This is a genomic window from Leeuwenhoekiella obamensis (assembly GCF_055391795.1).
In genome coordinates this window covers 2,946,822-3,062,164 of sequence record NZ_AP029251.1, presented here as the reverse complement: position 1 = coordinate 3,062,164, position 115,343 = coordinate 2,946,822, and the positions used below count along the sequence as shown (strand labels likewise).

Annotated in this window: 93 protein-coding genes and 2 tRNA genes (2 of these 95 cut by a window edge); 48 read left to right on the top strand and 47 right to left on the bottom strand. The window is 38.9% G+C overall.

Translation table 11 applies throughout. The features are described 5' to 3' along the window. The 3 genes from porW to ACZ5L8_RS13550 form a co-directional block, all read right to left on the bottom strand. Positions 1 to 747 carry the beginning of a type IX secretion system periplasmic lipoprotein PorW/SprE gene (porW, locus tag ACZ5L8_RS13560; protein WP_464438227.1) on the bottom strand. It extends 1,779 nt beyond the left edge of the window, so only the first 747 of its 2,526 coding nucleotides appear in the window; its start codon is at positions 745 to 747; its stop codon lies off the left edge, out of view. A gap of 112 nt (positions 748 to 859) precedes the next feature. Continuing rightward, positions 860 to 1,582, bottom strand: a complete 723-nt coding sequence (locus ACZ5L8_RS13555; protein ID WP_464438226.1) for an ABC transporter ATP-binding protein — start codon at positions 1,580 to 1,582, stop codon at positions 860 to 862. 4 nt (positions 1,583 to 1,586) lie between these two features. Continuing rightward, complete coding sequence (locus ACZ5L8_RS13550; RefSeq protein ID WP_464438225.1) at positions 1,587 to 3,056, bottom strand: DUF5687 family protein; 1,470 nt, start codon at positions 3,054 to 3,056, stop codon at positions 1,587 to 1,589. A 113-nt stretch (positions 3,057 to 3,169) separates the two neighbouring features. On the opposite strand from ACZ5L8_RS13550, the gene ACZ5L8_RS13545 reads away from it, so the two are divergent. Next, entirely contained in the window at positions 3,170 to 4,216 is a 1,047-nt protein-coding gene (locus ACZ5L8_RS13545; protein WP_464438224.1) for a 2Fe-2S iron-sulfur cluster-binding protein, read from the top strand. Here ACZ5L8_RS13545 and ACZ5L8_RS13540 read toward each other — a convergent pair. The 3 genes from ACZ5L8_RS13540 to ACZ5L8_RS13530 form a co-directional block, all read right to left on the bottom strand. Beyond that, complete coding sequence (locus tag ACZ5L8_RS13540; RefSeq protein ID WP_464438223.1) at positions 4,213 to 5,256, bottom strand: glycosyltransferase family 9 protein; 1,044 nt, start codon at positions 5,254 to 5,256, stop codon at positions 4,213 to 4,215. The two genes, ACZ5L8_RS13545 and ACZ5L8_RS13540, sit on opposite strands and share 4 nt — an antisense overlap. After that, on the bottom strand, positions 5,257 to 5,868 hold the full coding sequence (locus tag ACZ5L8_RS13535) for a DUF4254 domain-containing protein (protein ID WP_462600119.1): 612 nt from the start codon (positions 5,866 to 5,868) through the stop codon (positions 5,257 to 5,259). It abuts the gene before it with no gap. 78 nt (positions 5,869 to 5,946) lie between these two features. Continuing rightward, positions 5,947 to 6,795: a DUF6427 family protein gene (locus tag ACZ5L8_RS13530; protein WP_464438222.1), complete on the bottom strand. Its 849-nt coding sequence runs from the start codon at positions 6,793 to 6,795 to the stop codon at positions 5,947 to 5,949. Positions 6,796 to 6,951: 156 nt separating this feature from the next. Between ACZ5L8_RS13530 and ACZ5L8_RS13525 the strand changes: the two genes are divergently transcribed. Both ACZ5L8_RS13525 and ACZ5L8_RS13520 read left to right on the top strand, forming a co-directional pair. Continuing rightward, positions 6,952 to 7,206, top strand: coding sequence for a DUF6341 family protein (locus ACZ5L8_RS13525; protein WP_464438221.1), 255 nt, complete (start codon positions 6,952 to 6,954; stop codon positions 7,204 to 7,206). Between the two features lie 62 nt (positions 7,207 to 7,268). After that, positions 7,269 to 7,763, top strand: coding sequence for a DUF6265 family protein (locus ACZ5L8_RS13520; protein WP_464438220.1), 495 nt, complete (start codon positions 7,269 to 7,271; stop codon positions 7,761 to 7,763). 6 nt (positions 7,764 to 7,769) lie between these two features. On the opposite strand, the gene purD is transcribed toward ACZ5L8_RS13520, so the two are convergent. Further along, entirely contained in the window at positions 7,770 to 9,041 is a 1,272-nt protein-coding gene (gene purD, locus ACZ5L8_RS13515) for a phosphoribosylamine--glycine ligase (protein ID WP_464438219.1), read from the bottom strand. 66 nt (positions 9,042 to 9,107) lie between these two features. On the opposite strand from purD, the gene ACZ5L8_RS13510 reads away from it, so the two are divergent. After that, positions 9,108 to 10,400 carry a phenylacetate--CoA ligase family protein gene (locus ACZ5L8_RS13510; protein WP_464438218.1) on the top strand — a complete coding sequence of 431 codons (1,293 nt, stop codon included), beginning with the start codon at positions 9,108 to 9,110 and terminating at the stop codon, positions 10,398 to 10,400. Here ACZ5L8_RS13510 and ACZ5L8_RS13505 read toward each other — a convergent pair. After that, positions 10,384 to 11,151 (bottom strand): glycosyltransferase family 2 protein, encoded by a 768-nt coding sequence (locus ACZ5L8_RS13505; RefSeq protein WP_464438217.1) that lies wholly within the window; start codon positions 11,149 to 11,151, stop codon positions 10,384 to 10,386. The two genes, ACZ5L8_RS13510 and ACZ5L8_RS13505, sit on opposite strands and share 17 nt — an antisense overlap. Further along, positions 11,152 to 12,501, bottom strand: a complete 1,350-nt coding sequence (locus tag ACZ5L8_RS13500) for an exopolysaccharide biosynthesis polyprenyl glycosylphosphotransferase (RefSeq protein WP_464438216.1) — start codon at positions 12,499 to 12,501, stop codon at positions 11,152 to 11,154. A gap of 179 nt (positions 12,502 to 12,680) precedes the next feature. Between ACZ5L8_RS13500 and ACZ5L8_RS13495 the strand changes: the two genes are divergently transcribed. Beyond that, positions 12,681 to 13,772 (top strand): glycosyltransferase, encoded by a 1,092-nt coding sequence (locus ACZ5L8_RS13495; RefSeq protein WP_464438215.1) that lies wholly within the window; start codon positions 12,681 to 12,683, stop codon positions 13,770 to 13,772. Here the strand turns inward: ACZ5L8_RS13495 and ACZ5L8_RS13490 are convergent. The 3 genes from ACZ5L8_RS13490 to ACZ5L8_RS13480 are packed head-to-tail and all read right to left on the bottom strand — an operon-like array spanning position 13,732 to position 17,295. After that, positions 13,732 to 15,033, bottom strand: coding sequence for an O-antigen ligase family protein (locus ACZ5L8_RS13490; RefSeq protein ID WP_464438214.1), 1,302 nt, complete (start codon positions 15,031 to 15,033; stop codon positions 13,732 to 13,734). The two genes, ACZ5L8_RS13495 and ACZ5L8_RS13490, sit on opposite strands and share 41 nt — an antisense overlap. Then, positions 14,993 to 16,069: a hypothetical protein gene (locus tag ACZ5L8_RS13485; RefSeq protein ID WP_464438213.1), complete on the bottom strand. Its 1,077-nt coding sequence runs from the start codon at positions 16,067 to 16,069 to the stop codon at positions 14,993 to 14,995. Before ACZ5L8_RS13485 ends, ACZ5L8_RS13490 begins: the two co-directional genes overlap by 41 nt. After that, the gene (locus tag ACZ5L8_RS13480) at positions 16,069 to 17,295 is read right to left on the bottom strand and encodes an MATE family efflux transporter (protein ID WP_464438212.1); all 1,227 of its coding nucleotides are present in this window, start codon (positions 17,293 to 17,295) and stop codon (positions 16,069 to 16,071) included. The genes ACZ5L8_RS13485 and ACZ5L8_RS13480 overlap by 1 nt, the downstream gene beginning before the upstream one ends. 164 nt (positions 17,296 to 17,459) lie before the next feature. Between ACZ5L8_RS13480 and ACZ5L8_RS13475 the strand changes: the two genes are divergently transcribed. Beyond that, positions 17,460 to 18,533: a glycosyltransferase gene (locus tag ACZ5L8_RS13475; RefSeq protein ID WP_464438211.1), complete on the top strand. Its 1,074-nt coding sequence runs from the start codon at positions 17,460 to 17,462 to the stop codon at positions 18,531 to 18,533. Here ACZ5L8_RS13475 and ACZ5L8_RS13470 read toward each other — a convergent pair. The 4 genes from ACZ5L8_RS13470 to ACZ5L8_RS13455 are packed head-to-tail and all read right to left on the bottom strand — an operon-like array spanning position 18,530 to position 23,572. Continuing rightward, on the bottom strand, positions 18,530 to 19,489 hold the full coding sequence (locus ACZ5L8_RS13470; protein ID WP_464438210.1) for a hypothetical protein: 960 nt from the start codon (positions 19,487 to 19,489) through the stop codon (positions 18,530 to 18,532). The genes ACZ5L8_RS13475 and ACZ5L8_RS13470 overlap by 4 nt on opposite strands. Positions 19,490 to 19,492: 3 nt before the next feature. After that, complete coding sequence (locus ACZ5L8_RS13465) at positions 19,493 to 21,181, bottom strand: DUF6909 family protein (protein ID WP_464438209.1); 1,689 nt, start codon at positions 21,179 to 21,181, stop codon at positions 19,493 to 19,495. A 21-nt stretch (positions 21,182 to 21,202) separates the two neighbouring features. Next, positions 21,203 to 22,699 (bottom strand): GH3 auxin-responsive promoter family protein, encoded by a 1,497-nt coding sequence (locus ACZ5L8_RS13460; RefSeq protein ID WP_464438208.1) that lies wholly within the window; start codon positions 22,697 to 22,699, stop codon positions 21,203 to 21,205. A gap of 6 nt (positions 22,700 to 22,705) precedes the next feature. After that, positions 22,706 to 23,572, bottom strand: a complete 867-nt coding sequence (locus ACZ5L8_RS13455) for a M23 family metallopeptidase (RefSeq protein WP_462600135.1) — start codon at positions 23,570 to 23,572, stop codon at positions 22,706 to 22,708. A gap of 116 nt (positions 23,573 to 23,688) precedes the next feature. On the opposite strand from ACZ5L8_RS13455, the gene ACZ5L8_RS13450 reads away from it, so the two are divergent. Next, entirely contained in the window at positions 23,689 to 23,898 is a 210-nt protein-coding gene (locus ACZ5L8_RS13450) for a Sec-independent protein translocase subunit TatA/TatB (protein WP_462600136.1), read from the top strand. A 75-nt stretch (positions 23,899 to 23,973) separates the two neighbouring features. Here ACZ5L8_RS13450 and ACZ5L8_RS13445 read toward each other — a convergent pair whose 3' ends face one another. From ACZ5L8_RS13445 to rbfA, 4 genes are all read right to left on the bottom strand, one after another. Then, positions 23,974 to 24,945 carry a DUF4837 family protein gene (locus ACZ5L8_RS13445; RefSeq protein WP_464438207.1) on the bottom strand — a complete coding sequence of 324 codons (972 nt, stop codon included), beginning with the start codon at positions 24,943 to 24,945 and terminating at the stop codon, positions 23,974 to 23,976. A 10-nt stretch (positions 24,946 to 24,955) separates the two neighbouring features. After that, positions 24,956 to 26,521, bottom strand: a complete 1,566-nt coding sequence (locus ACZ5L8_RS13440) for a LysM peptidoglycan-binding domain-containing protein (protein WP_464438206.1) — start codon at positions 26,519 to 26,521, stop codon at positions 24,956 to 24,958. A 196-nt stretch (positions 26,522 to 26,717) separates the two neighbouring features. Continuing rightward, entirely contained in the window at positions 26,718 to 27,917 is a 1,200-nt protein-coding gene (locus ACZ5L8_RS13435) for an ABC transporter permease (RefSeq protein WP_464438205.1), read from the bottom strand. A 9-nt stretch (positions 27,918 to 27,926) separates the two neighbouring features. Continuing rightward, positions 27,927 to 28,319, bottom strand: a complete 393-nt coding sequence (rbfA, locus tag ACZ5L8_RS13430) for a 30S ribosome-binding factor RbfA (protein ID WP_464438204.1) — start codon at positions 28,317 to 28,319, stop codon at positions 27,927 to 27,929. Positions 28,320 to 28,389: 70 nt separating this feature from the next. Between rbfA and mce the strand changes: the two genes are divergently transcribed. The 19 genes from mce (at position 28,390) to ACZ5L8_RS13335 (ending at position 61,190) form a co-directional block, all read left to right on the top strand. Continuing rightward, on the top strand, positions 28,390 to 28,794 hold the full coding sequence (gene mce, locus ACZ5L8_RS13425; RefSeq protein WP_464438203.1) for a methylmalonyl-CoA epimerase: 405 nt from the start codon (positions 28,390 to 28,392) through the stop codon (positions 28,792 to 28,794). A gap of 95 nt (positions 28,795 to 28,889) precedes the next feature. Next, positions 28,890 to 28,963: transfer RNA gene (locus ACZ5L8_RS13420), tRNA-Ile, on the top strand. Between the two features lie 117 nt (positions 28,964 to 29,080). Beyond that, positions 29,081 to 29,914 carry an ABC-three component system protein gene (locus ACZ5L8_RS13415; protein ID WP_464438202.1) on the top strand — a complete coding sequence of 278 codons (834 nt, stop codon included), beginning with the start codon at positions 29,081 to 29,083 and terminating at the stop codon, positions 29,912 to 29,914. After that, positions 29,904 to 30,137: an ABC-three component system middle component 6 gene (locus ACZ5L8_RS13410; protein WP_464438201.1), complete on the top strand. Its 234-nt coding sequence runs from the start codon at positions 29,904 to 29,906 to the stop codon at positions 30,135 to 30,137. The genes ACZ5L8_RS13415 and ACZ5L8_RS13410 overlap by 11 nt, the downstream gene beginning before the upstream one ends. Continuing rightward, positions 30,128 to 31,828, top strand: a complete 1,701-nt coding sequence (locus ACZ5L8_RS13405; protein WP_464438200.1) for a DUF2326 domain-containing protein — start codon at positions 30,128 to 30,130, stop codon at positions 31,826 to 31,828. The genes ACZ5L8_RS13410 and ACZ5L8_RS13405 overlap by 10 nt, the downstream gene beginning before the upstream one ends. Positions 31,829 to 31,967: 139 nt before the next feature. Beyond that, complete coding sequence (locus ACZ5L8_RS13400) at positions 31,968 to 33,686, top strand: glycoside hydrolase family 32 protein (RefSeq protein ID WP_464438199.1); 1,719 nt, start codon at positions 31,968 to 31,970, stop codon at positions 33,684 to 33,686. A 276-nt stretch (positions 33,687 to 33,962) separates the two neighbouring features. After that, positions 33,963 to 37,061 carry a SusC/RagA family TonB-linked outer membrane protein gene (locus ACZ5L8_RS13395; RefSeq protein ID WP_464438198.1) on the top strand — a complete coding sequence of 1,033 codons (3,099 nt, stop codon included), beginning with the start codon at positions 33,963 to 33,965 and terminating at the stop codon, positions 37,059 to 37,061. 36 nt (positions 37,062 to 37,097) lie between these two features. Then, positions 37,098 to 38,939 carry a RagB/SusD family nutrient uptake outer membrane protein gene (locus ACZ5L8_RS13390; RefSeq protein ID WP_464438197.1) on the top strand — a complete coding sequence of 614 codons (1,842 nt, stop codon included), beginning with the start codon at positions 37,098 to 37,100 and terminating at the stop codon, positions 38,937 to 38,939. 11 nt (positions 38,940 to 38,950) lie between these two features. Next, positions 38,951 to 39,622: a DUF3823 domain-containing protein gene (locus tag ACZ5L8_RS13385; RefSeq protein ID WP_464438196.1), complete on the top strand. Its 672-nt coding sequence runs from the start codon at positions 38,951 to 38,953 to the stop codon at positions 39,620 to 39,622. Between the two features lie 33 nt (positions 39,623 to 39,655). Beyond that, positions 39,656 to 41,326, top strand: a complete 1,671-nt coding sequence (locus tag ACZ5L8_RS13380; RefSeq protein WP_464438195.1) for an arylsulfatase — start codon at positions 39,656 to 39,658, stop codon at positions 41,324 to 41,326. Between the two features lie 3 nt (positions 41,327 to 41,329). Then, the gene (locus tag ACZ5L8_RS13375) at positions 41,330 to 43,015 is read left to right on the top strand and encodes a sulfatase family protein (protein ID WP_464438194.1); all 1,686 of its coding nucleotides are present in this window, start codon (positions 41,330 to 41,332) and stop codon (positions 43,013 to 43,015) included. A gap of 182 nt (positions 43,016 to 43,197) precedes the next feature. Next, complete coding sequence (locus ACZ5L8_RS13370) at positions 43,198 to 47,175, top strand: hybrid sensor histidine kinase/response regulator (protein ID WP_464438193.1); 3,978 nt, start codon at positions 43,198 to 43,200, stop codon at positions 47,173 to 47,175. A 173-nt stretch (positions 47,176 to 47,348) separates the two neighbouring features. Further along, positions 47,349 to 49,565, top strand: coding sequence for a glycoside hydrolase family 2 protein (locus ACZ5L8_RS13365; protein ID WP_464438192.1), 2,217 nt, complete (start codon positions 47,349 to 47,351; stop codon positions 49,563 to 49,565). 131 nt (positions 49,566 to 49,696) lie between these two features. Next, positions 49,697 to 51,415, top strand: coding sequence for an arylsulfatase (locus tag ACZ5L8_RS13360; RefSeq protein ID WP_464438191.1), 1,719 nt, complete (start codon positions 49,697 to 49,699; stop codon positions 51,413 to 51,415). Between the two features lie 30 nt (positions 51,416 to 51,445). Further along, positions 51,446 to 53,095, top strand: a complete 1,650-nt coding sequence (locus ACZ5L8_RS13355) for a sulfatase family protein (protein WP_464438190.1) — start codon at positions 51,446 to 51,448, stop codon at positions 53,093 to 53,095. A gap of 20 nt (positions 53,096 to 53,115) precedes the next feature. Then, positions 53,116 to 54,180 carry a glycoside hydrolase family 43 protein gene (locus ACZ5L8_RS13350; protein ID WP_464438189.1) on the top strand — a complete coding sequence of 355 codons (1,065 nt, stop codon included), beginning with the start codon at positions 53,116 to 53,118 and terminating at the stop codon, positions 54,178 to 54,180. Positions 54,181 to 54,185: 5 nt separating this feature from the next. Continuing rightward, entirely contained in the window at positions 54,186 to 56,561 is a 2,376-nt protein-coding gene (locus ACZ5L8_RS13345; RefSeq protein WP_464438188.1) for a glycoside hydrolase family 2 protein, read from the top strand. 252 nt (positions 56,562 to 56,813) lie between these two features. Next, positions 56,814 to 60,854, top strand: a complete 4,041-nt coding sequence (locus tag ACZ5L8_RS13340; RefSeq protein WP_464440961.1) for a choice-of-anchor L domain-containing protein — start codon at positions 56,814 to 56,816, stop codon at positions 60,852 to 60,854. Positions 60,855 to 60,971: 117 nt separating this feature from the next. After that, the gene (locus tag ACZ5L8_RS13335) at positions 60,972 to 61,190 is read left to right on the top strand and encodes a PID-CTERM protein-sorting domain-containing protein (RefSeq protein ID WP_464438187.1); all 219 of its coding nucleotides are present in this window, start codon (positions 60,972 to 60,974) and stop codon (positions 61,188 to 61,190) included. On the opposite strand, the gene ACZ5L8_RS13330 is transcribed toward ACZ5L8_RS13335, so the two are convergent. Beyond that, entirely contained in the window at positions 61,171 to 61,761 is a 591-nt protein-coding gene (locus ACZ5L8_RS13330) for a riboflavin synthase (protein WP_464438186.1), read from the bottom strand. The two genes, ACZ5L8_RS13335 and ACZ5L8_RS13330, sit on opposite strands and share 20 nt — an antisense overlap. 58 nt (positions 61,762 to 61,819) lie before the next feature. On the opposite strand from ACZ5L8_RS13330, the gene pdxA reads away from it, so the two are divergent. The 7 genes from pdxA (at position 61,820) to ACZ5L8_RS13295 (ending at position 68,152) form a co-directional block, all read left to right on the top strand. Then, positions 61,820 to 62,887, top strand: a complete 1,068-nt coding sequence (gene pdxA, locus ACZ5L8_RS13325; RefSeq protein ID WP_464438185.1) for a 4-hydroxythreonine-4-phosphate dehydrogenase PdxA — start codon at positions 61,820 to 61,822, stop codon at positions 62,885 to 62,887. Between the two features lie 154 nt (positions 62,888 to 63,041). Then, positions 63,042 to 63,593 (top strand): YceD family protein, encoded by a 552-nt coding sequence (locus tag ACZ5L8_RS13320; RefSeq protein ID WP_464438183.1) that lies wholly within the window; start codon positions 63,042 to 63,044, stop codon positions 63,591 to 63,593. 8 nt (positions 63,594 to 63,601) lie between these two features. Beyond that, positions 63,602 to 63,802 (top strand): 50S ribosomal protein L32, encoded by a 201-nt coding sequence (gene rpmF / locus ACZ5L8_RS13315; RefSeq protein WP_462600158.1) that lies wholly within the window; start codon positions 63,602 to 63,604, stop codon positions 63,800 to 63,802. Positions 63,803 to 63,967: 165 nt separating this feature from the next. Next, positions 63,968 to 64,966: a beta-ketoacyl-ACP synthase III gene (locus ACZ5L8_RS13310; protein WP_464438181.1), complete on the top strand. Its 999-nt coding sequence runs from the start codon at positions 63,968 to 63,970 to the stop codon at positions 64,964 to 64,966. 32 nt (positions 64,967 to 64,998) lie between these two features. Further along, positions 64,999 to 65,502, top strand: a complete 504-nt coding sequence (gene accB, locus ACZ5L8_RS13305) for an acetyl-CoA carboxylase biotin carboxyl carrier protein (RefSeq protein ID WP_462600160.1) — start codon at positions 64,999 to 65,001, stop codon at positions 65,500 to 65,502. An 86-nt stretch (positions 65,503 to 65,588) separates the two neighbouring features. Continuing rightward, positions 65,589 to 66,941 (top strand): acetyl-CoA carboxylase biotin carboxylase subunit, encoded by a 1,353-nt coding sequence (accC, locus tag ACZ5L8_RS13300; RefSeq protein WP_462600161.1) that lies wholly within the window; start codon positions 65,589 to 65,591, stop codon positions 66,939 to 66,941. Between the two features lie 86 nt (positions 66,942 to 67,027). After that, complete coding sequence (locus ACZ5L8_RS13295; protein WP_464438178.1) at positions 67,028 to 68,152, top strand: NAD(P)/FAD-dependent oxidoreductase; 1,125 nt, start codon at positions 67,028 to 67,030, stop codon at positions 68,150 to 68,152. Here ACZ5L8_RS13295 and ACZ5L8_RS13290 read toward each other — a convergent pair. The 8 genes from ACZ5L8_RS13290 to ACZ5L8_RS13255 all read right to left on the bottom strand — a co-directional run bounded on the left by ACZ5L8_RS13290 (position 68,147) and on the right by ACZ5L8_RS13255 (position 77,526). Beyond that, entirely contained in the window at positions 68,147 to 68,890 is a 744-nt protein-coding gene (locus ACZ5L8_RS13290) for a LuxR C-terminal-related transcriptional regulator (RefSeq protein WP_462600163.1), read from the bottom strand. The two genes, ACZ5L8_RS13295 and ACZ5L8_RS13290, sit on opposite strands and share 6 nt — an antisense overlap. Positions 68,891 to 69,036: 146 nt before the next feature. After that, on the bottom strand, positions 69,037 to 70,764 hold the full coding sequence (locus tag ACZ5L8_RS13285; RefSeq protein WP_464438177.1) for a LytTR family transcriptional regulator DNA-binding domain-containing protein: 1,728 nt from the start codon (positions 70,762 to 70,764) through the stop codon (positions 69,037 to 69,039). A 107-nt stretch (positions 70,765 to 70,871) separates the two neighbouring features. Then, complete coding sequence (locus tag ACZ5L8_RS13280) at positions 70,872 to 71,804, bottom strand: ABC transporter ATP-binding protein (protein WP_464438175.1); 933 nt, start codon at positions 71,802 to 71,804, stop codon at positions 70,872 to 70,874. Positions 71,805 to 71,867: 63 nt separating this feature from the next. Next, positions 71,868 to 74,024 carry a prolyl oligopeptidase family serine peptidase gene (locus tag ACZ5L8_RS13275; protein ID WP_464438174.1) on the bottom strand — a complete coding sequence of 719 codons (2,157 nt, stop codon included), beginning with the start codon at positions 74,022 to 74,024 and terminating at the stop codon, positions 71,868 to 71,870. Positions 74,025 to 74,122: 98 nt separating this feature from the next. Next, positions 74,123 to 75,112 (bottom strand): aspartate-semialdehyde dehydrogenase, encoded by a 990-nt coding sequence (locus ACZ5L8_RS13270; protein WP_464438172.1) that lies wholly within the window; start codon positions 75,110 to 75,112, stop codon positions 74,123 to 74,125. Positions 75,113 to 75,288: 176 nt separating this feature from the next. Next, the gene (gene mscL, locus ACZ5L8_RS13265; RefSeq protein ID WP_462600168.1) at positions 75,289 to 75,711 is read right to left on the bottom strand and encodes a large conductance mechanosensitive channel protein MscL; all 423 of its coding nucleotides are present in this window, start codon (positions 75,709 to 75,711) and stop codon (positions 75,289 to 75,291) included. Positions 75,712 to 75,786: 75 nt separating this feature from the next. Beyond that, positions 75,787 to 76,884: an alanine racemase gene (gene alr, locus ACZ5L8_RS13260; RefSeq protein WP_464438169.1), complete on the bottom strand. Its 1,098-nt coding sequence runs from the start codon at positions 76,882 to 76,884 to the stop codon at positions 75,787 to 75,789. Then, positions 76,885 to 77,526, bottom strand: a complete 642-nt coding sequence (locus ACZ5L8_RS13255; protein WP_464438167.1) for a thymidine kinase — start codon at positions 77,524 to 77,526, stop codon at positions 76,885 to 76,887. A 182-nt stretch (positions 77,527 to 77,708) separates the two neighbouring features. Here ACZ5L8_RS13255 and ACZ5L8_RS13250 point away from each other — a divergent pair, with 182 nt between their 5' ends. Then, a complete protein-coding gene (locus ACZ5L8_RS13250; protein WP_464438165.1) occupies positions 77,709 to 78,659 on the top strand; it encodes a hypothetical protein in 951 nt (316 codons plus the stop codon). 9 nt (positions 78,660 to 78,668) lie between these two features. Beyond that, entirely contained in the window at positions 78,669 to 79,340 is a 672-nt protein-coding gene (rsmI, locus tag ACZ5L8_RS13245) for a 16S rRNA (cytidine(1402)-2'-O)-methyltransferase (protein WP_464438163.1), read from the top strand. Here the strand turns inward: rsmI and ACZ5L8_RS13240 are convergent. Both ACZ5L8_RS13240 and ACZ5L8_RS13235 read right to left on the bottom strand, forming a co-directional pair. Next, positions 79,337 to 79,783, bottom strand: coding sequence for a hypothetical protein (locus ACZ5L8_RS13240; protein ID WP_464438161.1), 447 nt, complete (start codon positions 79,781 to 79,783; stop codon positions 79,337 to 79,339). The genes rsmI and ACZ5L8_RS13240 overlap by 4 nt on opposite strands. Next, a complete protein-coding gene (locus ACZ5L8_RS13235) occupies positions 79,755 to 80,345 on the bottom strand; it encodes a carboxymuconolactone decarboxylase family protein (protein WP_464438159.1) in 591 nt (196 codons plus the stop codon). Before ACZ5L8_RS13235 ends, ACZ5L8_RS13240 begins: the two co-directional genes overlap by 29 nt. 185 nt (positions 80,346 to 80,530) lie before the next feature. Between ACZ5L8_RS13235 and ACZ5L8_RS13230 the strand changes: the two genes are divergently transcribed. The 3 genes from ACZ5L8_RS13230 to ACZ5L8_RS13220 are packed head-to-tail and all read left to right on the top strand — an operon-like array spanning position 80,531 to position 84,286. Next, positions 80,531 to 82,174 carry an SPOR domain-containing protein gene (locus ACZ5L8_RS13230; RefSeq protein ID WP_464438157.1) on the top strand — a complete coding sequence of 548 codons (1,644 nt, stop codon included), beginning with the start codon at positions 80,531 to 80,533 and terminating at the stop codon, positions 82,172 to 82,174. Positions 82,175 to 82,179: 5 nt separating this feature from the next. After that, positions 82,180 to 83,877, top strand: a complete 1,698-nt coding sequence (recJ, locus tag ACZ5L8_RS13225) for a single-stranded-DNA-specific exonuclease RecJ (RefSeq protein ID WP_464438155.1) — start codon at positions 82,180 to 82,182, stop codon at positions 83,875 to 83,877. 58 nt (positions 83,878 to 83,935) lie between these two features. Further along, complete coding sequence (locus tag ACZ5L8_RS13220) at positions 83,936 to 84,286, top strand: hypothetical protein (protein ID WP_464438153.1); 351 nt, start codon at positions 83,936 to 83,938, stop codon at positions 84,284 to 84,286. Here the strand turns inward: ACZ5L8_RS13220 and ACZ5L8_RS13215 are convergent. Together ACZ5L8_RS13215 and ACZ5L8_RS13210 are read right to left on the bottom strand one after the other, a co-directional pair. Then, positions 84,283 to 85,041: a UDP-2,3-diacylglucosamine diphosphatase gene (locus ACZ5L8_RS13215; RefSeq protein ID WP_464438151.1), complete on the bottom strand. Its 759-nt coding sequence runs from the start codon at positions 85,039 to 85,041 to the stop codon at positions 84,283 to 84,285. The two genes, ACZ5L8_RS13220 and ACZ5L8_RS13215, sit on opposite strands and share 4 nt — an antisense overlap. Before the next feature lie 59 nt (positions 85,042 to 85,100). Beyond that, positions 85,101 to 85,553, bottom strand: coding sequence for a 6-pyruvoyl trahydropterin synthase family protein (locus ACZ5L8_RS13210; RefSeq protein WP_464440959.1), 453 nt, complete (start codon positions 85,551 to 85,553; stop codon positions 85,101 to 85,103). 258 nt (positions 85,554 to 85,811) lie between these two features. Here ACZ5L8_RS13210 and ACZ5L8_RS13205 point away from each other — a divergent pair, with 258 nt between their 5' ends. Further along, positions 85,812 to 86,450 (top strand): 2OG-Fe(II) oxygenase, encoded by a 639-nt coding sequence (locus ACZ5L8_RS13205; RefSeq protein WP_464438150.1) that lies wholly within the window; start codon positions 85,812 to 85,814, stop codon positions 86,448 to 86,450. Here ACZ5L8_RS13205 and ACZ5L8_RS13200 read toward each other — a convergent pair. Both ACZ5L8_RS13200 and ACZ5L8_RS13195 read right to left on the bottom strand, forming a co-directional pair. After that, complete coding sequence (locus ACZ5L8_RS13200; RefSeq protein ID WP_464438149.1) at positions 86,437 to 87,780, bottom strand: MATE family efflux transporter; 1,344 nt, start codon at positions 87,778 to 87,780, stop codon at positions 86,437 to 86,439. The two genes, ACZ5L8_RS13205 and ACZ5L8_RS13200, sit on opposite strands and share 14 nt — an antisense overlap. A 5-nt stretch (positions 87,781 to 87,785) precedes the next feature. After that, the gene (locus ACZ5L8_RS13195) at positions 87,786 to 88,295 is read right to left on the bottom strand and encodes a GNAT family N-acetyltransferase (protein ID WP_464438147.1); all 510 of its coding nucleotides are present in this window, start codon (positions 88,293 to 88,295) and stop codon (positions 87,786 to 87,788) included. A gap of 45 nt (positions 88,296 to 88,340) precedes the next feature. On the opposite strand from ACZ5L8_RS13195, the gene ACZ5L8_RS13190 reads away from it, so the two are divergent. After that, the gene (locus tag ACZ5L8_RS13190) at positions 88,341 to 89,135 is read left to right on the top strand and encodes a universal stress protein (RefSeq protein ID WP_464438145.1); all 795 of its coding nucleotides are present in this window, start codon (positions 88,341 to 88,343) and stop codon (positions 89,133 to 89,135) included. 33 nt (positions 89,136 to 89,168) lie between these two features. Further along, positions 89,169 to 89,242, top strand: a tRNA-Ala gene (locus ACZ5L8_RS13185). A 32-nt stretch (positions 89,243 to 89,274) separates the two neighbouring features. Here ACZ5L8_RS13185 and ACZ5L8_RS13180 read toward each other — a convergent pair. The 4 genes from ACZ5L8_RS13180 to ACZ5L8_RS13165 form a co-directional block, all read right to left on the bottom strand. Next, the gene (locus ACZ5L8_RS13180) at positions 89,275 to 91,998 is read right to left on the bottom strand and encodes a PD-(D/E)XK nuclease family protein (RefSeq protein WP_464438143.1); all 2,724 of its coding nucleotides are present in this window, start codon (positions 91,996 to 91,998) and stop codon (positions 89,275 to 89,277) included. 62 nt (positions 91,999 to 92,060) lie between these two features. Further along, entirely contained in the window at positions 92,061 to 93,440 is a 1,380-nt protein-coding gene (locus ACZ5L8_RS13175) for an OmpA family protein (protein WP_464438141.1), read from the bottom strand. 123 nt (positions 93,441 to 93,563) lie between these two features. Then, positions 93,564 to 94,760: a glycine C-acetyltransferase gene (gene kbl, locus ACZ5L8_RS13170; RefSeq protein WP_464438139.1), complete on the bottom strand. Its 1,197-nt coding sequence runs from the start codon at positions 94,758 to 94,760 to the stop codon at positions 93,564 to 93,566. 32 nt (positions 94,761 to 94,792) lie between these two features. Continuing rightward, positions 94,793 to 97,954, bottom strand: a complete 3,162-nt coding sequence (locus ACZ5L8_RS13165) for a UvrD-helicase domain-containing protein (protein WP_464438138.1) — start codon at positions 97,952 to 97,954, stop codon at positions 94,793 to 94,795. Between the two features lie 158 nt (positions 97,955 to 98,112). On the opposite strand from ACZ5L8_RS13165, the gene ACZ5L8_RS13160 reads away from it, so the two are divergent. Beyond that, on the top strand, positions 98,113 to 98,721 hold the full coding sequence (locus tag ACZ5L8_RS13160) for a superoxide dismutase (protein ID WP_464438136.1): 609 nt from the start codon (positions 98,113 to 98,115) through the stop codon (positions 98,719 to 98,721). A 1,060-nt stretch (positions 98,722 to 99,781) separates the two neighbouring features. Here the strand turns inward: ACZ5L8_RS13160 and ACZ5L8_RS13155 are convergent. The 4 genes from ACZ5L8_RS13155 to purN form a co-directional block, all read right to left on the bottom strand. Continuing rightward, positions 99,782 to 101,683, bottom strand: a complete 1,902-nt coding sequence (locus tag ACZ5L8_RS13155; RefSeq protein WP_464438135.1) for an amidophosphoribosyltransferase — start codon at positions 101,681 to 101,683, stop codon at positions 99,782 to 99,784. A 45-nt stretch (positions 101,684 to 101,728) separates the two neighbouring features. Further along, on the bottom strand, positions 101,729 to 102,655 hold the full coding sequence (locus ACZ5L8_RS13150) for a PfkB family carbohydrate kinase (protein ID WP_464438133.1): 927 nt from the start codon (positions 102,653 to 102,655) through the stop codon (positions 101,729 to 101,731). Positions 102,656 to 102,725: 70 nt separating this feature from the next. Next, the gene (locus tag ACZ5L8_RS13145) at positions 102,726 to 103,361 is read right to left on the bottom strand and encodes a ribonuclease H1 domain-containing protein (protein WP_464438131.1); all 636 of its coding nucleotides are present in this window, start codon (positions 103,359 to 103,361) and stop codon (positions 102,726 to 102,728) included. A 73-nt stretch (positions 103,362 to 103,434) separates the two neighbouring features. After that, positions 103,435 to 104,001, bottom strand: coding sequence for a phosphoribosylglycinamide formyltransferase (gene purN, locus ACZ5L8_RS13140; protein ID WP_464438129.1), 567 nt, complete (start codon positions 103,999 to 104,001; stop codon positions 103,435 to 103,437). 179 nt (positions 104,002 to 104,180) lie between these two features. Here purN and ACZ5L8_RS13135 point away from each other — a divergent pair, with 179 nt between their 5' ends. The 5 genes from ACZ5L8_RS13135 to pyk all read left to right on the top strand — a co-directional run bounded on the left by ACZ5L8_RS13135 (position 104,181) and on the right by pyk (position 108,462). Continuing rightward, positions 104,181 to 104,414 carry an acyl carrier protein gene (locus ACZ5L8_RS13135; RefSeq protein ID WP_416445926.1) on the top strand — a complete coding sequence of 78 codons (234 nt, stop codon included), beginning with the start codon at positions 104,181 to 104,183 and terminating at the stop codon, positions 104,412 to 104,414. Positions 104,415 to 104,436: 22 nt separating this feature from the next. Continuing rightward, positions 104,437 to 105,690 (top strand): beta-ketoacyl-ACP synthase II, encoded by a 1,254-nt coding sequence (gene fabF, locus ACZ5L8_RS13130; RefSeq protein WP_462600193.1) that lies wholly within the window; start codon positions 104,437 to 104,439, stop codon positions 105,688 to 105,690. A gap of 8 nt (positions 105,691 to 105,698) precedes the next feature. Further along, on the top strand, positions 105,699 to 106,451 hold the full coding sequence (rnc, locus tag ACZ5L8_RS13125; protein ID WP_464438127.1) for a ribonuclease III: 753 nt from the start codon (positions 105,699 to 105,701) through the stop codon (positions 106,449 to 106,451). 80 nt (positions 106,452 to 106,531) lie between these two features. Next, on the top strand, positions 106,532 to 107,023 hold the full coding sequence (locus ACZ5L8_RS13120) for an IPExxxVDY family protein (protein ID WP_464438125.1): 492 nt from the start codon (positions 106,532 to 106,534) through the stop codon (positions 107,021 to 107,023). After that, positions 107,023 to 108,462, top strand: a complete 1,440-nt coding sequence (gene pyk / locus ACZ5L8_RS13115) for a pyruvate kinase (protein WP_464438124.1) — start codon at positions 107,023 to 107,025, stop codon at positions 108,460 to 108,462. The genes ACZ5L8_RS13120 and pyk overlap by 1 nt, the downstream gene beginning before the upstream one ends. Here the strand turns inward: pyk and dinB are convergent. Then, positions 108,459 to 109,559, bottom strand: a complete 1,101-nt coding sequence (gene dinB, locus ACZ5L8_RS13110) for a DNA polymerase IV (RefSeq protein ID WP_464438123.1) — start codon at positions 109,557 to 109,559, stop codon at positions 108,459 to 108,461. The two genes, pyk and dinB, sit on opposite strands and share 4 nt — an antisense overlap. A gap of 102 nt (positions 109,560 to 109,661) precedes the next feature. On the opposite strand from dinB, the gene ACZ5L8_RS13105 reads away from it, so the two are divergent. Then, a complete protein-coding gene (locus ACZ5L8_RS13105) occupies positions 109,662 to 111,956 on the top strand; it encodes a trehalase family glycosidase (protein ID WP_464438121.1) in 2,295 nt (764 codons plus the stop codon). Between the two features lie 28 nt (positions 111,957 to 111,984). On the opposite strand, the gene ACZ5L8_RS13100 is transcribed toward ACZ5L8_RS13105, so the two are convergent. The 3 genes in view from ACZ5L8_RS13100 to ACZ5L8_RS13090 are tightly spaced (at most 3 nt apart) and all read right to left on the bottom strand, a layout consistent with a single transcriptional unit that may run on beyond the window. Beyond that, positions 111,985 to 112,575, bottom strand: a complete 591-nt coding sequence (locus ACZ5L8_RS13100; protein ID WP_464438120.1) for a TetR/AcrR family transcriptional regulator — start codon at positions 112,573 to 112,575, stop codon at positions 111,985 to 111,987. Between the two features lie 3 nt (positions 112,576 to 112,578). Next, positions 112,579 to 113,976: an efflux transporter outer membrane subunit gene (locus tag ACZ5L8_RS13095; protein ID WP_464438118.1), complete on the bottom strand. Its 1,398-nt coding sequence runs from the start codon at positions 113,974 to 113,976 to the stop codon at positions 112,579 to 112,581. Between the two features lie 2 nt (positions 113,977 to 113,978). Next, positions 113,979 to 115,343, bottom strand: the final stretch of a protein-coding gene (locus tag ACZ5L8_RS13090; protein ID WP_464438116.1) for an efflux RND transporter permease subunit. The gene runs 1,773 nt beyond the window's last position; only the last 1,365 of its 3,138 coding nucleotides appear in the window; its start codon lies off the right edge, out of view; the stop codon is at positions 113,979 to 113,981.

Below are 115,343 nucleotides of genomic sequence, written 5' to 3'. Positions count from 1 at the left end.
GTTGGCTAGACTGTATTCTCCAATAGCGTCATAAAGCTGGCCCTTGATAAAATAATAGCGGCCTTTTTCTTCATTTTTCTTGGTAAGTCTAGCGGCTTTGTCAATATAAACCAGAGCACTGTCTTTGCGATCTATGTTTAAATATGCTTGAGCAAGCATCGCTGAGGCGTCAGCATAATCTTGTGGTTTAAGCGCATCTTCTTCGTCAATAAGTTGATGAAGATTCTCTATCGCGACATTTTCATTAGAAAGTCTGATGTTAGTTTTCTCTTTCCAGACTTTCGCTTGAGCGATATTATTACTCGCAGGATAATAAGCAAGAATGTAGTTAAAGGCTTCTAGCGCACGTACAAACCGCTGATCGTAATAACGCGCTTTACCCAGCAGTAGGAATGCTTCATCCATTTGTGGATTCACTTCATTGCCTTTGATCTGCATGCTGTGCTTTTGTATCGCTTTTATCGCTTTTTCTTCAGCACGTTCAAAGTTGGGATCTTTGTTCTCTCCAGGAAGCGTTATTTCATTAAAAACCTCTAGACGTTCAATAGGTAAGATCTCCCAGAAGTTATCTTGATATGTTTGCACAAGTGCTTCTCTACCATCATCTAGTGCGACCTCGCCGTTATAGAGCGTGTTGTACTCTGCCGTTACTGCATGATAGTTACGGCTAAGCCAGTTGTCTTTCTTTCGGGAACACCCAAAAAACAAAACAACAGATAGAAAAAGTAAGAGTGATCTTTTTAGCAAACCATCTAGAAATTATACCTCTACAACTTTAAAGCTTACAAAATAGTATTGAAAGCTCGTAAAAATACATTTTCTTTTTAGGAATGCTAAAAATTAGGCGGTAAAGCCTGTGTTAAGCATCGGTTTCTACCACAACACTTTCTTTGCTGAAGTATTCTTCTAGCTCTTTAAGTGTAGCAGGAGATGTCATAATATCTTGAACAAGTTTACCTTTTTCTAGAACTACAATACGTTTACAAACTTCTGTAACGTGTATAAGATCGTGACTAGATACTAACACCGTTACATTAGGATCTGCAGCAAGATCTTTAATAATACCTTTAAGTCTGATCTGGGTAGTAGGATCTAGATTTGCAAAAGGCTCATCAAGCACGATCACATCAGGATTACCTATTAAAGTAGCAACGATACCAGCTTTCTTCTGGTTACCTTTAGAGAGGTCGCGCAGGTATTTCTTCTTGCCTAGAATTTCGTCATTAAAAAAGTCAGCAAAACCAGCAAGTAATTTATCTACATCTGCTTTGTTCTGGCCGCGCAACTCGCCTATAAAATAAAAGTATTCTTCTGGCGTGAGATATCCTATAAGGAAGGAGTCGTCAATAAAAGACGAAGTATGCATTTTCCAAGCTTCGCTTTCATTCACCTTTACACCGCCATTTTCAATATAGCCAGTTGTGGGCTGTATTAAATCTAGCAAACTGCTAAAGAGCGTTGTCTTACCCGCACCGTTGTTTCCTACAAGGCCAAATGACTGCCCACGCGGGATCTCAAGTTCTTCAATATCAAGAACAGTAACGCCGTTATATTTTTTAGATAGTGCATTTACTTTTATCATGATGCTAGTTTTTTTGTTTATAAGCGGCCACGGTTTTGTATTTCTCGGCCTTGTAAATATTTTCGATTTTCTTGAACATGTAGTCGCGTAGCGCGAAGCCACTAAGACCTACAATTGCAATAAGGATGTATCCAAAAGCTGGCCCCAATGTAAAATGACCTATAGCATAAAGCGCGATAGGAACAATAAGTTTTGGTATTGTGATCAGCAGTGTTTTTACATTAAAAGCAGACGTGTCACCAAAGGCTTTTTTATTACTCGTAAGATCAATAGGTGTTTTAATAAATGCTCCGCCCAGCAAAACCATGTGTCCATTTACACCCATGTTGTAAATACCACAAACAAAAACCGCAGCATACGCTTCCCAACCAAAAAAGATATAAAAAACGCCTAGCACTGTTAATGCGGCTGTAGCCAAAACAACAAGCAACCACTTAGAATACAAATATTCTCTATACTGAATGTTTTGCGTCATCATCAGCGGGTAATAGGAACTATCCCAACTAGGCACAAACTGACCAAAACTGAACATAAATCCGCCAGAAACAAATATCCCCGCAAAGATCTTCATAAAAGGAGTGTCGTAAACCTCAAGCGCGCCAGTAAAAAAGAGCATTCCATAAAAAAGAAAAACAATACTCATGATCACAGATGTGCGGCTTCTCTTATTTCTTTTGATCAGCTTGATGTCATTTTTAAGAAAGGTAGCGGTTTTACCAAAACGGTTCAGCCAATCTAGATTTTCTGTTTTTGCAATTTTGGCTTTCGCCGAAAGGCCAGCATCAAGATATAGATGTTTACTAAAGTAATTAAACGCCAGATAGATCATCGCGATAAGCACCACAACTGGGATCGCAAACCACCACGATACATCATAAAAATTCTGAAAGTACGGTTGTGTGATCTCTGTGATGTCAAAATATGCATAATACTGTAAAACCCCCAGCGTGCCCACGATCGCAATAGCGATCATCATGATAACTATCTTATTATTAAAGAAAACATTGATAAAATTGTTTACATAGATCATGCATAGCAAACCTAGATTCCAGCAAATCACGCCAACAGGATCATACCCTTTAGTGAGTAAAATAATACTGAAGGGAATAAAGAAAAACGCATGAATAATATTGAAGAAAGAAATTGCGGTTTTGCCCAGCGCATAACTCACGATCTTGTTTTTCTTAAAAGGTAACAACAGCAAAGGCTGTATATTAATAACAGGCATTTTTTGAAAGAAATACCTAAAAACCAGATCTACCACAAAATAATAGATCAAAAATTTATTAACCATCACCAGCGGATCGTACCCAGCCTTTTCTAAGCCAAAATACGCACCCATAGCCGTTAACACAAACATGCCCATGAAGTACAAAGCTCCTATGATCATGAAAATCTTTAAAACAAGATTAGTTTGAAACGATGCAGCTCTAGTAAAGCTTTTCCATTCAAGTTTTATAAAACGCTTGAGCATATGGTTGATTTTATGGTTTTTTGATCGTTGTTCACAACATCAGTATTGAAATTTATAAAAATGTTACGTTCAACCATGAATCAGATTGTAATTTTGCACCAAATAAATTTTCGATGGCTGATTTTCATTCTTTAACGATTCAGGATATAAACAGAGAAACTACCGCTGCGGTTAGTATCACTTTTGGCGTACCTCAAAACCTGCAAGAAACCTTTACATTCAAGGCAGGACAATACATTACTCTTAAGAAAAACATTGATGGTAAAGAGGTGAGACGCGCATATTCTTTATGTAGCACGCCGGCTAGTGGTTTGCTCAAAGTTGCCGTTAAAGAAGTAGATGGCGGTACATTTTCTGTACTGGCAAACAACAAATTAACCGTAGGCGAATCATTAGAAGTTCATCCACCAGAGGGAAGATTTGTTTATGAGCCTTTCGGCGAAAAGGCCGACTACGCAGCATTTGCGGCAGGAAGCGGTATTACACCGGTTATGTCTATTCTTAAAACCGTTCTAGAAGAAGAGCCGCTAAGCAGATTTTTACTCGTTTATGGTAACAAAACGGTTGAAGACACCATCTTTCACAAAGAACTACTTGAGCTTCAGCTTAAATATCCAGATAGATTATTTATAGAATTTGTTTTTAGCCGTAAGCAAGAAGGTGATTCTCATTTCGGAAGAATTGAAAGATCTACGGTAAATTTTGTGATCAAGAACAAGTTTAAAGAATACGACTTTAAGAAGTTCTTTTTATGTGGTCCAGAACCTATGGTAGAAGGCATCACAGAAACGCTTGCTGAAGCAGGTGTAGACACTGGCGATATTCTTTTTGAGCTTTTCAACACATCAGATGATGGTGAAGTAGATGCAGCTCTTGACGGTATGACACAGATCAAAGTGCTTCTGGATGATGAAGAATTTGAGTTTACCATGCCGCAAGATGAGGTTGTACTTGATGCAGTTTTAGATCAAGACATTGATGCACCACATTCTTGCCAAGGTGGTATTTGCAGCAGCTGTGTTGCAAAACTAACTAGCGGTACAGTAAAAATGCGTAAAAACATGATCCTCACAGATGATGAGGTAGAAGAAGGATTGATCCTTACTTGCCAGGCGCATCCTACCTCGCCAAGCATCACAGTGAGCTATGATGATGTTTAATGTAAAACTTTGATCACGCGATCAGCGATACGATCTGGCGATATAGTTTCCATGGCTTTTTCATAACCAGGAGGTACTTTGTTGCCATAAATTGATGTAGGTATCAGAGGAAACTTTTCGCGATCAGCGAGAAGAAGATTCTCTTCTGGTTGACCATAAGGTGCAAAACCAGCATAAGGATGTGTCACACCCCAGATGCTAATAACTGGCACGCCAAACATCGCCGCAAGGTGACCATTACCACTATCCATAGACAGCATGCCGTCTAATTGCGAAATGATCGCTAGCTCTTCACTAAAGCTAAACTTCCCTGCAACGCAGATGATCTGCTTTTGATCTTTTGCGATCTGCTCTAGCAGCGTTGTTTCTTTCTGGCCTCCGCCAAAGAGTAAGATCTTGCAATTTGCATTTGCTGCAATTTTTGTGATCGCTTCTTGCATTAACTCCAGCGGATATTGCTTGCCTTCATGTGCGGCAAAAGGAGCAACGCCAAGCCATTTGTGAGAAGAATTTTCTAGTAATTCTTGCGCTTTGTATGACAGTGAGCGCTTCGGTAAAAACTCGTTGCCTTTAAGAGAGAATGCGTAGCCCAACTGAGAAAACACATCAGCATAGCGCTGATGCGTTGTCTTTAGTGGGATGAATTTTTTATCTGTTTCGCGTGTAAGCGCTTTTTTCTCCTGTCTTCCTTTGTCTATCGTGGCACGTGGCACACCACTTATTCTAAAGAACTGTCTTAAGATCTTAGACCGTAAAACGTTGTGAAGGTCTGCTACCGCATTTATTTTGGCTGCAGCCAAAACCTTATAGAGTTTATAAAGTCCCGGCACACCTTTATGCTCGTCTTTAACCTTTGCAGGATAAAAAGTAAGATTAGGAATGCCCTGAAAAATGGGTTCAAAAAAAGGTTTGCTCACCACATGCAGGTGCAGCTCAGGATATTTTTGCGTAAGCGCGATGAGAACAGGCACAGTCATGGCAACATCTCCCATAGCCGAAAGCCGTATTACAAGAAGGTTGTTGCCTTTGTGCTGTCTCATTTATTTTTTCTGTCCGCGTAAAACAGGATTGAGTTCGTCATCATTATACATTTTCATCTGTTTGTAGACTTTCATGTATTTGTTGCCTTCCTCAATATCTTTTATAAGCGTATCTATCGCAAAACTTAGGTCTTCGCGTTGTTCAAGAAGAACGTCTAGTTTAGTTTGGCAAGCATTCTTATGTGCTTCAGAAGCATCTTCACGAGCAACTTCTTCGCGCATGTGATAGATCTTTAAAGCTAAGATAGACAAGCGATCTACCGCCCACGCAGGACTCTCAGTATTTATCGTCGCATCTTCATTTGCTTTAACCGCACTGTATTTATCTAAGAAATAAGAATCAATATATTCTACCATGTCTGTGCGATCCTGGTTAGAAGCATCGATCTTGCGTTTAAGATCTAAGGCAGCTACCGGCTCGATTTGTGGATCTCTAATGATATCTTCATAATGCCACTGCACAGTATCTATCCAGCATTTGCGGTAAAGCAAGTGCTCTATAAAATCTACATCCTTGTCATAAGGGTTTGTAAATTCTTGATATACATCGTCTTTTATATGATAATTTTCTATTGCGGTTTGAAAAACCCTGTTTGCTTTGTGTGTAAACATGAAAGTGTATTCTGGTTTATTTCGCTGCAGCGAAAATACTAATTGTGCAAAGGTATCTTATTTTAACCTTAAACCCAGCTATAAAAACAAGCTTGCCATCGGAAGCATAACAATTAGCCAGAGCAACATTTCTTTAAACCATTTGCTCTTGCTTTTTTCGATATAACGGGCGATCATGATCGCGATAAAAGGAAGCGCGATATAAAGTTCAGAGCCGTTGCGAATAGGTGAAAGTACGCCACAAACAAATACAGCGATAAGCGTTGTAATAAAGATCATGAAGTACAACGGTTTCATCTTGCGTTGTGCTTTTCCCATAAGGGCAACATATCTAAAGACACACCAGATAAAAAGCGTAAGAATTACTGAAAATGGGATGAGTAAATTTAAGTTTGAGTAGCTTGAGAAATCATAAGAAGGCAGCTCTACGTAGCTTTCAAAAAAATTAGTGAGATCTACAAAGTACAAGCCGTAAACTGTGGCGATAAGAATGATACATAAGAATGCTGCTAGTGGGATTAACCAATTGCGATAATCTTTAAAAGCATATGTGGTAATGGCTAAAAATAAAGGCACCATAAAAAGTATGGACCAGAAATAAAAAATAGAAGCAACGCCCAGCCACAGCGATGCGTCAAAGATCTTTTTCTTGATCTCTCTTTGCGAGTGTATGCTTATAATTCGCCGAAAGGCAAGCAAAACAAAAAGCATAGCAAAGATCAACCTGCCAGAAAAAAACAGATTGGGTAATGACAGTGATAGCAATATAAACGCAAGCGGTACATACGTCGCCTGGCTGGATAGCATATTCCGTTTTACGACAAAATTGAGCACCGCCATAGAGAATAAAAATACTAGAAGCGCTATGATGAGCGCGGGCAATTCTTCCGGTATATTTTCTTGATGCGGTATAAAAAATACACGCATAAAAAAGAAAATTATTGCGGCGCCTGACATCAATACGTGATGTATGGGTTTTGAAGTGCTAAAAAAGCTTGTGAGCATTATTGTTTTTGCTATTTTTGCATTGTGTTTGCCAAAGTTAGGCAAGCAAAAATAATGGACTACAAATAATACTCAATAATGGAGTTAAAGGATTTTTTCTACGGAATAGAAGATTTAGTTGTTAATGTTCTTTTTATACCTCTTGATGCGTTAAGAGATCTACAACTTGACACATGGTGGGGAGCAAACGTTTTTAACTGGGTTTTCCTTTTAATAGGTTTTGTTGCACTTGCATACTGGTTAAAGCAACTTAGAATCTTTAATGATGGAGATGATCACACATTTGAAGTTCACTCTGACGCAAACACAGAATACGAGTCTCACGCACACTAAGCGTAGCGATATATAATTGAAAACCCGCTCATTGAGCGGGTTTTTTGTTTTACTTTGGTGTTATGAAAAAGCTATTTATTTATCTCGCCACCGTATTTCTTATTATTTCTTGCAAAGAGGGGAATAAAAAATCATCTCAACCTGAAGAAACTTCTACAGTTCAGAAACTGAATTTTGATTGGCTTCAAGGAAAATGGAAAAGGCAAAATGATGAAGCCGGTAAGCAAACATTTGAGAACTGGAAGAAAATTTCAGAAGATCAATATGCTGGGGAAGGTTTTACCATGCAAGCGGCAGATACCGTTTGGCAAGAAAATATGCAGATTTTTAAACTAGAAAATAATTCATGGAAACTTCGCGTGATCGACCCCAATGCGCAAGACACTGTTTTCTTTGATCTTGCGCAGTTAACTGAAAATTCTTTTGCTTTTGAAAATAATGAAATAGAATTCCCAAACCTTATAAGTTACTCAAAAGATGGAGCAACTGCATTTACAGCAAAGGTTGAGGGAAGCGATATGGAAATTGATTTTAAGTTTGAAAAGCTTAATAAATAAGCTCAATTACAGATCAAAACCTATATCCTTGCGATAGTTCATTTTGTCAAACTTGATCTTCTCAATATTACTGTAAGAAGTTTCTAGCGCTTTTTTAAAGTCATCAGCAAGCGAAGTAACCGCCATTACACGACCTCCAGAAGTAATTACATTCTCACCATCAACATTGGTTCCTGCATGAAAAACAGTTGAACTTGTCACGCCTTCAAGACCGGTAACCACTTTGCCTTTTTCATAACTTTCTGGATATCCACCAGAAACCAGCATCACAGTCGCTGCAGATTGCTCATCAACTTCAAGCTGAGTTCCTTCTAGCGTTTCAGTGCTTACTTTGTCAAAAAGTTCAACAAGATCTGTTTTGATACGTGGCAGTACAACCTCAGTTTCTGGGTCGCCCATACGCACATTATATTCTATTACAAAAGGGTCATCACCTACTTTGATCAAGCCGATAAATATGAAACCTTTGTATTCAATTTCTTCTTTTTTAATTCCTTCAACGGTAGGGATCACAATGCGTTCTTCGATCTTTTTCATGAACTCAGCATCTGCAAATGGCACAGGAGAAACAGCTCCCATTCCGCCGGTGTTTAATCCTTTGTCACCTTCACCAATGCGTTTGTAATCTTTAGCTGTAGGTAAAGTAACATGAGATTTTCCATCGGTAAGTACAAAAACACTCAACTCGATACCATCAAGAAATTCCTCAATAACCACGGTCTCGCTGGCAGCACCAAATTTCTGATTGGTTAACATATCCTCGAGTTCGCTTTTGGCTGTAGCCAAATCATCTAAGATCAAAACACCTTTACCCGCCGCAAGTCCGTCTGCCTTTAAAACGTAAGGAGCATTAAGCGTCTCCAGGAATTTCTTACCAGCCTCCAGACTTTTTGCCGTGAAGCTCTCGTAAGCCGCCGTCGGGATGTTGTGCATCGCCATGAATTCTTTAGCGCGCTCCTTGCTTCCTTCTAGCAAAGCACCGCGTTTTGAAGGACCTATAACTTTTACATTTTTCAGCGCGTCGTCTGTTTTAAAGAAGTCAAAAACGCCTTCTACAAGTGGAGCTTCTGGACCCACAACAACCATATCAATTTCCTCATCCAGCACTAGTTTTTTGATCGCGTCAAAATCTGTCACACCAATATTCACATTGGTAGCGATCGTGTGTGTACCGGCATTTCCTGGCGCTACAAAAAGCTTGTCGCAATGTTTACTTTCTACAATCTTGTGCGCAAAAGTGTGTTCGCGACCGCCATTACCAAGGATAAGGATATTCATGTTTATCGAGTTTAATTGAGCCTTCAAAATTAATTGTTTGTAAATTGAACCGCTAATATTTATCTCTTGAATTTATTCGATTTTAGCTTACGCATCAAAGGTTTTGATATCGACACCGCTCGTGAGAAACTTGCTGAGATCAAAGCGCAAGAACCTGCCGCTTTTTTAGCGCAGCAAAAGCTTGAGATCGTCAAATTTCATCTAGAGAACAATACTTTTTATCAAAAACTTGCCGCAAACGCTGATCCAGCAAAGTGGCAAAATTTACCTGTTCTTACAAAAGCAGATCTGCAGCAACCGCTTGCAAACAGGCTTTCTTCTGGTTTTACGCCAAAAAATACACACGTACATAAAACCTCGGGTTCCTCCGGGCATCCATTTATTTTTGCGAAAGATAAATTTTGCCATGCGCTCTCGTGGGCATCAGCGTTTGCGATGTATGCTGAGGAAGGTTTGGATTTAAAAAATTCGCTTGAAGCCCGATTTTATGGTATTCCCGCTACTGGAATTGCGAACAAAAAAGAACGGTTAAAAGACACTTTAAGCAACCGCTGGCGCTTTCCTATTTTTGATCTGTCTGATAAAAATCTTGCGAGATTTGTAGCTGCCTTTCGGCGAAAAAAATACGGACACATCAACGGCTACACGAGCAGTATCGTTGCTTTTGCAAAATATCTCAAACAACAAAATCTCATCCTGAAAGAAATCTGCCCCACGTTGACGCATTGCATCGTGACGGCTGAGGTGCTTTTTGAGGATGACCGAGAATTGCTTGAGCAGCAATTGGGCATCCCCGTTTATAATGAATATGGCGCAAGCGAACTTAATATTATTGCAATGGCGCGTGCAGGAAAGCCTTTAAAAATTGACTGGCCACTGCTTTTTGTCGAGGTGCTTGATGAAGAAAATAAACCTGTAAAAGAAGGCGAAGTTGGTAAAATTGTGGTGACTTCGTTATTTAATAAAGCACATCCGTTCATCCGTTATGAGATAGGCGATTTAGGAAGTGTGATCATAAAAAATGGAGCACAATACATCACAAAACTTGAAGGAAGAACCAGTGATTTTGCCGTTTTGCCCAGTGGTAAAAAAATCCCTGGATTGGCGTTCTATTATCTCACTAAAGAAGTGATCACAGACGCAGGTTCAGTAAAGGAATTTGTTATTATTCAGACGGCAGTTGACGCTTTTAAAATTGAATATGTGGCTGATTCAGAATTTGATGATTTGGCTACAGCCAAAATAAAAAAAACACTAGAAAAGTATGCAGAAGGTGGATTACAGTTGGTTTTTGAAAGAAAAGAAAACCTTGACCGCTCAAAACGCGGAAAGTTGAAGCAGTTTACTTCGTTGCTTTAGTTTGTTGCGGTTTTACAAAAAAATGTTCCCAGAGAAAGCGAGACATTAAGAATGCACTTTTAATTTTAGAAAAACCTAAATGCTCGTGATAAACAGCAAAGTTGTATTTGAGCATTTCGATCTTGTTTGAAGAAATCGAATTTTTCCTGATGCGATAGTCGGCTAGAATTTCTAGAATTCCGTGTGCTTTTCCTGCTTTTTTAACGAGCGTTAACCAGAAAGCCCAGTCTTGTCTTTTTCGCAAAGTGGGCATAAAAACCTTCCCGAAAAATTTTGAATCATACACCGCTGTAAGATTCCCGATGTAATTAGAGCGAAGCATTTTTTTTAAGTCTACTTCAGGAAGTGCTTCAACATTTTGATTTAAAGAGCTTCCGTTTTCATCTATCAAATTATAAGATGTAAATGAGATCTTAGCACCAGATTTTTCCATAAATCGGACTTGTTTTTCCAATTTTTCTGGGCGCCATAAATCATCTGCGTCCAGGAAGGCGATGAAATTTCCTGTGGCGTTTTTTATGCCAAGATTTCGTGCTGCGCCTGCTCCAGAATTTTCATCGAGTTGCAAAGGTTTTATGCGGGGATCACTTTTGGCGAAAGCCAAAACTTTATCATAACCATCATCTGTAGAAGCGTCGTTTATGATGAGCATTTCCCAATCTGTGAAGGTCTGGGCGAGCACAGATCGTATGGTTTGCTCAATAAAGGCAGCCGAGTTGTAAAGCGGTGTGATGATAGAAACTTGCGGCATTTAGTACGCTTTAGGGTCGCCTTTTATGAGTTGGACGATCGTCTTTGCAATAATACGTACGTCCATGAGGAGCGACCAATTTTCTAGATAAAAAATATCGTAACGCACGCGGTTAATGATGTCGCTGTCTTTCTCAACTTCGCCACGGTAACCGCTTATTTGTGCAAGGCCGGTAATACCAGGTTTTATAAGGTGTCGCACCATAAATCGCTCTACGCGTTTTATGTAATCTTCGTTGTATTTTACCATGTGTGGGCGAGGTCCTACAACAGACATTTCGCCTAGGAGCACGTTGTAAAATTGAGGAAGTTCGTCTATGCTGGTGCGTCTAAGAAAACGACCTATTTTAGTCACGCGGGCGTCATCTTTTATCACCTGATCAATATCTTCTGGGTCACGCCACTTCATCGATCTGAACTTGTAACAATGAAATTCTTTATACCCTAAACCATTGCGCACATGTTTGTAAAAAACAGGTCCCTTAGACTCTAGTTTGATCAAGATCGCAAGCAACGGTGTGAGCCAAGAAAGGATGGTGATAAAAACTAACGAAGCTACAAGAATGTCAAAAAATCTCTTGAGGACTTTATTTCTGAAATGATCAAGCGGAATTTCTCTAATAGAAATAATGGGCGTAATGCCGTAGTATTGAAACTGCAATTTTCTCGAGAGAACCTCTTTGCTGTCTGGCAGGAATTTAAGCGTGATAAAATTGTTGTCTGCAAAGGCAACGATCTGCGCTATTTCTTTATTTGAGAACTCAGAAATGGAGCAATAGATCTCATTTATCGCGTTTTCTTTAATGAACGTAAAGGCGCTTTTTAAAGAGGTTTCTGGTGTTTTAAAATTAAAAAGTTTTACAAGAATATAGCCGTATGCAGGATCTGTGGTAAAAAATTCTGAGAGTTTTTTTGTCTTAGAATTAGATCCTAAAATGACCACTCTTCTAAGATTTTTTCCGGCTTTGATGCGTATGTTTTTAAGGATCGTAAAAACAAATATTTTAGCAAAACCTATCGTAACAAAGGTGTAAAGAAGATATTTTAAAGCGTATTGAAACTCGTAAGAGATGTTTTGGCTTAAGCCAAAAAATGAAAAAATTACAATCCCAAAAACAGCGAATTGTTTTAAAAGTAAGTACAATATCTTGAGCAATGGAGTAAAGCGGAATACTTCATAAAACCCTAAAATATTAGCGACTACAAACCACGCAACAGAGCAATAAACACAGAAATATATATTGAATGGATTAGAAAGATCAAGAATAGAAGAGATCCATATTATTGAAATGAGATCAATAAAAAATAGAATAAACCGTATTGAAGGTCTTTGAGTATTTCTTGATTGCATAAAACGCTTCTGTTATAGCAAAATAGTATGTTTGTTATGTTTTAAAAAAGAATATTATCAATTTGTTGAATTAATTTTAGTTGTCGATAATTACTGAGATTTCGACTGTCTTTTTGATATTACCCGTCTATGAAAGCTTTAAACATTCGTGTTTTAAATAAAAACTGTAGTCTTTAAATATGAATACGTTAAAGGTTGTACACATTGTGGAGGCTTTAAGCGCTGGGATACATTCTTATTTAAAGGATCTGGCGAGGGTTTTTGACACGATAGACAATGTTGAAACAACGATAATTTATAGCGATAAACGAAAGGAAATAGATGCGCTTAAAGTGAGAGAAGATTTCCCTGAGTCTACAAAGATGATCATGGTGCCAATGCAAAGGGAAATAGCACCATTTGCTGATATAAAATCCTACGCTTTATTAAAGCAAAAGCTTAAAGAGATTCAACCAGATGTTGTACATCTACATTCTTCTAAAGCTGGTGTAATAGGCAGAATAGCGGCAAGCGCTTTAAAGCCTAAACCTAAGATCTACTATACGCCGCATGGGTATTCTTTTCTCCGTAAGGATGTTTCTCCTTTTACGCGCAGCGTATATCGAACCATTGAAAAGAGTATGCAAAAACTTTATGGAGGTGTGACGATCGCTTGTGGTGATACAGAGTTTGAGTATGCAAAAGCATTGGGGTCATCACGCTTGGTGCGAAATGGTGTGAACTTTTTGAAATACGAAGGTGTGGTAAAAAGCGACTTTAAAGAAAAGCAGCAGCTCACCGTTGGGATCGTAGGCAGGATCACAGCGCCAAGGCGTCCAGAGCTTTTTAATCGCATTGCAGAAGCAAATCCTCAATTCAATTTTGTTTGGGTAGGAGATGGAGAGTTGAGAGATGTTCTAGTCGCTAAAAACATCAAAGTTTCAGGATGGTTTTACAATAGTAGCGATGTTCTTAATTGTTTAAAGAATATTGATATATATATTCAAACATCTGCTTGGGAAGGTTTACCCATCGCTCTGCTAGAAGCTATGGCTTTAAAAATTCCTGTATTGGCAACTAATGTAGTGGGCAATAAGGATGTTATAAGATCAGGTGAAAATGGTTACTTATTTAAAGATGAAAAAGAGGCATCAGTCATTCTTAAAACACTATCTGATTTTGAAAAAAGAAGTGAGATTGGGATGAACGGTTATTTGACTTGTAAAGAAAGATTCAACAGTTCAAAAAACTTTAAAAATCTCGCTGAAGTTTACCAGAACGCCCCGCAATAGATAAACTGGCAAAAATGCTGAGCCAGAAGGCGGCAAATACAATTCCGTCATAACGAATAAGAAAATCGTCAACTAAATTAGAAGTAAAGAAGATCCAGAAAAATACGACTGCTATTATACTCCCAGATCTAAGGCCAAGTTTGAAAATATAAACAAAGTAGATACATAAGCCTATAAAGCCAATAACTCCAAATTTGATAAGAAAATCTAAGAATTGATTATGTGCAGGAAAGGCAAATATGTGTAAGAAATTTTGATCAGTTTCTTTGTAATATCGGGTTAAAGCGCTTTTTCCGTCTGCGGCTCCAGTTCCAAAAGGCAGTTCTTTTATGCCTAATTCTCCTGCCGACTTCCAAATGCTCAATCGTGTAACTAAACCATTGAAAACCTCTGCTTCTGGATTCTCAATTTTATCAAGCTCTCCTACTTTATCAATATGAGCAAAAGTCACTCTGGTGAACTTTTCTGTTGTATGCGGGTAGAGTAAAGAGAAGGTAAATAGCAGAGTCAATAAAACAACGGCCAAAGCGCCAGTTCTTAAAAGTATCTTTTTAAAATTCCATTTGTTCTTATAGAATATCACGAGAGTAAAAAGACAGCAAATAAAAGCATTGATCAATGCAAGTCTTGTATTGACATAAAGAAGCATAAGCACCGAAACCAAGTAGTAGCCTATAGAAAAAAGCTTATTATTCAAGGGTTTACGATCTCTAAAAGATCGTAAGAGAAAATAGAAATTTATAACAACAGCAAAAGCAACATGCATATTTAATGCTGGGCCATGAGTGTTCACACTTTCGGCTAGTTTATAGCCCATTTCCCAAAGATCAACACCTTGAATGTATTTTGTGAATAGATCATTATAAAGAATGATAAATCTAATAAGGCAAAAGAGCAGGATCAAGGTAAATGCTCTTGCATACCATTTAAATAGGAAATAAAAATCTATAGTTTTCCTACTTCCTATAATTAAAAGCGGTAACAGTAATAGTGAAACTCGTTTTTCACCATGTTTAATGGCTTCTGAGAATGAACTGTTATTCCAGACAAAAATTATATCTAGTAGAAATGGTATAGCAATTAACAGGATGTTTTTGCACTTCAGGCTGTTAAATGAAAAGCTTCTGAAATTGAGGCCGCTATAGATCAGAAAACCTATTATGAGAAACGTACCAATACTTCTAAACACTAAAAATGAAGAAAGTATGATCAGTACGATCTCATAGTGTTTGTTCGAGCTTCCTTTCCCTAAAAAAGTCATAATAAAGCGCTAGATAGATTAAAAGAAAGACTCCCGTTTTATGCTTCATGGCAGATCCTAGATCAGGTTCAAAAATTCCTTGAATAACAAAATACGAGAATACAAAAAAGAGACCCCAAAGCTCATAGGCATAACGATCCTTTTTTTGCAAACAGTTTATAAGATTAATATAAAGCAATATAAACAAAAGTGTTTGCCACGCTACGAATAATAGAATTTGAGGAGAAAGAATAAACTTCAATCCGTTAATAGGAATATTGACCGAGAAAAAGCCATAAACAATACTTATAGATTCTCCATACCACGTATCTGTAAGCACAGGTGAGGTGATCATAGAATTTGCGTCTGGAGAATTTTTTCTAAACAAATTAAGCTCCTCACGAGTACTTTGTGAGAAGAATTCACCTTTTATAAAGCCGTATGAAAGCGAAAGAATTATTGTAACCAGTAGAGCAAGAGATATTGTTACAAAGGCCTTATTGCGCAGTTTTATCTTGCTTATTAAAAACATCACAATAGATAGCGGTACAATCAAAACCATATAAGGCCTGTAAAACAAACCAAATAAAAAGAATACCATCAAGCATATTAAAACAGTTTTGTTTCTTGAATATGTTTTTTTCACAAGAAGAAAAGCAACAGGAGATAGCGCGATAAATGTCAAGAATTCCTTACTAGGCATACCTAGATAAATGGCCACAAAAACCATCGTTAGATATATCACCACATTTCTTAAGGTAAGTAGATGGAAGTTTTTAGGAATACCGAGCTTACTCACAATAAAGTAAATAGTTGATAATTGAATAATTCCTATACCTGGAAAAGGCAATTTGTAGAGGCCGGTTATGTGATAAAATAAAATAGTAAGAGGATAACTACCGTTAAAACCAGCTTCATTATAAGGGTCTTGAGCTATTGTATTGGCATCATAAAAAAATCTTTCGGGAAGTACAAAAGAAGACACAACACCTAATAGAATTGTTGTTATGGCTATAAGCCAAAAGACAAAAACATTCTTTTTTATAACAACGCTCATTAATGTATCGCAATTTTAATTTTATCCTTTTTATAGATAATTAAAGCCGAAGCTCTACTCCAAAAAACAGTTGAAATTGATGATGCTATTGCAGCACCATTTAAACCAAATTCAGGAATCAACAAGCTGTTTAAAATGATATTCATGACCACACAAAACATCAGAATATATTGAAAAACCCTTTGTTTTCCTGTCATGTTTAAAAACATAGGCCCAATGGCACATGTAACACTTATAAAATGTCCTATCACTAATATAACTAACGCGCCTGATGCTTCACTATAGCTTTCGCCAAAAAAACTCAGGAGGAACTTAGGAAAAAGCAAGGCGATCACAATGATAGGCAAGGATAAAAAAACGATGATCCTGGTGTATTTTTTTATGATCTGTTGAAGAGCGACGCTTTCATTTATTGCATAAAGCCGTGCAATGTCTTTTGCGATAAAGGCATTAAATGTTGTTGTGATGGTTGAAAGTATGAGAATTATTTTCATGCAAATGGAATAAAAAGCAACATCTTGAAATTGCCCATATCTTTTTATGAAAATAACATCTACGCTCAATAGTAAAAAAAGCCCCAATGAACTTACAGCCATGGGATATGACTTGTGAAGTATAGAGGATAACCGAGTTTTAATAGGTGATGCAGTCCCTTTTTTTTGATAAACGATTATGCTGCTTATTATTGCTAAAACCACAAAACCAATTAAATAGAAATTTACGATCAAGTCTTGTCTGTCAAAAACGTACAGCAACACGGCAACAATGAGTAAGGGAGAATATTTAATAACACCTCTAAAAAGTTCTGAAAGATTGACCTTGTCTTTTGCTCTAATATATTCTGTATTTAAAATGGAGAGGCAATAAAAAAAAAGCGCCAGAGAACACTTTGTCACAATTATAAAAGAGATATTCTCTGTAAAAAAATAACCGAATATCTGTTGAGGTATTAAAAAAATAGTCAAACCAATTAGCAGACAAGCGATCGCTATTAACAACACCATTTTTAAATAGATCGAGTGTAGATCGCCTGTAGAATTATTTTTCTCAAGAATACCTGCAAAAAGTAAAATAGATTGATCTGTGCCTAGCAGCGCAACGCTTCCTAGTAGCAATAATATTGATCTTGAGAACTCATACTGCCCCACATAATCTGCATTATAGAAGTTTGTGAGAAAGAGAGTTATGGCAAACAAAAGAAAAATCCCGAGAAATCGAAGAGCCAAAGCAGAAAAGCTTTTTTCACCTAAAATGCGTTTAAAGATTTCTGTAAAAAGCTCTTTGATGAGTGTGCGAATTTTGAGATAAGATATGCAAAGCTAAAGTATGAAATTTTTAAGTCTGCTTAAAATAGATAAACTAGACTTACATTTGAATCTAAAACTTTTAAATGAGGCTGTTGCACATAATTAATAATCTAGAAAAGGGAGGAGCAGAGCGTCTTTTAGTTGATAGTTTGCCACATTATGAGGCGCATGGTTTTGACGTAAGTCTGCTAACTCTTACTGGTTCAAAGGGCAACTTTTATGATGAGTTAAATAGTAAACTCAAGAATAAGATCATAAATCTTGAATTTAAAAGCGCTTACAACCCGTTAATCGCTGTTAAGCTGCGTAAATATTTACAGAATTATGATGTTGTTCATGTGCATTTGTACCCTAGTCTTGTTTGGACTTTTATGGCTGCAATGGGTATAAGTCCCAAGATAATTTATACAGAACATGCCGTTATACCAGAGAAACGCAAGAGTCTTAAATATTTAGACAAGTTCATTTTTAAACGGTTGTCAAAAGTTATTTGTGTTTCTTCAGTTGTAAAACGATCACTTTGTGAATATATAGAGTTACAAGAAGAAAACATCTGCGTGATTCAAAATGGAGCTGATCTCGCAAAATTTAAGGATGTTAAACCCATGCGTAGAGAATCTTTTGGCTTAAGCCAAAACGACTTCGTCTCAATACAAGTTTCAAATTTTAAACCTGAAAAGGATCAAGAAACATTAATTAGAGCACTAGCGTTATTACCCGAAAGACATAAACTCATTCTCGTGGGCGAAGGAAAAACACAAGAAAGCGCCATTGATCTGGTTAAAGAAAAAAAGCTTGAAGACCGAGTCTTATTTCTTGGAAAGCGAGATGACGTTGCTGCGCTTATTGCGATGAGTGATGTTTTTGTGTTGTCTTCTAATTTTGAGGGATTTGGTTTAGCAACTCTTGAAGGGATGGCCTCTAAAAAACCAGTGATCGTCTCAGATGCGCAAGGGTCTGTAGATCTTGTGGGAAATTCGGGTTTAATTTTTAAAAGAAAAGATCACAGCGGTTTAGCACAAATGATGTCAAAACTTGAAAATGACCCTGCGTTCTACAGCAATGTAGCTGAGAAGTGTTTTGAGCGATCTAAAGAATTTGACATCTCAAGAATGATAGGATCTTACATCTCTGTTTATAATGAGATCGCTGGCTAGTAGTTATACTTCTTGTAACCTCTAATCAATAAGATCAACAAGAGATATATTGCTACAAAAACTACTGGCAATAGTATGTGGAGCTTATGTATAATACTCTTTTTAGAAGTGAATTCTGGTTTATTTATTACATAAACGATGTTCTGTAGTTTATAGAGCGCAATATCAATGTTTTCATTTTCTAGTAATAACAGGTTTTTTTGACCTATTGCGTTATTAATATTGATGCCTTCGTTAGAATTTATAGAGATCTCTTTAGCGGCTTGCGTTCTTTTAAGCGATTGATTTACATTCACTAACATTGAGTCAATTTGCTCTATGCTAAATGCATTTGCTTCTTTTTTAGCAAGTAAATGCTTCTTTTTTATGTCGTTTAATTGAGCAAGAAATTCATTGGTATTTATAAAACGCATAAAACTATCAAGATCCTCGCTTGAGAAGTATGGATCTAAAGACAATGTTATTTTGTGGTATTCATAGTCTAGTTTAAACAGTTCAGACTGAAAGAAACCTTCTTTTGTATCAACATTTTCAAGAAGAAGTATCACCTGCTCATCAGTATAATCACTCTCTTTATATTTAGAAAGCAAATCATCAATTTCTATAACAGGTTCAATCTCTACTTCCTTGATCGTATTTGTCAAGTTGTTATTTTGAAGAAATGCGTTGTCGTCATCATTAAGCTTATCTTGAAGCACTTCTAGCTTATTGTAGAGAAACTGCATGTTCTCTACTTTAGTACCTACGATGATCTCAGTTTCAAGTTTGTCATCTACAAAATTGTTTATGACGATACTTAAAACCACACCTAAAACTATTAGTCCTAAAATTATAAAAGCCTTCTTGATCAAGAATCTAAGAAACGAAAATAAAGCAGCAATTATGCTATTTGCAAATTGACCTATTTTATTAAAAATCATTGTGATATCCACCTCTTGATTCTCTTTTGACGTCATAGTTTAGCCCTTAAAAATTTGTTCTAAGATCTTCTCAGTAATTAAATACGTGGGTTTTACTCCAGTGGTTCCTAAGCCGCCAGAGGCTAGAGTGCTTCCGGTTTCTAGAGGATTATCAGAGGCGTAATACGCATATCTTACTTTTACATCACTGCTTATGCTGCCCCTTAATTTGGCGGAAGCCTGAATCGCTTTTTGATAATGCGCACCCTCCATCTCTAGACCAATTACGTCCCATGTACTTTCGTGAAAAAACTTCAGAATATCTCTATTTTGCAGCGATGTGCCCAACACTGTGATCATTGCGCCTTCATAAACATCAATGCCGTGACCTTCAAGATCATTTTTTGAAAGTTCGTTATCAAACGGATAATTATCTGCCGTGCCCTCAAATAAATGCGCCTTTGGGATCATAATATCTCCCTTGCCACCTTCTAAAATCCCGGCTTTACCCATTATAGAAATACTTTTGACGTCAAGATAGTGAGTTTTTTCGCCTGAAGCATAAGGTTTTAATAATTCTTCCATGGTTTCATATGCTTGCTCACCAAAGGCATAATCCATCACGATGATCACAGGTTCTTTTCCTGCTTCGTATTCCTGATGGCAAAAAGAGTTTTTGGACACATCCAAAGCTGCTGTGTCAAAAATCTGCACATCTATATTTGTACCGCTGTGATCTGGTATAAAAGTCATGCCGTGAGCTAGCGCAGTTTTCTCAACTCGAGCTCGTGTTTTACCGGCAGAAGAGTCGCTTAGCGCCTCGTAGATCTCAAGATTAGATTTCTTCTCTAATTCTTTTTTAAGCGCCACAGGAGCAAATAAAGTGTTCATCACACTGTGCATATTTGCACTGATGATATGTAACGGGCGATCAAGCAAATTCTTTTTCTGCAGGATCGCTTTAATATTATCTGCCCACACTTCACCATGAATGTGATGGCCTAAACGCTCTCTAAGCACAGGAGAAAAAGTAACGATGCGTTTTTCATTTTCGGCAACCTCTTCAATCGCGCGTTTTCCTAGCCAATAAATCACCTCTAAAAAACGCTTAGGATTGTTAGGCTGGGCAAATTTGCCTAGCATCTCATTAACCTCTTTAAAGGTTCTCCCTAAGATATTTGCTGTATGACTCAAGGCAATCTCACGATCTTGCCTATTGAGCTCTTCTTCTTGTAAAACAGCCGCTTCTAGCTTTTGCCAGTCGCGAGTGGTGCTGCCATCTTCATTAATGATTACTCTTCTAGAGATCTTATGAGACTCAATGAATAGAAAAGTAAGATGTGTAAGAATATCGTAGATCTCACTACGACCTCTTGTGATCTCAATATTCATTTGTTCATCATCAATGCGGTAGCAGTTGCGACGACGTTTTGGCGGAACAATAGGCGTGAAGTGAGAATCTTTGTATCCCTCATCACTAGTAAGATTGATATATCTACATTCTTCAATTCCCAGCGGTAAACGATCTATCACATAATGCAAGCCATAAAGCTCTACTTTTTCATCAGCGATCGTCCCATAAATTTCTGGTCTTAAGATCAACAATGCTTCACGCAAGGTTTCACCACTTACACCCATAGGCTTATAAAAACCACGGTTAAACAGGTGTCTCATTGTGATATACATGCGCTCTATCGCAGCAGAACTCTCTTGTGCGCGTGTTCTTCCAGAATTTTTATTCATACTCATAATAATCAAATATACCCTAAATTAAGCGGTTGCTTCAGTTAGTGCATCAGCAATTTTCCTGTCGTTTGCCAGTCGCGGCAGTTTGTTTTGACCGCCCAGTTTTCCTTGTGATTTCATGTATTCATGAAACCCGCCAGTAGGCACAACAGTTATTTTTAGCGGTTGTAAAACCTTACCTGTGATCAGGTCGTTATAATAGCTATTTTGTTTTTGTAGCGCTTTGTCTAGCCTTTCGGCGAAAGCCATAAAATCATGAGGTCGCTGGCTAAATTCTATAAACCATTCATGATACGGCAGGCCTTGCGCGGGATTGATCTGCGGTGCAACAGTGAATTCATTAACCTCTGCATCTACTTCTGAAAGTGCGCTAGCCATGGCTTCATCAACCTCTTTGCCTATTACGTGCTCACCAAATGCCGAAATAAAATGTTTAATTCTGCCAGTAACGACCACACGGTAAGGAGACGTTGAGGTAAACATCACCGTGTCGCCCACATTGTAACACCACAAGCCAGCATTTGTGCTTACCAGCATCACATAGTTTACATCTTTTTCTACTTCGCTTATCGTGTAGCGTCTGGGATTTTCATCAAAAAAAGTATCAGCCTTTACAAACTCATAGAAAATACCCGAATCAAGTAACAGCAACATACCATTTGCCTCCTGCTTATCCTGAAAAGCAAAAAATCCTTCGCTCGCAGGATAAAGTTCTATGCTGTTGATCTCGCGACCTATTAATTTTTTAAACGTCTGTTTGTATGGCTCAAAATTTACACCGCCATAAATAAACAGATCAAAGTGTGGGAAAATCTCTTTTACAGTCTCTTTACCCGTAGCTTTTATAAGTCGTTCAAAATACATTTGCACCCACGGCGGAATACCGCTGATAACGCTCATTTTTCGGGATTTTGTTTCCTCAACAATGGCGTCAACTTTATTTTCCCAATCATCTATGCAGTTAGTTTCCCAACTAGGCATTCTATTTTTTTGAAGATAGCTTGGCACATAATGCGCCACGATCCCAGAGAGTCTGCCGGTTTTTATGCCGTTAACCTCGTTCATTTCTGGGCTTCCTTGCAAAAAGATCATTTTACCATCAACAAAGTTAGATTTACCAGTTTCATTGATGTAATGTAAAATGGCGTTGCGCGCCGCATTGATGTGCGACGGCATAGAATCTTTTGTGATCGGGATATATTTTGAGCCAGAAGTAGTACCAGAAGTTTTTGCAAAATACAGCGGTTTACCCGGCCATAAAATATCTTCTTTACCTTCTACTACAGGTTCCACGTAGTGTTTTAACGCTTCATAATCTCTTATAGGTACCCTTTCGGTGAAATCTTTAAAAGAGCGTATGGACTTAAAATCGTGGTCTTGTCCAAACTGAGTATTTTTCGCGGAAGCGATCAAGGCATCAAAAACGCGTTGCTGCGTTTGTGCAGGTGTATTGATCCACTTTAAGTCTTTTTTTACAACTCGGCGAGCAAAGATCTTTGCAGCAACTGACTTTAAAGACATAATTTTTTATTCAAAATCGATATAATTTGTTGGGTCTACGGGATAGCCAGCGCTCCACAATTCAAAGTGAAGGTGCGGCCCGGTAGAGTATTCGCCTGTATTGCCAGCGGTGGCGATCACTTCGCCAGCTTTAACAAGATCTCCTTGAGATTTGCTTAGCGACGCATTGTGTTTGTAGGCGCTTATCATGTTGTTGCCATGCTCAATGATCATGACATAGCCGGTTTCGGCCGTCCATTCTGCAAAGATCACGGTGCCATCTGCCACAGCTTTAATAGGCGAATCTTTTGGCACAACCACGTCTACGGCATAATGCTTCTCATCACGATCATAACCTTGTGTGATGCTTCCCTTTACTGGTGGAAAAAGAGCGATAGAAGCTGTGGGCGATGCCGCCTGAAAAACATTGTATCTATCTTCTCTTTCTACCTGCTCGCGGAGTAAAGAATCTTCTCTAGAAACAGGAACGGTAACCTCGCCAGTTTCGGTAGGCATGGCTGCTAAAATAGAATCTCTATTAAAATCTATGTCCTTAACATCGCCGGTAAGCACCTTGCGAATGCTGGCATAGTATTGCTCGTTGATGTCTAATTTTCGCTTAAGCGAATCTGTCTCTTCTATAAGATCTGTGGCTTGTTTTTGTAAAGCTGTAGACGAGTAACCAGGGATATATTCTCTAAGCGGAGTGTAAGCTATTAATATGGTAGTAATGGCAATTAAAGCGATTGCAGAAAACCCAAAGAGGATAAAAACATTTAACCTGTTTAATTTGAAGGAAACGCGTTCCTCAAAGGTGTCTTCATTTAAAATTACTAGCCTGTATTTGTGTAACAGCTTTTTCTTGAGCCTCTTTTTTTCTTTCTTTTTGGCCATAATTTTTAACTATACTGCAAATATACAGGTATTTTAGAGGAGGTTTATGCTAAAGTTTAATAAGTAACGTTATAAAAAGTATATTCTTACTATCTTTACAATCTAAATTTTATCACATGAATGCATTAGCTATATTTTTAGGAATGATCGGTCCATGGCAAATTGCTTTGATCGTATTGGTCGTATTGTTGCTGTTTGGAGGAAGAAAAATTCCTGAATTAATGAGAGGATTGGGAAGTGGTATCAAAGAATTTAAAGATGCTTCTAAAGAAGAGGATGCTCCTTCTCACAAAGACGAGAAAATAGAAGAGCCTAAAAAGTCTTAATTATTTAGGTTTTAAAAATATAAATAGCCCGTTTCAATTGAAACGGGCTATTCGTTTTTATGCTGTTTTTAGGTCTTATTCTTCTGTAAACTTCACAGACTTTAAAATAGCCTCTAGCTCAAACATATTATCTCTTTGCTTAGCCGAAGGCTTGAACACAAAACCTTCTAGCACTAGATATCTGTTGTTTTTCTCATCTTTAATGGCATAGTTTACAAAAGGACCGGCCATAAATTTATTGCGTACTTCCCAAGTTCCTTTTGTCTCATAAGCAGGTTTGCCGTCTATAGTCACCTCGTTAAGATAAGGAGCGTATGCTGCTTCTGTGGTAAAACGCCCGCCTTCATCTACAGTGATATTATCACCGCTTATTAGATTGCGCATCCCGATGATCGAGCCTACAGTATTTGTGTCTTTGATCTTATCTAGTGGCACTTCATAGATCGTGATGTTCATGTCGCCATGAGAAATATCTTTTCTTATCCAGAAAAAATTATCCTCTTGTTTTGCATAACGATACGCTGTGGGGAATTTTAATGATACACCAAATTGCTTCTTAATAGGTTCATCTTCTTTTAAAGAAAGATTGATCCTTCTGATCTTTTCTTTTACATCTTCATCTTTAAAAGCGCTAACGATCTTTGCGCTGTCTTTTTGAATAATGTTTATTATGCTTTGGCTATCTGGTCCTTCTATCACAACTCCTGCCTGTGGACGTGCATATGCATCTTCTAGAATTTCCATTTTTGCGGTTTCTCCATACTTAATTTCAAGAAACGTACGCTGCTTGCGCATAAAACCGGTAAAAGCCTTTGCAGGCATTTGATTAATATCAAAAAGTGGTTCTACACGAGGAAGGCCGTCTACAGGACCGGCAAACTTCTCTCTTACAACTTCGCCTATGGTGTCTTGCCAAAGGTTATTTTCCATAACAACGGTAAGGGCATTAATTGCTCCAGAAGATTCAGGAACATAGCGCTCACTAGGTTTGTCGTTACAAGAAACTAGAAAAGCTAAAATGAAAAAGGCAGAAAGTAATTTTTGCATGGTGATAGTTTTATTTCGATACAACCAGTGTTTGACCTGGTTTTAGCGATGTGCCACTAATATCGTTCCAAACTTGTAAGTTTTTTGTACTAACTCCAGGAAATTTTTTTGCGATGGTCCATAAAGAGTCTCCGCTTTGCACAACATAGGTGCTTTTTCCTGAAGAATTTTTTGAAGTTTTTGTTGAAGTGCTCGCAGAACTTACTGGTCCTGAGGGATAAATTATAATGCGTTGTCCTATTCTTAAGCTCGTGCTTTTTAGGTTGTTCCAGCGTTTAAGTTCAGAAACGCCTACATTATATTTACTTGCGATTTTTCCTAGGTAGTCGCCGCTTTTTACGCGATAGACGATGCGTTCTGGTGCTTCAATATATTTAGGAAGTGTGGCTTCTTTTCGCGCAAGCTCATCTGAAGTGATCTGATAAATTGCATTCTCGTTTGTCACGAATTTTCCTAATGCGCGTTTAGGTAATCGTAATGCATAATTTTTGTCTTTTACATACGGGATGATATCCAGTTTGTATGACGGATTCAAAAACTGCAATTGCTCTAGCGGAACATCTGTGTATTGAGAAACTTGATCTAATGTGATCATCTTTTTTACATGCACCGTGTCTGTCTCAAAGTAGTTGTACGTAGGTCGTTCTGGTTTGTAACCGTGTTCTTCTGCGTATTCAAAAATGTACAGCGTTGCTAAAAATGCCGGCACATAGCCTGCAGTTTCACGAGGAAGATAGTGGCGTAAATTCCAGTAATTTTCTGAGCCACTGCGACGCATCGCTTTAGTTACATTTCCTGGGCCAGAGTTGTATGCGGCTAATGCCAGATCCCAATCTTCAAAAATATCATACAGCGTAGTAAGATAGCTTGTTGCAGCTTCTGTAGATCGCAAAGGATCCATGCGCTCATCTACATAAGAGCTTACATCAAGGCCGTATAATTTTGCGGTTGTGAACATAAATTGCCAGATACCGGTCGCTCCCACAGGAGATTTTGCTCTGGGGCGCATTGCCGACTCAACAATTGAAAGATACTTAAGCTCTAGCGGCATATCTTTTTTGTCAAGTGCTTGCTCAAATGCTGGGAAATAAAATTCTGTAAGTCCCATCAATCTTTCCATCGCGGGTTTGTGGCGGCGCAAATACATGTTGATCACGCTCTCAAGAGAAGCGTTGTATTCTACATTAAATGGCGTTTTAGAATCTAGAATTGCCAGTCGCTTTTTTAAAGTATCTGTAGGTACAATAAGTGCTTCTTTAGTATTGTAATCTAAAGTTTGCACCATGTTTGTGATCGAGTCAAAAAGATCTTCGGTCATAAGGCGAGACATCCAGATGCTGTCAAAACGCGCTGCAGATTCTGTATCCATCAGCTCATAACGCATCCTGTTATCGTCTTTTTTAACGATGATGCGCTGTAGATCTGGATTGATCTTGTCTACTGAGTCTAGCAGGATCATGAACTGATCTGAGTCAAGAAGGTCAGCGTTATTTTTATCAATCTGTACAACCAGCGAGTCTTGCCCGTTTACAAATTGAAATGAGAGTAATGCGAAAAAAAATATGTATCTAATCATATGTTCTTAAAGGGACAAATGCTAAAATCGTATTTTAAATTTTATTTGTCAACCGTTACTTGTTAAAGTAATGAACAAGTGTTTTGCTGGCTTTCATTTACATGAAAAGTACCGGGCAGGGATAGCAGCGTAAATCCCACAGTGTGCGGTGAGCACACGAGGAATTGCAGCGTATAGCCCGGCTGCCCGCATAAAATCACTCTAACAATTTAGGTTGAATTCTACTTGATGCAAGAAACGAAGCGAGTAAGCCTAAAATTGCGATGGTCGCAAAAACGGCGACAAAATTAAGCGTCATAAACTTCATGGGATAAGGCAGCGATGGTGTGATCATTACCCACTCAAAATTGATTTGGCCAGCAACAATGATCGCTCCTAGAAACAACCCGAACAATCCACCAAAAATGGTCATAAGACCACCTTGCATAAAGAAAACTTTTCTAATTTCTGGGATGGTTGCGCCTAGGCTGTGCAGTGTTTTTATATTGGGTCGCTTATCTAGAATGATCATGATAATGCTACCTATAAGATTAAAAAGCGCGATGATAAGCACAAGAGTAAAAATGAGATAAACTGCAAGATTCTCTGCATTGAGCATTTTATAAAGCTTGTCGTTAAGCTGTATGCGGGTAAGCACTTTTGTGTTTTCTCCCAGAAGTTTTTCGAGCGCGGCGATGGTGCTGGTCATGTCTGCTTCTGGTGTGGTTTTTATCTCAATAGCACTTAAAGTAGAATCGTCATAATTGAGTAACTCGCGCGCAAAATCAAGGTTTACAAAAACATATTTATTGTCCAGCTCTTCATTAACCTGAAACATATCACTTACTACAAGTTGTGACGAACTAAAGGCTTGTGTAGGATCTGTGATCTGGCCGGTTCCTGGTTTAGGAACCATTACTTGTAAGAGATTTTGATAATTATTAACTCCCAGAGAAAGTATGCGAGAAATACCAAAACCTATCGCAGCAACATGATCATCTGGAGTTATCCAGTTGCCATAAAGCAAGGTGCTATCTATGGCGTTAATTTTTCGGTAGTTTGTGTCTACGCCTTTAATGTATGCAATGTGATTCTTGCCACGATATTCAAGAAATGCGCGCTCTTCTATAACCTTTGTATACTGTGCAATTCCGGGAATTTCTTTGAGGTCGCTTTCTTGTTTTGGTGTAAGCCTAATGGTCTTACCGCTCGCCGGGATCACCTTAACGTCTGGATCAAAGATAGACGAGAATGAAAGGCTGAATTCTTTAAGACCAGAAAACCCTGAAAGCACGATAAAAAGTGCGGCAGAGCCAGCAACAATGCTTATTGCAGAGATTATGGTAATGATGTTTATTGCGTTGTTAGAACTTCGTGAAAAGAGATACCGTTTTGCAATAAACAGGGAGAACTTCATGTAGTGCGGTTATGATTTTTTTCTTTTTGGTAGAAGGTCTGGGTTTTCAATAGGGTTTTCTTCACCTTTAAGAGAACGGTCTATACCCTCAATATATTCTAAAGAGTCGTCTATATAAAAACTAAGATCTGGCATGCGACGCAGTTGATTGCGCGTGCGCTGTGCGATGTCGTGTTTTATAAAGGGTTTAACCGTGTTGATTTCTTTAATAAGCTCTGGCGCCTTGTTATGCGGAAAAACGCTAACATATACCTTTGCGATAGATAAGTCTGTCGTTACATTCACTTTGCTTACAGAGACAATAAGGTCTTTCACTCCGCCCTGGCGCAATGCCTTTTGTATCACATCTACAAGATCTCGCTGTAAAACTCCAGCTACTTTCTTTTGCCTGTTTGTTTCCATGATGCAAAAATACGTTATTCGCTAGATTCTATTTAATAAGTAAATTGCTTTTTAAAATTAAGATACAACCATGAAAAAGATAGAACATATAGGCATAGCGGTTAATGATCTTAATGTGTCTAATACGCTTTACGCGAAAATGTTTGCCGCGCCACACTACAAGATAGAAGAAGTGGAGACTGAAGGCGTGCGCACATCCTTTTTTAAAGTAGGAGAAAACAAAATAGAATTACTAGAAGCAACAAACGAAGATAGCCCAATAGCTAAATTCTTAGCAAAAAAAGGAGAAGGCATTCATCATATCGCTTACGCGGTAGATGATATCGTTGCAGAGATGCAGCGTCTTAAAGAAGAAGGTTTTGTATTACTTAATGAGAAGCCTAAAAAGGGAGCAGACAATAAGTTAGTTGCTTTTCTTCATCCTAAAACCGCTGGCGGAGTGCTGGTAGAACTGTGTCAAGAGATAACCGAATAAAATTTAATTGTCATACAAACGGCAAAATTGTTTGTAGCCGTTAAAAATTAATGTTATTTTTGCGCCCTCTTTGTCATGAAAATTGACGTAGAGCGGGTCCTATAGCTCAGCTGGTTAGAGCACTTGACTCATAATCAAGGGGTCCCTGGTTCGAGCCCAGGTGGGACCACTTTTTAAATTTTAAAACCCCTATAGATCAATGATTTGTAGGGGTTTTTTGTCTTTTGGGGTGGATATAAGGGCGTATTGTTTAATTTCAATTTATATATTTGATTAAATATTTTCTATGGGTTCACAGGCTCGAAATTATTCCCAATTAACCATAAAACGTTTATTTTCTCTGTCCTCAGGATATTGTTCTTTTCCTGGTTGTGAGAAAAAACTAGTTACTCAAGCAGATGCCTTGTCATCAAATATTTGTCACATAGAGGCTGCAATGCCCGAAGGAGAAAGATACAACCCTGTTATGACAGATAAGGAAAGAGCCGACTATGATAACCTGATTCTATTATGTCCGGAACACCATAAAAAAACAAACGATATTGAAGTCTATACGGTTGAGGCATTAAAAACTATGAAGTCGAGTCATGAATTGGATATGAATTCACGAATTGATCGTAATGAATTATCAAAAAAATATAATTCTAGTCTCGCAAAGCTTGTAAATAAATTAGCTGTAATTAATTTTGAGGATTTTAATGATGAAAATGAATCTTTAGTTACATTCAACCCTGATGATAAAATTTCTTATAATAGCGTAAAACGATATAAATCCATTTTCAAAGAATTTAGAATTTATTCAACCAATTTAGATAAAATATATTCTGTCTTTGAAGATGAAGGGTCATTTAAAAAGGAAAAAATTCTTCGAAATATTCAGATGGTTTATTTTCAGTCTAAAGGTGAAGTTTTAGGAGAGGATGACAGCTTAAAGAATTTAAGAGAAAATTCCGATGCAATTATTGACAGAGTAAAAACCATTTTATGGGAGAATTACGATAGTAGTCTTAATTCGGATCTAAGCTTAGATTCTGAAGACATTGATTATTACCTTAATATATTAATAGTTGATTCTTTTATTCGATGTAAAATCTTAGAACAACCGGATTATGATAGTTAGTAAAGATACTCGTCCAGAAAAGAAAATTTACTATTTAGGGGGGATATTAATTGAGATACTAGGAAGGTATCCGAAGGACTCAGAAGTAGATTTTTTTGATATTTACTCTGAATTTAATTCTAACAATGAAATCACAGTGAACCTATTTAGTATGACGCTTGATTGGCTGTTTTTATTGGATTTAATTAAAATTGAAAGCAACAGGATCGTAAAATGTTTTTAAAACAATTAGATATACATAACGGAGATGGATTAATCCGATCCATTAAATTCCATTTGGGACTTAATCTTATTGTAGACGAAACAGATTCGGAAAATCATAAGGAGTCAGGTAATAATGTAGGTAAGACTACGGTTTTAAGACTTATAGATTTTTGTTTAGGCGGAGAGGGAAAAAATATTTATAAAGATCCAGAGTTTGGTAATAAAAGTAATACCGAAATTGAATCTTTTCTTACTCAGAATGAAATTGTAATTACTTTAATCCTCAAGGAAGATTTAGAATTGGAATCTTCTGAAGAGATTAAAATAAGGCGTAATTTCCTAAAGTATTCATCTAAAATTCAAGAGATAGATGATGAGCCTATAACAGATAATAAAAAATTTCAGCATCGTCTTAAAGAGTTAATTTTTAATTCGTCTCAGAAAAAGCCATCATTTCGTCAAATAATTTCAAAGAATATTCGAGATGAGAAAAATAAACTTACAAATACAGTTAAGGTATTACACAATAGTGTAACGAAAGAACAATATGAAGCACTTTATTTATTTTGGCTTGGAATTAACCTTGATGATGCTGATAGAAAACAGAAAATTTTAGCTCAGAAAAAGATTGAGGAAAATTTACAAAGAAGATTGAGGAGAGATTTTAATTTGTCTCAAATTCAACAATCTCAAATTGTTTTGCAGAGAAATATCCTAGAATTAGAAGAAAAGAAGAATTCTTTTAATTTGAACGAAAATTATCGAGAAGATTTAAGCAGACTTGATGAAATAAAATCTAGAATTAATAATGTCAGTGGTAATCTTAACAGATTGAATTTAAGGAGAGAATTAATAATAGAAAGTAAGAATGATCTCGAAAAGAACAAATCTGATATAGACACAGAGCGAATCAAGAATTTATATAGTCATGCTAAAGTATTAATTCCAAATCTTCAAAAGACTTTTGAGCAAACCCTGAGCTTTCATAATAAAATGGTTGAAGAGAAAGTAAAGTATATTACAGAAGAGTTACCTCAGATCAATCAAGAAATTGAAGTTTTAGAAAAAAGACTAAGTTCTTTGATAAAAAAAGAAAAAAGTCTTTCTAGTCAATTAAGAAAGGCAGGAGCATTAGAGGATTTAGAAAAGATTATTGGTGAATTGAATATTGCTTATGAAAGAAAAGGCTCTTTGGATGAAAAGCAATCTTTATGGGAGAATTCAATAAAAAAAATAGACTCGCTTGATTCAGAACTAGAATTAATTAATCAAGGAATTTCAAGCAAAGAAGAATTAATAGAACAAAGAGTTGCTGAATTCAACCAGTATTTTTCCGATATTTCGAATAAATTGTATGGTGAGCTTTTTATATTAAGCACTGATAAAACGGAGAGAGCTTACGAGCTTAATATTTCTTCAATAAGCGGAAATCTTGGAACAGGCAAAAAGAAAGGTCAGATCGCTGCTTTTGATTTAGCATATATCCAATTCGCAGATTCTGAGGGAATAGAATGTCTGCATTTTATTTTACACGATCAGATTGAAACTGTTCATGGTAATCAAATCTTAAACTTGATAAATGAGGTTATAGGCGATATTAATTGTCAATATATTGCCCCAATTTTAAAAGATAAACTGCCAAACGAATTAGACTTTAGTGACTACATTATTTTAATGTTATCACAAGATGACAAGCTGTTTAAGATATAGGAGAAGTTATATTATTTAATCTTTTACAAAGTAAAACCATTTACTTAGCTTATTTGCCTACATTGTAGGTCTTTAAATGATCATTGCTTTCTCAATCGTTTGAGAACAGGTCAACTACTAACCAAGACTTACAACCATTATGAATCTTAAGCATAAGATCACTTCTTTGTGTGCGCTGCTGTTTATCACGATCTCTACACAAGCAGTCACGTTCTCAAGTTTAGATGATAATTTTCCTGTTTTGGCTTTAAGCCAAAATAAGACAATCAAAGCCGAGAAAAAATGGCTTTTACTCCCAGTGAAAAATGGCGTGGAGCGCAAAAGGCTAGATGTTTTTATAAACGGTGAAAAAGTACGCTGGATCGATATTGAGCTAGCTGAAGAAAATCCTGATTGGTATGCATATCTCGATATAAGTGCGTGGGAAGGAAAAACACTTGAGCTTTCGGTTGACGGTCTTGCGGTAGATGCAAAAGCGTTTGGTTTGATAAAACAGAGCAACAAAGAGTTGGATAAAGACAAGGTTTATAAGGAGAGCAATCGCGGGCAAATACACTTTTCGCCTAAGCGTGGCTGGAACAATGATCCCAATGGTATGGTGTATTATGGTGGTGAGTATCATTTGTTTTTTCAGCACAATCCTTATGGCAGCGAATGGGGAAATATGCATTGGGGACACGCGGTGAGCAAAGATTTGGTGCATTGGGAAGAAGTGGGAGAAGCGCTTTATCCTGATAAATATGGTCCGGTTTATAGCGGTAGCGGCGTGGTTGATAAAAACAATACCAGCGGTTTTGGGACAAAAGAGAATCCGCCCATGGTGGTGTCATTTACCTCAAGCGATGCATGGATTCAAGGAATTGCTTACAGCACAGATGGCAGGAATTTTACCCACATGGATCATCCTGCGGTAGAAAAGATCACAGACGGTAACCGCGACCCAAAGATCATTTGGTACGAACCACAAAAAAAGTGGATTATGGTACTTTGGGTAGAAAAAGAAAACCGACTTAATACCATTCACTTTTTCTCGTCAAAAAACCTTAAAGATTGGCAACTTACCAGCGTTCTTGAAGGTGGAATAGGCGATGATAGATATATGTTTGAATGTCCTGATTTTTATGAACTGCCTGTTGAAGGAAAAAATGGTGAGAAAAAATGGGTGCTCAATGCTGCAAATGGTGAGTATGCGATAGGAACTTTTGACGGAGAAACCTTCAAACCTGAAGAATCCCGATTGAAAAGCGTGCAAACCAATGATTATTATGCAGCGCAGACATTTACAAACGATCCGCAAGGAAGAAAAATAGAAATAGGTTGGTTCAGGACCAAAACAAATACTGCGCCCGGCAACAACTTTAACCAGAGCATGAGCATCCCGATGAACTTGCGATTACTTCAAACTCCAGAAGGGATAAGGCTTTCGCGAAAACCAGTCGAAGAATTTAAAGAGTTGCGAAGTAAGGCTTACACGCAAAAGAATCTTCTTTTAGGAAACGATCTTACGGAAGTCACTTTGAAAAAGAGCGGACCTGTTGAGATACAAACAGAGATCGATCTACAAAACGCTGAAAATATTTCTTTTGAAATTAAAGGAGTAAATATCCAGTATGATGCTAAGAATTCAACCCTGCAAGTAGCCGATAGAAAAGCCTCGCTTGTAAGCAGTGATAAAATTTTGAAGTTATCCATCTATTTAGATAGAACAGGTCTCGAGATTTTCTCAAAAAACGGAATTTTCTATATGCCGGTGAGCACAACAGTGGATCTAGAAAATAATAAAGTATCTATCTCAAGTGATGCTGCGGCTCAACTTTTAAATCTTGAGATCTATCAGTTAAAAAGTATCTGGAAGTAAAAATCTGTAGTTTGTGTCAAATTAGTTTTTGATCAAAGACCGCCTTTGTTGAGGTGGTCTTTTTTATTGGGAGCAGCTTCAGTAGTTAGTGCCAGCAAAGAATAGGTCTTTATCTCTAGAGATGTTAAAAAGCAAACATCTACAATATTTACAACTATCAATACAATATTGATAGTATTGATTTGATCACTCTGCTAGCTTTGGTAAACTTTTAACATTCGCCATATGGCAACCTACTTTCTAAAAGTAGTTCAACCAATAGTTTAAAAATAATTTATGGACAAAAGTCATATTCTTAAGCCACCACACTTCTTATTTGTGATGGCTATGCTATTGATTTCCTTTTGCTCCTTTGCTCAAGAAAATACTGTAACTGGAGTGGTAAAATCTCCAGATGGTATGCCGCTGCCAGGAGTTAATATTCTAGAAAAAGGAACATCTAATGGTACACAAACCGATTTTGATGGTATTTACGAAATCGATTTCGAAACAGAGGATCCAGTGTTAGTGTTTAGTTACGTTGGATTCAAAACAAGAGAAATTTCGGTAGGGACAGAGTCTAGTATAGACATAACCCTAGAAAGTGAAGATCAGGCATTAGATGAAGTTATCGTGGTGGGTTATGGTCAACAAAAAAGATCAACCGTTACCGGTTCAGTTTCTCAAGTTGAAGCAGATGATATTTCTAGAACTCCGGTTGCCAATGTTTCAGAAGCACTTGTGGGTCAAATTTCTGGTATTTCTGCACGTCAAACAGATGGCCGTCCTGGAAATACAACAAATTTTCAGATCAGGAATTTTGGCACGCCTCTTTATGTTATTGATGGTGTTCCGCAGGGTGAGGATCAATATAACAATTTGAACCCTGGAGATATTGAGAGCGTTAGTGTTCTTAAGGATGCAGCAGCTTCTATTTATGGTGTGCGAGCTTCTAATGGTGTGGTTTTGGTTACAACCAAATCAGGAAAATATAATCAGAAGAGTACTATTAAAATAAACAGTTATTATGGATGGCAAACGCTGACTAGGTTTTATGATCCTGCAAGTGCGGCAGATTACATTAGAGCTTTGGCGGAAGCCGATATAATTGAAACTGGTCAGTCTAACTATACTCCAGAAGAGATCGCAAAATGGAGAGCCGGTATAGAGCCAGGATATCAAGGATTTAACTGGGCTTCATACATCCAGAAAAATGTTCCGCAAAAATATATTCAAGGAAGCGTTACTGGAGGGTCAGAACGTATTAGATATTATTTTTCTGGAAGTAATATAAGTCAGAAAGCTGTTTTTGATGGATATGATTTTAATAGGACAAACGTTCAATCTAATATCACTGCAGATGTCAGTAAGCGTTTTACTGCAGGTATACGTATTAATGGAAAGATTGAAAAAAACCTTAGTCCAGGAGTTCCAGGAGCTGATGATTATTTACAGGCCTTACGTAGTGTTACAAAAAACAGACCTACGGAAACTCCTTATGCGAATAATAATCCTGAATATCTAAATACTACAAGTTCTTTACCTACTAATAACGCCATGTTTGCGATAGCCGGAGATGCACTTGAGACAAAGAGAACAATACAAACAAATTTTGATCTAGAGTATGATATACCTGTAAAAGGACTTACGGCAAAAGCGGTGTACGCCTATTTCTATAATAATATCTTGTTTGATGTCTTTGAAAAAAGTTATGATACATATACCTATGACAGGGAAACAGACACTTACAACATAACAGGAGGTAGAAATAACAGATATAGATCAAAGACTAATCAACATTTGCAGAAAAATACTGTAAGAGCAATGCTAAATTATGATCGAAAATTTGGAGATCATCATGTAGCAGGTGTTGCAGGATTTGAAGCAGAAGAAATAGAAACGAAAAATTTCTTTGTAAGATCGATACCAGCAACTAATGAAATTGAGCTTATAAGGGACGTAGCTGAGGTGCAAGATGTAAATAATTCTAAAGATGAACAGGCTAGGACTGGTGTATTCTTTAGAGCAAATTATGACTACAAAGACAAATATATACTTGAATTTTCGGGACGTTATGATGCCGCATGGAAGTTTGCTCCTGGTAATCGTTGGGGTTTCTTTCCTTCTGTGTCTTTAGGGTGGAGATTATCTGAAGAAGCTTTCTTACAAAATGTAGATTTTATAAGTGATCTTAAGCTTAGGGCTTCTTACGGTGAGATGGGAGATGATAATGTGGGCATTGGTCCATTTGCTTACCTTCCAGGATATGATTATGGGTCTGGCAGCGCAGTTTTAGATGGTGATCTAATTACTGGTTTAGTGCCGCGAGGATTACCTATTACTACACTTTCGTGGATTCACTCACAAATTACTAACGTAGGTGTTGATTTTTCTTTATTTCAAAATAAGTTGAGCGGTTCTTTTGAAGGTTTTTACAGACGTCGTACAGGTTTACCTGGTTATAGAAATGATGTGATTCTTCCTACAGAAATAAATATTGATCTACCACCAGAAAATCTAGGAGCAGATGCGAATATAGGTCTTGAAGCTGCTATACGGTATAAGAAAAACTGGGGGGATTTTAGTTTTAATATAGGGGCAAACGCTACGCTAGCTAGAAGAAAAAACTTGTATTCGTATAATCCCTTATTTGGAAACTCTTGGGATTATTATAGAAACTCTCAAGAAGGAAGATGGGCAGCTGTTAATTGGGGAAAACATGTTATAGGTCGTTTTCAAACAGAAGAAGAAATAGCCAATCACCCTGTGGATATGGATGGTAAAAACAACACCACCATCTTACCCGGAGACTTTATTTATGAAGATGCAAATGGTGATGGAATAATTAACGGTATGGATGACCGTCCTAATGGTTATGGAGATGGACAGCAACCTTATTTAATGTATGGTTTAACAGGTGGTTTAAAATACAAAGGGTTTGACTTAAACTTCACACTTGCTGGAGGAACAATGCAAAGTAGAGGACGTGGTGACGTATCTAAACAGGCATTGCTTAATAATCAAAACTCTCCAGATTATCTTCTCAACAATCGTTGGCATCATGAGGATATTTTTGATGTTAATAGTCCTTGGGTACCGGGAGAATATCCTGCGCTTAGAAGGTCTAATCGTGAATACATTGACATGGGCTCTGACTTCTGGTATTTAAATGTTACTTATTTAAGATTGAGAAATGTTCAACTAGGCTATAACTTACCAGAGAGCGTATTGTCATTGTTGAATATTCAGCAAATGAGATTATATATCAATGGATTTAATTTATTCTCAATTGATAATATAAAGGATACTGGTATGGATCCTGAAATTGAAAATAATTCAGGACACAACTACCCTCCTGTACGAGTTGTAAACGTTGGTTTTAATCTAACTTTTTAAGAAAAGATGACCATGTCACCTTTAAAAAATATACATATGAAAAAAATAATATACATTCTCGTTTTGCTGATAAGTTTCAGTAGCTGCGAGGATTATTTAGACAGAGAGCCTAACGATATTCTTGTAGATGATCAGGTTTGGAGTAATCCAGATCTAATAAAATCATTTCTTGCAAATCTATATGGTAGAATGCAACATTTCTCGGGTTTTGATGATGGGACAAGAGTGGAGATTAACGATTCTGATAACTCTATGTGGTCTGCGCACATTAATAATGATAATAATGTGAATAATCGTCAGCAGTATGCTTACAACTTTAGACAACTTTGGGTTTATCCGCTTATAAGAGATTTGAATATTTTTATTGAAAATGTTCAAATTACCGATCAATTAAGTGAGGAAAATAAGAGTAGATTTTTAGCTGAAGGTCGCTTTTTAAGAGCATATATATATTTCCTAGAGGTAAGAAGTATGGGTGGTGTGCCTCTTATAACAGAGAGTTTTAGTTATGATGCATCTACTGATATTAGCGATCTACAAATTCCTAGAAGTACAGAAGCGGAGATTTATGATTTTGTTGCGTCAGAATTAGATGATATACTTGATGATTTACCACAAGATAGCAGCAGTAAAACTCGAGCCAATAGATGGATTGCTCTAGCATTAAAGTCAAGAGCGATGCTTTATGCAGGATCAATAGCTAAGTATAATAACTTAATGGATACGCCTATTGAAACCCCGGGAGGAGAAGTGGGTGTACCAGCAAGTAGAGCAGATGAGTATTATCAAAAATCCTTAGATGCGTCTCAAGAAATTTTGAATAATGGACCTTATAGTTTGTATGACAATAATCCCAATAGAGAAGAAAATTTCTACGAAGCTTTAGTGAATAAGGATAGTCCTGAAGTTATCTGGGCATATGATTATAGTCAAGATGGTAAGACACATAAATTTACTTATTATAATATTCCTAGGTCTATAAGAGAAGCGCCAGATAATTCTTCCCAAACAGCACCTGCTCTATCCCTTGTTGAAAGTTATGATTATCTAGACGGCAGAGAGGGTATTTTAAAAACCAGAACAGATACTGATGATGATTACATCTATTACGATAATGTAGAGGATATTTTTGATGGAAAAGATGGTCGTTTAGGTGGATCAGTAATTTATCCTGGAGCTTCTTTTAGAGGGCAAGAAGTAAGTGTGCAAGCTGGTGTTCTTGTCTGGAATGGAAGTTCTTATACAATTGTAAATAGTAATAATCTGGGTGACACTTACACAGATGGCAAACTTATGATAGGTTTTGATGGACCATTGCCCAGCACAGGCTTTAATACAAATACAGGATTTTACGTTCGTAAACATTTAGATACTCGTGTAGGATCAGGAAATCAAGGTGATGGCAGCGATGTATGGTGGGTAAGGTTTAGACTAGGTGAAATTTACCTTAATGCTGCAGAAGCTGCCTTTGAATTGGATAACGAAGGTGTAGCCTTAAACTATATTAACACTTTAAGAGAGCGTGCTGGTTTTCCAGAAAATAGTCTCGCATCTCTAAGTTTTGATAAGATAGTTGAAGAAAGAAGAAATGAACTAGCCTTTGAAGATCACCGCTGGTGGGATCTTAAAAGATGGAGGTTAGCACATATTCTGTGGGATGGAGATTCTAATTCTGAAATAGCATATTTACGCGCACTTTGGCCTTATAGAGTGGTAAACTCAGAAGATCCAGAAAAAGATGGTAAATATGTATTTATAAAAAGAAAAGCTACGCGATTTAAGGCTGCAATGTATTTTAGATTAGGAAACTATTATGCTAAGATTCCTCAGAATGCTATAGATGCAAACCCAACTCTAGTTCCTAATCCTTATCAGTAAAATTTATAAAAATGAATAAATTAAAATATATCATATTATCTCTTACCTGTGGGTTACTTATGGCCTCATGTGAGTTCGATAATTACGAAGAACCAGAGTCAGTAATTGAGGGCCGTTTTGTTTTTAATGATCAATTAGTAGGGGTTAAGAGCGATTTAGACGTAATACGTTTGTATGAAGATGGCTGGCAAAAGTTTACCCCTATTACAGTTTCAGTTAAACAGGACGGGACTTTTAGAGCTACATTATTTGATGGAGACTATAAATTAGCCCTTGTTGCAGGTAATGGTCCTTGGGAAAATATCGCAGACACTTTAGCCTTTGAGCTAAAGGGGTCAAAAGTGCTTGATATTCCTGTAGAACCATTTTTCTGGCCTAGTCAGGAAGATTATCAATTAAATGGCGAGGCACTTACGGCCTCTTTTGATGTTGATCAAGTAGTAGAAGGTAGAGAGATAGAGTTTGTGTCCTTTTTTATAGGCAGAACGGCTTTAGTTGATAATCTATTTAACCTCAAGAATGTTAAGTTGCTTCCTGCAAATATTCCTGATCTTGACCAGCGTCTATCAATAGATATGGATGTTTCAGATGTTGCACAAAAATTTGTGTATGCCCGTGTCGGCATCAAAACAAGAGGAAATCAAGAGTTGGTTTTTACACAAGCTCAAAAAATAGATTTATAAATTTCGCCGTAAGGCAAAAAAATAAAACCTGATATGATTTTTAAAAGCAGGATCGTTGCGAGTTCATTTATGGCAATGGCGATATCGTTTTCTGGGTGTAAATCTTCTAAAGAAGATGGTACAAAAGCGGCAGAAGTAGCCTCAGCTAAAAAACCAAATATCATACTTATCATGTCTGATGACATGGGATATTCTGATATTGGTGCGTATGGCGGTGAGGTAAACACGCCTAATCTTGATAAGCTCGCAGAAAACGGACTTAAGTTCACACAGTTTTATAACACGGCTAGATGTTGCCCTACCAGAGCATCGCTAATGACGGGACTTTATCCTCATCAAACGGGCATCGGTCACATGACAAATCCACCTGCTTCTGATAATCACGATATGGGTTTACCATCTTATCGCGGTGTGCTTAACAGAAACAATGTAACGATCGCAGAGCTTCTTAAAGAAGATGGCTACAGCACATACATGGCAGGTAAATGGCATCTTGGGATGGATAAGCAAGAGCAGTGGCCGTTGCAAAGAGGTTTTGATCATTTTTATGGAATTCTCGCTGGCGCGGCAAATTACTTTAAGCCAGAAGGCCTACGTGGGATCACAGTAGATAATGAGCAGGTTGAGATCAACGAGAAAGATTACTACATCACAGATGCATTTACAGATAATGCGATAAAATTTATTGACGATTCTCAACAGCAAGAAGAAAAACCTTTCTTTTTATACCTAGCGTATACCGCGCCTCACTGGCCATTACAAGCGCCCAAAGAGGATATTGATAAATACAGAGATCGCTATGACGAGGGCTGGCAATCTATAAGAGAAGAGCGCTACAAGCGCATGATGCAAATGGGCATCATTAATGAAGAAACTGTTTTATCTGATCAGGACTCTAAAGAATGGGAAAGTCTTAGTGCAGAGAAACAACAAGAAATGACTTTGCGTAGAGCGATCTACTCAGCGCAGATAGACCGCATGGACCAAAACATCGGTAAGCTAGTAGATCATCTAGAGGCAAAGGGATTGTTAGAAAATACATTGCTTGTTTTCTTAGATGATAATGGGGCTTGCGCCGAAGGTGGTATGCTGGGAGGCGGTCCTAAAGATCAACTAGAAACTGAAGAAGGCTATTTCTTAAGCTACGGTCAGGCGTGGGCAAATGCCTCAAATACACCTTTTAGAAAATATAAACACTGGCTGCATGAAGGCGGTATTGCGACTCCGCTTATCGTTCACTGGCCGGCTCAGATCAAAGATGATATTAAAGGAGGAACCATTAGAAGTTATGGTTTCTTACCAGATATCATGGCAACATTTGCAGATGTATCTGGTGCGCAGTATCCAGAGAATTTTAATGGCAATGCGATCCCGCCGATGGAAGGCGAGAGTCTTCTACCACTTATGGAAGGCTCTAACCAAGAAGTGCATACTAAACCTATTTTCTGGGAGCATGAAGGTAACAAAGCCGTTCGTCTAGGTAACTACAAACTTGTGATGGAGTGGAAGGGAAAAGAAAAAAGCAAATGGGAGCTTTATGATATAGATAAAGACCGCAGCGAGGAGAATGACCTTTCTACAACACAGCCAGAAAAAACAGAAGAAATGATCGCCATGTGGGAAGCTTGGGCAAAAGACAAGCAAGTAGAGCCGTGGGATAAGATACAGCAGATCATGAGAGACAAAAACAATAAAAAAGGGTAAAGCATGATAAGTCAAAAATCATTTTTTAAAATACTGTTGCTGGGTGTTTTACTCACGTGTACTTCCTCTGGTAAATTATCTGGCTTAGAGCCAAAAGAAGAAAAACCCAACATCATTTTCATTCTTGCAGATGATCTTACCCGTTGGGATGTAGGTTGTTTTGGCAGCGTAGACTCAAAAACACCTACTATAGATAGTCTTGCCGCAAGCGGAATGAAATTTAATAAGTGCTACCAAGCGGCGCCCATGTGTTCACCTACGCGCCACAATCTTTTAACCGGGATGTATCCTGTAAGAACCGGCGCATATCCTAACCACACTTACGCAAAAGAAGGCACAAAATCTGTGGTGCACTATCTTAAACCACTAGGGTATAGAGTTGCCCTTTCGGGGAAAAGACATATACAAACTAAAGAGGTTTTTCCATTTGAATACATAGATGGTGACGATCATTCTACCACAGACCCAGAGCTAGACAAAATAGACTCATTTTTAGGAGATGTTGAAAGCAAGGACGACAATTTTGCCTTATTTGTAAACTTTAAATCACCACATTCCCCATGGACGGAAGGTGACCCAAGTCAATGGGATAAAGACAAAGTTACTTTGCATCCTTACCTGGCTGATACGCCAAAAACAAGAGAGCAATTTGTAAACTATCTGGCAGAGATCAATTATCTAGATGGCCAGATCAAACAAACACTTGCATTGCTTAAAAAACATGGTTTTGATGAAAATACCATCGTCATGTTTGCCACAGAGCAAGGAAGCAGCATGCCTTTTGCAAAATGGACACTTTATAACGCCGGTGTAGGTTCTGGACTTATCGTGAACTGGCCAGGAAAAATAAAACCCGGCACTGAAAGCGATGCGCTTGTTGAATATAGCGACATCGTGCCTACAATAATCGATGCAGCTGGCGGAAAACCAGTGAAAAATCTTGACGGTACTTCTTTAATGTCTGTTTTACTGGATGGTAAAAAGGAGCATAAAGATTATACATATTCGCTTCAAACCACGAGAACCATTTTCAGTGGTGCAGATTATTATCCTATACGATCTGTTGCAAACGGTGAATACAGATTGATCTTAAATCTCACTCCAGATGCTAGTTTTCAAAATACCACTGTGATGCGTGATAACTATTACAAAGAGTGGAAAAACAGTAGCGACCCAGAGATTTCGGCTCTTGCCAAAAAATATGAGCATCGCCCCGGTGTAGAATTGTACAATGACGAGAAAGATCCATTTAATCAACAAAATCTTGCTGGTGATCCACAATATGATGGTCTTATAAAAGAGCTTAAGCAAAAGCTTTATGAATGGATGAGCTATTGTGGCGATAAAGGAATTAGAACAGAGCTTGAAGCAAATATTCATACAAACCACAGAGTGAATTCAACAGAAACGGTGTCTATGTATCTTGAGGATTTGCCGGCTAAAGCCAAAGGTAATGTTGAGGTTAAAGAAGATGGTTTTTACATTTTCTACATTCAGCGAGGTGAGAATACTTCAATGCAAGTAGATGGTGAGACGCTTTACTTTGGCGACAATAACGGGACAGAATATTCTAATTATGCGGTTGTTTCGCTTAAAGCGGGAAAACATAATATCAAGAAACCGGCAGGTATAAAAATGGATTGGACAGGACCAGAAATAAACAGGAAAAAATTTCAACCGGGGTCTTAAAGATCAAGAAAGATTTCTTTTGGGTTTAACCCAAAAAACCAACGGCCACAGAGGGTAAGGTAATTTTTTAGTTTTTCCGTCCTTACCCCATGTTGGCCATCATTACACCAAATATAAAATTTATTGAGTTAACTATTTTGCGTTTCTATTTAAGACTTCTTAGTGTTTTTTTATTGCTGTTATTGCCATTAACAAGTGTGGGGCAACAGCGTCTTATTTTTAAAACATATTCTGTAGAAGAAGGTCTTATCTCAAACACGATCTGGTCTATAGGTCAGGATGGTCAGGGCTATATGTGGTTTGGGACGCGCAATGGTCTTAGCCGTTTTGATGGATACGAGTTTAAAACGTATCAATACTCAAACGTTGTACCTCATTCTCTAGGTAACAATTTTGTGCATTCTATTTTCACTGTAGATCAAAATACCATGTGGATAGGCACAAGTCGGGGTGTTTACATATTAGATCTCACTACTGAAAAATTCACCAAACTTAAAGGTATAGGCGAGATCACCGTAAACGACATGCAGCGCGATGAGGATAATAACATCTGGATTGCGACGAGCAGAGGTTTGTTTAAATACATTTTTAAAACCCAAAAGATAGAAAAACCAGATACCGCTATTAGGCGTATTCGCAAGATCGCGATAGACTTTAATGGTATAATCTGGATAGGAACTACAGGCGGTGGTATCGTAGCATATAATCCCGATACTGATAAACTTAAACGCTACGCAGATGAAAAAGACGGGTTGTTAAGTGGTTTTACACTCACTGTTTTTGTAGATAAAGAAGGTAATGTTTGGTCAGGGAGTTTTGGCGGGGGCTTGAGCTTGTTTGTGCCAGAAGAAGATAAGTTCAAAAATTATGTGCGGGAAAATAGCGGTATTAGCAGCGACATTGTGCGATCGTTATTGCAAGTAAATCATGACGAACTGCTTATCGGTACAGAACGTGGATTAAATATCCTAGACCTTAAAACGCAAACATTCACTAATTATCTTCATGATCCTTCAGACGCAAACAGCTTAAGCGGAAATGCCGTTTACAGCATTTTTAAAGATAAAAGTGATGGCATTTGGTTAGGGAGTTATTTTGGTGGCGTTAGCTATTATTCTAATAACACCAGCGGTTTTGAAAGATTTTATCCAGGTCAAGGAGAAAACACACTTTCTGGTGGTGGTGTAAGTGCGATCGTAGAAAAAGAACCTGGCAAATTCTGGATAGGTACAGAAGATGCAGGCCTCAATTTTTATGATGCAGAAACCGGAACCTTTCAAAAATATCCGTTTGAAGCAAAGCAACAGCCGCTATCTTATTTCAATATTTTGTCGTTAGCGTATGTAGATCAAGAACTGTGGATAGGTACTTTTTCTGGCGGATTGAATATATATAACGAGAAGACAGGAAACGTCCGCAAGTACGATAACCGCGACAAGAATAATTTCATTAGTGGGAACAATGTGCATTGCATCTATCAAGATAGAGAAGGCACAGTTTGGGTAGGAACTTCGCTAGGCTTAAGTCGCTATGATAAACAAACAAAAAAATTCACTAAAGTAGATCGTCTAGGTCAACGCTTTGTCACAGATATTTATGAAGATGATGCGGGCACTTTATGGATCGCAGTAAATGGTGGAGATCTTTTCGGGCAACGCAAAAAAACTGGTGAATGGGTTCGCTATAATTTTAGATCAGACAAGGATTTTTATGGCGTAGGCCGTTTTTCGATCACAGAAGATCATGAAGGTCACCTTTGGCTAGCGACAGACGGTAACGGCTTAGTTCGTTTCAATTTTAGAGATGAAACCTTTGATCTATATAATGCTAAAGATTATGGTATAGATGCAAATTTGATCTACGATATTTTGCAGCAAGATGATCGCACTCTGTGGTTGTCAACAAACAATGGTATTTATCATTTTGACTGGCATAAAGAAAAAACCACGCATTATACAAAATGGGATAATCTGCAAAGCAACGAGTTTAATTACAACGCAGGTTTCATAGCCTCAGACGGTAAGATGTTCTTTGGCGGAATCAATGGTTTTAACTCATTTTATCCAGATAGTGTAAAGATCAGAGACCTTAAAGGAAGCGTTGTTATTAACGAACTTCAGCTTTTTAATGACGATGTATCGCTAGATCAGCCAGAGCAAGAGATCTTAAAAAAGACCATCAATTTTACTGATGAACTTACGTTAAACCACAATCAAAGTGTGGTAAGTTTTGAATATGCCGCCATAAATTTTGAGAGTCCGCAGAAGGTAAAATACGCTTACAAAATGGACGGCTTTGATGAGCGTTGGAACTACGTTGACACCCAGCGCAAAGCCACCTACACAAACCTTCCTGCTGGTGATTACACCTTCATGGTAAAAGCCACAAATGATGAGCGATCATGGGATGGCCCGGCGACCAGCATTGCACTTACGATCAATCCGCCGTTTTACAGACATCCGCTGGCATATTTTTTCTATTTCATACTGGTGATCGCAATGATTTTGCTTGCGCGAAAAGTACTCCTAGACAGAGCCGAAAGACGAAACAGATTAAGAGTACAACAATTAAGCGTAGAGCGAGAAAGAGAATTCTATAATCATAAAATCGAATTCTTTACTACCATGGCGCACGAGATAAGAACGCCGCTATCGCTTATCACCGCCCCGCTAGAAAAGCTAATGGAAAATACTGAGTTACCTAAAAAGGTAATGAAGCCACTTACCATTATGGACGAGAACGCAAAGCGTTTGATCAACCTTGTGAACCAACTGCTAGATTTTAGAAGAATAGAAAGTGACATTTATGAGATAAGAAAAGAGCAACTTGATCTTATCACGCTTTTGCAGTCTATATATTCTAGATTTTCTGCGATGAAGTATCAGAAGAAGATAAACTTCACCATGAGTACAAAAATGCCAAAACAACAAGTAATGGCAGACCCAGAAGCACTCACAAAGATCTTTAACAATTTGCTTATTAATGCTTTTAAGTTCACACGCTCTGAGGTGCGCATGAGCATACAAAAGCCAGTTTATAGAGATGGTAAGAAGTATTCTTGTATCACCATTAAAGATGATGGTATAGGTATCCCAGAAGAAGAACTTCAGAACATTTTCAAGAAATATTTTAAGGTTGCCGGCAATTCTCCATCGGCTAATTTACTGGGAACAGGCATAGGTCTTAACCTCGCAAAATCGCTTATAGAAAAACACGGTGGCTTCCTTGAGGTTGAAAGTGAGCTGGATGTAAACACCACTTTTAAAGTCTTTTTACCGTTACAGGATCTTGTTGAAACGCCAGAAGATGCGGTTGAGATCGATGAAAAAATAGAAGTTTTGGCCGACGAGCCAAAAGAAAAAAATACAGAGGCTAGAGAGCAGATCTTAGTTGTAGAAGATGATATGTTCTTGCTTGATTTCTTTGAGCAAAATCTAGAGCAAGATGATTTTGCAGTGATCAGGGCGAGTAACGGTGCAGAAGCCTGGGAGCTGCTCAAGGCAAATGATGTTGATCTTATCTTATCTGATGTGATGATGCCAGAGATAGACGGGATCGAACTGTGCAAAATGATCAAGACAAATCCTGAGTACAGCCATATTCCTGTGATTCTGCTTACGGCAAAAACAAATTCTGATGCAGAAATTGCCGGCATACAAAGCGGTGCAGATGCCTATATCGCAAAACCATTTAAATGGAAACACGTGATGGCAATGATCGAGAACTTGCTTAAATCTCGTGCTAAACTCAAGAATAAATTTGCGACGCAGCCTTTCATTTCGGCAGATAGTCTTACTGAGAATATGCACGATAAGAAACTGCTAGAAAAGATCATTTCAACCATTGAAGAGCGCATTATGGATCCCAACCTTTCGGTTAAGGAATTGGGTCGCGAGCTGGGCATGAGCCGCTCTAATTTGCATAAAAAATTAAAGTCGGTTTCTGGTAAAGTGCCTAATGAGTTTATACGCCTTATCAGATTAAAACATGGCGCGAAGTTGTTACTGACTAATGAATATACGGTTTCAGAGGTGAGCTATATGAGCGGTTTCAATAGCCATTCATATTTCTCAAAATGTTTCTTCAAGCAGTTCAACATCACGCCGTCAGACTTTGTTGAGAAGAACATGAAACTCCCAGAGGATGAGAATGTGATTTGATCGAGTGTTCTTTTGGCTGCAGCCAAAACACTACTTGCATGAGTATTGTGCTGTGATAAAAGCCGTTGTGCGCCCGCAGATCTAATTTTTTATAGCATTAGCGACAATAGTTGTACACGATTGCTGGCCGTAAAGTTAAAATTGTAGAGAAAACAAGAATTAATTTTAAATAAATGAGAAGAATAACAAGCCTTATCACCCTAGGGTTAATTTTAAACACAATAGTTGTTTTGGCTCAGGGGCCAAAAAGCGCTACCATGCAGACAAAATGGGGTAAAAAAGTTACCGCTGAAAATGTATGGCAAGAATATCCCAGACCTCAACTAGAAAGAGAAGACTGGATGAATCTTAACGGTCATTGGGATTATGCGATCGTTGATAAAAACGCCGCTGCACCACAATCGTATCAAGGTAAGATCTTAGTTCCTTTTGCGGTTGAATCTTCACTTTCGGGCGTGGCAAAAGCTGTTACTCCAGATGACAAAGTGTGGTATTCTAAGACGTTTACTTTGCCTAAGAACTGGGGCGGTAGAGAAATTTTATTGCACTTTGATGCGGTAGACTGGGAAACTAAAGTTTGGTTAAACGGTAAAGAAGTAGGAAGCCACAAAGGTGGTAGTGATCCGTTTACTTTTAATATCACTCCTTATTTAAAGAGTGGTGAGCAAGAGCTTAAGGTTTCAGTTTGGGATCCATCAGACACTGGCATGCAGCCTAGAGGTAAGCAAGTACTTAATCCTAGAAGTATCTGGTATACTTCTGTAACGGGTATTTGGCAAACCGTTTGGCTAGAGCCAGTTCAAAAAACTTTTATTAAATCAATCGAGCCAGTTGCAGATATTGATAACTGTACGATCACTATTAAGAATGCTGTAGAAGGAGCAACTGCAAATACACAATTTGCTGTTGAGGTTCTTGAAGATGGCAAAGTGATCGCTACAGGTGCTGCAAAAGCAAATCAAGATCTTAAGATCGCGATTAAAAATGCAAAACTTTGGTGGCCAGAGAATCCATTTTTATACGAACTTAAAGTCACTGTAAAAAATGGAAATAAAACAGTAGACGAAGCAGATTCTTACTTCGCGATGAGAAAGATCTCAAAAGCTAAAGGAGAACTAGGCTACGAGAGAATGTTGCTTAATAACGAACCGCGTTTTCAATATGGTACGCTAGATCAAGGTTGGTGGCCTGACGGACTCTTAACGCCTCCATCAGAAGAAGCGATGCAATACGATATGGATGTGCTTAAAGAAATGGGCTTTAATATGCTTAGAAAACACATTAAAGTAGAGCCTTCTAGATATTACTATTATGCAGATAAAATAGGACTTCTTATCTGGCAAGACATGGTTTCTGGATATCAATCTGCTGAAGATAAAACACAGCACCTTAGACCTAATTATCCAGAAGATTGGGACAGACCAGCGGCTTCTGTTAAGCAGTGGGAAACAGAGTGGAAGGCGATCATGGATCATTTAAGATTTTTCCCGTCTATCGTTACTTGGGTTCCATTTAATGAAGGTTGGGGACAATTTGAAACTGATCGTATTGTAAAATGGACACAAGATTATGACACCACCAGACTTGTAGACGGAGTTTCTGGATGGACAGATCGTGGTGTGGGCGACATGAACGATGCACACCATTATCCAGGTCCTGGCGCTGAGCCAGCAGAGCAAAACCCAGGAAGAATTATCGTTCTTGGAGAATTTGGAGGTTTAGGATTGCCAGTAGATGGTCACCTTTGGAATCCAGATATGCGCAACTGGGGTTACAGAACATACCATACTGTTGATGAGTTGAAAAAGCAATACGCAACACTTATTCACAATATGGTTCCTATGGTAAACAAAGGCCTATCTGCAGCGGTTTATACACAAACCACAGATGTAGAAGGAGAAGTAAATGGTTTACTTACCTATGATAGAGAAGTGATAAAAATGGATACAGAGTATCTTAAATCACTTAATACTTTGCTTTACGCGAAACCTACTAAGGTAACACCTATTTTGCCAGATTCTGAGCTAAGCGATCAGAAGGTTTGGGTGTCTACGCAAGCACCATCTAATGGAAAAGCACAAGGAGCAAAAGAACAAAACGGATTAGTAAATCTTACTAAAGAAGATCACGTATGGTTGACTAAAAAATTCAACCTTAACAAAACATCTGAAAATCTACAGTTAAGATTATACGGTGCAGGAGATATTAAAGTCTTCATCAATGGAGAAAAAGTAGCAGATAAATTCATAGGTTCTAGAAGAGGACATTATGATGAGTTGAATATTAATGAATTTGCTTCTTCGCTTAAAAAAGGTGAGAACATTATTACTATGGAAGTAAATAATGTGAGAAACGAAGCAGAGTTTGACTTTGGTCTTTACACATACTAAACTGTAAATTCAAAAATTTGAGAACATTTCAGACTTTCTGTTAAGCATAGTGACCTCTTGATCTTAATCAGGGACTTAGTAGCAGAAAGTTTGATCTGTTTTTTTATAAAAATCCAATAAAAGCAATTAGAATGATGCTTAACCAATTAAAAAGTAAAGCTGTAGCATTTACCCTCGCAGGTATTTCTTTAGTGGGTTGTAAAACAAATCCCAATCAAGAAGAAACCGCCGAAACACAAAAAAGACCAAACATCATCCTTATCATGGCAGATGATCTAGGATATTCTGATCTGGGTTGCTATGGTGGAGAAATTGACACGCCTAATCTTAATTATCTTGCTCAAAACGGTATGCGTTTCACGCAATTTTACAACACATCAAGATGTTGTCCTAGCCGTGCTTCTTTGTTAACCGGTCTATATAATCACGAAGCAGGAATAGGCGAGATGACTTCAGATAGAAACCTGCCAGGTTACCGTGGTCACATCACAGAGAATACCGCGACGCTTGCAGAAGTTTTAAAAGCATCAGGATATCACACAGGGATGACAGGTAAATGGCACGTGTCTAACACCGTTGTTCAAGACACACCAGAGAAGCAATTAAGTTGGTTAAATCATCAAGAAGAGCACCCTTGGTTTTCACCAGAAGAGCAATACCCTACAAACCGTGGATTTGAAAAATACTATGGTAACATCTGGGGAGTTGTTGACTTTTTTGACCCATTTAGCTTAGTTAACGGTACAGAACCGGTTACAGAAGTTCCAGACGATTATTATCACACAGATGCGATAAGCGATACTACAGTAGCATATATCAAAGAGTTTAGTAAAGATGACAAACCGTTCTTTTTATACGTTGCAGAGACAGCGCCACACTGGCCGCTTCATGCGCTTCCAGAAGATATTGAGAAGTATAAAGACACGTATAAAGAAGGATGGCAAAGCATTCGCGAAAAACGCTACGCTAAAATGGCAAAGCTAGGTTTGCTTGATTCGGCTACAGCCAAATTATCTCAGCGATGGGAAGATGACCTTACTTGGGAAGAGAATCCGCATAAAGAGTTTGACGCTCGCGCAATGGCAGTTCATGCAGCAATGATAGATCGTATGGATCAAGGTATAGGTCGCATGATCGAAGCACTTAGAGAAACCGGAGAATTAGACAATACACTTATTGTTTTCTTGAGCGATAACGGCGCTAGCCCAGAGAGTTCTGCAGGATATGGCCCTGGTTTTGACAGACCAAGTCAAACGCGAGAAGGCGAGAAAGTGTCATATTCTAAAGACAAAGATGTAATGCCTGGTCCAGAAACCACATTCTTTTCAATAGGGCAACGCTGGGCAAATGTGGCAAACACACCATTTAGATTCTGGAAGTCTCAATCTTTTGAAGGTGGAGTTCACACACCAATGATCGCCTTTTGGCCGAAAGGCATAAAAGCAGAAAAAGGAAGCATCACACCACAAGTGGGCCACGTGATGGACTTCATGCCTACGTTTGCAGAATTGGGAGAAGCAAAATATCCTGAAACGCTAAACGGTAATCAAATAAAACCAGTACAAGGATTAAGTCTTGTACCTGTTCTTAAAGGTGAGCAGCGTCAAGGTCACGATATGCTTTTTAACGAGCATTATAATGCAAAATACGCACGTTCTGGAGACTGGAAGTTGGTTTCAAGATCTGGAAGGCAAGGCGAAACTTGGCATTTGTATAATCTTGCAGAAGACCCAACCGAAACGAATGATCTTGCTGCGCAATATCCAGATCGAGTAAAAGAGATGGAGGCCAGCTGGACGGAATGGGCAAAGAGCCACAGCGTTCTTCCTAAGAGAAAGAACCAGAAGTAAAACTTTTCGCGGAAGCAAAATCTAGAAATTATGAGTGTCAAAAAACTTAAACTATTTGCGTTGCTTGGTATGCTTGCGTTTTCGGTTTTGGGTCAAGCCCAAAAGGAAAATGCAGCGGTAAAAAATCCAAATGTCGTTTTGATCTTATGCGACCAGTGGCGTGCTGATGCTACAAAGCTCAATGGTTTTGGACTTGATACTACTCCGTTTTTAGATAGTCTTGCGCAAAAGGGAACTTGGTTTGATAAAGCATATTGCGCCATGCCTGCCTGTGTGCCTAGTCGCACATCTATGCTTACAGGCAGGTGGCCCAGTGCTACACGTGTGAGCAGCAATATGAATGCGAAAGATGCATTTTTTACTGAGGATATTTATGATGTGGTAAAATCTCAAGGTTATAAAACTGCTTTGATAGGTAAGAATCACACCTATCTTAAGCCTAATGAAGATCTTGATTTCTATGAAGATTTTAATCACTTAGGCACCGGCAAACCGCAAACAGAGGAAGAAAAGGAATTCAATACTTTCTTACATGCGACTAACTTCTATATGAGTGAGAAGGCAACGCCTTTTCCTATAGAAGATCAGATGCCGGCAAAGATCGTGAACAGCGCAGAACAATTTGCAGACAAGTCTAAAGCTGAAGGTTCTCCGTTTTTTATGTGGGTTTCTATCCCAGAACCTCACAATCCTTATCAAGCGCCAGAACCTTATTATTCTATGTTTCCGCCAGAGTCATTGCCAGAACTTGATACAGATGGCGATGATCTTTATAAAAAAGGAAACATTTATATGGTAGAGCGCGAGATCTTGCGCAAAGGATATGGTGATTACGAAAAGCAAATTCCGCGTATTCGCAGTAATTATTATGGTATGATGCGCCTTATAGATGATCAGATCAAGGGTTTTGTAAAACATCTTAAAGAAACTGGCGAACTAGAAAATACCATCATTGTTTTTGTTGCAGATCACGGTGATTATGTAGGCGAATATGGAATGATAAAAAAAGGAGCTGGTGTACCAGAATCGCTAACACGCATACCGATGATCTGGTACGGTCCCGGCATCGAGGCAAACAAAAAACCACACGATGCTCATGTGAGCAATGTAGATATTATGCCTACCATTTGTGATATGCTGGGAGTAGAATTGCCAGGCGGAGTGCAAGGTCGCAGTTTGTGGCCGTTGCTTCAGGGAGAAGATTATCCTGAAGAAGAGTTTGGAAGCATTGTGGTGCAGCAAGGGTATGGAAATCTACGCTATGTGAATTTTGACAATTATAGTCCGTATGATGATGACGGTACCATAAAACGGGGAAGAACACAAGCAGACGAATTAAATACCTGGACGCAGAGCGGTCGCTTAAGAGCGCTTCGCAAAGGTGACTGGAAGCTTGTCTACGACATGCAAGGACATGGCAATCTGTATAATTTAGCAGAAGATCCAGCGGCGATTAATGATCTTTTTGACGATAAAAAATACACTGAGAAAAAAGCAGAACTTCTAGAAGATCTGATCGCTTGGGAGCTGAGATCTCAAGATCCTATGCCGTATCCACATCCTAATCCTGCCCGCAAATATGGTGTGAAAAAGGATCCTAGAAACTACTGGTCGCCGTATAAAAATGAAGCAGAAGAAAACCTTCAAAAGTTGATCAGGGAAGAAAAGTCTAAAAAATAAAATCTCAAACAACAAATAGCATGAAGGTAAGGATCGCATCAATTTTTATGGTATTTGTTGTTCTTTTTTCCTGTAAAGGGAATAAAAATACTGCGAGTAGTTCTTTGGCTACAGCCAAAGAGAAAAAAATTTCCACATACACAAATCCCGTATTTGCCGAAAACTTCGCAGATCCTACTGTGATAAAAGTTGGAAATTGGTATTTCGCTTACGCCACACAATCACGTATTGATGGAAAAACGCAAAACATACAATGTATTAAATCTAAGGATCTGGTGAATTGGCAGCGTGTGGGCGACGCCTTACCACAAAAACCAGATTGGGCCGAAAATCATTTTTGGGCACCGCATGTCATTCAGGATAGGGAGAACAAGAAGTTCTACATGTATTTCTCAGGAGAATCTAAAGATGAGAACATTGGGAAATGTCTAGGTGTGGCCGTTGCAGACTCGCCAGAAGGGCCGTTTATTGATAAGGGCGAACCTTTAAAATGCGGTAAGAGCTATATAAATATTGATCCTATTGCCTTTGACCACGAGGGTAAAAAATATCTGTATTGGGGTTCTGGGCATAAGCCTATTAAAGTAAAAGAACTCACAGCAGACAGGTTGAATTTTAAAGACGATTCTAAGTCTGTAGATGTAATTTTTCCTATTCCAGATAAGGAATATGCAAAGCTCGCAGAGGGCGCCTGGATCATTGAGAAGGATGCGTATTTCTATATGTTTTACTCTGGTGAAAATTGCTGCGGCGAGAATGCGCATTATGCCGTGATGGTGGCTAGAGCGCAATCACCTCTGGGACCTTTTACCACACTGGGCGATGCAAATGGCACAGGAAACAGCGTGATCTTAGAACTTAATAAAACGTGGAAAGCACCAGGGCACAACTCGATCATTAAAGATGAAGCCGGTGAACACTGGATGCTTTATCACGCGATCTACGACGGGCAAGATTCAACCAAAATGGCCAATATAAAAGGCCGTGTCATGCTTATTGACAAACTACAATGGAAAGATGGATGGCCTTACATTGCAGGAAACGCGCCATCAACCACACCACAACAATCACCAATACTAAAATAAAATCCATGAACCGTATCAAAATCGCTTTTCTAGCAACGCTGATGTTCAATAGCATTGTGCTGATGGCGCAAGAAGCCGCAGAACCAGAATCAATTTTAACCGTTTGGGGAGAAAATGTAACTGCGAAGAACGTTTGGCAAGAATATCCCAGACCGCAATTGCAGCGTGAAGAATGGAAATCGCTTAACGGACTTTGGGACGTGAAGATCGCTGCTAATGATTTGGCTACAGCCAAAACAATACAATGGGAAGACAAGATCTTAGTGCCGTTTACGGTTGAAACAAAACTATCTGGCATCGATAAGCAAGTAAAAGATGATGAAGCTATTTTTTACCATCGCGCGATATCGATTGAGAAAGGCTGGAAAGGCAAAAAAATCCTTCTGAATTTTGATGCGTCAGATCACGAGACAAAGGTGTGGATAGATGATAAATACGTGGGTTCTCACGAGGGCGGTTACAGCAGATTTACGTTTGACATCACAGATTATGTCGCAGATAGCAAAGAACACGATTTGACGGTAAAGGTCTTTGATCCACAAAAAAGTATTTTTAAATCTCTAGGAAAACAGGCAAATGCGAGCATGCATTATGAGCGTTGTTCTGGGATTTGGCAATCGGTATGGATGGAGCCTGTTGATGAGACAGCTTTTATTACAGGAGTAAAACAAACACCAACTTTAAAGGCTATTCATTTTGAACCGCAAGTTGAAGGTTCACAAAATGAATTGACCATAAAATATGAAATTTTTGATGCAGGAACTTTGGTAAAAAGCCTTTCGGCGAAAGCTAATGAATCTGTGAAAATTGAAATTCCACAACCTAAACTCTGGTCGCCAGACGCACCTTTTCTATACGATACTAAAATCTCATTGTTTAATGGGAAGAAGAAAATTGATGAGGTTACAAGTTATTTTGGTTTACGCACGGTTGAAAAATCTGGTAAGGATTTTCTGCTGAATGGAAAGCCTATTTTTCAAGTGGGACCGCTGGATCAAAACTACTGGCCCGGCGGCGGAATGACTCCGCCTAGTGAAGAAGCGATGCTTTGGGAAGCAAATTACCTTAAGGAAATAGGTTGCAATATGGTGCGACTGCACATCAAGCAAAATCCAGATAGATTTTACTACAACTGCGATAAGTTGGGACTTTTAGTGTGGCAAGATTTTATTTGCGGGCAATGGGATAATAGAAATCCTGTAGATGCAGAAGATGACGATTGGCAAAAAGAGCAAGAAAATATGATGGATCAATTGTACAATTTTCCTTCTATTGTGCAGTGGATCACTTTTAATGAATCTTGGGGTCAGCATGATGATGAGCGCGTTTTAAAGTGGGCGCAGAGTCAGGATACAACAAGATTATACACGCTTGCCAGCGGTTGGGATGATATCAAAGGTAAAAGCGATATAAGAGATTTACACGATTATACAATGCGCCCTGCGGTTCCCACGCCAGATACAGAAGATCGCATCGTGGTGATAGGCGAAGGCGGCGGTTTTGCATCTGCTGTGCCGGCGCATAACTGGACGGGAAGAAGCAATAAGAGCGGCGAAATTCCTAATCCGTTATTTGGTGGTTTTAACCCAGAAATTCCGCGAGATACTGTGGTTACGCACGATATGTTTAGGCCAACATTTACCACGGGTAAAGCGTTTGAAAAGCAATATGGCGTCTTCGTGAACAACCTGATATTACTTAAAAATAGCGGACTCAAAGCGCTTGTTTACACACAGCTCACAGACATGAAATTAGAAGAAAACGGCTGGTTAACTTTTGATAGAAAAGTGAGTAAGATAGATAAGGACGCTTTGCGCGAAATGCACTCAGATTTGATCAATAGGAGCTATAAACAAGAGATTTTGTTAGAAAATTCGGGAAAAACTGCGAAAAAATGGAAAACTGCACATTTGCCATTTCCTGAAAAGCAAAAGGGAATTCTAGATGCAAAGTTGATACAAGAATTACCAGATCTCAACGCGTTGGTTTGGGAAGATGGTTTGGCGCCCTTTGGCAATACAGATAGCGTGAATACAATGTACGACGGTACAGATCAACTATTCACAAAAAAGAATTTCGCTTTAAGCGAAATTCCTAAAAATCTATCGGTTCGTATTTACAGTTATCAAGAAGGGTCAACACCGTGGGTTCATGCGCGTATTTATATAAACGGAGTTTTTGTGGCTGATGAAACCACTCGTCAAAAAATGCCAGAAATGCGTATCGCAGAAGTCATTTTGCCGAAAGGCGCAATGAAACATTTAAAGAAGGGTGAAAATGAAATTATCATACAATGGGTGCCCGGATTAAAACTTCAAAATGGGAGATTAGCTAATATTCCTACCCAACTTTCTGTAGATGCCTCAATAACAATATTCTAGAAATTATGTGTTTTGTTTAGCTGGTGTGAGCAATAAAAGATGAAATTAAAACGTTTTATTAGGTTTTCATTAACAGGTTAAAGCCACTGAAATGTTAAAAATCAGTGTATTACAGCGATAAAATTTGCATTTTATCTGTTTGTCGTTATTTTTGTGTCGTTCAACCTGAAATGGTAACTCTCATAAAATAACCCAACACCATTTCATAAGACGTTTTGTTTTATGAAGCTAAACCTATTATTCATTTTTTTGATGATAGCCGTAACTGGCTATTCTCAATCAGTTTCTGTAAATCCAGAAGCTGACCCTGCCGCGTTGGTAAGCTCATTGCTTAATGACGGTTGTGTGCAGGTGTCTAATGAATCATTCTCTTCTTTAGAGGCTGTTTCATACTTTAATAATAACGGCGGTAATTTTCCTATTAACGAGGGCGTGATCATTCGCAGCGGTAGAGCTCAGAACTCTGCTGGTTCTTATAATGGCTCAGGTCTAAGCACGCAGCTTAATACAAATTCTGATGCTGATCTTGTTGCGCTTAATGCAAGTAATGGTCAATCTTCTGTGATCACAGATGTTGCGTATTTACAATTTGATTTTGTGCCGTTGTCTAGTAATTTTTCTTTCAATTTTTTGTTTGCTTCTAATGAGTATGGCGAGTGGCAATGTGTTTCTAGTGATGTGTTTGCTTTTTTACTCACAGATCTAGAAACTGGCGAAACACGTAATCTTGCGGTAATCCCGGGTTCTAATACGCCTGTTTCTGTAAGGAACATTAAAGATTCTGCTTACAACAACTCTTGTGGTTCAGATAATGCAAATCTGTTTTCGAGCTACGAAGTGCAGGATCCTGCAAATTCTAGTGTGAATATGCGTGGGTATACGCAAGTGATGAACGCTTCGGCAAATATTACTCCAGGAAAATCATACAGATTGCGTCTCGTTATCGGCGATAGTAATGACGCTGATTATGATAGTGCTATTTTCTTAAGAGCAGGAAGCTTTAGAACTAACGTGAATCTAGGCGCTGATTTTTCGCTGTGTACAGGCGACGAGAAAATATTAAATACCAACCTTGACGCTTCGGTTTATGAGCATACTTGGTATCGCAACGGTCAGGTGATCGCCGGCGAAACGGGCAGCACACTTGCAGTTAGCACTTCAGGAAGTTATACTGTTGAAATTAGCAGAGCTTCTAGCAATTGTCTAGCTTCAGATACTGTAAATGTCACGGGTCTTCAAGTAAACGATCCTCAGGATCTGCTTACTTGCTATGATGCATCTGGTGTTTATTCTTTTGACTTAAGTCAAAACGACGAAGAAGCTTTAGGTCTCAATCCGTCAGTTTTTGAAGTGTTGTATTATGCTGATCTCAATGATCTTGTGTCGGGCAACGCAATTCCTGAAAGTGAATTGACCAACTTCTCAGGAAACGCTGATCAAAGAATTTATTTTAAGATCCAAAATAACAATACTGGCAATACGTGTAGCGCGATCTATAGTTTTGACCTGCTTGTTAACGATGAGATTGTCCCCGGACAAGCTGCTGATCTTGAGTATTGTGTTTCGCAGGGTGGTACTTCTGTAAGCGTTGATCTTAATTTGGCTAGAGCCGAAATAATAAATGGACAGAATCATCTTGATCTATCCTTTTATACTTCACAAGCTGCTGCTGAAGCTGGTAACTCAGCGATCGCTGATCCTTCTTCATATAATATAGATGCAGCAAATACTGAAAGCACCTTTTGGGTACGTTTAGTAGACACACGATTACCTTCTTGTTATGCTGTGACAAGTTTTAATGTGATCTTAAATATGCCACCGCCGGTAACTACACTAGATAATGTTGTGGCGTGTAGCGCTTATGAACTTCCAGTAATTGAAAATGGCGTTTTTTATACAGGAGCAAACCAAACAGGAGATATGCTTTCGCCTGGCGACCTTATCGAAGAAACGGGAACGATATATATTTTTAGCGGCCCAGATGAAAATGGTTGTGTAAGTCAGTCAAGTTTTAGAGTTTGGTTGATGGAAGATTTTAGATTACAAGAATATTACTGTGATCATTTTACTATTCCTCAATTGCCAGCTGGCGGATTTTACACGCAGGCAGGCGGCCCAGAAGGTGCTGGTGAAGAAATTCCTGTTGGCACAACGTTGTACACGTCTCAAACAGTTTACTTCTATGGTATTGTGGATGATGAGGTTTGTAAAGACGAAGGTCTAAACCTTGTAATAAGAGAGCTTCCGCCGATAGATCAGCCAGAAGATATTGTTACTTGCAACAGTTACGAGTTGCCGCCGCTTACAAACGGAGATTATTTTTCTAGACCTAATGGAGAAGGTAGAAGATATAATGCTGATGATGTTATCACGACATCGCAAACAATATATGTGTACAGCGATGACGGCTATTGTGGTAATCAAAACGCATTTAATGTAAATATTACTCCGGTTTTTGAGAACATTGATGCTTGTGGAAGTTATATTCTGCCAGAGGTAAATGTGGGTGGATATTTCACTGAAGCCAATGGTGCTGGTCAACAAATCCCAGAACTCACAGAAATTACGAGCACAACCATAGTTTATTATTACGCCGAAACAACTTCAACGCCTAACTGTACTTCTAATTCAGGATTTCAGATACATATTACGCCTATTCCGCCGGTAGATACTTTAAGTGATATCACCATTTGTGATGGCGATTCTTATGTGTTGCCCGCTATCGCAAACGGACAATATTTTAAAAAGTCTAATCGTGGAGGGCAAGAACTTTTAGCCGGTGAGGCAATTATAGAAACCACGACGCTGTATATCAATAATGAAGTAAACGGTTGTAGCGACGAAACTTCATTTACAGTAACAGTGCGAGAGTTGCCTCCAGTAGACAACTTCTCTGATGTTTACACCTGTTCACCTTATGAATTACCAGAGTTGACTAACGGTAGATATTACACGCAGCCAGCGGCACAAGGTGAAGAGTTATTCGCAGGTGAGATCATTGCAGAAACCATTACAATTTACATTTATAGCGAGTGGGATGATTATGACGCATGCTATAATGAAGATTTCTTTACCGTGTATTATGAAGGTATAGATGTAGGCGAGTTTGAGGATATTGCGACCTGTGATTCTTATATACTTCCAGAGATAGAAATTGGTAATTATTACACTTCCCCTCGAGGTGCTGGCGACATGCTAGTCGCGGGAGACACTATTACAAGCACGCAACAGATCTATGTGTATGCCAGGCGAGGAACTCGTTTTTTCTGTGAGGATGAGAACACTTTTACCGTGACTATTTCTCAAACACCAGAGCTTCCTGTTTTTGAAAACACAACAAGTTGCGGTGAGTTTGAGTTGCCAGATCTTTCTAATGAGAATGATGAGGTAACCTATTTCTGGAGGTCTAACACTGGTGAAGAAATGGTTGAAAATCAATATACCATTACAGAGCCCGGCACCTATGATATTTATGTTTTGGCTAATGCCAAAAGTAATCAGGACTGCTATGTAGAAGCAGAGTTTACTGTGACGGTTTATCCACTTAGAGAAATTGAAGCAACAGCTACATTGATCTGTAGAAACCCTGAAACTGGCGAAGTAGAATCGCCTGCATACGTTACAACAGGTATAGATCCGGCAGAATTTGAAGTAAACTGGTATATCAATAACACTTTAGTGCATACTGGAGTTGATTTTGAAGCTTTTGAAGTGGGCGAGTATACCATTGAAACTGTTAAACTTAATCCTGAAGTAGGAGCCGATTGTAATTATGCAGTTGAAAAAGTACAAGTAAAAGAATCCGGATTGCCTATAATTTCCGTAGATGTCTCACAGCCTTTTTCTGATGTTGCAAACATTGAGATAACTGTAGAAAGAGGTTATGGAGAATATGAGTATAAGTTAAATGATGGCGAATATCAGCTAGACAATATCTTTAAAGATGTAGATGCTGGTAAGCATTATGTTTATGTAAGAGGAGTAGGTAGTGATTGTGGTGAAGCTGTTGTTGAAGTTACAGTTGTGAAATACCCTAAATACTTTACACCTAATCAAGATGGATATAATGATACATGGAATATAACAAGCTTACAAGATCATCCAGAGGCAAAGATCAATATTTATGACCGTTATGGTAAGTTGATCAAGCAAATTTTACCTTCTAGCTCCGGCTGGAATGGGTTATATAATGGTAGAGATCTACCATCTGATGATTATTGGTTTAAAGTTTGGTATGAAGACGAAGAAGATGGTCTTGTTGAGTTTGCAGCCCACTTCACATTGAAGAGATAGAATGTAAAACGTTTTAGTTGTTAATTGTATGATTCACTGCTAATTTGTCTTGTAGTTTGTCGATAATAATGTTAATTTCGCCTCAGCGAATTGAATGCCCTAAATTAAATCGCTAAGATGCGCCCCACAAAAACCGCCTTATTCGTATGCTTTAGCATCGTGTGCAGTCTAGCTTATGCAGGAGGTGAAACTCCGCCTGCGCCAAACAGCACTAGAGCTGGTGGCCCGCCGCCGCCAGTAGGTTTACCGATAGATTCTGATCTATGGGTGCTGGCTTGCGTTGGATTACTTCTAGGTGTTTTTTACGCTTTTAAAACTAAGATTGTAAGGAGGTAATTCGGCTTACATACTTTCCTATTAAATCAAACTCAAGATTTACGGTATCCCCTATTTTTAGATCTTTAAATGTCGTATGCTCAAATGTATACGGGATTATTGCCACGCTAAAACCATCAATTTCTGAATCTACCACCGTTAGACTTACACCATTAACTGTGATGCTGCCTTTTGGGATAGTTACATTGTTAAGAGAAGTGTCGTACTTAAAATAGAATCTCCAGCTACCGTCTTCTTGAATGATATTTTCGCAAACGCCAGTTTGATCAACGTGTCCTTGTACGAGGTGACCATCTAATCTTGCGCCTAAGATCATTGCTCTTTCTAGATTAACAGGATCTCCTTCTTGCAGCTCGCCAAGATTTGTTTTTAATAGTGTTTCTTCGATTGCGGTTACCGTATACGTTTCGGCGGTTGTTGCTACTACGGTTAGACAGGCGCCATTGTGTGCAACGCTCTGGTCTATTTTTAGATTTGGCGTAAGCCTACTCATAACTTCTATGTGTAGATTCTCTTCTTCTTTTGTGAGGTTTTTAATTTTGCCGATATCCTCAATGATTCCCGTAAACATAGTTGAATCTATTTAAGTACTTTTGTTAGCAAACTTACAAAGAAAGCATTTGTGCTTTATGACAAAAGATGAAAACATAAAGGTGGGTATCTCTATAGGAGATATTAATGGTATAGGTGGAGAGATCATTCTTAAGACGTTTGAAGATGCTAGAATGCTGGATTTCTGTACGCCTGTGATTTTTGCCTCACCAAAATTGATAAGCTATTTTACAAAGCAATTAAAATTAGACCTTAAATTTCAGGGTGTAAAAACTGCTGAAAAGGCGATACCGGGCAAGGTGAATGTTGTGAGCGTGTGGAATGAGACTGTTGAGGTGAACTTTGGCGAAGAAAACGCAACTGGTGGTAAATATGCTTTAAAATCACTTCAGGCGGCGGTTAAAGCGCTTAAGGCAGATGAGGTTGATGTGTTAGTCACAGCACCTATTAATAAATCAAATATCCAGAGTGATGATTTTAAATTTCCTGGACATACAGATTACCTTAATCAGGAGTTGAAAGGCGATAGCCTTATGTTTATGGTAACGCAGGATATTAAAGTGGGTTTATTAACAGATCATGTTCCTGTAAAAGATGTGCCGGCTAAGATCACTAAGAAACTGATCCATCAGAAATTTAGAACCATAAAAGATTCTTTGATCAAGGATTTCGCTATAGCGAAACCTAAAGTGGCGTTTTTAGGCATAAATCCTCATGTGGGCGATAAGGGCGTTATAGGTAAAGAAGACGAGGAGATTTTAATACCAGCGCTAAAGGAACTTCAGGATAACGGCGAGATCGCTTATGGTCCTTATGCCGCAGATAGTTTTTTTGGGAGCGGTAATTATAAAAACTTTGATGCGATCATTGCCGCATATCACGATCAAGGGTTAATACCATTTAAAACGCTGGCCTTTGGCAGAGGGGTGAATTTCACTGCGGGACTTGATAAGGTAAGAACGTCGCCAGACCATGGCACTGCTTATGAGATAGCAGGTAGTTGTAAAGCAGACGAAGGCTCATTTAAAGAAGCGGTATTTGCCGCTCTCGAGATCTATAAGGCACGTGATTTACATCAAAAGTTAACAGCAAACGTGTTAAAAAAACAACCAAAAAAAGCAAGATCGTCTAAACGAGACCATTAGAAAATACGCGACTTTCTTGCAGATGTAGAAAATTTGTAATAAAATTTAAGCACAGGTAGTTATCACCTAAAATAAAATGTATATCTTTGCACCCGCCTTTTGGGCAGGGTGTCTCCTGTTTTTTAGGTGGAGTTGTCTGAGAAAGTGAAGTGAGATGAAAGAATTGAAAGTATTTACCATACAGTTTGTAGGTTTAAAACTAGGTGAGCACGATTTTCAATACCAGATTGACAACGCGTTCTTTCAACATTTTGGATACGATGATTTTAACAGCATAGCTGTTGATGTTAATGTAAAGCTCATTAAAAAGACCACCCTTATGGAGTTTGAGATAACTTCTAAAGGAGAGGCTAATGTAAATTGTGATCTTACTAACGAAGAATTTGATACACCAGTAAATGGTAGTTACAAGTTTGTAGTGAAGTTTGGAGAAGAATTTAACGATGAGGATGAAGATATCATTATTCTGCCTCATGGCGAATATGAGATCAACATAGCACAGCAGGTTTATGAAACTATCGCTCTTTCTATGCCAAATAAAAGGGTTCACCCGGGTGTAGAAGACGGAACATTAAAATCTGAAGTGTTAGAAAAACTTGAAGAATATAGTCTTTCAGCAGGTGATGAGAATGAAGCTGAGCCGGAAGACGATAAGGAAATAGATCCGCGATGGGCGGAATTAAAAAAACTTTTAACGGATAAATAACTTAGGAAATGGCACATCCCAAAAGGAAAATCTCGAAAACGAGAAGAGATAAAAGAAGAACACACTACAAGGCTTCTATGCCTAAAATCGCAGTAGATCAAACTACTGGTGAAGCACACCTTTATCACAGAGCACACTGGCACGAAGGTAAACTGTATTACCGTGGTCAGGTAGTGATCGATGCAACATCTGACGAAGAGGTTGCTTAATACGCACTAAAACATGTACATAGAAAACTCTCTATAATAAGGGAGTTTTTTTGTTTTGTGGCCAAAGCAAAAAAAGTTAATTCTTGAGCCAAAGTGTCCAAATTTTAGTACTTTTCAGGCCATTTTGGAGCGAAATGATCCCATTTTCGCACAAACACCAAGTATATGAGCAAAATCACGGCAGCCATAACCGCTGTGGGAGCGTACGTTCCTGAGTATGTACTTTCTAATAAGATTCTAGAAACTATGGTTGATACCACTGATGAGTGGATCACTACTAGAACAGGAATTAAAGAGCGAAGAATTCTTAAGGAACCTGGTAAAGGGACTTCCTTTTTAGGAATCAAAGCGGCAGAGGATCTTATTAAAAAAGCAGACCTTGACCCGGCAGAAATCGATCTGGTACTTCTTGCATCTGCAACACCAGATATGCCCGTAGCGTCTTCAGCAACTTATATTGCTTCTCAAATAGGAGCTGTAAATGCATTTTCTTACGATCTGCAAGCAGCTTGTTCCAGTTTTTTATATGGTATGTCTACAGCCTCTGCATTTATAGAGAGTGGTAGATATAAAAAGATATTATTAATAGGTGCAGATAAAATGTCCTCTATTATAGATTATACAGATCGTACGACTTGTATAATCTTTGGCGATGGTGCCGGGGCAGTTTTGTTTGAGCCTAATGAAGAAGGCTTAGGTCATCAAGACGAAATTTTACGTACTGATGGTATAGGTCGTGAGTTTCTTAAGATCGAGGCGGGTGGTTCTATACTTCCTCCTACGGCAGAAACTGTTGCTAATAAACAGCATTACGTACATCAAGATGGTAAGACCGTATTTAAATTTGCGGTTTCTAACATGGCAGATGTAAGTGAGCAGATCATGAATCGCAATGGTCTTTCACACGATGATATTAGCTTTCTTGTGGCGCATCAAGCTAATAAGCGTATTATTGATGCAACTGCTAATCGCATGGGTCTTGTAGACGAGAGCAAAGTGTTGATGAACATTCAGCGATACGGTAATACCACATCAGCGACATTACCTTTGTTGCTTAGCGATTATGAAAAGCAACTTAAAAAAGGAGATAATATAATTTTCGCCGCTTTTGGCGGTGGGTTCACATGGGGCTCCATATATTTGAAATGGGCCTATAATTCTTAGATTCTAATTCTAATCTAACTAACGCTTACATTATGGAATTAAAAGAGATTCAGAACCTAATCAAGTTTGTAGCAAAATCTGGCGCGAGCGAGGTTAAACTTGAGATGGGCGATGTAAAGATCACGATCAAAACTGGTGGTGAGGAAAGCAAAGGAGAGACAACTATCCTTCAACAAATCCCTATGGGAGCTATGCAACAAGCTGCGCCTGTACAGGCACAAGCACCAGTTGCTCCTGCAGCTCCAGCTGAAGCGGCTCCAGCTGCAGAAGCTCCTAAGGCTGCTGAGGATTCAAAATATATCACAGTAAAATCACCTATCATCGGTACTTTCTACAGAAAGCCTGGTCCAGATAAACCAACATTTGTTGAAGTAGGTGCTACAGTTAAAGAAGGTGATGTGCTTTGTGTGATTGAAGCTATGAAACTTTTCAACGAGATTGAAAGCGAAGTTTCTGGTAAGGTTGTAAAAGTACTAGTTGATGATGCTTCTCCAGTAGAGTTTGATCAACCACTTTTCTTAATCGATCCATCATAGATAGCATACAATTGCGGGCCTAGTTGCCCGCTTTTTGATTTTTTTGGCTACAGCCAAAACTTCTTTCAATCAATCTAGATCATATCATGTTCAAGAAAATACTTATAGCAAACAGGGGAGAGATCGCTCTACGTGTGATCCGTACCTGTAAAGAAATGGGTATCAAAACCGTTGCTGTTTACAGTACCGCTGATGCAGATAGCTTGCATGTGCGTTTTGCAGATGAAGCCGTGTGTATAGGTCCTGCTCCTAGTAGCGAGTCATACCTTAAAATGTCAAATATTATTGCTGCCGCAGAAATCACGAATGCAGACGCGATCCATCCAGGATACGGGTTTCTTTCAGAGAATGCAAAGTTCTCTAAGATCTGTGAGGAGCACGAGATAAAATTTATTGGGGCTTCTGCTGAGATGATCTCTAAAATGGGAGATAAAGCAACAGCAAAGGCAACCATGAAAGCTGCTGGTGTGCCTTGTGTACCTGGTAGTGAAGGGATCCTTGATGATTTTGCTGATGCAGAAAAGATCGCAGAAGAAATAGGATATCCTGTAATGCTTAAAGCTACTGCCGGTGGTGGTGGTAAAGGTATGCGCGCTGTGTGGAAGAAAGAAGACCTTAAGAAAGCTTGGGATTCTGCACGTCAAGAAGCTGGTGCTGCCTTTGGTAACGATGGCATGTACATGGAAAAACTTATCGAAGAGCCTCGCCACATTGAGATCCAAGTGGTAGGAGATAGCAATGGTAAGGCATGTCACTTGTCTGAGCGTGACTGTTCAGTACAACGTCGTCACCAGAAACTTACAGAGGAAACACCGTCTCCATTCATGACAGATAAACTGCGTGAAGATATGGGTAAAGCTGCCGTTCGTGCTGCAGAATTCATTAGCTACGAAGGTGCTGGTACAGTAGAATTTCTTGTGGATAAACACCGCAATTTCTACTTTATGGAGATGAACACACGTATACAAGTTGAGCACCCTATTACAGAGCAAGTTGTAGATTATGACTTGATCCGTGAGCAGATCTTAGTAGCTGCTGGTGTGCCAATTTCTGGTAAGAACTATTATCCTCAATTGTGCAGCATCGAGTGCCGTATCAATGCAGAGGATCCTTATAACGATTTTAGACCTTCACCAGGTCGTATCACAAATTTACATGCGCCAGGAGGTCACGGTGTGCGTATCGATACTCACGTGTATAGTGGGTATATGATCCCGCCTAACTATGACTCAATGATCGCAAAATTGATCACTACTGCACAAACGCGTGAAGAAGCGATCAATAAGATGAAGCGTGCATTAGACGAGTTTGTAATAGAAGGTATTAAAACCACAATCCCTTTCCACAGGCAATTGATGGATCATCCAGATTATGTTTCTGGTAATTATACCACAAAATTCATGGAGGACTTTAAAATGGCTCCTCCATCTGAAGACTAATCATACATTAAGCCTCGCAATTGTGAGGCTTTTTTTTGGCTTAAAGCCAAAATATTTTCTCCACGATTCAGCCTATATTTGAAAGTATGGGACAATCCTTTTCTTACTGGGAACTTAAAAGTTGGTTTACAGACATTGATTTTGTTGTTGTAGGCAGCGGGATCACTGGGGTTTCGTGTGCATTGGAACTTCGCAAAAAACATCCTGAATCAAAAATCTTGATCTTAGAACGAGGAATATTACCCAATGGCGCAAGTACAAAAAACGCTGGTTTTGCTTGTTTCGGCAGTCCATCTGAAATTATTGAGGATCTTAAATCTCATACAGAAGATGAAGTTCTACAGCTTATTGAGCAGCGTATACGTGGGCTTGAGATCTTGAGAAAAAGATTAGGCGATCAAACCATTAAATACGAGCAAAACGGCGGTTATGAGCTCTTTTTACAAAGAGATGAGCAATTGTATAGAGAATGTGTAGAAAAGCTTCCAGCGCTTAATAAAATGCTTTCTCCGTTGCTTGGAGCAAACACCTTTAAATCTGTAAAAGATCCATTTAATTTTAACGGACTCATGCCGCAATTGATCTTGAGCAAATACGAAGGTCAGATCGATACCGGTGCTATGATGCAAGCCTTATTAAAACTTGCCGCACTAGAAAATATACTCATTCTTAATCATCAGGAAGTTTTAGATTTTGAAGATCTGGGAGATAAAGTGAGCGTAAAAACGAACACTGCAGAACTTATGACGCGCAAGCTTCTGATCGCTACAAACGGTTTCGCTGAAAGGCTAAACATCAAAAATGTCGCTCCTGCAAGGGCGCAGGTTTTGATCACAAAATCCATAAAAAACCTGCAGATCAAAGGCACTTTTCATCTGGATAAAGGTTATTATTATTTTAGAAATATTGATAATAGAATTCTTTTTGGCGGTGGCCGAAATTTGGATTTTAAAGGTGAGCAAACCACAACGATGGCAACCACTTTGTTTATCCAAGAGCAATTAAAAACCCTTTTACAACAAGTTATTTTACCAAACACTCCATTTGAGATCGATCATCAGTGGAGCGGAATTATGGGCGTAGGCGAGCAGAAAAAACCTATTGTAAATAGGCTTTCGCCAAATGTCGCCTACGGCGTTCGCCTAGGCGGAATGGGAGTTGCAATTGGTAGTCTGGTAGGCAAAAGACTTGCTGAGATGATAGATTTATAGAAATGCACTCGCATACTGCTGCCAATCTTTTGTGCTTCTAATGTTCAACTTTTTTATGATCGTTTTTCTGTGAGTGGCCACTGTACTTTCAGACAGGTATAATTCTGCTGCGATGATCTTGTTAAGTTTACCCATTGATATAGATTTAAAGACCTCTAGCTCTCTTAACGTAAGTTGATCAAAATGTTCTTTATTTTGCATTCTAAAATGAAATTGAGCCTTCAATTTATCAAGGTGCTTAATCGCATGTGGCAAGTTTTTATGGTCTATCTCTAAGCGAATCTCTGTCTTGTCATAAGACCTTTTAATTTCATATTTCACTTCTTTGGGCTCTTCTGGGATTTGTATTTCTTCTTTTAAGAAATCAAGGGCTTGATTTTTTGTCATAAAATATTTTGGAGGCAAAATGGAGTTAACATTATTGAATGAGTCAATAAGAGAAAGATGGGCGTTTTCTTCTCGTGGCACAGTAAAAGCAACTTTGCGTAAACCACATTTGTATTGTGGTTCTAAAATGCTTTTTTCTATCCATTCGTGTAGCTCTGAAGGGATATGTAAATTGAAGTTTTCTTTAAGCCATAGCAATCCTTGTGGGCGTACTTTTTTAAAGAATCGTAAAAAGTTTTTTAGCTCTGTTTGAAATTGATCAACAGAGAGTTTTTTTGCAGTCCATTCTTGTATTAAAATGGAGTTTTGCTTTTCGATAGATAAGAAATCTGAGGTGTAAACTTGTGACATAATCGATTGGAGGGAAAAATTTTCTAACCGAAATGTCTAAAATATGTGTCACACAACCCCAATGTTTACGCGCCTTTGGCACGAAACGACGCTTATTAGTCATGAGTGACAGACTATGATTTTAAAATTAAAATGTCTTTACATGTTTAAGATGCAAAAAGGGGATGCCTTTCTTCTCTTAGCATTTGCTTGTATGTGCGCGAAAGTGGTATTGTATTGCCATCTTCTAAAATTACTTGGGCGGTATGAACTGCTTTTACCTTCTCAAGATTTACTACAAAAGAGCGATGAACTTGTAAGAAACCTTGTTGCTCCAGATTCTCAAGTCTATCTTTTAAACTGTTTCTTTCAGTGATAGGTAATTCTTGATCTTCTACGTAATAATCTAGATAATGTCCTTCACTTTTTACATAAGCCACCTTATTAAGTTTAATGACCTGTTTGTTGTTAAGGATCAAACTTTCTTCTTTCAGATTTTCTTTGGCCTTGAGCCCATCTTGTAATTTTTTAAAAGAAGCAAGCATTGCCTTGTGGCGTTCTTCTAACTGTTCTTTAGTATGCTTAGTTTTTCTATATTTTTTATAGACCAAGACCAAAACAATAATAATTGCAATCGCAGTTACACCTATGACAATAAGATATGTTGAAGATTTTTTATTTTGATCTAAAGCCGCGACGAGTTCTTCTTCTTTAGCATCCAGATCGTATGCATTTGCGGCCATTAAAACCTTGCCCAGATCGTTGTGCTTTATAAGGCTGTCTTTGATTTTTGTATACGTAGCAAGTGCTTCATAGGCTTCGTCTAGTTTGCCCTGTTTTTGTTTTACTTGAGCGATCTCTAGGTATAGAGGATACAAATATGGTGTTGACCTGTATTTTTTGATCAGGTTAACACTTGAGTCAACTACCTTTTCTGCGGCGTCATAATTTTCTTGGCTATTGTAAAGTTTCAATTCTACAGCAAGCAACATAATTGAACGTTGACCATTATAATCTGGCAGATCAAATGCTTTAGCTTTTTCTAAACTGGCTTTCGCCAAATCTAATTTGTCAAGAGAGACATACGCACTGGCTAGATTTTGATAAATAGACGATAGCTGAAGCGGAGAGATCTCATTCTTTTTTTCTAGAAGTTTATTGTAATAAAAAACACTGCTGTCTGGCATTTTTCTTACTCCAAAATTTGCTGCAAGATTCTTTGTCGCCATTTGTAATAACCTAGGCTCATTGTTTTTCTGCGCTTCTTCGTAGGCTCTTTTGTACCATCTAGCAGCTTCTTCATTTTGATAAAGGCGAGCGTAAGTATTTGCTAGATCTGCGTATGTTGTGATTAAGTTGGGAGATTTTAGAGAGTCAAATATTTTGGCTGCAGCCAAATAATTATCTACTGCTTTATTAAGATCTCCCTGACGCATTTGAGATCGTGCTTTATATGAAAGACCTATCGCATAAAGAGAATCATCTTTTTCTTGTTTAGCCAAAGTAAGGATGACATCAGCGATGGCGCTTAATTTATCATATTTTTCACTTCTGCCATAAGCGCTTGCCTGCATGCGTAAGATTCTAACTTTTAAATCAAATGGAGCCTCAGCGGATAGCTCAGCGGCCTTTTCAAAACTGGTAACAGCAAGATCAATATCATTTTTGCGCATCGCTGCAGAACCTATGGTAAAGTAACCTTCTGCTTGTTGCGTAACATCATCACTTTTAATGAGTTCTTCTCCCTGTTTTATAAGGATATCTGGATTAGGAGGTCTTTGTTGAGAATTTCTGGGAGGCGCTTGAGAATAAACTTGAAAAACTGAGAAAAAAACAAAAAAGAATACAGTCACAAAGCGTTTAATAAACGCTCTTAGGGATTGATTAGGAGTCATTAGTTTAGGGTTGGTTATATAGGTTGCTTAGCGTTTTTAAGCACTAAAACTCCTCGAAGATTGAAAAATAATAGCTTAATGGCAAGTTTTACAGCTATTTATAGCAATTAATTTTTCTTGCGTTCTTTAAGAAAAACTACTGATCCTTTTTTAAGTTCCTGATTTGCAATAAAAAACACGTTGTCAGACCTAACAGAAGCTTCTATCAAATAATGATCGCCTTTGTAGTAACTTTTAATTACTTCAGCTTGAATGTCAGTATTTTCTGAGCTTAAAAGAAGTTGATGTGGTAAAAACAACTTTTGCTCACCGTCAATATTAAAAATCGAAACATCACCAAAAAACGAAGCGATGTATTCATTTTTAGGATTCTCAAAAATTGACTTTGGAGTGCCGGTTTGTACAAATGTGCCATCACGCATTACTTTGATCTCATCGCTAAAAGTAAGCGCTTCTTCACTGTCATGTGTTGCGGTGATGCAAGTGATATTTTCAGCTTTTAAGTATGCGTAGAGTTTTCTTCTAAGCGCATTTCTGCGAAAATTATCTATATGTGAAAACGGTTCATCTAGCAGCAGAAGTTCAGGCTCTTTTGCGATGGCTCTTGCCAAGGCTACACGTTGTTTTTGACCACCGCTTAGCAGTTTTACATGCGTATCGCGATGCGCTGTCATATCAACAACTTCTAGAAGTTCGTCAATACGTTTTTGACGCTCTTGCATAAATCTGCGAGAAAGATGTTTGCCTATATTTTCTTCAACCGAAATAAAGGGCATAAGATCAAAATCTTGTGCGAGATATTTGATAAACGGTTCGCCGGGAACAAGATTAAAATCTGGCCCAAGCATTTTGTAATCGCCCCATTTTAGCTCGCCTTTTTCAAGCTGTAGTAAGCCATAAATGAGTTTTAAAAGGGTGCTTTTTCCGCAGCCGCTTTCTCCTAAAATTGATACATGTTGTCCACGCTCAATGATAAAGTCTAGATCTTTGAGAATAGTATTTTCCGCGTAAGCGAAATAAGGAATATCAACCGTAAGCATGGTGCAAATTTAAAAAGACCCCGCGGTTGGCGAGGTCTTTTTTGATTTATAATTTGAGTGAAATTAACCTTTCAACTTTTCAGGAAGGTTTTCATAACCCATATTGTACAGTGTAAATGAATACAGATCTGCATACTGCTCTATGGTTTTGCTTACCGGAGTTCCGGCGCCGTGACCTGCATCTGTCTCAATACGGATCAAAACCGGTGCGTCTCCTGCTTGTTTTTCTTGAAGTTCTGCAGCAAATTTGAAGCTATGCGCTGGCACAACACGATCATCATGATCGCCCGTAGTTACCATAGTTGCTGGGTATTTTACACCAGCTTTTACGTTATGCACAGGAGAATATCCTTTAAGATATTCAAACATTTCTTTGCTATCCTCAGCTGTACCATAATCGTATGCCCAGCCTGCTCCTGCGGTAAATGTGTGGTAGCGCAGCATATCCATAACGCCTACAGCTGGCAATGCCACCTTCATAAGATCTGGACGTTGTGTCATCGTCGCGCCTACTAGCAGACCGCCGTTTGATCCACCACGAATAGCAAGATAATCGCTAGAGGTGTAGTTTTCGCTTATTAAGTATTCCGCGGCAGCGATAAAATCATCAAAAACATTTTGCTTCTGCATTTTAGTTCCTGCATCATGCCATTCTTTACCATACTCGCCACCACCGCGAAGGTTAGGCACGGCATAAACGCCGCCCATTTCCATCCAGATGGCATTCGTGATGCTAAATGACGGAGTCAAACTAATATCAAAACCTCCGTAACCGTAAAGGATAGTTGGGTTCTTGCCATTAAGCTCAATACCTTTCTTGTAAGTGATGATCATAGGCACTTTTGTGCCGTCTTTTGAGGTGTAAAAAACTTGCTTGCTTTCGTAAGCATCTGGATTAAAATTGATGTCTGGCTTTCTAAAAAGTTCTGACTCACCAGTTGCGATCTCATATTTATAGATACTACCTGGAGTTACATAATTTGTGAAAGAATAATACAATTCTGTATCATCTTTCTCTGCCCCAAAACCACCTAAAGTTCCAATGCCTGGAAGTTCTACCTCACGAATCAAATTACCTTCGTAATCATATTGTTTTACTTGCGAAATTGCATCAACCATATATGTCGCGAAAATTGAACCACCACCAGTTGATGGACTCAAAACATTCTCAGTTTCTGGTAAAAATTCAACCCAATTCTCAGGCTGTGGATTTGCAGCATCTACCGTCATGATCTTGCGGTTAGGCGCATCCATATTTGTCACGATATACAGTTTGCTACCCACATTGTCCATAATGTAGGTGTCAGTATTATCCTCGTCTAGGATAGTAATGAATTTAGAGTTAGGCTTTGTCAGGTCTTTGATCAAAAGCTTGTTTCCAGAAGTTGACACTCGAGGTGAAATGATCAAATAGCGATCATCTTCTGTTACAGTTCCATAAATATAGCGGTGTTTTTCTTCTGGCTTACCGCCAAAGATCAACTCATCATTTTTCTGTGAAGTGCCAAGTTTGTGATAGTACACTTTATGTTGGTCTGTCTTTGCTGAAAGTTCGCTTCCTTCTGGTTTATCATAACTAGAATAGAAGAAACCTTCATTGCCTTTCCAAGACATACCACTGAATTTGATATTTACTAAAGTATCCTCAGTGATCTCTTTAGTCTCAGCATCCATCACAAGAATTTTGCGCCAGTCGCTACCACCTTCAGAAATGCTGTAAGCGGCAAGTTTTCCATTTTTTGAAAAACTCATTCCGCCTAGAGAGACTGTGCCATCCTCAGCAAAAGTGTTAGGGTCTAAGAAAACTTCTGCACTTTCTGGATCTTCGCCAGTTTTGTAGCGATAGATCACATACTGATTTTGAAGTCCGTCGTTTTTATAAAAATACGTGTAATCTCCTTCTATAAACGGAGCTCCTATTTTCTCATAATTCCAGATCTTTTCTAGCTTTTGCTTGATCTCCTCGCGGTATGGGATTTTATCTAGATAACCATAAGTCACTTGGTTTTCTTCTTTTACCCAAGCCTCAGTTTCAGGACTACGATCGTCCTCAAGCCAGCGATATGGGTCTTGCACTTCAGTGCCAAAATACGTGTCAACAGTATCTACTTTTTTTGTAGTAGGGTAGTCTACAGTCATTGCAGTTTCATTTTTTTTGGATTCATCCACACAAGAGAACAGCGTGATCGCCGCCAGTGGGAGAAGAAAAGTTTTTTTCATGATGAATTAGTTAAGGGTTTCCCCAAATATAAAGCAAAAAAAACCTCCTGTACACAGTGTGCAGGAGGTTGTTCTTTTCGCTATAGCGAAATAATTATTTACACAAGTTCTTTTGCAGCGAGGAATTCTGCGATCTGTACCGCGTTTGTTGCTGCACCTTTTCTTAAGTTATCAGCAACAACCCACATGTTTAGCGTGTTTGGTTGAGAGTTGTCTCTTCTTAAACGACCTACAAAAACATCATTTTTACCTTCTGCATAAATAGGCATTGGGTAAGTGTTTGTGTCTGGATTATCTTGTACAGTAACACCATCTGTCGCTGAAAGTAGTTGGCGAACTTCTGCCAAGTCGAAATCATTTTCAAACTCAACGTTGATCGCTTCACTGTGACCGCCCACAACCGGAATGCGCACTGCAGTGGCAGTAACAGCAATTGTATTATCGCCAAGGATCTTTTGCGTCTCACGCACAAGCTTCATCTCTTCTTTTGTGTAACCGTTTTCTTCAAAAACGTCACAAGCAGGGATCGCGTTGCGGTGAATAGGATAATGATATGCCATTTCTCCTTGCTCGCCTGTGTATTCATTTTCTAGCTGGCGCACGGCTTTTACTCCTGTACCAGTTATACTTTGATAAGTAGAAACTACAAGACGCTTGATCTTATATTTTTTATGCAAAGGCGCAAGCGCAAGAACCATCTGGATCGTAGAACAGTTAGGGTTTGCGATAATCTTATCTTCTGCCTGTAGTTCTTCAGCATTGATCTCTGGAACGATCAATTTCTTAGAAGGATCCATTCTCCATGCAGAAGAGTTGTCTACAACGGTAGTACCAACTTCAGCAAACTTTGGTGCAAACTCTAGCGAAGTACCACCGCCAGCAGAGAAAATAGCGATATCTGGTTTTGCAGCGATCGCTTGCTCCATACTATGAATGGTATATTCTTCACCTTTATAAGAAACCTTTTTACCTACAGATCTTTCTGAGGCAACAGGAATTAATTCCGTAACCGGAAAATTTCTTTCTTCTAATACTTTTAGCATCACCTGGCCCACCATACCTGTGGCACCTACAACTGCTACTTTCATAACGCTTTACATTAAATTAGGACGGCAAAATTAGTATTTGCACGCTGTTAATCAATCAATCTATAAAAAAAATACAGATTTCTCAGTTTTGTTATTTCTATAAAAAAAAGACCCTCCCGTTTTTGGGAGGGTTTAGTTAAACTACATTGGTGTAGCGGTCTACCCGATTTAACGGATTAAGCCTTTTTTCTCAATTCGTCACGAATCTCGATAAGCAATTCTTCTTGCGTTGGTCCCTTAGGAGCAGCAGGTTTTGCTTCTTCTTTTTTCTTGGTTTTCTCATAACCTTTAAGTAGCCAGAAGATCACAAAGCCTATGATGATAAAATCAATGATTGCTTGTAAGAAGTTACCATACGTCATGATCGCACCACCTGCTTCTACCGCTTCTTCAACGGTGGCATAATCGCCGCCATCAAGCGCAAAGAAAAGGTTGTTTACGTTTTTGTCTCCCATAAGCACACCTATAACCGGCATGATCACATCTTTAACAAGAGAACCTACGATTTTATTAAAAGCACCACCTATGATTACTGCGGTAGCTAGAGCGATAATGTCGCCCTTCATTAAGAATTTTTTGAAGTCTTTTAAAAATGCCATAAGGGATGATTTTTTAGTTTGTTGAAAGCTAATTTATAAAAATACTGTTTAGTAAAGCGGCTTAATTTTCGGGTTTTAAGAAATTATAACTCTTTTTACCCGTTGCGAGATCGCTGTTAACAGTTCGTAAGGAATACTACCTATCGCTGCAGAAAGCTTATTTGCGCTAGATTCTTTACCAAAAACTTCAACATCATCTCCTTCATTACAGTCAATGTCTGTGACATCAACCATGATCATATCCATACACACATTTCCGGTAATGCTGGCTTTTTTACCATTGATAATTACAAAGCCCTTGCCCTTGCCATACGCTCGTGAAATTCCATCAGCGTGACCCACAGGTATTGTTGCGGTCCTCATTTGCCTTTCGGCGAAAAAGCCTCTGTTGTAACCTACGCTTTCTCCTTTTTTGATCGTATGAATTTGTGAAACCACAGACTTTAAAGAAGAAACCGGAATAAGTCGTGCATCTTCTTCTGGAGTGTTGCCATAACCATAAAGCCCGATGCCAGAGCGCACAAGATCAAATTGAGCTTCAGGATAATTGATTATCCCAGAAGTATTGCTTTGATGTAAAAACGGTTTGTAATCTAATTGCGCTAAGATATTAGAAGAGATCGTTTTAAAATCTGCTATCTGTTTTAAAGTAAATTCTTTTTCATTTAAATCTTCGCTGGCAACTAGGTGAGAAAACAGCGATTGGATCTTTACTGCTTCGGTTTGAGCAATGATCTCTAATATCTCTGCTTCGCTACCTTTTTCAAAACCCAGTCTATTAAGGCCAGTATTAAATTTTAAATGAATGGGATAATGCTGTTGCTTTTTACTTTCCGCGGAAGCGATAAAAGCCTTAAGAACTCTAAAGCTATAAATATTAGGCTCAAGACAACGATCTATGATCTGCTCAAAATTTTCTGGCTGCGGGTGCAGTACAAGAATAGGCACGCGCACTCCGGCATCCCGAAGTGTTACACCTTCATTAGTAAAAGCAACCGCGAGGTAATCTGCGCCCAGTTGCTCAAGTTTTTTGGCTACAGCCACAGGATCACTTCCATACGCATAGGCCTTAACCACGCCCATAAATTTTACATGCGAGGCAAGTTTAGACTTTAGATAATTAAAGTTGTGCTCTAGCGCACGTAGATCAACTTCTAAAAAGCTTTGCGCCATTTATTTTTCCTGATTATCGGGGTCAACCTCCTTAGGTTCTTGCACGTCTATTTGTTTAAGACGTTCTTTAAGCATGGCTTTGTAATACGCGCCACGGCTTAGTGGTTCATATTCTTCGGTTTCACCAAGAAGAACCAGTTTATCATTAGTAGATTTTCTATAGCTATATTGTGCAAGATTGCCTGTGCGAGTACACACGGCGTGCACTTTTGTAACATATTCTGCAGTTGCCATAAGCGCCGGCATAGGGCCAAAGGGATTACCCTTATAATCCATATCAAGACCAGCCACAATAACACGAACACCACGGTTTGCCAGATCGTTGCAAACCTTCACGATCTCATCGTCAAAAAACTGTGCCTCGTCAATACCTACCACGTCGCAATCATCTGCAAGAATTGGGATATTTGCCGCTGCCGGTACCGGTGTAGATCGTATCTCGTTTGCATCGTGAGAGATCACGAGTTCATCATCATAACGAGTATCTATCGCAGGTTTAAAGATCTCAACCTTTTGCTTTGCAAATTTTGCGCGTTTTAATCTGCGGATCAATTCTTCGGTTTTACCGCTAAACATAGAGCCGCAAATGACTTCTATCCACCCAAACTGCTCTTTATGATTTACGGTATTTTCGAGAAACATTTTGTACTTTTCAAAACACAAACGGTAATATCACCGTTATAGGTATATGCTGGGCAAATTTAGGAAAACGGTAACGAGGTTTAAAGTTCAAAACCACTCAAATTACAGTTTTATTTTCTCAACATTATCTACGCTAAGATGAATCAAAAAATAGTATTTCCTGCGCTGCAAATAAAAAAGTTATGAAGAAAGAGTTAAGAGCCCAGTTAGTGAGTATTTCCCATTCTATTCTTAAAATGGATCAAGATCCAGACTATGCGACCATGCAGGCAGAGACAAAAAAGCTCTATGATACTTTAGCGGTTTTGGCTTTCGCAGAAAAGCACTTTGACGGGATCCAGCCAACCATTGGTAAGCAAGAAATTATTGAAGCACTTCAAGAAAAAACGGTTACAGAAGTAGAAGAGATCATTGAAAAAGTTGAAATAAAACAACCCGAACAACAAACAGCACCACCGGTAGAACAGTCTAAGCAGGAAGAAAAGCCAGTAACGCTAGAGCAACCAGAAATAGAAGTAGAGCCGGAAGAGCAGATCACTTTTACTGAGCAAGAAGAAGAGCCTACACTGCGCGTAGAAACAGATACAGAGCGTGTAGCACGTATTGCAAAAGAAAATCAAGAGCGTTTTGAAGCAAACAAACGCCGCAAGGAAGAAGAAGAGCGCAAAATAAGAGAGCGCCACGAGCAGAAGAAAAATGATCTTTTTCTTTTTGAGCCAGTAATAGAGGAGAAGCAAGATCCTCAAGATGCTTTTGAGCAGACTTACGAAGAAGCCATTTCGCCGAAAGGCCCAATGAAAAATGATATGGGCGAGATAGGAGAATATGGTAAAATGGCAGACTTTGAAGAGAAAGAAACTATTACAGAGGTAAAACCTAAGTCGCTTAATGATAAATTAAACCGCGGACTAACCTTTGGTCTCAACGATAGATTAGCGTTTATAAAACATCTTTTTGACGGCAGCACATCAGATTATAACCGTGTGCTGGGCCAGATAAATACCATGGGTTCTAAAGAAGATGCGCTTGCCTTTATTCAAAACATGGTAAAGCCAGACTATAATAATTGGGATGGTAAAGAAATCTACGAAACCCGCTTTATGGATGCAGTAGAAAGAAAATTTGATTCCTAAATTTGCCCTATGGCAAAACTATACCTTGTTCCCACGCCTATAGGCAATCTAGAGGATATGACTTTTAGAGCGATTAATGTGCTTAAAGAAGTTGATCTTATCCTTGCAGAAGACACACGCACCAGCGGTAAGCTTTTAAAACATTTTGAGATCGGCACACAGATGATCTCTCACCATATGCATAATGAGCATAAAATGGTTGAGGGATTGGTAAAGCGTATCGCTGCTGGCGAAAGTATGGCTTTGATTAGCGATGCCGGCACACCTGCCATTTCAGATCCTGGATTTTTATTAACGCGTGCCTGCGTAGAAAATGGTATTGAGGTAGATTGTTTACCAGGAGCGACCGCTTTTGTTCCGGCGCTGGTAAATAGCGGTTTGCCTAATGATAAGTTTGTTTTTGAAGGTTTTCTTCCGGTGAAAAAGGGACGACAAACGCGTTTGCAATTTCTTGCAGAAGAAATGCGCACTATCATTTTTTATGAATCTCCACACAAACTAGTAAAAACCCTAGGTCACCTTGCCGAATATCTAGGTGAAGACCGCAAAGCTTCGGTATCGCGAGAGATTTCAAAATTACATGAAGAAACCGTGCGCGGTACGCTTACAGAGGTGAAAACACATTTTGAAAATAAGCCGCCAAAGGGCGAGATCGTACTTATCGTCGCAGGGAAGGATTAACTTTGGCGTAAACCAAGTTTTTCTCCTTGAAGTAAGTCTACCAATTGGTTCACTGCATGCTCAGAATACTGATCGATCTTTAAAACCTCTTTTTTCTTCTTGGTTTTCCAGATGTAGATTTTGTCTTTTAAAACTTCAATGTTTTTGATCTGTGAAGGTCTAAAGGTTTTAGCACGTTGTTTATCGAGTTTCACGTGCACAAAATTCTTTTGATAACGCACGTAGTTTTTAAACTTAAGGGGAAAGATTATGTTAGCAAACATCATGATCATCCCTATAATATAGAGCCAGTTCCCTTTAAAACCGTCATAGATAAAAAAGCTACCAGCAGCGATTATGACTCCTGCGGTTGCCACGGCGATTTTCCAGGGTGCGCGCTGGTTAATGAATGTCAGGTCTTTTTCTTCGGCAGTTTTAAATGTGCTTTCCTCTTGTAAAACCATGTTTTCCTAGATATTTATTTCCACTATCAATGGCGTCATCTTCTAGCGTGGTCGCCATGCTATCATTCCAGCGATTAAGATAACCAAAAAGCGATATAACCCCAAGCATTTCAACAATTTCGCCCTCATTCCAGTATTTGTGGAGTCTTTCTTTGATCTCTGCATTTACGGCGTTAGGTATTTGGCTTGAAGCCAAAGAAAAATCCAGCGCAGCCCTTTCTGCTTCGCTAAATGCCGGATGTGTGCGATAATCCCAAATATTATCTAGTTGTTCTTGCTCTGCACCATAACGCTCTGCCGCTCTAATGGCGTGTGCCTGGCAATAGCGGCAGCCAGTTGCGTTACTACTCACCCAGGCGATCATACGTTTTAAGGCAGATGTTACCCGGCCTTCATTTGCCATAACTGCTTTGTTGAGATTTATAAATGCTTTTGAGATCGCTGGGCGATGTTGCATCGTTAAAACCGAATTAGGACAAAAACCCAATGTCTCATTAAAAAATGTTGCGAGCTGTTTTGTCTCTTGATCGTGATCGCTACTTAAAGGATTTACTAAAGGCATGATTGTTAATTTTTAAAAATTAGAGGGATAGAAATATAGATATTTTGGCTTAAAGCCAAAATACTACCTACAAGATTATCAATCTTAAACTCAAGTTTTTTTATTTAGCCAAATTTGTATCTTAATGCCTTGATTCTCATTCTAAAAAATAGAATTGCGTGCATAAATTTTTACTTCTTATTTTTTTGACAGTCAGCATGATGTCTTATGGGCAACGTGCAGGAAATTTTAAGCAAACCAAAGAATTCTACCTTCACGGAAACACTGCCGTAACCGGAAATAATTCTTTGAGCGATCATAAAACCAAACCTTTTAATGATCCTCGTGCTGTGAATGATCAGCAAAAAATGCGCTACATAGACATAGATGCAGATAAAACTACATTTAGTTCTAGCGCGGCAGATCTTATAGTTCCAGAGAATTCTACGATAAAATACGCAGCTTTATATTGGGCGGCGACATATCCAGGAGCAGAAGGCAAGAAAAAAGCCGAAGGCAACAAATATGTTTATGAACTTACCGCGGGTAGAAAGCAACCTATAAATAAGGTTTTAATAAAACTACCTGGCCAAAGATCATATTCTAGCATTGCAGGAGAAATTGTGCATGACGGTTTTAAGTCTGGCGTTGATCTTGAAGACAATTGTGAGCCGTTTGTTTGTTATTCAGATATTACAGATCTAGTAAAACTCAACGGTGTTGCAAATGGCACGTACACCGTTGCAAATATCCCGGCGTTAGAAGGTTTTATGTATGGCGGGAGTTCGGCGGGATGGATGTTGTATGTGATCTACGAAAATCAAGAACAACCACTGCAATATATAACCTCTTATCACGGTTTTGAATTCATAGATCTTCAAAATCCTGTGATCTTGAATTTTGATCATTTTCAATCTGCAGGACTAGGAAAAACAGAAACAGCTTTGACCATTGGCGCGCTAGAAGGTGATAATCTTTTAAAAAGAGATCAAGTCTCTCTTTACAATGAGCAATTGCAAAAATTTGTTGCAATTACGACTCCTGAGCGACCTGCGAGTAATTTCTTTAACAGTACAATAAACTCACACGAAGGGCAAAATCTTAATAGAAAACCTAACAGCATGAATACGCTGGGTTTTGATATCGCACAGATAGATAGTAAAAATGTCATTCTTGCAAATAATGCAAACAACGCAAAGCTAGAGTTCACCACTAGAGCAGATCGTTATTTTATTTATTTCACGGCGTTTCAAACAACGATAAGTGAGCAGTTTTATGAGGAGATAAAAGCTGTGAAATTTGACGCAGCACGACTTGGTGAGCAGCCAGAAGAAAGCGTTTTGAATACCGAGCAAAAAAACTTGCTTATCGACGCTGCTTTAAAAGCCAGACAAAAAATGAAAGCAGATACTTCTGAAGAAACTCCAGAAGAAAAAATAGAAAAACAGCCTAAAGAAGAAGCAAAAGTTGAGGTAAAAGAAGAGAAAGTAAAAGAAACTCCAAAACCAACCGTTACTAAAACAGAAACTAAAATTGCTGAGCCTCAAAAACAGACTGCAACTAAAGCTGCGCCCAAAAACTACGTGGTTTCATCCACATTTAAAATCCCAGAAATGGAAGGCGGCTATTACATCATTTCTAATGTTTTTTCACAAAAAGCAAATGCAACCCGCTGGATAGAAAGTTTAAAAGAATTAGGCTTTGCGCCAAAAACGTTCACACGGTCTCAAAACAATTTTACCTACGTTTATTTAGAAAAAAGTCAGGATCCTGTCGCGCTTTACAAGAAGATAAAAGAAATTCGCAAGCTCAAAGATCTAGAACAAATCTGGATGCTAAAAATTAACTAAGATTAATGCGCTGGACGCTTAAACCAAAACCCGATCTAGATAAAGTTACCGCGCTGGCAACAGCCCTTAATGTGCCGCAAACCATCGCGTATTTGCTCGTGCAACGCGGCGTAGATGATTTCGCTGCAGCGAAAAAATTCTTCAGACCATCGCTTGAAGATCTGCACGATCCTTTCTTAATGAAAGACATGGACCTTGCTGTTGCACGCATTGAGAAAGCTCTTGAAAATAGAGAAAATATTCTGGTTTTTGGCGATTATGATGTAGATGGCACCACCAGTGTAGCGCTTATGCGTAGCTATCTTGAAAGTCAGGGAGCAGCCGTTGCGAGCTACATTCCAGATCGATATGCAGAGGGTTACGGCGTTTCAAAGCAAGGTATTGACTTTGCGCACGACAACGATATGACATTGATCGTCGCACTAGATTGCGGTATCAAAGCGATCGATAAGGTGGCTTACGCCAAAAGTCTAGGCATTGATTTCATTATTTGCGATCACCACCGTCCAGGAGCAGAAATCCCAGAATGCGTTGCGGTGCTTGACCCAAAGCGTCAAGATTGTAATTATCCATACAGCGAACTTTGTGGCTGCGGCGTAGGTTTTAAGTTGATACAAGCGCTGCAACAAAATCAAGGTTTACCGGTAAAAACACTCGTGCCTTATTTAGACCTTGTGGCAACAGCGATCGCAGCAGATATTGTCCCAATTACTGGCGAAAATAGAGTGCTTGCTTATCATGGACTTGATGTGATCAACACCATGCCGCGCACTGGTATTAGAGCTTTGATCCAGAATGTAGATAAAAAAGAACTCACCGTTACAGATGTGGTTTTTATCATCGCACCACGCATCAATGCCGCCGGCCGAATCAAACATGGTTTACACGCGGTAGAATTACTTACAGAGCAAAATATCGACACCGCTTGTCAGATGGCTGCAGAGATCGAGTCTTTTAATACAGAACGTAGAGATCTTGATGCACAGATCACAGTTGAGGCTTTGCGTCAAATAGAAGATAATGCAGAGCAAGACCGCATGACTACAGTTGTTTTTAGTGAAGGTTGGCACAAAGGCGTGATAGGTATTGTTGCTTCACGTTTAACAGAAACCTATTACCGCCCAACATTAGTCTTTACAAAAAGCGGTGAAAAATTAGCGGCAAGTGCACGTTCTGTAAAAGGTTTTGATGTGTACGAAGCGCTTGAGGGTTGTGCTGAGCATATAGAGCAATTTGGAGGTCATAAATATGCTGCTGGCTTAACATTGCATGAAGATCAGTATGAAGCGTTTAAGCAAAAATTTGAAGAAGTTGTGAGCAACACGATTTCTGAGCATTTATTGATCCCAGAGATCAGTGTAGATTGTGAAGTTGATCTTGATGAGGTTAACCCAAAATTCTACAGAATTCTGCGTCAATTTGCGCCCTTTGGCCCTGGCAATATGACGCCTGTTTTTATGTCTTCTAATCTACGTGATACGGGTTATGGTAAATGTGTGGGTACTGATGATGCGCATTTAAGATGTACGATCATTCAGCCGGGAAGTACCGTGTCGCCCATAAGTGCGATAGGTTTTAATATTGGTAATAAATGTGATCTCATCACGCATAGAAAGCCCTTTAAAGCGGCATATTCTATAGATCTTAACGAGTGGCAAGGCAATGTCTCGCTGCAACTCAAATTAAGAGATATCCAAGAATAAACATTTAATTATTTAGATTTATTCTAAACAAGGTTTTATATTTGTGTAAAACCCTGTTATGAAGCACATCGATATCATCTTTAAAAATGACCTCGGAATTTCATTTTTCTGGAAAAAGAACGAGCAAAGCAATATCAATCTGGCTCAGGTAGTTTTCAGGGATATTGGCTTTTATCTTTCGCTAGATGAGCTCAAAGAATTTTCTGAAATGGTTCAGGTGAGTTTGCAGCATTCCACTTGTGCCGAGTGTCCACATGGTAAAGATTGCAGGTCATTCTTGTTAAAAACGCCTTCTTCAAAAATAGATTTGGCTATAAGCCAAAATGAATTAAATGGTCTGCGAGAGTTGCTAGATCAAACCATCATTAAGATGGATACGATCATTTACATTCAGGGATCTTTAAACTAGTTTTCAAATTTCGCTAAAGCGAAATCCTTACCGTCAAAAACGCCATAGGTGTAATAATGAATCCAGTCGCCTAGATTGTAATAGGTAGAATTTTTACCCACATTTACTTCCATAGGTAAATGGCGATGACCAAAAATGAAGTAATCAAAATGCTCAGTCTCCAGTTTACGTTTTGCATAAAGCGCTAACCACTCGTTATCTTCGCCTAAAAATTCTTTGTCTTCTTCGCCAGAGATCAACTTGTTTTTAACGGATAGATAGGTTGCTAATTTCACACCAATATCTGGATGCAACCAGCGATACAACCATTTTGAAAACGGATTTCTAAACACCTTCTTCATGCGTTTGTAACCGGTATCGCCAGGTCCTTTTCCGTCGCCGTGCCCTATGAAGAATTTCTTATCATTAAAGGTGAAAATCTTAGTCTCGTGATAAACTGGGATGTCTAATTCTTCTTCAAAATAGCCACGCATCCACAAGTCGTGATTACCTACAAAAAAGTAGATCGGGATACCGCTATCACGAATTTCGGCTAGTTTGCCCAAAACGCGAACAAACCCTTTAGGAACAACGGTTTTATATTCAAACCAGAAGTCAAAAAGATCGCCTAATAAAAAAATTGCCGCTGCATCTTCTTTTACCATATCCAGCCATCGCACAAATTTCTTTTCACGCGGTAAACTCTCTTCTGGCGTGGGAGCGCCCAGGTGATTATCGCTTGAGAAATAGATCTTTTTACCTTCGGGAATTTGCATGCGGTAAATATAGGTAATGTGAGAGTAGCTTTCGCGAAAGCGAAAAAGCCATGATCGTTTTATGCATTATCAGCAGCATACCACTCGGCAAAACTAGTGTCTGTCTCCTGAAGTTTTAAGCTGTGAAGTTTAATGTTCTCTGGAAGTCTTGCCTTGATCTTTGCGGCAAAATCGATCACCATCATCTCGCTTGTAGGTTGATAATCTACCAGTAAAACGCTGTGTCCACGATCGCTTAATTCTTTTGCAAGTTCTACGTGTGGCGTGTTTTTATTAAAAACGGTAGCGTGATCAAAAACGTCTACGATCTCTTCTTTGACGATCTTTTTAAGATCACCAAAATCGATCACCATCCCAAATTTTACATTCTTATTATCACCTATAGGCTGCCCTATCACAGTGACAGATAGTTTGTAACTATGCCCATGAACGTTGCGGCATTTGCCGTCATAACCATAAAGCGCATGACCGGTCTCAAAAGAGAACATTTTTGTGATACGAATATTTGCCATAAGTAGATCGTGCAAGACTTAGCGTCTGCCTCTTATTTTATTAATTACCACCACGATGATCAAGACTAGCGCTAGCACAAGAAACAAACCTGTACCGCTTAAAAACTGTAAAATATCCATAAGGATGTGTTGCTGTTAAAGCCACAAAAGTAGTGAGAAAACCAGCGCTTCACACATTTTTTAACCGCTAGTGTTAAAATTGATTTTTGTGTTAAAATTTTCACGTCATTTGCGCGCTTTTTTTAATTGTAATAGCACATGCTTTTTGAAGATATAACTTTCTCTGAAAATGCGGTTTATGAGCAAATTATAGATGATTTGCTAGCGCAAAAATACTGTGTGATGGACTCCTTTTTTGAACCTGCAGAAGTGCAGATGTTGCAAGGCTCGCTGTCGCATCTTAGAGAAGAAGATATGTTTAAAAAAGCAGCCATAGGAAACCGCACTAATGAGGAGATCATAAAAAGCATCAGAGGTGATTTTATTCACTGGATCAACGAGCAGGTAAAATCTCCTGCAGAAGAGATGTTTTTCAACAAAGTGAATGCGATGGTAGATTACCTTAACCGCACGTGTTTTCTGGGTATTTTGCAGAAGGAATTTCATTATGCGGTGTATCCCACAGGCACTTTTTACAAGCGTCACTTAGATACTTTTCAAAACGATGACAGGCGCAAACTCTCTATCGTTTGTTATTTAAATAACGAAGATTGGACGGCAGAAGATGGCGGTCAACTCACCATTTATTTGCCTTGCGGCGAAAATGAAACAGCCATAGATATTTTACCTAAAGCCGGTAGAATGGTAATTTTTGAAAGTCAGGAATTAGAGCACGAAGTAAAACCAGTGAACGCACCAGAACGCTGGAGTATTACCGGATGGCTTAAGACGCGCTAGCTTCAACCTTAGGTTTAAACTTCTTCCTGAATTTATAGATCAACGTGAAGCTGCGCACGATCATCCAGGCTGTAAATGCAAACCAGATCGCAAATAACTGAAAATCCAGTTGGTCAAAAATTAGCAATACAGGAACAAAGCCTAAGAATGTTGCAGCAAGAAGTACGTTGCGCAGATATTTCATTTCGCCCATACCTTTAAAAATCCCATCAAAAATAAAGGCTAAGGCATTAAGCGGTTGCATTAAGATCACGATAAAAAAGAGTTCTTTATACCGTGCGATCACGGGTTCTTCTTTGCTAAAAATGAGTCCAAGTGGTTCATATAGAATAACACCTACGAGCATCAAAATTCCGGCAACAGCAAAACCGTATAAACTGACTTTTTTGGCCAGTTGCCAGAGCCCGTTATAATCTTTGGCGCCAAGCAAACGCCCGGCAAGGATATTTCCTGCGGCAGCATAACCATCTATAAAAAATGCCGAAAAAAGCCAGATGTTCACCAATATGGTCTGCGCTGCGATAAATGTCTTGCCATAATCTGTCGCATAAGAATTTGCCAGATAAAGGGCTAAATTAAGTGCGATCGTGCGTAAAAATAGATTAGCCGCCATCCCAATGAGGCGATACAATTCTTTGTTTAGCGGTAGTTTTAGCTTTAAGCTAACATCTGTTTTAAGAACAAGTAAGATTAGCGCCATCACGGCCATAAATCCTTGTGCGATAAGACTTGCATAAGCCGCACCACGAATGTCCATCGCAGGAATAAGATCTTCCCAGCCGTAAACTAAAATAAAATCTAGACCGATGTTTAACGCTGCGCCAAGAATGGCAACAACCATAGGCCAAAATGTATTTTGTAATCCTCTAAAAATCCCAAAAACAGCAAACGTAAAAAGCGTCAACGGGAATCCCCAAACCCTGATGCCATAATACTCCACGCAATATTGGAGTATTAGATCTTCAGCATTGTAGAGTTTAAAAATACCTTCTATAAAGAAAAGTGTTGAACCAAGGATCAAAATGCTCAAAGCGATATTTAGGTAGATCGCTTGTGCGGGTAGATTTTTGATCTCATCAAGTTTGCCAGCGCCAAGATATTGTGCGATAATGGCTTGTAAAGCGCTGCGCGTCTGGCCTAGGATCCAAATTAGCGCTGAGAGAAACGAACCCACAATTCCCACTGCTGCGAGAGCTTCGGTTGCGTTTACATCTATATTTCCCACAACCGCTGCATCTGTTAAAGACAGTATGGGTTCTGCAATACCGGTAAGTAAGGCCGGCACTGCAAGTTTGTTGATGTTTTTAAAAGTGAGTAGGGGATGTGACACGGCGCTTATTTTTTAAAAACCAGTTCGTAGCAATAAAATGGATGTTCGCTTTGCTTCGGGAAATAAATATTTCCTAGTTGCTCATAGCCTCGTTTTTTGTAAAAACGCTGATTTCTTGTGTTTTGACTAAAGGTATCCAGTCGCACAGAATCATAATTGTTTTCTTCTGCGTGCCTTTCGGCGAAAGCCATCATCTGTTGAGCAATGCCTTGCCCTTGCATTTCTGGATGAACCGCCAGGCGATGAATGTAAATGTTCTTAGAGTTTTTTGGCGTAAGCCAATTAATATATATATATTCATCATCCATGAGCGTTGAGATGACAATGGTTCCCACGATTTTATCCTCGTGTTGAAAAACGTATAATTCATCTCGTTCAATATCCTTTGAGAAGGCTGCTTTTGAAGGGTAATGCTCATTCCATTGATAGATTTTTTGCGAAATCATGTGTGCGGCACAAGCCTTTGTGAGTTGGAGGATTTCTTCAATTTCGGTTGATTTTGCAAGTCTTATCACGGGAAGCGTTAATTTTGCAGCGAAATTACCCTTAAAAGGCTAAAGATGAAAACTGTTTTTTTACCCCTAGGCGATAAGCCTGTTTCTCAATTTCCTGTTCAATATGCAATTGATCTTGCTGAAAAGTTAGAGGCGACTTTAATTATTTCGCGCTTGTATAAAGAAGATGCGCGCAGTAGCGGTTTACTTGAAGGAAATCCTACGGTAGCTGAGATCACAGCGCAGAATATCACAGAAGAGCTAGAGGCTTTTGAGGTAAAAGGTGATGTAAAAGTCGTGCCAGTAGAAGGTGATGATTGGGTAGAAGGTGTGGCAAAATTTCATCAAAAGAACAACCTAGATCTTCTTGTTCTTACGCCAAGACATCAGGATCTTACAGAAGAATATTTCTTGGGTAATGTTTCTGGCGGGTTGCTTAAAAAGACTGAGATCCCGGTGCTAATCGTGCCAGAAGGTTACACTTTTAAGCCGGTGAAGAATATTCTTATGGCGATCAAATCTGGTATTGTAAATAATGAAGAAGTTCTTGATCCGCTTAAAGCGATAAAGAACATTGAGGATGCTACGGTAAGATTGCTACAAGTTAAAACGGCAGATTATATGCCTGAAGATTCTGAGTTTAATGAGGTTCTGGGTAAACTGATCTCGGCGTATAAGTCTAGTGAGAACGCAACGCTTTTTCAAGGTTTGTTAGAGCATCTTAATGAGAATTATCCTGATATGCTTTGCGTGTTTAGACGCAAGCGAGGATTCTTTAATAAGCTGTGGGAAGAAAATAGAGTTAAGAAATCTGACTTTGAAAGTAGAATACCATTACTAGTTTTAAAAGAAGCAGAATAGCATAGCGAATTTTAATTATATTTGTTTGCATCTGGGGCATTAGCTCAGCTGGCTAGAGCGCTACGCTGGCAGCGTAGAGGTCATCGGTTCGACTCCGATATGCTCCACAAAAAATCCGCTTTAAAAGCGGATTTTTTTATTACCAATTCTTTATAGGAATTTTTTTTTCTTCAAACGGTTTTTCTGGTGAGAGTATTTCTAGTATTAATGCAGAAATATCATTTTCAAACTGTGTGAGAACTTCCTCTGATATGATTTTTTCTCTTTCGTACTCAAAAGACATGAAGCCTTCTTTTAAGTTCTTAAAAGAAATAATACCAGCAAGAAAGTCTTCATTGTACTTCCCGCTGCGCTTCATCATCAACGCATAACACAAGACTTGGAAGGGTTTTGAATATTTATCGTAATCCTCAAAAAGCAACTCCCAATCTTTGACTTTAAGATTTGTTCCTTGCACGCGACCCGTTTTATAATCCATAATCCTCAGCTGGCCATTAATACGGTCTATACGGTCTACTTTTCCGCCTAGTTTTACGTTCTTTCCAGGGATATTCAGCGGAATCATATACTCTGCTTCTAGATCAAGAATCACGATCTCATTTCCGGCTGTAACCAAATCCTTTTCCATGGCAATGAAATTGCGCACAAACTGTAGCGCAACATTATAAATAATGAGATTCATGCCTTGTTTTATATTCTCAGAACTGTATTCTTCGGCAAATTGAGCCGATACTTCATCGTCAATCTTTTTCTCAATTTGTTCAATGATCGCAGCAGTGAGAATCGTGTTCTTAAAAGGTATGTATAGATTTTCGAGCGCATTATGCACCACAGTTCCCAAAGTGTTGAACGCAACAGTATCTTCTACTTCCTCAAGTTCTTTAATGCCCAGCACGTAGCGATTATAAAAATCAATGGGATTCCTGATGTATGTTGATAAGCCTGACGGCGAAAATCCTCTAGCTGCGCGCTCCAGTAGTTTTGCGATGATCTCTGGCGTTTTTGCGATCACTTTGAGCTGCGATGGCTGGATTTTAACTTCCGCGGAAGCGGTAACCTCTTTATACTTATATTTTGCATTCGCATCAGTTTCTAATTGAAGTAGAAATCTGCTTTTTTCCCCGCGATCTAATCCATCAGAAACATTGTTGTATAAGAAGTAGGCGGTCTTTGCACGTTGCAATAATCTAAAAAAGTGATAGGCGTAAATCGCGTCCTTTTCACGGTAAGTGGGCAGGTTAAATTCTCTTTTCATATCAAAGGGAATAAAACTGTTTTGACTTTTACCAGCAGGTAAAGTTCCCTCGTTAAGCGAGGTGATGATCACGGTCTCAAAGTCAAGAACGCGCGACTCAAGAACACCCATTATTTGCAAACCCGTGTAAGGATCACCGCGCAGATCTAGCGTCTCATTTCTTAGAATATCTTGATAGAAATAGTAAAGCGTGCGAATGTCTGTGATGTGACTATTGGCGCTAAGAAGTTGTTTAAGTTGATGAAAGATCTCTTGAAAACCGTTGAGATATTCTATTCGCAGCGGATCTTTGCTTTCTATCAATTTGTTGTGCAAAATGCTGATGCCGTTAAGCAAAATATCTAGTGCTTTTGCCGGCGAATCATTCCATGATTTAAAGAGTAATTCTAAAGTCGCTTTGTCATCGACGATCTTTGCAAGAATGTCGTAAGAAACATAAATAAGATTTTCTTGATTTATGATTTCTTTGATCTCAGTAGCCTTGTTTTCTAATAAAGTTGCAGTATGCTCCTGACTCAAAAATGCGAGTATATTTTTGTGAAAGAATTCATTTTCTTTTGAGTTAAGATGCATCGCGATCAAACTGTCAAAAAAAGCCGAGTCTGGCACTTGTGCCAGTGGTAAACCCATCGTTACGTTGAGGTTCTCAACCGTAGAAGGCAAACTGTTTAATAAAGGCAATAGCAGCGCTTCATCGCCTAGAACTATAGCCGTTTTTGATAAGCCTTCCGGCGAAAAGGATTCTAATAACTTCCCTACATATTTTACTTGTCCTATCTGCTGCGGAACTGCAATCGTGGTGAAGTTTTTTTCTTCATTAAAATGCTCTGGAAGCTGAGGAATAGGATTGTTTTTGTAGAAATTCCATGTTTTGAAATATCCGCGTATGAATCTGCTGAGCGCTAATTGCTCATCGTTGTAAAAATATTGATCTATTTCCCAGAAAATTTCGGCTTTGCCAGATTCTAAAAATTGCTGAATAATATGTTGTTCTGCGGCGTTAAGCGCATTAAAACCTACGAATACGTATTTGTTTGAAACACTATCAATAAAAGTTTGGGTATGCTCTGCTGCTTTGCGATAAAGCATGCCTTGATAACCCATGCCTTGCTCTTCAAGCTTTTTATTAAAGAGGTAGTAATATTCTTTTATAGATTGCCAGAAGGATAGATACTGATTTACAAAATCGGTAGAGTTGCCTTCTTCAATATTCCACGCGTTTAGTTTTTTCACGGCAGTGAGATAATCAAAGAATGATTCTCGATCCAGAAGGTAACGGTCTATCTCGTTAAAATCGCTGAGTAGCGTATTGCTCCAACCTAAAAATTCTAAGAAGTTCTCGGGAGCACTTTCTCTATCGCTATAAATTTCATAAAGCATCACCTGAAGATGTGTTTGCCCGGGCGAGAAAAGACCAGACATTTGTTCTATAAGTTCTTCTATACTCAAAATTTGAGGTAAGAATGAATCTACCCCTTGCAAATGTTTTTTGAGAGATTTTTTAAAAAACACACCCGCTCTTCTTGAAGGAAAAATGAGTGAAAGATCACTTAGATCTTTGTGTTTTTGGAGGAGTTGTTGAGTGACTTCGTCAATAAAGGTTACCATAGGTCTAAAATAAAAAACGCCCCGAAAATCGGGGCGTTTTAGTAAGCTTATTTTAAGAAGGCTTATTCCTCAATGATAGAGATTTCAACTCTTCTGTTTTTCTGTCTTCCAGCAGCAGAACCGTTAGAAGCTACAGGCTTAGTTTCACCAAATCCTTTAGACTCGATACGAGCAGATGGGATACCTTGGCTAGTTAAGTACTCACGTACAGAAGCTGCACGTTTTTCTGATAGCTCCATGTTGTAAGAGTTACTACCCTTGCTATCTGTGTGACCTTCTACTAAGAAACGAGTGTTAGAGTACTCTTTCATAATAGTTGCTACGTTATCAAGAGTCTCGTTAGAATCTTGACGGATAGTTGCTTTGTTGTAGTCAAATAATACTGAACGAACTTGTACGTTGATCTCTTCAAGAACCTCAGTAGATACTTCAGGACAACCGTTGTTTGCAGCAGTACCAACTACGTCTGGACACTCATCATCTTTATCTGGTACACCGTCACCGTCAGTATCAGGCCAAGGGCAACCGTTGTTCTCAGCAGGACCAGCTACGTCTGGACACTCATCTTCGTTGTCATATACACCGTCACCATCACGATCAGGACATCCGTTGTATTCAGCAGGACCAGCAAGATCTGGACAAGCATCATCTTTATCAGCTACACCATCACCATCGCGGTCTGGGCATCCGTTAGTTTCAGCAGGACCAGCTTCAGTTGGGCACTCATCTTCAGAATCTTTGATTCCATCACCATCAGTATCAGGACATCCGTTGAATTCTTTAAGACCTGGAGTTTCAGGACACTCATCGTCTTTGTCAAATATTCCGTCACCATCAGTATCAGTTCCGCCAAATACGAAACCTATACCAGCTGTGTGTTGAAAAGTCTTAACATAACGATCTTCGAACACGTGCTTGTAAGTAGAGCTTAAGTTAAGGTTGATGTTTTCACCTAACCAAATTTTAAGACCTACAGTACCGTTTGCAGTACCAAAGCTAGGACGGTCACCAATAAAAGTGTAACCACCACCAACTCCTAAATAAGGATCAAACCAACCGCCTTCTCCAAAAAGAGCATCACGGAAGCTGTAAGAGAACATACCGTCCATTGCGTAGTAAGCCTCATCATCTACTGGAGTATCACCAATAGTTTCGATCTTGTTGATAGATCCACGTACACCAAGTGCAAAACCAGCACCGATGTAACGACCGATGTAAAGAGTACTTACAGATGGAAGAATATTCCAGTGGTCTTCTACGTTGTAAAATTCATTTGGGAAGCTCTCACCTCCGTAACCAACTTGGTCATAAACGTCTGGAAATGCATCTACAGCATTGATACCTACGCTTAGCCCCCAAGGATTGTTTTTATCCTGCGCATTTGCAGTTAAACCGATTAAGGCTACAACCGCTACGAGGAATAATCTGCTAAGATTTTTCATATTCAAATCGTAATTTTAAGTGTTAATTGGAGCAAAAGTAAGTTGTTAAAATTTATGAACAAAGCTTAAAGTAATAAAATTTTATTAAATAAATCTCAACGCAAACCCGCTTAAACCCCCTTATTATTCAATGATTTTCAAAGATTTACCCACTTTCTTGAAAGCAGCTAAAGCTTTGTTAAGATGTTCTCTATCATGAGCGGCAGAAAGTTGAACTCTAATCCTTGCTTTGTCTTTTGGTACTACTGGATAGAAAAAGCCTATGACATAAATTCCCTCTTTAAGTAGCTCATTAGCCATGTTTTGAGATAATTTTGCATCATAAAGCATAACAGGCACAATCGCAGAATCTCCATCTACAATATCAAAACCTGCTTTCTTCATTTCTTGCTTAAAGTATATCGCATTTTCTTCAAGCTTGTCTCTCAACTCAGTACTTTGAGAAAGCAAATCAAATACCTTAATAGATGCTCCTACAATTGAAGGTGCTAAAGAGTTACTAAAAAGATAAGGACGTGATCTTTGTCTTAATAGTTCAATGATCTCTTTTTTACCAGTTGTATAACCTCCCATAGCTCCACCTAGAGCTTTACCTAGAGTACCAGTAATAATATCTATTCTTCCTAGTACACCTTTTTCTTCAAGAGTACCGATACCTGTTTCGCCTATAAAACCAGTAGCGTGACATTCGTCTATCATTACCATTGCATCATACTTGTCTGCAAGGTCACAGATTTCGTCAAGCGGAGCGACAAGACCGTCCATTGAGAAAACGCCATCAGTTACGATGATCTTAAAACGAGCACCATCTTCGTTTGCTTGTTTCAACTGTTTTTCAAGATCTGCCATGTCACCATTCGCATATCTATATCTTCCAGCTTTACAAAGGCGCACTCCATCAATGATCGAAGCGTGATTTAAACTATCTGAAATAATAGCATCATCCTTTGTAAGTAAAGGTTCAAAAACCCCACCGTTTGCGTCAAATGCAGCAGCATATAAGATCGTATCTTCTGTACCGTAGAAATCAGCGATTTTCGCTTCAAGCTCTTTATGAATATCTTGAGTACCACAAATAAAACGCACAGAACTCATACCATAACCATGAGTGTCAAGAGCATCTTTTGCAGCTTGAATTACTTCGGGATGAGATGAAAGTCCTAGGTAGTTATTTGCGCAAAAATTGATTACTTCTTTACCATCATCCAGTTTAATGACAGCGCCTTGCGGCGAAGTAATTATGCGCTCAGTTTTGTAGAGTCCGGCTTCCTTAATTTCGTCAAGCTCGGCCTGTAAATGTTCTTTAATTTTTCCGTACATGATTGGTTTTTTGCAAAGGTAAGTTTTAGTCCTTATATCTTATGCAGCATTTGCTCTTCATTAAGATATGCTATGACTTTCGTCAAAACACTATACCCCATTTCTTCTAGCGCTTTTGCATAGTGCGTTATTTGCGCTTTGTGCGTTTCCATGGGTTTTCCTGTTTTGTAATCTAATAAGAGTGCCTCATTATTTTTTGTGATCTCCACGCGGTCTGGTCTTATGATCTCTCCTTTGTAAATTAAGTCGCGCTCTAAGAAATGCTTGTTGTCTTTGTTGAAAAACCCTTGGATCTCTAGCTTTTCAATTAAAACTAGCAAGGATTCTTGTAGTTCGTCATGATCTTGTTCTTGCAAGAATCCTTGTTGAACGGCTCTGTGAAGAACTTTAGACAGATCATTTTTTGTTTCGATTTGGGATAAAAGTTCGTGTGCGAGATTACCGCTTTTTACAGCTTCGTCATATCCATTTTCCCAGTACTCTGTAGATCGTGTGACGATATGTAAATTGTGTTTTTCTTTTGCGTTAGAAATAAGCGAAATATTCTCTGGCTGCGTTTTTTGCTGCTCTTTTTTTGAAACTCTACTTTCTTTCCCAAATTCATATGCTGATTTTTCCGGATCCCATAGATTTTGATCTTCTAAATACTTCTGAAAAAGCTGAGCATACGTTGTGGGTTCGCCCACAGGTTTAGAAGGATCTTTTATGCTTGTGATCACATACAAGCGCTCTACTGCTCTAGTTAAAGCAACATAAAGCGTATTCATACTATCTAACTGTTGCTGATTATTGATCTCGTTAAACAGCGCAGCTGTATCTTCTGTGTATTCTAGCAGACTTTTGTTTTGCGAAATAAGCAACGCCTCAAAACCTTCGTGCTCTTCAGGATCTAATTGTAACCAATTTAGATCTCTACTTTTTGTAATCTCAGTATCTGCAAAAGGATAGATCACCACAGGAAATTCAAGGCCTTTTGATTTATGAACTGTTAGTATTCTAATGGCTTCTGTAGTTTCGGGTGTGCTGATGCTTAGTTTAGACTCGTTGCGCAACCACCACTCGTAAAATCCATAAACACCGTTTTGATTTTTTTCCGCGTAAGCGAAAACATAGTCTAAGAAAAACTGCAAATGTGCGTTAGATTGATCATCTAGATCAAAGGTTCTAATGATATATTCTACGCTCTCATAAAGCGGCAACTGACTGAAAACTGAGAGCTCAAAATCAAAACCGGCTGTTTTGATCTCCTCATACAGATCTGCCGGAGTTTTATGAATATTGTTGTAAATAAACGCGTGTGGATCGTGAAGTTTTAGCTTGTTTTGCGCGACAAATTCTAAGATAGATAGGGCGGCTTCTTTGTCTTGTGATTGTAAAATATACCGCAACATGGCGATGATAAATTGCACCTCGGGAGCTTGATTGATCAGCAAACTCTCGTTAGAAACTACGGCAAAACCATTTTCTTGCAAATGTTGCGCGATCTTCACACCCTCACTGTTTTTACGCACAAGGATGCTTATTTCGCCCAGCTCAAAATCTTGCTGCGCACGCTGCACCATCTCGATCGTTTTCTCGAGATAAAGCGGCTCAGTTTCTTCCTTTTTTTGTCCTTGTACAAACGAAATATTCACATAACCACCTTCTTTGTGATTGGTTTCTTGCTTGCTGGTGAGTTCGTAGATCGCTTTGTATTCTTTGGCGTTTAATGTTTTCGCTAGATGCGAAAAGAACGCATTGTTGAAATTGATTACTTCCTCATGACTACGCCAGTTTTTTTCAAGAGGAACCAGCTCTTTTTCCTTATTCATAAAAGGATTTGCGTGGTCGCCATACAGATTGATAAACTGTTCTGGCATTCCGCCGCGCCATCTGTAGATAGACTGTTTTGGATCGCCCACGATCATCAAGCTATTTTTAGGCTTAGCGTGTTCTTTTGAGATCAGCGCGTTATCGATCAACGGAATTAAATTTTGCCATTGCAAAACAGAAGTATCCTGAAATTCGTCAATAAAATAATGTGCATACCGCTCGCCTAAACGCTCATAAATAAAAGGCGTGGGCTGATCTTTAATTTCTTTATGAATGATATCATTAAACTCAGAAATAAGCACAAGATTCTTATCTTTCTTAATGCTATCGATCTCTTTTTTAATCGCCTGTAAAACTGAAAGTGGCGTTACCTTTTTTAGTAATTCTTGCTTTAATTTAAGCGCCGGGATTTCTCTTTTAATGATTACAAAACCCGCAACGAGATCAGCTGCGATCTCATCAATTGTGTCTTTTATGTTTTGCTTCTGGGTTTTAGTATAAAGACTTGTTGGGTCATTTTCTAGCTTCTGTGCCCAAGATGAATTAAAATCTATCCCGTAATTATCATCCAGAAGTTTAGCGATATTGTTAGGAAACGAACCTCTATAAAAATCTTTACTAGTAAGACCTTTTTCAGCAATGAGATCCATTATCTTTTTTGCTTCTTGCTTAATTGCAGCTTTAGAACGCTCAATGTTTTTTGTCAGGCCGGTTTTCAATTTCCCGAAATCTTCCAAAGATTTATGCTTAAGTAGATCAAGATAATTGCGGTGATTTTCATTGAGTAGCATTTTGCCTATTTCTATGAAATCACGAGAAATGTCCCAACTTTTATCTTCGTTGGTCTTTTCGAGCGCATAATCTATAAGAACCGGAGTGAGGGTTTTGTCTTGGCCAGCTTTGTCTAGCAAATTCGCAACAGCTTGTTCTAGTATTTCTTCGGTTTTTAACTCTACTTCAAAACTTTGCGATATTCTAAGGTCATGCGCAAAAGTTCTAATAATGCGGTGTGTGAAATTATCTATGGTAACCACATCAAAGGAAGCATAATCCTGAATGATGTTTTTAAGAATGCGTCGTGATTTTTCCTGCGTTTCTTCCGCTGTAAGTCCGGTTTCTTCAACAAGATTGAGAAACATAGGTGATGGATTTGCTAAAATGCCTTCAGCCGAAAATTCTTGTAGACTTTTTACGATACGTGATTTCATTTCGGCGACAGCCTTATTAGTAAAAGTGATCGCAAGAATGTGTCTAAAGGCAAACTCATTTTTAGAACTGAGCAGGATGTAGAGATAATTGCTTACCAGCGAAAAAGTTTTACCCGCGCCGGCAGAGGCATTATAGATAGAAAAGGCTGGTTTTTCCTGAGTTTGTTGCATCATAAAAAAGACTGTATGCTGTCAAATTAATAAAAATTAGGACTATGTGCCTGCATGTCTCAAAACTTAAGACATTTATAACATCAAAGGTACGTGCCTTGCGATTGTTATTCGTAACTTTGATAGACATTTAAATATTAACAGATAAAATCTATAGCAAAATGGCTTTTGAACTTCCAGAATTACCATATTCTAAAGATGCTCTTGAGCCTCATATTGACGAGGCAACAATGACGGTGCACCATGATAAGCACCACGCAGGGTATACAAATAAACTTAATGCAGCTATTGAAGGTACAGACCTTGATGGCAAAACAATAGAAAATATTCTCATCAACCTAGATATGTCTAACGGCGCTGTAAGAAACAACGGCGGTGGATATTATAACCACGACTTGTTCTGGAAGGTGATGTCTCCTAATGGAGGTGGAGAACCTACTGGCGAACTTGCTGAGGCAATTAATAGCGCTTTTGGTTCTTTTGAGGATTTTAAAGAAAAATTCATCGCTGCGGCTGGAGCACAGTTTGGATCAGGATGGGCATGGCTTTGCGCTCACGAGGGTGGCAAAGTAGAGATTTGCGCAACTCCTAATCAAGACAACCCGTTAATGCCAGGTGTAGGATGCGGCGGAACTCCGATACTAGGAGTTGACGTTTGGGAACATGCTTACTACTTAAAGTATCAAAACCTACGTCCAGATTACCTTAAAGCGTTCTTTAATGTGATCAACTGGGAAGCAGTTTCTAGCAACTACGCTAAAGCGAAATAAGAATTCGCACTAATAAATTGTAAGAACCCATCGCACAAGCGGTGGGTTTTTTTGTTTTGGCTTGCGCCAAAAGGTTTTATGTTTCTTCATTCTGTAATAGATCTGTGATCTTTTTGCGTAAGCGGAATGAGAGGTGTGAAGAAGATTTCTAAAAGTGGCGGGCGATCTCTGTCGAAACTCTTAACAGGTTAGACAGAAAAAGGGTATAGATTTTTAACAACGCTAACGTCCTCACTACTGTTTTTAGTTTAGGTAGGAATGTATAAAAGCGAGCTGTAAAGGTGATAGCTAAAAGATAAAACTATCTTGTTACTCACTAAAGATAATATGAAAAAGGATGGTAATTTTAAAATGTCAGTCGTCTCCATACTCTCCTTGAATTACATAGAATTAATAAATGCGAGCTGTGAGTAAGATTTTAAAAAGAACAAGCTGTCTCTTTACTCACCAAATATTAAATGATATAGAAAATTATTGAGATTGGTGGAGAAGATTCTTAAAAATGGCAGATGATTTCTGTTGTGACTCTTAACTGGTTAGATAGAAAAAAGAAGGGTAATTTTAAAATATCAACGGTTTCGACGCTTCCCTTGAAATATATAGGAATGATAAATGCGAGCTGTGAAGAAGAATTATAAAGAACTAAACTAATTCGTTACTCACTAGAAATTAAATTAAAAAAGGGGCGAAAATTTTTAAAATGCTAACGTCCTTGTTGATGCATTTAGGTTAGATAAGATTATTAAATGCTAGCTGTAAAGAAGCTTTTAAAAAAGATCTAACTAACTCGTTACTCACCAAATATTAGATGGTTAGGAAAATCATAAAGATTGGTGTAGAAGATTCTTAAAAGTGGCAGGCGGCTCGTAAACTCGCCACCCCGTTTTAGATTTGGGCCAAATAAAAAAGGTGGAGAAGATTCCACCTTTTTTGCCCCAAATCTACCATGAACTTAACCTACTTATGCTATGGCAGATCCAAATATATGTTTATGCTGATCTGAAAAACAAAGTTTTTAGATTAACTGCATTTTAATTAGTTAAACTACACAAAGCATAAATTAATACGCTCTAGAAGCATTACCTTCTACATAGTTTATAAAGGCTCTGTTCACTACACGGTTTCCGCCGGGAGTTGGGTAATCTCCTGTAAAATACCAGTCGCCCAAATTCTTTGGACAAGCTTTGTGTAGATCTGCAACCTTTTGATAAATAATACTTACTTCTGGTGCAGTTGTTTCGTCTTTAAGAAGTTCTGCGATCTTTATTGAGATCTCTTCATCTGTAAATGGCTCGTAAATTTCTTTTACGTAGTTCTTCACATCTTTGTCTTCAAAGTCAACTTGAGTAAGACACTTCTCATAAACTTCTTGTACAAGAGACTCTTTATCGTGGTCTTTAAGCAAATCTATCGCTGCTCTAAACGCTACAAAATCCTGAAGTTTTGCCATGTCAATACCATAACAATCAGGGTAACGTATTTGCGGCGCCGATGAAACGATCACAATTTTCTTTGGCTTAAGCCTACTCATCATTTTTATGATACTCTTCTTAAGCGTCGTACCACGCACGATACTATCATCAATGATCACAAGATTGTCAGACTCCTTAACCACGCCATACGTCACATCATATACGTGGGCTACAAGATCATCGCGGCTGCTATCTTCGGTAATAAACGTGCGGAGTTTTACATCCTTTATGGCGATCTTTTCTGTTCTTAGCTTACGCGAAAGGATCTCATCTAAGCTCTTTTCGTCCAGTTCGTCCTTGCGTCTTAAGATCTCGTCCATCTTTTGAACGTCAAGTTCGTGCTGAGCCGCTTCAACCATTCCGTAGAATGAAGTTTCTGCCGTATTAGGAATATAACTGAAAACGGTGTTCTGCGTGTCGTGATCAATTTCTTTAAGCACAGCCGGCATCAATAATCTACCCAGCTCTTTACGCTCTTGATAGATCTCTGCGTCGCTTCCGCGCGAAAAGTAAATACGTTCGAAAGAACATGCTTTTCTTGGTAGTGGCTCATGAATCTCTTCAATAGCTACACTACCGTTTTTCTTAATTATCATAGCGTGACCTGGATCTAGTTCTTCAACTTGATCAAAAGGCGCGTTAAATACCGTCTGTATCACCGGACGCTCACTTGCAACAACTACAACCTCGTCATCTTTATAATAATATGCGGGTCTAATACCAGCAGGATCTCTTAATACAAAAGCATCACCGTGACCTAGAAGTCCAGCCATTGCATAACCGCCATCCCAATCTCTTGCTGCTTTGCGCAAGATCTTATCAACTTTAAGTCTTTCGGCGATAAGCGGTGAAGCATCATGTTTTGAGTAGCCTTCTTTTTTAAGTTTTTTATACTGTTTCGCAACAGCGTCATCTAAGAAGTGGCCTATTTTTTCCATCACAGTGATGGTGTCTGCGCGCTCCTTAGGGTGTTGACCTAGTTCTACAAGCTTGTTGAAAAGCTTAAAAACATTAGTCATATTAAAGTTACCAGCAACGATAAGATTACGGTGCATCCAGTTGTTTTGACGCAAAAATGGATGAACGCTCTCAACGCTGTTTTTTCCAAAAGTTCCATAACGCACATGGCCTAAAAGCAATTCGCCCACATAAGGCACATGGCGTTTTTGCCATGCCACATCTTGAGCCTCTTCTGGAGTTGCGGTAGCAAGTGTGTCGTTTATACGAGAATTGATTTGCGCAAAAATATCTTGTATGGGTTGCTGCGCCACACTACGCTGGCGACTTATGTACCTTTCGCCAGGTTGCATGTCTAATTTAATACTGGCAAAACCAGCGCCATCTTGACCGCGGTTGTGCTGTTTTTCCATCATGAGGTACATCTTGTTTACCCCATAAAAGGCAGTGCCATACTTTTCTTTATAATACTCAAGGGGCTTAAGCAATCGTATTACCGAAATCCCACATTCATGTTTAATGGCGTCGCTCATAGCATGTTAAATGAAGGCGCCCTCCAGACAGGAGGGCGCGTAATTTTAGTTTAATTCTATTTCAAATTGCGTTAGCTTCTTAAACCGCTGCAATCTGCTGTTTATTTCTTTTTCTGTAAGATTCTGCATTCTCTCTGTGCCAAACTTCTCTACACAAAACGAAGCAAGATTTGATCCATGTATGATCGCTCGTTTCATATTCTCAAAAGAAGTGTCGCCTGTGCTTGCAAGATAGCCTGTAAATCCACCAGCAAAAGTGTCTCCTGCTCCTGTGGGGTCAAAAACTTCTTCAAGCGGTAATGCAGGCGCAAAGAAAATCTCTTCGCCTTGAAAAAGTAGAGCGCCGTGCTCACCTTTTTTGATCACAACAAACGTAGGTCCCATCTCGTGGATCTTCTTAGCAGCAACAACTAGAGAATATTCGCCAGTAAGTTGTCTTGCTTCTTCGTCATTAATAGTAATAACGTCTACGCGGGCGATGATGTCTTTAAGTTCATCTAGCGCGCTATCCATCCAGAAGTTCATAGTGTCTAGCACTACAAGCTTAGGTTTTGTTGTCATTTGATCCAGAACGCTGCTTTGTACAAGCGGGTGTAAATTACCCAGCATCACGATCTCTGCATCTTTATATGCCTCTGGCACAACTGGGCTAAAATCTGCCAGTGTGTTTAATTCTGTGATTAAAGTATCTCTTGTGTTAAGGTCGTTGTGATAGCGGCCTTTCCAGAAGAAGGTTTTACCGCCTTCTACGATCTCTACACCGTCTATGTTTATACCTTTATTAGTAAGCAAGTCTAGATATTCTTGCGGAAAATCCTCGCCCACAGTAGAAACAACGGCAGGATCTACATCAAACTGAGACGCAGCAAGGCCTATAAAAGTACCAGCTCCACCCAGTATCTTGCCCGTCTTGCCAAATGGCGATTCAATTTCGTCAAATGCACAAGTACCGACAATCAATAATTTACCCATCAAAAAAATTTTTGCAAATATACATATTTGAGCGGCCAATCATAAATAGCATGACCGCTTTGGCAATATTTTATTTTCTACCAAAATCTGCAGGGATTTCCCCCCAGACCTTTGTTTCCCATTTTGCGATGGGTGTATTAAAGTCATTTTCTTGAAGCCATTTTTCTGCACGTTGCACCAGTTCAAAAACATCTTTGTTCTTAGCGTTTTGCGTCAATTTTGTGCCGCATTTCTTTTTGCGCACCCAGCCTATCGCAATACGAGAATCAGAATAAATGATGCGATCACTGTTGTTTTTCTTTAAAAAAGCCAAGCCGTGCACAAGTGCAAGAAACTCTCCCACGTTGTTTGTTCCTTGTTTAAATGGACCTTGATGAAAAAGCTGTTTTTTACTCTTAGTGTCTACGCCGCGATACTCCATAATGCCAGGATTTCCGCTTGAAGCTGCATCTACCGCAATACTATTATAATTAGGTTGACCTATTTTTTCTAGCAAGGCTTTGTCAACCACTTTTGGCGCGTTTTTAGAAGATTTAAAGTCGGCATAATTACCGTTGTATGCTTTTTTTGCTTCCGCAAAAGTGGGAAAGCTTTTGTACTGCGCTCCTTTAAAACCAGCAGTTGCCGCCTTGCAATCATCCCAAGAATTATAAATCCCGGGGCGTTTACCCTTCCACACTACATAAAATTTTTCCTTCTTTGCCATCTTCCATTTTTATTTCCGCGTAAGCGCAAATCTTACTTTAATATATACATTTCCTTTTCGCTTAAAGCGAAAACTACTCTGCCGTCAATAATTTTTCTAACACCTGCGGAAAGTGCTCATGTTCTAAAGCGTGAATTTTTGTTGCAAGATCATCTGGCGTGTCTTCTTTGTCGATCTGCGTCGTCGCCTGAAATATTATTGCGCCTTTATCATACTCTGATGTTACGTAATGAATGGTGATGCCAGACTCCTTTTCGCCTTGAGCGATAACAGCATTGTGCACATTCATACCATACATGCCTTTGCCGCCATATTTAGGTAAAAGTGCTGGGTGAATGTTGATCACTTTATTTTTATAGGCGTTTAAAATATCATCTGGAAAAAGCCATAAATAGCCCGCAAGTACGATGAGGTCTGGCTTTATGTCGTCTATAATAGTCTTGATGTAGCCGTTGTTGATGGCTTGTTTGTTAAAAGAAAGTGCAGGAATTTCTAATGAATTTGCTCTATTTAAAACATGTGCCTTAGCTTTGTTAGACAGGACGAGTTTAACGCGTGCAATTTTTTTAGAATGAAAATATTCTATTATTCGTTGTGCGTTAGAGCCGCTTCCTGAGGCAAAAATTACAATAGACTTCATGTATATATGGGGTTTGTAAGAGACGCAAAGCAATGCATTTTAAAGTATTTTTTAAAAGAAATTGCGGCAAATCTTAACATGAAAAACCTTAAATTACATAACTTTTGGATTCCTTACACGGTCATAAGGTAAAGTTTGCTATTTTTGCCACCTAATTTAAAATTTAAAATTCGAAGATTATGTCAGACATTGCATCAAGAGTAAAGGCCATCATCGTAGATAAGCTAGGCGTTGATGAGAATGAAGTTGTTGCTGAAGCAAGCTTCACGAACGACTTGGGAGCAGATTCACTAGACACAGTAGAACTTATCATGGAATTTGAGAAGGAGTTTGATATCCAGATCCCAGATGATCAAGCAGAAAACATCGCTACTGTAGGACAGGCAATTTCTTATATAGAAAACGCAAAGTAAGCAAAACAAGCAAAACACGTTTATGGAGTTAAAGCGGGTCGTAGTCACGGGTCTTGGAGCGTTAACGCCCATAGGTAATAATGTCCAAGAATATTGGGAAGGTTTGCGTACCGGTAAAAGCGGGTGTGCACCTATTACCTATTTTGATACCGAAAAATTCAAGACTAAGTTCGCTTGCGAAGTCAAAGGCTTTAATGCCTTAGATTACTTTGATAGAAAAGAAGCTCGAAAACTCGACAGATTTGCACAGTATGCCCTTGTTTCATCAGATGAAGCAATTAAAGATGCGGGCATCAATCTAGATGAAGTCGATAAGTTTAGAGTAGGAGTAATCTGGGGAGCCGGTATCGGTGGCCTTGAGACTTTTCAAGACGAAGTTATCAATTTTGCAAATGGCGATGGGACGCCTCGTTTTAATCCTTTCTTTATACCTAAGATGATCGCTGATATAGCGCCAGGTAATATTTCTATTAAACATGGATTTATGGGGCCTAACTATACAACGGTTTCGGCCTGCGCGTCATCTGCGAATGCACTTATCGATGCATTAAATTACATCCGTTTAGGACATTGTGATATTATCGTTACCGGTGGTAGCGAAGCAGCAGTAACACAAGCCGGTATGGGTGGATTTAACTCAATGCATGCACTATCTACTAGAAATGACAGTCCTGAGACTGCGTCAAGACCATTTGATGCAACACGTGACGGCTTTGTTCTAGGTGAAGGTGCAGGAGCTCTTATTCTTGAAGAATATGAGCACGCAAAAGCAAGAGGAGCAAAGATCTATGCAGAAGTTGTGGGTGGAGGTATGTCTAGTGATGCATATCACATGACTGCGCCACATCCAGACGGTATAGGTGTAGAACGAGTAATGCAAAATTGTCTTAGAGACGCTGGTGTAAGTTCAGAAGTTGTTGATGCTATCAACACGCACGGTACATCTACACCACTAGGTGACGTTGCAGAGCTTAAAGCGATCTCAAAAATCTTTGGCGCTCACGCTGCAGATATCAATATAAATTCAACAAAATCTATGACCGGGCACTTACTAGGAGCTGCAGGAGCTATTGAAGCGATCGCATCTATCCTTGCCATAGAGCATAGTCTTGTACCACCTACGATTAATCATACCGTGGTAGATGAGAATATTGATCAATCTCTTAACTTAACGCTTAACAAAGCACAAGCAAAAGAGGTAAACTATGCAATGAGCAACACCTTTGGTTTTGGAGGTCACAATGCTTGTATCTTGTTTAAAAAATATAGCGTATAGTTTTTTTGATGAGTGCTATACATAACATATTTAATTCCCGTTCTAAAGAGGACGGGAATTTTTTTGCTCATATAAAAAACATTGTTGGCTTTAAGCCAAAGGATTTAAAACTATACAAAGAAGCATTTACCCACAGATCCTTAGGAATACAAGATGATAGAGGTAATGCCTTTAATTATGAGAGGCTTGAGTTTCTAGGAGATGCTATTCTGGGTGCTGTGATAGCCGCTTATCTTTTTGAAGAAGTACAAAAAGGCGATGAAGGTTACCTTACAAAAATGCGCTCTAAGGTTGTGAATAGAGAACATCTCAATGAGTTGGGACGCGATCTTGACCTTTTAGACCTTATTAACTCTGCGATACCTAAGGATAACTTTGGAGTAAACGTACACGGTAACTTATTTGAAGCTTTAGTAGGTGCTATTTATAAAGATAAAGGTTACGCTGCCGCGCGAAAATTTATCTACAAACGGGTGATCGATCCATATGTAGATATAGAGAAGCTAGAAGGTAGGATCATTAGTTACAAGAGTCTTTTAATTGAATGGTGCCAGAAGGAAAAAAAATCCTTCAACTTTAATACTTACGAAGATACAGGGCAGGATACCGTGAGGCATTTTGGGGTAAAACTCTCTATTGACGATAAGCAAATAACAAAGGCCAGAGCAACCTCTAAGAAAAAAGCTGAAGAAAAGGCGGCAAAAAGAGCATACTACGCCTTGCAAGATCAGATAGATAAATACAGGCGTAATTTGCGCTAAGAATAATTTACTTATTCTTAAAGAAGACGTTTTAAAAATATACTTTAGTTTAAGTATTTTTGTCACTTATTTTCTAAGCAATGAGCACTACAATGTTAGTTCTTGAAGAAGAATTTGAATATGATTTTTCGCTTATTGCTATACATTGCTCGCTTGAAGATTACCGCATGGCGTTTATGATAAATAAACTCATGGGGCTTAGATTAAGTAGAACAAAAGAAGATCTTAGTTTTAAAGGGTACGGGTTTGAAGTTAACTTTCCTAGATACCACTTTGAAGACGAAAAAAAATACATTACCTATAATCTATTAGGTAATAAATTTAAGGCCAGGGTTGATCGCAGCAAGATTAGCAGTGATTTATTCGCAGAAATTGAACATAATGCGATAAAAACTATTAACCTTGTGCCAGAATATAAAAGCGCAGATTACTTATTATTGTATGATGCACATTTTAAGAATACATCCATTACCTTATTTCTTAATAAACTAAAAGAAATACCTCAGATTATCACAGCATATGAGATAGAGGTAGAGGAATTAAAATCAAAGAAGAATTTAATTTTTGAATAATGCCAAGTATTAAAAAGACTAAAATTGTGGCCACATTAGGCCCAGCAACCTCAAGCAAGGAAACCCTATTAAATATGGTTAGGGCTGGAGCCGATGTTTTCCGTATAAACTTCTCACATGCTGATTATGAAGCGGTGACTCAACGTATCAAAATGATACGAGAGATCAGTGAAGAAATAGGCCACAGTATAGCTATCTTGGCAGACCTGCAAGGACCTAAACTTCGTGTAGGTAAAATGAAAGAAGAGGTTAATGTAGAGCCTGGAGACATCATCACGTTCTCTACTGCAGAAGAGTTTGAAGGCACAAAAGAGCGTGTGTATATGAACTATCAGCAGTTTCCAAGAGATGTGAATAAAGGAGAGAGAATTCTTCTTGATGATGGTAAACTTATTTTTGAGGTTCTTAAAACCGACTCAGAAAATGAGGTTGAAACTGTAGTGATTCAAGGTGGACCACTACGCTCAAGAAAAGGTGTGAACCTTCCTAACACAAATATTTCTCTTCCGGCGCTGACCGAAAAAGATATTGAGGATGCAAAATTTGCAATCTCTCAAAAAGTTGACTGGATCGCACTTTCTTTTGTAAGACATGAAGGTGATCTTAAGCAACTTCAAGAATTGATCGATAAACATTCTGACTATAAAATCCCGATCATCTCAAAAATCGAGAAGCCAGAGGCGATCACAAATATTGATAAGATCATCGCATATAGCGACGCTCTTATGGTTGCTCGTGGAGATCTAGGTGTAGAGATCCCAGCAGAAGAAGTACCGTTGATCCAAAAAGAACTTGTTTCTAAAGCTAAAAAAGCAAGAATACCAGTCATCATAGCAACTCAGATGATGGAAACCATGATCGATAGCCTTACACCTACGCGTGCAGAGGTAAACGATGTGGCAAACTCTGTAATGGATGGTGCTGATGCGGTTATGCTTAGTGGCGAAACTTCTGTGGGTAAATACCCAGTTCAGGTTATTGAGAAAATGAGCTCTATCTGTCTTAGTGTTGAGAACTCTTCAAGAATTAACGTTCCTCAAGAGCCACCACATATCAAGACAAAAAGATATATCACAAAAGCCGTTTGCTATCATGCAGCGCTTATGGCAAATGAGATTTCGGCGAAAGCCATAACAACATTAACAAATAGCGGGTACACAGCATTTCAGATCTCTGCGTGGAGACCTAATGCACACATTATTGTATTTACTTCAAACAAGCAGATCTTAGGACGTCTTAACCTGCTTTGGGGTGTTAAAGCATTCTATTATGACAAGTTTGTTTCTACAGATGAGACTGTGCAGGATGTAAACAGAATGTGTCTGGATCGTGGTTATGTAAATAAAGGCGATATGGTTGTAAGCCTTGCGTCTATGCCTGTTAACGAGATGGGAATGACAAATACATTGCGCGTTCGCGAAATAGGAGCAGACTATTAAAAGTCAAATTTAAGCTGCACGGCTATCTCCTTCTGATCTGGTTTTTCATCATCCTTTTCAGTATTGAGATTCGCCAGCGAAATGCCCAGCAATCTTACAGAGTTAAGGAGCTTTTCTTGAAAGAGAAGCTCCTTTGCTGTTTCTAGGATAATGTCTTTGCTACGCACATAATAGGCCAGCGTTTTGCTGCGCGTTTTTAAAGTAAAATCGCTGTATTTTATTTTTAATGTCACCGTTTTTCCTGCTACGTCAGACTTGCTCAGGCGGCGCTCAATTTCTTCAGCGATGTTCTCTAGCTTCTCGATCATAAAGATCTCTGAAGATATATTTTCACTAAAAGTGCGCTCTGCACCCAGCGATTTCCTGATGCGATGTGGTTTTACCTCACTGGTGTGAATACCGCGCACAACGTTATAATAGAAGTTTCCGCTTTTGCGAAAATGTTCCTCAAGGAACTCCAATGACTTATTCTTAAGGTCTTTTCCTGTAAAAATGCCTAGACTGTACATCTTGTTTGCCGTGACTTTACCCACGCCATAAAACTTCCTGATCTCAAGATCTTCTAGAAAAGCTTCAACCTCTTCTGGGTTTACAGTTTTTTGACCATTGGGTTTATTAAAATCGCTGGAAACCTTCGCGATGAATTTGTTTATCGAGATCCCGGCAGAAGCGTTAAGACCCGTTTTTTCTTTGATCTTAGCGCGTATTTCTTTGGCGATAAGCGTTGCAGAAGGATTTCCTTTTTTATTCTCTGTGACGTCCAGATAGGCTTCGTCTAGCGAGAGAGGTTCAACCAGATCTGTGTATTCATAGAAAATTTCGCGAATGCGTGAACTTATTTCACGATAGCGCTCAAAGCGTGTTTTTACAAAAATAAGATCAGGACAAAGCTTGCGCGCTACCTGACCGCTCATGGCGCTTCGCACACCATATTTACGCGCTTCATAACTCGCTGCACTCACAACACCTCGTGCTGAACCGCCACCCACAGCAATGGGTTTGTCTCGCAACTCTGGATTATCCAGCTGCTCAACAGAGGCGTAAAAAGCATCCATGTCTACATGAATGATCTTGCGAGAAGTGATTTCTTGAGTCATCTATGCTGTAAAAGTAGCATCAAAAAATACAAAAACTTAAATTTGAGAGTTTGCAAAATTTAAAAGCTTATGAATAAGCACTGTGCTTTTTTTTCTCTTCTGATGGTTACACTTTTGTCGTGCAAATCAGAGAAAACTAATACGGTTTCTGCCGAATCTTCTCCAGAAATTTGGGGTAAAAAAGAATATCTCGCATCGCCATTTGTTACCGCCGGTGAGCGTATTTATATGGTGGGTCATCAAGATGGTTCTTTTGCTGATCTGGGTTGGCACATCACGGGCGAGATGGGCGGCGTGTGGAGTCATCCTATAAAGTTGATGGATGGTTTTACTGCGACAATACAGCAAAATGATCAAATCTGGCAGTTAAACAAAGCAGATAGTTTTGTGAATTATCCGGCAGCTAACGCCCATATTTTTAAGAATACAGAAGATGGATTGCAGGTTGAGCGCTGGCAAATGGCGGCACAGAAGGACGCTGCGATCATCGTTAAATATGCTATCGAGAATACAACCGATTCTGATAAGGACATAGACTTTAAATTCACGGGATTGTCTGATCTGCGACCTACTTGGTTGGCTGAGCGTCAAAATATTGCAAACGCAACAGACAGTCTTTTTTATAATGCTGATCTAAGATCATTCGTCGCAAAAGATAAAGAGAACGATTGGTTTGCTGTGTTTGGTGCTGATCAGGATCCGGTGGAGCATGAAGCGGCGATAAGTTCAAATGTTAAGCAGCCGTCGCAAGGTGTTTTGTCGTATTCATTTTCGCTTAAAGCGAAAGAAACTAAGACCATAACTTTTGTGATATCCGGCTCTTCTGAAAGTGAGCAAGAAGCATCTGAAATATTCAAAAACACATTTGCGGACCTTGATAATATCATCGCAGAAAAGGAGAAGTTCTATAAAGAATTAGCCGAAAGATCAAAGCTAAAAATAGCAGATGAGACGTTGCAAGAGACCTTTGAGTGGTTAAAATATAACAGTCAATGGTTAGTGCAGGAAACGCCGGGAATAGGCCGCGGCATTGTTGCCGGTATTCCAGATTATCCGTGGCATTTTGGTGTGGATAGTGAATATGCTTTGCAAGGTTATCTCGCGATAGGTAGAGCAGATGTGGCGGCGAGCATGATCAAGATCTTAGACAGTGTGAGCAATGCGGTAAATGGCAACGGGCGCATCATTCATGAGATGTCTTCTAACGGTGAAGTTTTTAATCCGGGAAATATTAACGAGACGCCACAGTTTGCAACTTTATTGCTTCAAAATTATAAATGGACGGGCGACGAAGCGTTTACAAAAGCTATTTTTCCCACAGTAAAAAAAGGCTTGAAGTGGATATACGACGAGGCAGATCTTGACAAAAATGGATTTCCTGATGGTTTCGGGATGATGGAAATTCACGGTCTTGATAGCGAGATGATAGATGTTGCTGCATACACACAAAAGGCGTTTGCAGATGCTGCGTTGCTTGCAGAAGCTTTTGGTGAAAGCCAGATAGCAACCGAATATAAAACCAAGGCAGAGAAGCTTAAAAAGATGATCAATGAACAATTTTGGTCTGAGGAGTTTTCTTCTTATGCAGATTTTAGAGGGACGACAAAGCAGGCATTACACCTTATTGACGATGCGATCGTGCGTGCAGATACATTGCAAAAACCATGGTCTGTAAAAGAGCTTAAAGCTACCAAAGCGGCTATAGAAAATACAGCGAATGACAGTGTGCAACCTTTTGTTTTGCATCATAATTGGGTGGTAAATACGCCTATGGAAGTTGGCCTGGCAGATGAACAAAAGGCGCAGATAGCGCTTAAAACTGCCAAGCAATATGTAAATCCTTTTGGCACATTTGTAACGGGGATAGACCGTGATGAGACGGCTGGTAAAGACGAGGCGTCGTTTAAAGGAAGCAAGATTTTTTCTTACACAGGAGCTGTGATGACGTTGCCTACGGGTGTTATGGCTGTCGCCGAAAATAACTACGGCAATCCTGATGAAGCTTTAGATTATATAAATCGGATGACACGTAGTTTTAGTTACGCATTCCCGGGGAGTATGTATGAAGTTTCGCCAGATTATGGGATGATCGCTCAGGCGTGGAATATCTATGGATACGCTGTGCCTATCGTGAGACAGTTTTTTGGCATTGATCCATGGGCGGCAAAAAAGGAAGTGATCATCACGCCACAATTTCCTAGCACGTGGGATGAGGCTTCGTTAGAAAACGTGAAAATTGGCGACAATGATCTTTCGGTGTATTTGTCTGTTCAAAACGGTAAAAAGCATTTAAAGATCACACAGTCTAATGCAAATTGGACAATTAAAGTAAAGCCATTAGCTGATCAAGAATTGCAGAAATTTACTGGCAAAACGGTTGAGATAGATCTTGAGTAAGGTTTTTTGGCTGCAGCCAAAAAAAAAATCAATGCACCGCAATTTTTGAAGGATCTGTAGCAATGCCTCTTAAGTTGAAAACAATAAGATGGTTTAGCAACTCGTGAATGGGATATTTTTTGCTCAGTGAGGAAGTGGCAAGATGTTCGTCCATTTCTGAGATATACAGCTTGCAAAAAAGCTCAAGATTAGCCTGCGGGATAATATCTCCGTCTTCCTGAGCTTGCTTAAGCAAACCCAGGAATTTATCAGAGATCATTTTATTTTTCCTTTGCTCATATTCTGTGCTGAGCTCACGGTGATATTTTTTAATATCATAATAGTAGCTAGGATGATAAGAGATCAAAAATGAAATACCATATTCATAGATCTTCATGAACTTTTCTAGCGCGGTAAGATCTTCTGCGAGAATCTTACTTATGGTGCGCTCATGATTCTTGAAGTTATGATTTATGGTGTCTTTTACAAGTGCTCTCTTGCTGCTATAATGAGCGTAAAGCGTTTTCTTTGATATCGCTAATACTTCGGCAATATCATCCATGCTGGTGCTTTTTGTGCCGTGTTGTCTAAAAAGCCTCAGTGCGGTATTCAGGATCTTATGCTTTACTTGCTCATCCATCATCTACTGCCAGCCGCCGCCCAGCGCTACATAAAGATCAACCACAGCTTGCAATTGATTGTTGCGCGTGGTAACAAGACCTAAAGCAGAATTTAGCGCGTTTTCTCTTGCGGTTAGTACTTCAAGATAGTTTGCTAGACCGTTGTTCAACAATTCTTCAGAATATGAAGTTGCCAGACCATAGGCATCATATTCCTTTCGTTTCACCTCGATCTTTGCCGTTGCGGCTTCATAAGAATACAACGCGTCTGAAACATCTTTTGTCGCGGTAAGAATGGCTTGTCTGTAATTTAAACGAGCTTGTTCTTGTTGCGATTCAGACACCTCATATTGAGTTTTAATTTGTCTCTTATTAAAAATAGGTTGAGTAAGACCGCCTATTAATGTTGCGAATAACGAATTTGTATCAAGCAGTTCTGCTGGATCCAAACTTTGAAAACCACCTGTCGCAGAAATTGTCAGCGAAGGATAAAAGTTGCTTCTCGCAGCATTTGTAAGTTCAAAGGCATTCATGTATGCATACTCTGCAGCGACAACGTCTGGTCTATTTCGCAAAAGCGAAACAGGAACACCTACAGGAAGATCGCTAGTGATGTTTTGACCTTCGAGATTTCCTCTCGGAATTTCTGTAGGTTCTGTGCCTAGTAAAATTGACATCGTATTCTCTAGGATCTTGATCTGCATTTTGAGATCAATTACCAGTGCTTGCGCTGTATAAAGTTGCGCTTCGGTTTGCTTCACAGCAACTTCTGTAACAGAGCCTGCGTCTTTAAGCGCAGAGGTAGTCTCAAGACTGTTCTCGCGGTTGCTCACCGTTTCTTCTGTAATGCGCAACTGCGTGTCTAGCGAAAGCAAATTGTAATACGTTGAGGCGATGTCTGCCACAAGTCTAGATTTTACCGCTTGATGCGCCGCTACACTTTGTAAATAACTCGCCTGAAATGCACGTTTGTTACTGCGGATTTTTCCCCAGATGTCTGCTTCCCAAGATAAACTTCCTGTGAGTTGGTATTGATCTAAAGAAGAGAACAAACTCCCAAATTGACTATTTGCTGATAGTTCCTGGTGTGTGTATTGCGCTCCGGCTTCTACGCTGGGTAAAAAGGCGGCTTTGCCTTGTTTTAAATACGCTTCCGCGGAAATGATCTGCTGCAAAGCAACTCTAATATCAATGTTATTTTGCAATCCTTGATCTATATAATCTACCAGCAAAGGATCTGTAAAAAGTTCTTTGTAAGAAACATCAGCCAGTGTGATGCTGTCTTGCGGCAGATTGTCTGTTCTATAGTTTGCTTCATTTATCATTTCTGGTCGCTCATACTCTTTCGCTGCAAAGCAAGAAGCGAGAAGCAGTGGCATTGCGCCAAAAAGGATAATTCTATATAAAATTTGTTTTCTCATAATTAATGCGATTCTTCAGATTTAGGGGTAGGAGCTCCAGAGATCTTTTCTTGAAGCCATTGAAAGAGAATGTACAGCACAGGTATGATAAATACCCCGATGATGGTTCCTATCAAGAGTCCACCTACGGCACCAGTTCCTATAGAACGGTTACCTTCTGCGCCCACACCATTTGCAAAAACAAGTGGTAAAAGTCCCATGATAAAGGCAAATGACGTCATAAGAATAGGTCTTAGTCTAGACTCTGCACCGTGTACCGCTGCATCTACAATACTCTCACCTTCTTTGCGTCGCTGTATGGCAAATTCTACGATAAGAATTGCGTTTTTAGCAAGAAGCCCTAAAAGCATGATCAATGCGATCTGAAAATATATGTTGTTTTGTAATCCTGTGAATTGCGTAGTGATGTATGCTCCAAAAATCCCAAAAGGCAATGAGAACAATACTGAAAGCGGTAATAAATAACTTTCATACTGTGCGGCAAGCAAGAAGTAAACAAACACAAGCGATAAGATAAAAATCGTGGTGGTTTGGTTTCCTGCATTTACTTCTTCACGGGTAAGTCCAGAGTATGCTGTGGTAAAGTTACTAGGCAATGTTTTTGCCACTTCGTTTACCGCGGCGATACCATCACCAGAACTATAACCAGGATTTAAGGCTGCCGTGACTTTAGTAGAGTTAAACAGGTTAAAACGGGTTACAGATTGTGGTCCATATACACGCTCTAGCGAAATGAACTGCGTGATAGGCGTCATCTCACCACTACTGGTTCTTACATACAATTCGTCTAGATCTGCCAGGTCAGCGCGATCTTGTGGCAATGCCTGTACATAAACACGGTATTGCTTCCCGAAACGAGAAAAATCTGCTGCAAAAACTCCACCTATATATCCCTGAAGCGTAGAGAAAATACTGCTAATTGGCACACCTAATTCTTTAGCTACAGGAACATTAAGCTCTAATTTGTACTGAGGATATTTGGTGTTAAATGATGATTGAGCGTATTGAAATTCTGGTCTTTGGGTAAGCTTGCTGATGAACTCTTGGTTTGTCGCGTCAAGATTTGCAAAACTTCCGCCAGAGCGGTCTAATAAATTTACTTCTACACCGGCAGAGTTACCAAATCCAGGAATACTAGGCGGAGAAAAGAAAATGATATTTGCCTCAGGAATTTGGGCTGCAACGCCAAATAACTTCTCAGTAATGGCTTGTAACGCTAGTGCATCATCCTCACGTTCATCCCAATCATCAAGTCTGATAAAGCCTAGACCATAGTTACTACCTTCACCGTTAATAAGGCTTCGACCTTCAATAAAAGACATTCCTTGCACACCTTCAAGATCCTTTATCATTCCATAAAGTTTCTC

Coding starts and splice junctions, on each gene's coding strand:
- ACZ5L8_RS13555 (WP_464438226.1), bottom strand. CDS start 1,582: ATGATAAAAGTAAATGCACTATCTAAAAAATATAACGGCGTTACTGTT.
- ACZ5L8_RS13550 (WP_464438225.1), bottom strand. CDS start 3,056: ATGCTCAAGCGTTTTATAAAACTTGAATGGAAAAGCTTTACTAGAGCT.
- ACZ5L8_RS13545 (WP_464438224.1), top strand. CDS start 3,170: ATGGCTGATTTTCATTCTTTAACGATTCAGGATATAAACAGAGAAACT.
- ACZ5L8_RS13540 (WP_464438223.1), bottom strand. CDS start 5,256: ATGAGACAGCACAAAGGCAACAACCTTCTTGTAATACGGCTTTCGGCT.
- ACZ5L8_RS13535 (WP_462600119.1), bottom strand. CDS start 5,868: ATGTTTACACACAAAGCAAACAGGGTTTTTCAAACCGCAATAGAAAAT.
- ACZ5L8_RS13530 (WP_464438222.1), bottom strand. CDS start 6,795: ATGCGTGTATTTTTTATACCGCATCAAGAAAATATACCGGAAGAATTG.
- ACZ5L8_RS13525 (WP_464438221.1), top strand. CDS start 6,952: ATGGAGTTAAAGGATTTTTTCTACGGAATAGAAGATTTAGTTGTTAAT.
- ACZ5L8_RS13520 (WP_464438220.1), top strand. CDS start 7,269: ATGAAAAAGCTATTTATTTATCTCGCCACCGTATTTCTTATTATTTCT.
- purD (WP_464438219.1), bottom strand. CDS start 9,041: ATGAATATCCTTATCCTTGGTAATGGCGGTCGCGAACACACTTTTGCG.
- ACZ5L8_RS13505 (WP_464438217.1), bottom strand. CDS start 11,151: ATGCCGCAAGTTTCTATCATCACACCGCTTTACAACTCGGCTGCCTTT.
- ACZ5L8_RS13500 (WP_464438216.1), bottom strand. CDS start 12,501: ATGCAATCAAGAAATACTCAAAGACCTTCAATACGGTTTATTCTATTT.
- ACZ5L8_RS13495 (WP_464438215.1), top strand. CDS start 12,681: ATGAATACGTTAAAGGTTGTACACATTGTGGAGGCTTTAAGCGCTGGG.
- ACZ5L8_RS13490 (WP_464438214.1), bottom strand. CDS start 15,033: ATGACTTTTTTAGGGAAAGGAAGCTCGAACAAACACTATGAGATCGTA.
- ACZ5L8_RS13485 (WP_464438213.1), bottom strand. CDS start 16,069: ATGAGCGTTGTTATAAAAAAGAATGTTTTTGTCTTTTGGCTTATAGCC.
- ACZ5L8_RS13475 (WP_464438211.1), top strand. CDS start 17,460: ATGAGGCTGTTGCACATAATTAATAATCTAGAAAAGGGAGGAGCAGAG.
- ACZ5L8_RS13470 (WP_464438210.1), bottom strand. CDS start 19,489: ATGACGTCAAAAGAGAATCAAGAGGTGGATATCACAATGATTTTTAAT.
- ACZ5L8_RS13465 (WP_464438209.1), bottom strand. CDS start 21,181: ATGAGTATGAATAAAAATTCTGGAAGAACACGCGCACAAGAGAGTTCT.
- ACZ5L8_RS13460 (WP_464438208.1), bottom strand. CDS start 22,699: ATGTCTTTAAAGTCAGTTGCTGCAAAGATCTTTGCTCGCCGAGTTGTA.
- ACZ5L8_RS13455 (WP_462600135.1), bottom strand. CDS start 23,572: ATGGCCAAAAAGAAAGAAAAAAAGAGGCTCAAGAAAAAGCTGTTACAC.
- ACZ5L8_RS13450 (WP_462600136.1), top strand. CDS start 23,689: ATGAATGCATTAGCTATATTTTTAGGAATGATCGGTCCATGGCAAATT.
- ACZ5L8_RS13445 (WP_464438207.1), bottom strand. CDS start 24,945: ATGCAAAAATTACTTTCTGCCTTTTTCATTTTAGCTTTTCTAGTTTCT.
- ACZ5L8_RS13440 (WP_464438206.1), bottom strand. CDS start 26,521: ATGATTAGATACATATTTTTTTTCGCATTACTCTCATTTCAATTTGTA.
- ACZ5L8_RS13435 (WP_464438205.1), bottom strand. CDS start 27,917: ATGAAGTTCTCCCTGTTTATTGCAAAACGGTATCTCTTTTCACGAAGT.
- rbfA (WP_464438204.1), bottom strand. CDS start 28,319: ATGGAAACAAACAGGCAAAAGAAAGTAGCTGGAGTTTTACAGCGAGAT.
- mce (WP_464438203.1), top strand. CDS start 28,390: ATGAAAAAGATAGAACATATAGGCATAGCGGTTAATGATCTTAATGTG.
- ACZ5L8_RS13415 (WP_464438202.1), top strand. CDS start 29,081: ATGGGTTCACAGGCTCGAAATTATTCCCAATTAACCATAAAACGTTTA.
- ACZ5L8_RS13410 (WP_464438201.1), top strand. CDS start 29,904: ATGATAGTTAGTAAAGATACTCGTCCAGAAAAGAAAATTTACTATTTA.
- ACZ5L8_RS13405 (WP_464438200.1), top strand. CDS start 30,128: ATGTTTTTAAAACAATTAGATATACATAACGGAGATGGATTAATCCGA.
- ACZ5L8_RS13400 (WP_464438199.1), top strand. CDS start 31,968: ATGAATCTTAAGCATAAGATCACTTCTTTGTGTGCGCTGCTGTTTATC.
- ACZ5L8_RS13395 (WP_464438198.1), top strand. CDS start 33,963: ATGGACAAAAGTCATATTCTTAAGCCACCACACTTCTTATTTGTGATG.
- ACZ5L8_RS13390 (WP_464438197.1), top strand. CDS start 37,098: ATGAAAAAAATAATATACATTCTCGTTTTGCTGATAAGTTTCAGTAGC.
- ACZ5L8_RS13385 (WP_464438196.1), top strand. CDS start 38,951: ATGAATAAATTAAAATATATCATATTATCTCTTACCTGTGGGTTACTT.
- ACZ5L8_RS13380 (WP_464438195.1), top strand. CDS start 39,656: ATGATTTTTAAAAGCAGGATCGTTGCGAGTTCATTTATGGCAATGGCG.
- ACZ5L8_RS13375 (WP_464438194.1), top strand. CDS start 41,330: ATGATAAGTCAAAAATCATTTTTTAAAATACTGTTGCTGGGTGTTTTA.
- ACZ5L8_RS13365 (WP_464438192.1), top strand. CDS start 47,349: ATGAGAAGAATAACAAGCCTTATCACCCTAGGGTTAATTTTAAACACA.
- ACZ5L8_RS13360 (WP_464438191.1), top strand. CDS start 49,697: ATGATGCTTAACCAATTAAAAAGTAAAGCTGTAGCATTTACCCTCGCA.
- ACZ5L8_RS13355 (WP_464438190.1), top strand. CDS start 51,446: ATGAGTGTCAAAAAACTTAAACTATTTGCGTTGCTTGGTATGCTTGCG.
- ACZ5L8_RS13350 (WP_464438189.1), top strand. CDS start 53,116: ATGAAGGTAAGGATCGCATCAATTTTTATGGTATTTGTTGTTCTTTTT.
- ACZ5L8_RS13345 (WP_464438188.1), top strand. CDS start 54,186: ATGAACCGTATCAAAATCGCTTTTCTAGCAACGCTGATGTTCAATAGC.
- ACZ5L8_RS13340 (WP_464440961.1), top strand. CDS start 56,814: ATGATAGCCGTAACTGGCTATTCTCAATCAGTTTCTGTAAATCCAGAA.
- ACZ5L8_RS13335 (WP_464438187.1), top strand. CDS start 60,972: ATGCGCCCCACAAAAACCGCCTTATTCGTATGCTTTAGCATCGTGTGC.
- ACZ5L8_RS13330 (WP_464438186.1), bottom strand. CDS start 61,761: ATGTTTACGGGAATCATTGAGGATATCGGCAAAATTAAAAACCTCACA.
- pdxA (WP_464438185.1), top strand. CDS start 61,820: ATGACAAAAGATGAAAACATAAAGGTGGGTATCTCTATAGGAGATATT.
- ACZ5L8_RS13320 (WP_464438183.1), top strand. CDS start 63,042: ATGAAAGAATTGAAAGTATTTACCATACAGTTTGTAGGTTTAAAACTA.
- rpmF (WP_462600158.1), top strand. CDS start 63,602: ATGGCACATCCCAAAAGGAAAATCTCGAAAACGAGAAGAGATAAAAGA.
- ACZ5L8_RS13310 (WP_464438181.1), top strand. CDS start 63,968: ATGAGCAAAATCACGGCAGCCATAACCGCTGTGGGAGCGTACGTTCCT.
- accB (WP_462600160.1), top strand. CDS start 64,999: ATGGAATTAAAAGAGATTCAGAACCTAATCAAGTTTGTAGCAAAATCT.
- accC (WP_462600161.1), top strand. CDS start 65,589: ATGTTCAAGAAAATACTTATAGCAAACAGGGGAGAGATCGCTCTACGT.
- ACZ5L8_RS13295 (WP_464438178.1), top strand. CDS start 67,028: ATGGGACAATCCTTTTCTTACTGGGAACTTAAAAGTTGGTTTACAGAC.
- ACZ5L8_RS13290 (WP_462600163.1), bottom strand. CDS start 68,890: ATGTCACAAGTTTACACCTCAGATTTCTTATCTATCGAAAAGCAAAAC.
- ACZ5L8_RS13285 (WP_464438177.1), bottom strand. CDS start 70,764: ATGACTCCTAATCAATCCCTAAGAGCGTTTATTAAACGCTTTGTGACT.
- ACZ5L8_RS13280 (WP_464438175.1), bottom strand. CDS start 71,804: ATGCTTACGGTTGATATTCCTTATTTCGCTTACGCGGAAAATACTATT.
- ACZ5L8_RS13275 (WP_464438174.1), bottom strand. CDS start 74,024: ATGAAAAAAACTTTTCTTCTCCCACTGGCGGCGATCACGCTGTTCTCT.
- ACZ5L8_RS13270 (WP_464438172.1), bottom strand. CDS start 75,112: ATGAAAGTAGCAGTTGTAGGTGCCACAGGTATGGTGGGCCAGGTGATG.
- mscL (WP_462600168.1), bottom strand. CDS start 75,711: ATGGCATTTTTAAAAGACTTCAAAAAATTCTTAATGAAGGGCGACATT.
- alr (WP_464438169.1), bottom strand. CDS start 76,884: ATGGCGCAAAGCTTTTTAGAAGTTGATCTACGTGCGCTAGAGCACAAC.
- ACZ5L8_RS13255 (WP_464438167.1), bottom strand. CDS start 77,526: ATGTTTCTCGAAAATACCGTAAATCATAAAGAGCAGTTTGGGTGGATA.
- ACZ5L8_RS13250 (WP_464438165.1), top strand. CDS start 77,709: ATGAAGAAAGAGTTAAGAGCCCAGTTAGTGAGTATTTCCCATTCTATT.
- rsmI (WP_464438163.1), top strand. CDS start 78,669: ATGGCAAAACTATACCTTGTTCCCACGCCTATAGGCAATCTAGAGGAT.
- ACZ5L8_RS13240 (WP_464438161.1), bottom strand. CDS start 79,783: ATGGTTTTACAAGAGGAAAGCACATTTAAAACTGCCGAAGAAAAAGAC.
- ACZ5L8_RS13235 (WP_464438159.1), bottom strand. CDS start 80,345: ATGCCTTTAGTAAATCCTTTAAGTAGCGATCACGATCAAGAGACAAAA.
- recJ (WP_464438155.1), top strand. CDS start 82,180: ATGCGCTGGACGCTTAAACCAAAACCCGATCTAGATAAAGTTACCGCG.
- ACZ5L8_RS13220 (WP_464438153.1), top strand. CDS start 83,936: ATGAAGCACATCGATATCATCTTTAAAAATGACCTCGGAATTTCATTT.
- ACZ5L8_RS13215 (WP_464438151.1), bottom strand. CDS start 85,041: ATGCAAATTCCCGAAGGTAAAAAGATCTATTTCTCAAGCGATAATCAC.
- ACZ5L8_RS13210 (WP_464440959.1), bottom strand. CDS start 85,553: ATGGCAAATATTCGTATCACAAAAATGTTCTCTTTTGAGACCGGTCAT.
- ACZ5L8_RS13205 (WP_464438150.1), top strand. CDS start 85,812: ATGCTTTTTGAAGATATAACTTTCTCTGAAAATGCGGTTTATGAGCAA.
- ACZ5L8_RS13190 (WP_464438145.1), top strand. CDS start 88,341: ATGAAAACTGTTTTTTTACCCCTAGGCGATAAGCCTGTTTCTCAATTT.
- ACZ5L8_RS13180 (WP_464438143.1), bottom strand. CDS start 91,998: ATGGTAACCTTTATTGACGAAGTCACTCAACAACTCCTCCAAAAACAC.
- ACZ5L8_RS13175 (WP_464438141.1), bottom strand. CDS start 93,440: ATGAAAAATCTTAGCAGATTATTCCTCGTAGCGGTTGTAGCCTTAATC.
- kbl (WP_464438139.1), bottom strand. CDS start 94,760: ATGTACGGAAAAATTAAAGAACATTTACAGGCCGAGCTTGACGAAATT.
- ACZ5L8_RS13165 (WP_464438138.1), bottom strand. CDS start 97,954: ATGATGCAACAAACTCAGGAAAAACCAGCCTTTTCTATCTATAATGCC.
- ACZ5L8_RS13160 (WP_464438136.1), top strand. CDS start 98,113: ATGGCTTTTGAACTTCCAGAATTACCATATTCTAAAGATGCTCTTGAG.
- ACZ5L8_RS13155 (WP_464438135.1), bottom strand. CDS start 101,683: ATGAGCGACGCCATTAAACATGAATGTGGGATTTCGGTAATACGATTG.
- ACZ5L8_RS13150 (WP_464438133.1), bottom strand. CDS start 102,655: ATGGGTAAATTATTGATTGTCGGTACTTGTGCATTTGACGAAATTGAA.
- ACZ5L8_RS13145 (WP_464438131.1), bottom strand. CDS start 103,361: ATGGCAAAGAAGGAAAAATTTTATGTAGTGTGGAAGGGTAAACGCCCC.
- purN (WP_464438129.1), bottom strand. CDS start 104,001: ATGAAGTCTATTGTAATTTTTGCCTCAGGAAGCGGCTCTAACGCACAA.
- ACZ5L8_RS13135 (WP_416445926.1), top strand. CDS start 104,181: ATGTCAGACATTGCATCAAGAGTAAAGGCCATCATCGTAGATAAGCTA.
- fabF (WP_462600193.1), top strand. CDS start 104,437: ATGGAGTTAAAGCGGGTCGTAGTCACGGGTCTTGGAGCGTTAACGCCC.
- rnc (WP_464438127.1), top strand. CDS start 105,699: ATGAGTGCTATACATAACATATTTAATTCCCGTTCTAAAGAGGACGGG.
- ACZ5L8_RS13120 (WP_464438125.1), top strand. CDS start 106,532: ATGAGCACTACAATGTTAGTTCTTGAAGAAGAATTTGAATATGATTTT.
- pyk (WP_464438124.1), top strand. CDS start 107,023: ATGCCAAGTATTAAAAAGACTAAAATTGTGGCCACATTAGGCCCAGCA.
- dinB (WP_464438123.1), bottom strand. CDS start 109,559: ATGACTCAAGAAATCACTTCTCGCAAGATCATTCATGTAGACATGGAT.
- ACZ5L8_RS13105 (WP_464438121.1), top strand. CDS start 109,662: ATGGTTACACTTTTGTCGTGCAAATCAGAGAAAACTAATACGGTTTCT.
- ACZ5L8_RS13100 (WP_464438120.1), bottom strand. CDS start 112,575: ATGGATGAGCAAGTAAAGCATAAGATCCTGAATACCGCACTGAGGCTT.
- ACZ5L8_RS13095 (WP_464438118.1), bottom strand. CDS start 113,976: ATGAGAAAACAAATTTTATATAGAATTATCCTTTTTGGCGCAATGCCA.